General features: G+C 58.2%; 99 protein-coding genes, 3 rRNA genes and 1 pseudogene (2 of these 103 cut by a window edge). 56 read left to right on the top strand and 47 right to left on the bottom strand.

The genetic code is table 11. The annotated features are described in order from the left end of the window. Nucleotides 1-252, bottom strand: partial view of a methionine ABC transporter permease gene (locus GQ39_RS25495; protein ID WP_047535826.1) — the beginning only. It extends 423 nt beyond the left edge of the window; only the first 252 of its 675 coding nucleotides appear in the window; the start codon lies at nucleotides 250-252; the stop codon falls past the left edge of the window. Next, nucleotides 252-1,259, bottom strand: a complete 1,008-nt coding sequence (locus GQ39_RS25490) for a methionine ABC transporter ATP-binding protein (protein ID WP_047535823.1) — start codon at nucleotides 1,257-1,259, stop codon at nucleotides 252-254. Before GQ39_RS25490 ends, GQ39_RS25495 begins: the two co-directional genes overlap by 1 nt. Before the next feature lie 209 nt (nucleotides 1,260-1,468). Here GQ39_RS25490 and katE point away from each other — a divergent pair, with 209 nt between their 5' ends. Next, nucleotides 1,469-3,607 (top strand): catalase HPII, encoded by a 2,139-nt coding sequence (gene katE / locus GQ39_RS25485; RefSeq protein ID WP_047535820.1) that lies wholly within the window; start codon nucleotides 1,469-1,471, stop codon nucleotides 3,605-3,607. Nucleotides 3,608-3,712: 105 nt separating this feature from the next. On the opposite strand, the gene GQ39_RS25480 is transcribed toward katE, so the two are convergent. The 4 genes from GQ39_RS25480 to zur are packed head-to-tail and all read right to left on the bottom strand — an operon-like array spanning nucleotide 3,713 to nucleotide 6,515. Continuing rightward, on the bottom strand, nucleotides 3,713-4,429 hold the full coding sequence (locus GQ39_RS25480; RefSeq protein WP_047535818.1) for a PA5502 family lipoprotein: 717 nt from the start codon (nucleotides 4,427-4,429) through the stop codon (nucleotides 3,713-3,715). A 37-nt stretch (nucleotides 4,430-4,466) separates the two neighbouring features. Continuing rightward, on the bottom strand, nucleotides 4,467-5,255 hold the full coding sequence (gene znuB / locus GQ39_RS25475) for a zinc ABC transporter permease subunit ZnuB (protein WP_047535815.1): 789 nt from the start codon (nucleotides 5,253-5,255) through the stop codon (nucleotides 4,467-4,469). Continuing rightward, entirely contained in the window at nucleotides 5,248-6,033 is a 786-nt protein-coding gene (gene znuC, locus GQ39_RS25470; protein WP_047535813.1) for a zinc ABC transporter ATP-binding protein ZnuC, read from the bottom strand. The genes znuB and znuC overlap by 8 nt, the downstream gene beginning before the upstream one ends. Beyond that, complete coding sequence (gene zur / locus GQ39_RS25465) at nucleotides 6,033-6,515, bottom strand: zinc uptake transcriptional repressor Zur (RefSeq protein ID WP_047535811.1); 483 nt, start codon at nucleotides 6,513-6,515, stop codon at nucleotides 6,033-6,035. Before zur ends, znuC begins: the two co-directional genes overlap by 1 nt. A 66-nt stretch (nucleotides 6,516-6,581) precedes the next feature. Here zur and GQ39_RS25460 point away from each other — a divergent pair, with 66 nt between their 5' ends. Further along, the gene (locus GQ39_RS25460; protein WP_177329338.1) at nucleotides 6,582-7,502 is read left to right on the top strand and encodes a zinc ABC transporter substrate-binding protein; all 921 of its coding nucleotides are present in this window, start codon (nucleotides 6,582-6,584) and stop codon (nucleotides 7,500-7,502) included. Nucleotides 7,503-7,547: 45 nt separating this feature from the next. Here GQ39_RS25460 and GQ39_RS25455 read toward each other — a convergent pair whose 3' ends face one another. Both GQ39_RS25455 and GQ39_RS25450 read right to left on the bottom strand, forming a co-directional pair. Continuing rightward, the gene (locus tag GQ39_RS25455; protein WP_047535808.1) at nucleotides 7,548-8,498 is read right to left on the bottom strand and encodes a homoserine kinase; all 951 of its coding nucleotides are present in this window, start codon (nucleotides 8,496-8,498) and stop codon (nucleotides 7,548-7,550) included. Between the two features lie 57 nt (nucleotides 8,499-8,555). Then, nucleotides 8,556-8,846, bottom strand: a complete 291-nt coding sequence (locus GQ39_RS25450; RefSeq protein WP_047535807.1) for a DUF2782 domain-containing protein — start codon at nucleotides 8,844-8,846, stop codon at nucleotides 8,556-8,558. Between the two features lie 74 nt (nucleotides 8,847-8,920). Between GQ39_RS25450 and polA the strand changes: the two genes are divergently transcribed. Continuing rightward, nucleotides 8,921-11,725 carry a DNA polymerase I gene (polA, locus tag GQ39_RS25445; protein WP_047535806.1) on the top strand — a complete coding sequence of 935 codons (2,805 nt, stop codon included), beginning with the start codon at nucleotides 8,921-8,923 and terminating at the stop codon, nucleotides 11,723-11,725. Nucleotides 11,726-12,016: 291 nt separating this feature from the next. On the opposite strand, the gene yihA is transcribed toward polA, so the two are convergent. Further along, nucleotides 12,017-12,658 carry a ribosome biogenesis GTP-binding protein YihA/YsxC gene (gene yihA, locus GQ39_RS25440; protein WP_047535804.1) on the bottom strand — a complete coding sequence of 214 codons (642 nt, stop codon included), beginning with the start codon at nucleotides 12,656-12,658 and terminating at the stop codon, nucleotides 12,017-12,019. Nucleotides 12,659-12,849: 191 nt separating this feature from the next. Between yihA and GQ39_RS25435 the strand changes: the two genes are divergently transcribed. From GQ39_RS25435 to GQ39_RS25405, 7 genes are all read left to right on the top strand, one after another. After that, on the top strand, nucleotides 12,850-13,140 hold the full coding sequence (locus tag GQ39_RS25435) for a c-type cytochrome (RefSeq protein WP_047535803.1): 291 nt from the start codon (nucleotides 12,850-12,852) through the stop codon (nucleotides 13,138-13,140). Nucleotides 13,141-13,186: 46 nt separating this feature from the next. Continuing rightward, a complete protein-coding gene (locus GQ39_RS25430) occupies nucleotides 13,187-13,810 on the top strand; it encodes a c-type cytochrome (RefSeq protein WP_047535802.1) in 624 nt (207 codons plus the stop codon). Nucleotides 13,811-14,009: 199 nt separating this feature from the next. Continuing rightward, nucleotides 14,010-14,651, top strand: a complete 642-nt coding sequence (gene dsbA / locus GQ39_RS25425) for a thiol:disulfide interchange protein DsbA (RefSeq protein WP_047535801.1) — start codon at nucleotides 14,010-14,012, stop codon at nucleotides 14,649-14,651. A 14-nt stretch (nucleotides 14,652-14,665) separates the two neighbouring features. After that, complete coding sequence (locus GQ39_RS25420) at nucleotides 14,666-15,544, top strand: endonuclease/exonuclease/phosphatase family protein (protein ID WP_047535800.1); 879 nt, start codon at nucleotides 14,666-14,668, stop codon at nucleotides 15,542-15,544. After that, complete coding sequence (locus GQ39_RS25415) at nucleotides 15,541-17,601, top strand: diguanylate cyclase (RefSeq protein ID WP_047535797.1); 2,061 nt, start codon at nucleotides 15,541-15,543, stop codon at nucleotides 17,599-17,601. The genes GQ39_RS25420 and GQ39_RS25415 overlap by 4 nt, the downstream gene beginning before the upstream one ends. Before the next feature lie 103 nt (nucleotides 17,602-17,704). Next, the gene (locus GQ39_RS25410) at nucleotides 17,705-18,484 is read left to right on the top strand and encodes an N-acetylmuramoyl-L-alanine amidase (protein WP_047535794.1); all 780 of its coding nucleotides are present in this window, start codon (nucleotides 17,705-17,707) and stop codon (nucleotides 18,482-18,484) included. A gap of 76 nt (nucleotides 18,485-18,560) precedes the next feature. Next, on the top strand, nucleotides 18,561-20,174 hold the full coding sequence (locus GQ39_RS25405) for an EAL domain-containing protein (RefSeq protein WP_047535792.1): 1,614 nt from the start codon (nucleotides 18,561-18,563) through the stop codon (nucleotides 20,172-20,174). Between the two features lie 6 nt (nucleotides 20,175-20,180). On the opposite strand, the gene GQ39_RS25400 is transcribed toward GQ39_RS25405, so the two are convergent. Both GQ39_RS25400 and algB read right to left on the bottom strand, forming a co-directional pair. After that, nucleotides 20,181-21,971 (bottom strand): KinB sensor domain-containing domain, encoded by a 1,791-nt coding sequence (locus GQ39_RS25400; RefSeq protein WP_047535790.1) that lies wholly within the window; start codon nucleotides 21,969-21,971, stop codon nucleotides 20,181-20,183. Between the two features lie 7 nt (nucleotides 21,972-21,978). Beyond that, nucleotides 21,979-23,325: a sigma-54-dependent response regulator transcription factor AlgB gene (gene algB, locus GQ39_RS25395; protein ID WP_047535787.1), complete on the bottom strand. Its 1,347-nt coding sequence runs from the start codon at nucleotides 23,323-23,325 to the stop codon at nucleotides 21,979-21,981. 381 nt (nucleotides 23,326-23,706) lie between these two features. Here algB and GQ39_RS25390 point away from each other — a divergent pair, with 381 nt between their 5' ends. The 5 genes and pseudogenes from GQ39_RS25390 (at nucleotide 23,707) to GQ39_RS25375 (ending at nucleotide 27,881) form a co-directional block, all read left to right on the top strand. Continuing rightward, complete coding sequence (locus GQ39_RS25390; protein WP_047535784.1) at nucleotides 23,707-23,994, top strand: hypothetical protein; 288 nt, start codon at nucleotides 23,707-23,709, stop codon at nucleotides 23,992-23,994. Nucleotides 23,995-24,066: 72 nt separating this feature from the next. Next, nucleotides 24,067-24,231 (top strand): DUF1328 domain-containing protein, encoded by a 165-nt coding sequence (locus tag GQ39_RS31920; RefSeq protein ID WP_003170804.1) that lies wholly within the window; start codon nucleotides 24,067-24,069, stop codon nucleotides 24,229-24,231. A 2-nt stretch (nucleotides 24,232-24,233) separates the two neighbouring features. Then, nucleotides 24,234-24,326, top strand: a pseudogene (locus tag GQ39_RS33885) (inhibitor of vertebrate lysozyme family protein); the annotation flags it as partial. A 767-nt stretch (nucleotides 24,327-25,093) separates the two neighbouring features. Beyond that, the gene (gene gltP / locus GQ39_RS25380; RefSeq protein ID WP_047535749.1) at nucleotides 25,094-26,425 is read left to right on the top strand and encodes a glutamate/aspartate:proton symporter GltP; all 1,332 of its coding nucleotides are present in this window, start codon (nucleotides 25,094-25,096) and stop codon (nucleotides 26,423-26,425) included. Nucleotides 26,426-26,651: 226 nt separating this feature from the next. Next, nucleotides 26,652-27,881: a nucleoside recognition domain-containing protein gene (locus GQ39_RS25375; RefSeq protein WP_047535748.1), complete on the top strand. Its 1,230-nt coding sequence runs from the start codon at nucleotides 26,652-26,654 to the stop codon at nucleotides 27,879-27,881. A 127-nt stretch (nucleotides 27,882-28,008) separates the two neighbouring features. Here GQ39_RS25375 and GQ39_RS25370 read toward each other — a convergent pair whose 3' ends face one another. From GQ39_RS25370 to GQ39_RS25330, 9 genes are all read right to left on the bottom strand, one after another. Then, nucleotides 28,009-28,635: an ABC-type transport auxiliary lipoprotein family protein gene (locus tag GQ39_RS25370; RefSeq protein WP_047535747.1), complete on the bottom strand. Its 627-nt coding sequence runs from the start codon at nucleotides 28,633-28,635 to the stop codon at nucleotides 28,009-28,011. Continuing rightward, nucleotides 28,632-29,570 carry an MlaD family protein gene (locus GQ39_RS25365; protein WP_047535745.1) on the bottom strand — a complete coding sequence of 313 codons (939 nt, stop codon included), beginning with the start codon at nucleotides 29,568-29,570 and terminating at the stop codon, nucleotides 28,632-28,634. The genes GQ39_RS25370 and GQ39_RS25365 overlap by 4 nt, the downstream gene beginning before the upstream one ends. Before the next feature lies 1 nt (nucleotide 29,571). Then, nucleotides 29,572-30,375, bottom strand: coding sequence for an ABC transporter ATP-binding protein (locus GQ39_RS25360; RefSeq protein WP_047535743.1), 804 nt, complete (start codon nucleotides 30,373-30,375; stop codon nucleotides 29,572-29,574). Next, nucleotides 30,372-31,520 carry an ABC transporter permease gene (locus tag GQ39_RS25355; protein WP_047535742.1) on the bottom strand — a complete coding sequence of 383 codons (1,149 nt, stop codon included), beginning with the start codon at nucleotides 31,518-31,520 and terminating at the stop codon, nucleotides 30,372-30,374. The genes GQ39_RS25360 and GQ39_RS25355 overlap by 4 nt, the downstream gene beginning before the upstream one ends. A 54-nt stretch (nucleotides 31,521-31,574) precedes the next feature. Continuing rightward, nucleotides 31,575-32,603, bottom strand: coding sequence for a DUF5924 family protein (locus tag GQ39_RS25350; RefSeq protein WP_047535739.1), 1,029 nt, complete (start codon nucleotides 32,601-32,603; stop codon nucleotides 31,575-31,577). Between the two features lie 316 nt (nucleotides 32,604-32,919). Next, on the bottom strand, nucleotides 32,920-34,296 hold the full coding sequence (locus tag GQ39_RS25345; protein WP_047535736.1) for a M16 family metallopeptidase: 1,377 nt from the start codon (nucleotides 34,294-34,296) through the stop codon (nucleotides 32,920-32,922). A gap of 102 nt (nucleotides 34,297-34,398) precedes the next feature. Further along, nucleotides 34,399-36,057, bottom strand: a complete 1,659-nt coding sequence (locus tag GQ39_RS25340; protein WP_047535733.1) for a Na/Pi cotransporter family protein — start codon at nucleotides 36,055-36,057, stop codon at nucleotides 34,399-34,401. Nucleotides 36,058-36,346: 289 nt separating this feature from the next. After that, nucleotides 36,347-37,114 (bottom strand): TerC family protein, encoded by a 768-nt coding sequence (locus GQ39_RS25335; protein WP_047535732.1) that lies wholly within the window; start codon nucleotides 37,112-37,114, stop codon nucleotides 36,347-36,349. Nucleotides 37,115-37,199: 85 nt separating this feature from the next. Next, entirely contained in the window at nucleotides 37,200-38,507 is a 1,308-nt protein-coding gene (locus tag GQ39_RS25330) for a CitMHS family transporter (protein ID WP_047535731.1), read from the bottom strand. Between the two features lie 320 nt (nucleotides 38,508-38,827). Between GQ39_RS25330 and GQ39_RS25325 the strand changes: the two genes are divergently transcribed. Further along, on the top strand, nucleotides 38,828-39,229 hold the full coding sequence (locus GQ39_RS25325; RefSeq protein WP_047535730.1) for a GFA family protein: 402 nt from the start codon (nucleotides 38,828-38,830) through the stop codon (nucleotides 39,227-39,229). On the opposite strand, the gene GQ39_RS25320 is transcribed toward GQ39_RS25325, so the two are convergent. Next, entirely contained in the window at nucleotides 39,230-39,556 is a 327-nt protein-coding gene (locus GQ39_RS25320) for a DOPA 4,5-dioxygenase family protein (RefSeq protein WP_047535729.1), read from the bottom strand. It lies immediately after the preceding gene. Between the two features lie 84 nt (nucleotides 39,557-39,640). On the opposite strand from GQ39_RS25320, the gene GQ39_RS25315 reads away from it, so the two are divergent. Then, nucleotides 39,641-40,303, top strand: coding sequence for an NAD(P)-dependent oxidoreductase (locus GQ39_RS25315; protein WP_047535726.1), 663 nt, complete (start codon nucleotides 39,641-39,643; stop codon nucleotides 40,301-40,303). Here the strand turns inward: GQ39_RS25315 and GQ39_RS25310 are convergent. Further along, nucleotides 40,300-41,250, bottom strand: a complete 951-nt coding sequence (locus tag GQ39_RS25310) for a choline sulfate utilization transcriptional regulator (protein ID WP_047535723.1) — start codon at nucleotides 41,248-41,250, stop codon at nucleotides 40,300-40,302. The two genes, GQ39_RS25315 and GQ39_RS25310, sit on opposite strands and share 4 nt — an antisense overlap. A gap of 114 nt (nucleotides 41,251-41,364) precedes the next feature. Between GQ39_RS25310 and betC the strand changes: the two genes are divergently transcribed. From betC to GQ39_RS25295, 3 genes are all read left to right on the top strand, one after another. Beyond that, nucleotides 41,365-42,879, top strand: coding sequence for a choline-sulfatase (gene betC / locus GQ39_RS25305; RefSeq protein ID WP_047535720.1), 1,515 nt, complete (start codon nucleotides 41,365-41,367; stop codon nucleotides 42,877-42,879). A gap of 16 nt (nucleotides 42,880-42,895) precedes the next feature. Then, nucleotides 42,896-43,816, top strand: a complete 921-nt coding sequence (gene choX, locus GQ39_RS25300; RefSeq protein ID WP_047535718.1) for a choline ABC transporter substrate-binding protein — start codon at nucleotides 42,896-42,898, stop codon at nucleotides 43,814-43,816. Between the two features lie 107 nt (nucleotides 43,817-43,923). After that, the gene (locus GQ39_RS25295) at nucleotides 43,924-45,492 is read left to right on the top strand and encodes a SulP family inorganic anion transporter (protein WP_047535715.1); all 1,569 of its coding nucleotides are present in this window, start codon (nucleotides 43,924-43,926) and stop codon (nucleotides 45,490-45,492) included. 83 nt (nucleotides 45,493-45,575) lie between these two features. Here the strand turns inward: GQ39_RS25295 and aroE are convergent, their stop codons facing one another. Continuing rightward, nucleotides 45,576-46,397, bottom strand: coding sequence for a shikimate dehydrogenase (aroE, locus tag GQ39_RS25290; protein WP_047535714.1), 822 nt, complete (start codon nucleotides 46,395-46,397; stop codon nucleotides 45,576-45,578). Between the two features lie 13 nt (nucleotides 46,398-46,410). Beyond that, complete coding sequence (gene hemF / locus GQ39_RS25285; RefSeq protein ID WP_047535713.1) at nucleotides 46,411-47,325, bottom strand: oxygen-dependent coproporphyrinogen oxidase; 915 nt, start codon at nucleotides 47,323-47,325, stop codon at nucleotides 46,411-46,413. Nucleotides 47,326-47,490: 165 nt separating this feature from the next. Here hemF and GQ39_RS25280 point away from each other — a divergent pair, with 165 nt between their 5' ends. Continuing rightward, complete coding sequence (locus GQ39_RS25280; protein ID WP_047535711.1) at nucleotides 47,491-48,468, top strand: NADPH:quinone reductase; 978 nt, start codon at nucleotides 47,491-47,493, stop codon at nucleotides 48,466-48,468. A gap of 130 nt (nucleotides 48,469-48,598) precedes the next feature. On the opposite strand, the gene GQ39_RS25275 is transcribed toward GQ39_RS25280, so the two are convergent. The 3 genes from GQ39_RS25275 to GQ39_RS25265 form a co-directional block, all read right to left on the bottom strand. Beyond that, complete coding sequence (locus tag GQ39_RS25275) at nucleotides 48,599-49,156, bottom strand: L-threonylcarbamoyladenylate synthase (protein ID WP_047535709.1); 558 nt, start codon at nucleotides 49,154-49,156, stop codon at nucleotides 48,599-48,601. A 54-nt stretch (nucleotides 49,157-49,210) separates the two neighbouring features. Next, on the bottom strand, nucleotides 49,211-50,317 hold the full coding sequence (gene dprA / locus GQ39_RS25270) for a DNA-processing protein DprA (protein ID WP_047535707.1): 1,107 nt from the start codon (nucleotides 50,315-50,317) through the stop codon (nucleotides 49,211-49,213). Nucleotides 50,318-50,398: 81 nt separating this feature from the next. Continuing rightward, nucleotides 50,399-51,424 (bottom strand): LysM peptidoglycan-binding domain-containing protein, encoded by a 1,026-nt coding sequence (locus tag GQ39_RS25265; RefSeq protein WP_047535705.1) that lies wholly within the window; start codon nucleotides 51,422-51,424, stop codon nucleotides 50,399-50,401. Between the two features lie 171 nt (nucleotides 51,425-51,595). Between GQ39_RS25265 and def the strand changes: the two genes are divergently transcribed. The 5 genes from def (at nucleotide 51,596) to GQ39_RS25240 (ending at nucleotide 56,324) form a co-directional block, all read left to right on the top strand. Then, a complete protein-coding gene (gene def / locus GQ39_RS25260; RefSeq protein ID WP_034149418.1) occupies nucleotides 51,596-52,102 on the top strand; it encodes a peptide deformylase in 507 nt (168 codons plus the stop codon). Between the two features lie 70 nt (nucleotides 52,103-52,172). After that, a complete protein-coding gene (gene fmt, locus GQ39_RS25255; protein ID WP_047535702.1) occupies nucleotides 52,173-53,132 on the top strand; it encodes a methionyl-tRNA formyltransferase in 960 nt (319 codons plus the stop codon). After that, entirely contained in the window at nucleotides 53,129-54,439 is a 1,311-nt protein-coding gene (rsmB, locus tag GQ39_RS25250; protein ID WP_047535699.1) for a 16S rRNA (cytosine(967)-C(5))-methyltransferase RsmB, read from the top strand. Before fmt ends, rsmB begins: the two co-directional genes overlap by 4 nt. A 21-nt stretch (nucleotides 54,440-54,460) precedes the next feature. Then, complete coding sequence (trkA, locus tag GQ39_RS25245; protein ID WP_047535697.1) at nucleotides 54,461-55,834, top strand: Trk system potassium transporter TrkA; 1,374 nt, start codon at nucleotides 54,461-54,463, stop codon at nucleotides 55,832-55,834. Between the two features lie 172 nt (nucleotides 55,835-56,006). Beyond that, nucleotides 56,007-56,324, top strand: coding sequence for a tetratricopeptide repeat protein (locus GQ39_RS25240; RefSeq protein WP_161793959.1), 318 nt, complete (start codon nucleotides 56,007-56,009; stop codon nucleotides 56,322-56,324). Here the strand turns inward: GQ39_RS25240 and GQ39_RS25235 are convergent, their stop codons facing one another. The 3 genes from GQ39_RS25235 to tag all read right to left on the bottom strand — a co-directional run bounded on the left by GQ39_RS25235 (nucleotide 56,325) and on the right by tag (nucleotide 58,225). Continuing rightward, complete coding sequence (locus GQ39_RS25235; protein WP_047535691.1) at nucleotides 56,325-56,564, bottom strand: PilZ domain-containing protein; 240 nt, start codon at nucleotides 56,562-56,564, stop codon at nucleotides 56,325-56,327. It lies immediately after the preceding gene. A gap of 175 nt (nucleotides 56,565-56,739) precedes the next feature. Next, nucleotides 56,740-57,627 carry a lysophospholipid acyltransferase gene (locus tag GQ39_RS25230; RefSeq protein WP_047535688.1) on the bottom strand — a complete coding sequence of 296 codons (888 nt, stop codon included), beginning with the start codon at nucleotides 57,625-57,627 and terminating at the stop codon, nucleotides 56,740-56,742. 40 nt (nucleotides 57,628-57,667) lie between these two features. Then, entirely contained in the window at nucleotides 57,668-58,225 is a 558-nt protein-coding gene (gene tag, locus GQ39_RS25225) for a DNA-3-methyladenine glycosylase I (RefSeq protein WP_047535686.1), read from the bottom strand. A gap of 80 nt (nucleotides 58,226-58,305) precedes the next feature. On the opposite strand from tag, the gene glyQ reads away from it, so the two are divergent. The 4 genes from glyQ (at nucleotide 58,306) to GQ39_RS25205 (ending at nucleotide 62,727) form a co-directional block, all read left to right on the top strand. Continuing rightward, complete coding sequence (glyQ, locus tag GQ39_RS25220; protein ID WP_003213601.1) at nucleotides 58,306-59,259, top strand: glycine--tRNA ligase subunit alpha; 954 nt, start codon at nucleotides 58,306-58,308, stop codon at nucleotides 59,257-59,259. Further along, the gene (gene glyS, locus GQ39_RS25215) at nucleotides 59,256-61,310 is read left to right on the top strand and encodes a glycine--tRNA ligase subunit beta (RefSeq protein WP_047535683.1); all 2,055 of its coding nucleotides are present in this window, start codon (nucleotides 59,256-59,258) and stop codon (nucleotides 61,308-61,310) included. The genes glyQ and glyS overlap by 4 nt, the downstream gene beginning before the upstream one ends. Nucleotides 61,311-61,316: 6 nt before the next feature. After that, nucleotides 61,317-61,856: a D-glycero-beta-D-manno-heptose 1,7-bisphosphate 7-phosphatase gene (gmhB, locus tag GQ39_RS25210; protein ID WP_047535681.1), complete on the top strand. Its 540-nt coding sequence runs from the start codon at nucleotides 61,317-61,319 to the stop codon at nucleotides 61,854-61,856. Nucleotides 61,857-61,947: 91 nt separating this feature from the next. Then, the gene (locus GQ39_RS25205; RefSeq protein ID WP_047535679.1) at nucleotides 61,948-62,727 is read left to right on the top strand and encodes a lysophospholipid acyltransferase family protein; all 780 of its coding nucleotides are present in this window, start codon (nucleotides 61,948-61,950) and stop codon (nucleotides 62,725-62,727) included. Between the two features lie 191 nt (nucleotides 62,728-62,918). Here GQ39_RS25205 and GQ39_RS25200 read toward each other — a convergent pair whose 3' ends face one another. The 17 genes from GQ39_RS25200 to dnaA form a co-directional block, all read right to left on the bottom strand. Beyond that, the gene (locus tag GQ39_RS25200) at nucleotides 62,919-63,890 is read right to left on the bottom strand and encodes an oligopeptide/dipeptide ABC transporter ATP-binding protein (RefSeq protein ID WP_047535677.1); all 972 of its coding nucleotides are present in this window, start codon (nucleotides 63,888-63,890) and stop codon (nucleotides 62,919-62,921) included. Continuing rightward, entirely contained in the window at nucleotides 63,890-64,873 is a 984-nt protein-coding gene (locus tag GQ39_RS25195; RefSeq protein WP_047535672.1) for an ABC transporter ATP-binding protein, read from the bottom strand. The genes GQ39_RS25200 and GQ39_RS25195 overlap by 1 nt, the downstream gene beginning before the upstream one ends. A gap of 2 nt (nucleotides 64,874-64,875) precedes the next feature. After that, nucleotides 64,876-65,757, bottom strand: coding sequence for a D,D-dipeptide ABC transporter permease (gene ddpC / locus GQ39_RS25190; protein ID WP_047535662.1), 882 nt, complete (start codon nucleotides 65,755-65,757; stop codon nucleotides 64,876-64,878). A 1-nt stretch (nucleotide 65,758) separates the two neighbouring features. Beyond that, on the bottom strand, nucleotides 65,759-66,775 hold the full coding sequence (locus tag GQ39_RS25185) for an ABC transporter permease (protein ID WP_047535659.1): 1,017 nt from the start codon (nucleotides 66,773-66,775) through the stop codon (nucleotides 65,759-65,761). A 74-nt stretch (nucleotides 66,776-66,849) separates the two neighbouring features. Beyond that, complete coding sequence (locus tag GQ39_RS25180; RefSeq protein ID WP_047535655.1) at nucleotides 66,850-68,430, bottom strand: ABC transporter substrate-binding protein; 1,581 nt, start codon at nucleotides 68,428-68,430, stop codon at nucleotides 66,850-66,852. Nucleotides 68,431-68,583: 153 nt separating this feature from the next. Next, nucleotides 68,584-69,144 (bottom strand): D-alanyl-D-alanine dipeptidase, encoded by a 561-nt coding sequence (gene ddpX, locus GQ39_RS25175; protein WP_047535651.1) that lies wholly within the window; start codon nucleotides 69,142-69,144, stop codon nucleotides 68,584-68,586. A 29-nt stretch (nucleotides 69,145-69,173) separates the two neighbouring features. After that, nucleotides 69,174-70,034 (bottom strand): MurR/RpiR family transcriptional regulator, encoded by an 861-nt coding sequence (locus GQ39_RS25170; protein WP_047535648.1) that lies wholly within the window; start codon nucleotides 70,032-70,034, stop codon nucleotides 69,174-69,176. 407 nt (nucleotides 70,035-70,441) lie between these two features. Beyond that, nucleotides 70,442-70,557, bottom strand: a 5S ribosomal RNA gene (rrf, locus tag GQ39_RS25165). A gap of 155 nt (nucleotides 70,558-70,712) precedes the next feature. After that, a 23S ribosomal RNA gene (locus tag GQ39_RS25160) occupies nucleotides 70,713-73,604 on the bottom strand. A gap of 313 nt (nucleotides 73,605-73,917) precedes the next feature. Continuing rightward, a 16S ribosomal RNA gene (locus GQ39_RS25155) occupies nucleotides 73,918-75,454 on the bottom strand. The 16S, 23S and 5S rRNA genes sit together here, the layout of an rRNA operon. A gap of 885 nt (nucleotides 75,455-76,339) precedes the next feature. Further along, nucleotides 76,340-77,533 (bottom strand): hypothetical protein, encoded by a 1,194-nt coding sequence (locus tag GQ39_RS25150; protein WP_047535646.1) that lies wholly within the window; start codon nucleotides 77,531-77,533, stop codon nucleotides 76,340-76,342. 73 nt (nucleotides 77,534-77,606) lie between these two features. After that, complete coding sequence (locus GQ39_RS25145) at nucleotides 77,607-78,644, bottom strand: helix-turn-helix transcriptional regulator (RefSeq protein ID WP_047535644.1); 1,038 nt, start codon at nucleotides 78,642-78,644, stop codon at nucleotides 77,607-77,609. A 150-nt stretch (nucleotides 78,645-78,794) separates the two neighbouring features. After that, nucleotides 78,795-80,903, bottom strand: coding sequence for an AAA family ATPase (locus tag GQ39_RS25140; RefSeq protein ID WP_047535642.1), 2,109 nt, complete (start codon nucleotides 80,901-80,903; stop codon nucleotides 78,795-78,797). Nucleotides 80,904-81,336: 433 nt separating this feature from the next. Next, nucleotides 81,337-83,754, bottom strand: coding sequence for a DNA topoisomerase (ATP-hydrolyzing) subunit B (gene gyrB, locus GQ39_RS25135; RefSeq protein WP_047535639.1), 2,418 nt, complete (start codon nucleotides 83,752-83,754; stop codon nucleotides 81,337-81,339). A 5-nt stretch (nucleotides 83,755-83,759) separates the two neighbouring features. Next, entirely contained in the window at nucleotides 83,760-84,863 is a 1,104-nt protein-coding gene (recF, locus tag GQ39_RS25130) for a DNA replication/repair protein RecF (RefSeq protein WP_047535636.1), read from the bottom strand. Between the two features lie 20 nt (nucleotides 84,864-84,883). Beyond that, the gene (dnaN, locus tag GQ39_RS25125; protein WP_047535626.1) at nucleotides 84,884-85,987 is read right to left on the bottom strand and encodes a DNA polymerase III subunit beta; all 1,104 of its coding nucleotides are present in this window, start codon (nucleotides 85,985-85,987) and stop codon (nucleotides 84,884-84,886) included. 39 nt (nucleotides 85,988-86,026) lie between these two features. Further along, entirely contained in the window at nucleotides 86,027-87,544 is a 1,518-nt protein-coding gene (gene dnaA / locus GQ39_RS25120) for a chromosomal replication initiator protein DnaA (protein WP_047535625.1), read from the bottom strand. Between the two features lie 567 nt (nucleotides 87,545-88,111). On the opposite strand from dnaA, the gene rpmH reads away from it, so the two are divergent. The 26 genes from rpmH to GQ39_RS31880 all read left to right on the top strand — a co-directional run. Continuing rightward, nucleotides 88,112-88,246, top strand: coding sequence for a 50S ribosomal protein L34 (gene rpmH / locus GQ39_RS31900; protein ID WP_003213577.1), 135 nt, complete (start codon nucleotides 88,112-88,114; stop codon nucleotides 88,244-88,246). A gap of 16 nt (nucleotides 88,247-88,262) precedes the next feature. Continuing rightward, nucleotides 88,263-88,664 carry a ribonuclease P protein component gene (rnpA, locus tag GQ39_RS31895; RefSeq protein WP_027926203.1) on the top strand — a complete coding sequence of 134 codons (402 nt, stop codon included), beginning with the start codon at nucleotides 88,263-88,265 and terminating at the stop codon, nucleotides 88,662-88,664. Beyond that, entirely contained in the window at nucleotides 88,657-88,902 is a 246-nt protein-coding gene (gene yidD, locus GQ39_RS31890; protein ID WP_081997972.1) for a membrane protein insertion efficiency factor YidD, read from the top strand. The genes rnpA and yidD overlap by 8 nt, the downstream gene beginning before the upstream one ends. A 2-nt stretch (nucleotides 88,903-88,904) precedes the next feature. Beyond that, the gene (gene yidC, locus GQ39_RS25110) at nucleotides 88,905-90,584 is read left to right on the top strand and encodes a membrane protein insertase YidC (protein WP_047535624.1); all 1,680 of its coding nucleotides are present in this window, start codon (nucleotides 88,905-88,907) and stop codon (nucleotides 90,582-90,584) included. Nucleotides 90,585-90,663: 79 nt separating this feature from the next. Beyond that, a complete protein-coding gene (gene mnmE, locus GQ39_RS25105; RefSeq protein WP_047535623.1) occupies nucleotides 90,664-92,034 on the top strand; it encodes a tRNA uridine-5-carboxymethylaminomethyl(34) synthesis GTPase MnmE in 1,371 nt (456 codons plus the stop codon). Nucleotides 92,035-92,585: 551 nt separating this feature from the next. Beyond that, nucleotides 92,586-94,484, top strand: a complete 1,899-nt coding sequence (mnmG, locus tag GQ39_RS25100; RefSeq protein ID WP_047535620.1) for a tRNA uridine-5-carboxymethylaminomethyl(34) synthesis enzyme MnmG — start codon at nucleotides 92,586-92,588, stop codon at nucleotides 94,482-94,484. Next, nucleotides 94,481-95,125, top strand: coding sequence for a 16S rRNA (guanine(527)-N(7))-methyltransferase RsmG (gene rsmG / locus GQ39_RS25095; protein WP_047535618.1), 645 nt, complete (start codon nucleotides 94,481-94,483; stop codon nucleotides 95,123-95,125). Before mnmG ends, rsmG begins: the two co-directional genes overlap by 4 nt. Nucleotides 95,126-95,143: 18 nt before the next feature. After that, complete coding sequence (locus GQ39_RS25090) at nucleotides 95,144-95,941, top strand: ParA family protein (protein WP_047535615.1); 798 nt, start codon at nucleotides 95,144-95,146, stop codon at nucleotides 95,939-95,941. Nucleotides 95,942-95,950: 9 nt separating this feature from the next. After that, nucleotides 95,951-96,823: a ParB/RepB/Spo0J family partition protein gene (locus tag GQ39_RS25085; protein WP_047535612.1), complete on the top strand. Its 873-nt coding sequence runs from the start codon at nucleotides 95,951-95,953 to the stop codon at nucleotides 96,821-96,823. A 148-nt stretch (nucleotides 96,824-96,971) separates the two neighbouring features. Next, nucleotides 96,972-97,379: a F0F1 ATP synthase subunit I gene (locus GQ39_RS25080; RefSeq protein ID WP_047535609.1), complete on the top strand. Its 408-nt coding sequence runs from the start codon at nucleotides 96,972-96,974 to the stop codon at nucleotides 97,377-97,379. A gap of 16 nt (nucleotides 97,380-97,395) precedes the next feature. Then, complete coding sequence (gene atpB, locus GQ39_RS25075; protein WP_047535606.1) at nucleotides 97,396-98,265, top strand: F0F1 ATP synthase subunit A; 870 nt, start codon at nucleotides 97,396-97,398, stop codon at nucleotides 98,263-98,265. A gap of 133 nt (nucleotides 98,266-98,398) precedes the next feature. Next, complete coding sequence (atpE, locus tag GQ39_RS25070) at nucleotides 98,399-98,656, top strand: F0F1 ATP synthase subunit C (RefSeq protein WP_003097235.1); 258 nt, start codon at nucleotides 98,399-98,401, stop codon at nucleotides 98,654-98,656. A gap of 58 nt (nucleotides 98,657-98,714) precedes the next feature. After that, nucleotides 98,715-99,185 carry a F0F1 ATP synthase subunit B gene (locus GQ39_RS25065; protein WP_047535495.1) on the top strand — a complete coding sequence of 157 codons (471 nt, stop codon included), beginning with the start codon at nucleotides 98,715-98,717 and terminating at the stop codon, nucleotides 99,183-99,185. 12 nt (nucleotides 99,186-99,197) lie between these two features. Continuing rightward, on the top strand, nucleotides 99,198-99,734 hold the full coding sequence (locus GQ39_RS25060) for a F0F1 ATP synthase subunit delta (RefSeq protein ID WP_047535492.1): 537 nt from the start codon (nucleotides 99,198-99,200) through the stop codon (nucleotides 99,732-99,734). 21 nt (nucleotides 99,735-99,755) lie between these two features. Next, on the top strand, nucleotides 99,756-101,300 hold the full coding sequence (atpA, locus tag GQ39_RS25055) for a F0F1 ATP synthase subunit alpha (protein ID WP_047535490.1): 1,545 nt from the start codon (nucleotides 99,756-99,758) through the stop codon (nucleotides 101,298-101,300). A 50-nt stretch (nucleotides 101,301-101,350) separates the two neighbouring features. Further along, nucleotides 101,351-102,211, top strand: a complete 861-nt coding sequence (gene atpG, locus GQ39_RS25050; protein WP_047535487.1) for a F0F1 ATP synthase subunit gamma — start codon at nucleotides 101,351-101,353, stop codon at nucleotides 102,209-102,211. A gap of 27 nt (nucleotides 102,212-102,238) precedes the next feature. Next, nucleotides 102,239-103,615, top strand: a complete 1,377-nt coding sequence (gene atpD / locus GQ39_RS25045; RefSeq protein WP_047535485.1) for a F0F1 ATP synthase subunit beta — start codon at nucleotides 102,239-102,241, stop codon at nucleotides 103,613-103,615. A gap of 43 nt (nucleotides 103,616-103,658) precedes the next feature. Beyond that, the gene (locus GQ39_RS25040) at nucleotides 103,659-104,084 is read left to right on the top strand and encodes a F0F1 ATP synthase subunit epsilon (RefSeq protein WP_047535482.1); all 426 of its coding nucleotides are present in this window, start codon (nucleotides 103,659-103,661) and stop codon (nucleotides 104,082-104,084) included. Between the two features lie 114 nt (nucleotides 104,085-104,198). Beyond that, on the top strand, nucleotides 104,199-105,566 hold the full coding sequence (gene glmU, locus GQ39_RS25035; RefSeq protein WP_047535480.1) for a bifunctional UDP-N-acetylglucosamine diphosphorylase/glucosamine-1-phosphate N-acetyltransferase GlmU: 1,368 nt from the start codon (nucleotides 104,199-104,201) through the stop codon (nucleotides 105,564-105,566). A gap of 197 nt (nucleotides 105,567-105,763) precedes the next feature. Next, nucleotides 105,764-106,543 carry a DeoR/GlpR family DNA-binding transcription regulator gene (locus GQ39_RS25030; protein WP_177329368.1) on the top strand — a complete coding sequence of 260 codons (780 nt, stop codon included), beginning with the start codon at nucleotides 105,764-105,766 and terminating at the stop codon, nucleotides 106,541-106,543. A 1-nt stretch (nucleotide 106,544) separates the two neighbouring features. Then, nucleotides 106,545-108,377 carry a glutamine--fructose-6-phosphate transaminase (isomerizing) gene (gene glmS / locus GQ39_RS25025; RefSeq protein WP_047535475.1) on the top strand — a complete coding sequence of 611 codons (1,833 nt, stop codon included), beginning with the start codon at nucleotides 106,545-106,547 and terminating at the stop codon, nucleotides 108,375-108,377. Nucleotides 108,378-108,660: 283 nt separating this feature from the next. After that, nucleotides 108,661-109,518, top strand: a complete 858-nt coding sequence (locus GQ39_RS25020; protein ID WP_047535473.1) for a TnsA endonuclease N-terminal domain-containing protein — start codon at nucleotides 108,661-108,663, stop codon at nucleotides 109,516-109,518. Next, complete coding sequence (locus GQ39_RS25015) at nucleotides 109,515-111,680, top strand: Mu transposase C-terminal domain-containing protein (RefSeq protein WP_047535472.1); 2,166 nt, start codon at nucleotides 109,515-109,517, stop codon at nucleotides 111,678-111,680. The genes GQ39_RS25020 and GQ39_RS25015 overlap by 4 nt, the downstream gene beginning before the upstream one ends. Next, complete coding sequence (locus GQ39_RS25010) at nucleotides 111,680-113,149, top strand: ATP-binding protein (protein WP_047535471.1); 1,470 nt, start codon at nucleotides 111,680-111,682, stop codon at nucleotides 113,147-113,149. Before GQ39_RS25015 ends, GQ39_RS25010 begins: the two co-directional genes overlap by 1 nt. 15 nt (nucleotides 113,150-113,164) lie before the next feature. Next, entirely contained in the window at nucleotides 113,165-114,889 is a 1,725-nt protein-coding gene (locus GQ39_RS25005) for a TnsD family Tn7-like transposition protein (protein ID WP_047535469.1), read from the top strand. Nucleotides 114,890-115,162: 273 nt separating this feature from the next. After that, a protein-coding gene (locus GQ39_RS31880; protein ID WP_081997971.1) for a TniQ family protein crosses the window boundary here: on the top strand, nucleotides 115,163-115,343 show its 5' end (the start). The gene runs 1,490 nt beyond the window's last position; the window shows 181 of its 1,671 coding nt (coding positions 1-181); it begins with the start codon at nucleotides 115,163-115,165; the stop codon falls past the right edge of the window.

The raw sequence follows: 115,343 nt of genomic DNA, 5'->3' as shown, positions 1-115,343 counted from the left end.
CGGAATCATCACGATCAGCAAAATGATGAACGGCAGCGAGCGCAGGATGTTCACCACCAGCGACAACATCGCGTAAATGCCTTTGGCTTCCAGCAACTGACGCGGGCTGCAGAGGAACAACAACACACCCAGCGGCAGACCCAACAATACGGTGAACAACAGCGAACCACCGAGCATCAGCAAGGTGTCACCGGTGGCCAGCCAGATTTCGAACCAGTCGATATTGGCGAAGAAACTTGTCAGGGCTTCCATCAACGCAGCACCTCCATGTGGACGTCGGCGGCGCTGAAGCGGGCGAAGGCCGCCTCCATGTCACCACCGGTCACGGCCAGGGTCAGTTGCCCGTAGGGAATGTCTTTGATGCGATCGATACGACCGGCGAGGATGCTGTAGTCCACACCCGTTTCCCGCGCGACGGTACCCAGCAGCGGCGCGTAGGTCGCTTCACCCTGGAAGGTCAGACGCAGGATGCGCCCCGGTACGTGAGCGAAATCATCGCGCTGTTCGCTTTCGTCGATTTGCTCGTCTTCTTGCACGAAGCGCTTGGTGGTCGGGTGCTTCGGATGCAGGAACACCTCGGCCACCGAGCCTTGCTCGACGATCACGCCAGCGTCCATCACCGCCACCTGGTCACAGACACGACGGATAACATCCATCTCATGGGTAATCAGCACAATGGTCAGCTTCAGCTCGCGATTGATTTCGGCCAGCAATTGCAGAACCGAGGCCGTGGTCTGTGGGTCCAGGGCACTGGTGGCTTCGTCGCACAGCAGGATTTTCGGCTTGGTCGCCAGGGCGCGGGCAATGCCGACACGCTGCTTTTGACCACCAGACAATTGCGCCGGGAACTTTTTGGCGTGGTCGGACAAACCGACCCGGGCCAGCAATTCGGCCACACGCCGATCGATGTCAGCACGCGACAGCTCACCGGCCAGAGTCAGTGGCAGCGCGACGTTGTCGGCAACGGTCTTGGACGCCAGCAAATTGAAATGCTGGAAGATCATCCCGACCTGTTGACGGAAACGGCGCAAACCGTTGGCGTCGAGCGCCGTGACTTCTTCGCCATCAACGATGATCTTGCCGCCACTGGAGCTTTCCAGGCGATTGATTAGGCGCAGCAGGGTACTTTTTCCCGCACCGGAGTGGCCGATCAGGCCAAAGACCTGACCGTTCTCAATCGTCAGACTGGTCGGGTGCAGGGCGGGAATTTCCTTACCGGCGACGCGGTAGGTTTTATGGACGTTTTGAAACTCGATCACGTAGCGAACCTTGTGGGGCGCGTTAGAAAAGGATCAGCGGTTAGCCGGGCGCGCATTTTAGCCTGTCCGTATAGAGGTTCTTAGCATTTATTTCGCATTCAACCAGCCATTTGGCAATAACGCGATCAAAGGTCAGATAAAGGGAACGGTCAAAAACGTCATCAGTCACTACTTAAGCCACTCGAAAATAGCCCGAGGAGTTATGCCTGATGAGTACCAAGAAGCCTGCCGCCCCCAAGAGCGCACTGGCCGGGACCGATACCCTGGACCGCAGCAACACCAACGCCAAACTCGATAGCCTGGAAAAATTCCGCTCCGACGCCACCGATCAGGCCTTGCGCACCAATCAGGGCGTGAAGGTGGCGGACAATCAAAACACCCTGAAGGCCGGGGCCCGCGGGCCTTCGCTGCTGGAAGACTTCATCATGCGTGAAAAAATCACGCACTTTGACCATGAACGCATTCCCGAGCGCATCGTTCACGCTCGAGGCACGGGTGCCCATGGCTTCTTTCAGTCCTACGAGAACCATAGCGTGCTGACCAAGGCGGGTTTCCTGCAGGACCCAAGCCAAAAAACGCCGGTATTCGTTCGTTTTTCCACCGTGCAAGGCCCTCGTGGATCGGGCGACACGGTCCGTGATGTACGAGGCTTCGCGGTGAAGTTTTTCACCGACGAAGGCAACTTCGATCTGGTGGGCAACAACATGCCGGTGTTTTTCATTCAGGACGCCATCAAGTTTCCTGACTTCGTGCATGCGGTGAAACCCGAACCCCACAATGAGATACCCACCGGCGGCTCGGCCCACGATACGTTCTGGGACTTTGTCTCGTTGCAGCCGGAATCGGCGCACATGGTGATCTGGGCCATGTCCGACCGGGCGATCCCGAAAAGCCTGCGCAGCATGCAGGGTTTCGGCGTTCACACTTTCCGCCTGATCAATGCCGAAGGAAAATCACGCTTCGTCAAATTCCACTGGCGCCCCACGGCCGGGACTTGTTCGCTGGTGTGGGATGAAGCGCAGAAACTGGCGGGCAAGGACACCGACTACCACCGTCGCGACCTCTGGGAATCCATCGAGATGGGGGACTACCCGGAATGGGAACTCGGCGTACAGGTCATCGAGGAAGAAAACGAACATGCCTTCGATTTCGACATTCTCGACCCCACCAAGCTGATTCCGGAAGAGCTGGTCCCCATCACACCGCTGGGCAAAATGGTGCTCAATCGCAACCCCGATAACTTCTTTGCCGAAACCGAGCAGGTCGCTTTCTGTCCGGGCCACATTGTGCCGGGAATCGATTTCTCCAACGATCCGCTGCTGCAAGGCCGGCTGTTTTCCTACACCGATACGCAGATCAGCCGACTCGGCGGACCGAACTTTCACGAGATTCCCATCAACCGTCCGGTCACGCCGTTCCACAACGGCCAGCGGGATGCGTTGCACCGCACCACGATTGATAAGGGCCGCGCGTCCTACGAACCAAACTCAATCGACGGCGGCTGGCCGAAAGAAACACCACCCGCCGCGCAGGACGGTGGTTTCGAGACGTATCCTGAACGCATCGATGCCAACAAGATTCGTCAGCGCAGCGAGTCGTTCAGCGACCACTTCTCCCAGGCTCGGCTGTTTTTCCACAGCATGAGCAAGCATGAGCAGGAGCACATCATCTCGGCGTACAGCTTCGAGCTGGGCAAGGTTGAACGGGAGTTCATCCGCGCACGGCAAGTGAACGAGATCCTCGCCAACATCGACCTGGAACTGGCCAAGCGCGTGGCGCAGAACCTGGGCTTGCCGGCACCGAAGGCCGGAACGGTCGATGTGCCGAAGATTTCTCTGGAGCGTTCGCCTGCCCTGAGCCAGGCCAATCTGCTACCGGGCAATATCAAGACGCGAAAAGTCGCCATCCTTGCAGCCAACGGTGTCGATGGCGCGGCCATTGATGCCATGAAGAAAGCGCTGGAAGCGGAAGGTGCGCACGCCAAACTGCTTGGCCCGACTTCCGCCCCCGTGACGACCGCCGATGGCAAGGCATTGCCAGTGGATGCATCCATGGAAGGTTTGCCTTCAGTGGCGTTCGACGCGGTGTTCGTGCCGGGTGGAGCCCCATCGATCAAAGCCTTGAGCGCGGACGGCGTGGCCCTGCATTACCTGCTCGAAGCCTACAAACACTTGAAAGCGATCGCGCTGCATGGCGAAGCAAAACAATTGCTGGATGTGTTGAAGCTGGAGACCGACGCGGGGTTGATCGTTGGCGCGGATGCGAAGCTGATCAAACCGTTTTTTGCGGCCATCGGGCAGCATCGGGTTTGGGACAGGGAGCCGAAGGCCAAGGCTGTTCCGGCCTGATAATTTATAGCGATTGAAAGGCCGTCATCGCGAGCAAGCTCGCTCCTATAGTTGATTTGCAGTGAATACAAATCGAACGTGGGAGCGAGCTTGCTCGCGATGCTTTTAAGGTTTGCGAGGACTGAGCACCATCTGCGCCGGAACGCTGCGCAGGATCTGCCGCTCCAGCTTCAGATCGAACTCCGGATCGAGTTTCTTCACCCGCTTGCTCAGCAAATTCGCCAACCAGGGATAATCATCAGTACGCGGAGCCTGAATGCTCACATCACACTGAAAATTCACCACATCGGCGGCGATAGCGTCCAGTTGTCGACGCAATTTGCCCATATCGTTGATATTCAGCGCAACCGTGGTGCTTTCAGCCGTGGGGTCGATGACCTTGGCTTTTGGCTGGGCTTCGGCTGCCTGCAGAGCAGCTTCGGCCTTTTCCAGTTCAGCCTTGCGCGCCTGGGCGATGGCGCCATTGACCCCACCAGCCAGCGCCGGCGCCTTGGGCATGAGCGCACGGGCACGACTCAGGGCGGTGGCTGCGGCGTTTACATCACCTTTTTGCAACACGATCTGACTGCGCATCAAATAGGCTTCAGCCAGTTGACGCTGGTATTGCTCAAGGGATTGATCGTTGGGCGATTCGGCCTGCAACGCAGCCAGTTGATCTTCCGCCGTGGCCAGTTCGCTGCTGGCCAGACTTTGCTCAAGCTGTGCAATGGCGGCGGCCCGCGCATCGGGGGCTTCGGTGGCCGCCGGTGGCGTGCTTTGGCAAGCGCCCAGTAGCACGGAAAATGCGACAAGGAGCAGATAACGGGAGGCGAACGACTTCATTCCTGCGACTCTCTATTTGCGCAAAAAACGAGCAAGTCTACACCCCTCGACGGGGCAGAACAAAACTCAGCAGAAACAGCGCAGCGGCTGTCACCACAATTGACGGGCCGGCCGGGGTGTCCTTGAACCAGGACAACGCCAATCCGCCACACACGGCGAGTATGCCCAGCAGGCTCGCACCCAGTGCCATCTGTTCCGGTGAGCGGGCGTGACGCTGTGCCGCAGCCGCCGGGATGATCAGCAACGAAGTGATCAACAACACACCGACAATTTTCATCGCCACGGCAATCACCACGGCGATCAACAGCATCAGCGCCATGCGTAATCCGGCTACGGGCAAGCCCTCGACCCTGGCCAGCTCCTCATGCACGGTGATGGCCAACAACGGCCGCCACAAGGCTACCAGCAGCGCCAGAACGGCCGCGCTACCACCCAGGATCCAGGCCAGATCGGTCGGGCTGATCGCCAGCAGGTCGCCGAACAAATACGCCATCAGATCGATCCGCACTTCGTGCATGAAGCTTAGTACCACCAGGCCCAGAGAGAGCGTGCTGGGTGCGAGAATTCCCAAAAGCGTGTCAGACGCCAGCGGCTGACGCTGTTGCAAAGTCACCAGCAACACCGCCAACAGCAAGCAGCCCACGGTCACCGCAACGGTCGGACTGACATCCAGCAAAAACCCCAACGCCACGCCCAGCAGGGCCGCGTGGGACAAGGTGTCGCCAAAATAAGCCATGCGCCGCCAGACAACGAAGGAACCCAGAGGCCCCGCGACTACCGCCAGGGCCAGACCTGCAAGCAGGGCGTAGAGCAGAAAATCAGCCATGCTTGCAGCTATCTCCATGGACATGGGTATGGCCCGATCCGGGCGCCTTGACCACCGAGCCATGCAGATCGTGGGCGTGGTCGTGATGGTGGTGATAAATCGCCAGGCTTTGTGCGTTTTTTCCGAACAGCTCGACGAAGGCCGGATCGCCGCTGACCTGCTCAGGGTGACCGGAACAGCAAACGTGGCGATTGAGGCAAACCACCTGGTCAGTGGTGCTCATCACCAGATGCAAGTCGTGCGACACCATCAATACTCCGCAACCGTGACGGTCACGCAGACGGGTAATCAGGCCATAGAGTTCGGCCTGACCGGCCACATCGACACCTTGCACCGGTTCGTCGAGCACCAGCAGTTCCGGCTCGCGCAACAAGGCCCGGGCCAGCAAGACACGCTGCATTTCACCGCCGGAAACACTTTGCACCGGGCTGTCGATCACCTGCTCGGCACCGACTTCCTTGAGGGCCGCCAGGGCCATCGCGCGGTCCACGCCCGGCACCAGACGCAAGAAGCGCAGAACCGAGAGCGGCAGTGTCGGATCGACGTGAAGTTTTTGCGGCATGTAACCGATGCGCAGTTTCGGCTTGCGCCAGACGCTGCCACTGTCCGGCTTCAACAGACCGAGCACGGCGCGCACCAACGTCGTCTTGCCGGCGCCATTGGGGCCGATCAAGGTGACGATCTGGCCCGGCTCGACGCTCAGCTCGATGTTATCCAGCACACTTTGCCCGGCAAACGTGACGGCAACCTGCTCGAGGCGGATCAGCGCGTTGCTCATCACGCCCCCTGACAACCAGAGCAAAGACCGATCACTTCGACGGTCTGGCCTTCAACGACAAACCCGACATCCTGGGCGCTGGCGATGATCGCATCGCTGATGGACTTCTGTTCGAGCTCGATCGCCGCGTGACAGTCGCGGCAAATCAGGAACTGGCCCTGATGCGCGTGCTCCGGGTGATTGCAGCCGATGAAGGCGTTGAGCGAGGAGATCCGGTGAACCAGGCCGTTCTCCAATAGAAAATCCAGCGCCCGGTACACGGTCGGTGGCGCGGCGCGGCGGCCGTCCTGCTCACTCAGCACCGCGAGAATGTCGTACGCGCCCAGCGGCTTGTGGCTTTGCCACACCAGTTCCAGCACCCGCCGGCGCAAGGCGGTCAAGCGCAGGCCCTGACGAGCGCATAGCGCATCGGCCTCGGACAAAGCGCTGTGAACGCAATGAGAGTGGTCGTGGGGACGGCTGGCAATCGGTGTTTTAGGCATGAGCGGCGACGCGTATGGTGAGAGACGTTATTATGTTACCCGTTCTCGCCTCTTCGAGTGGTCATCGTGTCCCGACTTTTTTCTGTTTTTGTCGCATTTATCGCCAGTTTTCTGCTGATCGGTTCGGCCCACGCCGAAGTCAAAGTCCTCACCAGCATCAAGCCGCTGCAATTGATTGCCACTGCGGTGCAGGACGGCGTGGCGATTCCGGAAGTACTGCTGCCGCCAGGAGCCTCACCGCATAACTATGCCTTGCGCCCTTCCGACGTACGAAAAGTGCAATCGGTGGATCTGCTGTACTGGATCGGCCCGGACATGGAAGGTTTCCTGCCACGCGTGCTGAACGGTCGTACGCTGCCGAGCGTCGCCGTTCAGGATCTGCCGGGCATGAAGCTGCGCCGTTTCGCCGAAGATAGCCACTCGCATGCCGAAGATGCCGACGAGCATGATCACGATCACCGACCCGGCAGCCTGGACGCACATTTGTGGCTATCGCCGATCAACGCCCGTGTCATCGCGGCGAAAATGGCGGCTGACCTCAGTGCCGCCGATCCCGCCAACGCTGCGCGCTATCAAAGCAATCTCAAGGCGTTCGATGAACGTCTCGATGCGCTGGATCTGCGCCTGAAGAAACGTCTGGCCGGCATTGAAGGCAAACCTTACTTCGTGTTCCACGAAGCCTTCGATTACTTCGAGGACGCTTATGGGCTCAAGCACACCGGAGTTTTCAGTGTTGCAGCCGAAGTGCAGCCCGGCGCCCAGCATGTCGCGGCGATGCGCGCGCGGCTGCAGGAAGTGGGCAAGACCTGTGTGTTCAGCGAACCGCCGCTGCGTCCGCGCCTGGCGGAAACCCTGGTGGCCGGGCTGCCGGTGAAACTGGCGGAACTGGATGCGCTGGGCGGATACACGCCCGCGACTGCCCAGGGGTATGAGCAGGTAATGGAAAAATTGGGCAATGACCTGGCAGGCTGCCTGGAGTCGCTATAAGTGACGCGAAACCAGTGGTGAGGGGGCTTACCCCCTCACTACCCATCAAAGAGCGAAAGGCAGCGGCGTACTGACCTTCTGGCGCTGCGCCAACCGCAACTGAAACTCCATCGGATCATGAATCAACACGTCCTGCCCGGCGAACGACTCCGCCGCGATCAGGCGTGACAGCCAGAAGCGCACGCAAGCCACCCGCAGCATGGTCGGCCATAGCTCGGCTTCGGCAGCAGTGAATGGCCGCAGGGCCGCATAAGCCCCCAACAAAGCCCGGGCGCGTGGCCCATCGATCAACCCCTCTTCGTCCGAACACCAGTCATTCAAGGCAATCGCCACGTCGTAGAGCATCGGCCCCGAACAGGCGTTGTAGAAGTCGATCAATCCGGTCAGGTGCGTACCTTCGAACATCGCGTTATCGCGGAACAGATCGGCGTGGATGTTGGCTCGCGGCAGCGCCAGAATTTTCTCTTTTTGCCGGGTGATTTCTTCCAGTGCCCGTTGCAGCAGGTCTTTCTGCTCGGCATTCAGGTGCGACAGGAACTGCGTACCCTCTTCCAGCATCCAGTCGAGGCCGCGATCAGTTTTGCGCTTGATCATGTTGGCTTGGGTCGCCAAGTGCAGGTGACCGAGCAGCTCGCCGACTTGCGCGCAATGTTGCGCATTGGCTTCCTTGATGTGCTTGCCGGCCAGGCGCGGTTGCAACAGCGCTGGCTTGCCGGCCAGTTCGCGCAGGGCAACACCGTCGGTGGTGCGCAAGGCGTAAGGCACCGGCAAATCGGCTTCGTGCAGCACGTCGAGCAGCTCGATGAAGAACGGCATCTCCTGGACCGGGCCACGCTCGACCAGGGTCAGGACGAATTCGCCCTGCTCCAGGCTGATAAAGAAATTGGTGTTTTCGCTACCGGCGGCAATCCCCTGGAAATCAAGCAGGCGGCCGAGGCCATAAGGGGCGAGAAAAGCTTCCAGCTCGGGCCGAGCCAGGGGAGTGAACACAGACATGTTTAAACTGCCAGTACGGGCGCCGCCAGTGGGCCAGCGCCAATTGAAATTAAGAAACTATTTCCACTCAAAGATCTTCCACGCCGGAATCAGCATATCCGGCTGATCCGAGCGGATGTAGTTTGCATCGGTGCCATCGGCACGCACAAGAAAGTACGGCTTACCCAACTTCGGCGTGACCTTGATGGCATACAAGAAACCATTCTGCCGATATTCCTGAATGGTTTTATCGCCTTCCGTGCGAATGGTTACTTCCGGATCTGCGGAAGGCGCATTGTCCGCCGCCATGGCGGCTAATGGAGCGATCGCAAACAAGCCAGCCAGCAACAGGCGATTGAGTGTGCACATGATAACCTTGTCCCTTTGTCGTCAACGGTCCCGCTATTCTAGCGCCGGACCCGCCGAAAAGGTTGATCCTGCTCATGAGCCAAGCTCCCCTCGTCCTGGTGGACGGTTCTTCTTACCTGTACCGCGCCTTTCACGCGCTGCCGCCACTGACCACGTCCAAAGGCCTGCCGACCGGTGCGGTCAAGGGCGTACTGAACATGCTCAAGAGCCTGCGCAAGCAATACCCGGACAGTCCGTTCGCCGTGGTGTTCGATGCCAAGGGCGGGACATTTCGCGATGACCTGTACGCCGAATACAAGGCCAACCGTCCGAGCATGCCCGACGACATGCGTGTGCAGATCGAGCCGCTGCACCAGAGCGTGATCGCTCTGGGCTTCCCGCTCCTGTGCGTTGATGGCGTCGAAGCCGATGACGTGATTGGCACGCTGGCCCGCAGCAGCGCAGCCGCCAACCGTCCGGTGATCATCTCCACCGGCGACAAGGACATGGCGCAACTGGTCGACGGCCACATTACCTTGGTCAACACCATGACCGGTAGCAGCATGGACGTGGAGGGCGTGAAGGAGAAATTCGGCGTCGCTCCCGAGCAGATCATCGATTATCTGGCGCTCATGGGCGATTCTTCCGACAACATTCCGGGAGTTCCGGGCATCGGTCCGAAGACCGCTTCCGGCCTGCTGGTCGGGGTCAATGGCGGGTTGACCGAGCTCTACGCGCAGCTCGATATCGTACCGACCCTGCCGATCCGGGGCGCCAAGACCCTGCCGGCCAAGCTCGAAGAGCACAAGGAAATGGCGTTCCTGTCCTATCAACTGGCGACCATCAAGGTCGACGTGCCGCTGGATATCGGCCTCGACGACCTGCAAATGGGTGCCGAAGATCCGGAAAAACTTTACGAGCTCTACAGCCTGCTGGAGTTCAAGAGCTGGTTGAACGATCTGCAACGCGACGCCAAGCGTATCGAACTGAGCGCTGCCGCCGAGCCAGAGCCGCTCGCCGATCTGTTCAGCGCCGCCAACGCCGAAGCGCCAGCGGTCACCTCCGAAACCCGGTACGAAACCGTTCTTGATCAAGCACGGTTCGACGTGTGGCTAGAGAAACTGCACAACGCCAAACTGTTCGCCTTCGACACCGAAACCACCGGCGTCGATGCGCAACAGGCGCAACTGGTGGGCCTGTCGTTCGCCGTGCAGGCCAACGAAGCGGCCTACATCCCACTGACCCACTCCTACATCGGCGTGCCCGAGCAACTGGACCGCGACACAGTCCTGCGCGCCCTCAAGCCGATTCTGGAAGACCCGAACAAACTCAAGGTCGGCCAACACGCCAAGTTCGACATGAATATCCTGGCCAACTGCGCCATCGGTGGCGATCAGGCCAACGGCATCACCGTTCGCGGCGTCGCCTTCGACACCATGCTTGAGTCCTACGTGCTCAACTCCACGGCGACCCGCCATGACATGGACAGCCTGGCGCTGAAGTACCTGGATCACACCACCGTGAGTTTCCAGGACATCGCCGGTAAAGGTGCCAAGCAGCTGACGTTCGACCAGATTGCCCTCGAGCAGGCCGGGCCTTACGCTGCCGAGGACGCCGACATCACTTTGCGCCTGCACCAGGCGCTGTTCGAGAAACTCACCGCTATCCCGAGCCTGGCCAGCGTGCTGACCGACATCGAAATCCCGTTGGTGCCGGTGCTGGCGCGCATCGAACGCCAAGGGGCTTTTGTCGATGCCGCCCTGCTGGGCGTGCAAAGCATCGAACTGGGCGACAAGATGGTAGCGCTGGAGCGCGAAGCCTTTGAGATCGCCGGCGAAGAGTTCAACCTCGGTTCGCCCAAGCAGCTGGGGACCATCCTCTACGAGAAGCTCGGTCTGCCGGTGCTGAAGAAGACCGCCAAGGGCCAGCCATCCACCGCCGAGGAAGTACTGGCCAAACTGGCCGAGGACGACTATCGCCTGCCGAAAGTGCTGATGGAATACCGTTCCATGAGCAAGCTGAAAAGCACCTATACCGATCGCCTACCGGAGCAAATCAACCCGCGTACCGGGCGCATCCATACGTCTTACCATCAGGCGGTGGCGTCCACTGGACGCCTGTCCTCCAGCGATCCGAACCTGCAGAACATTCCGGTGCGCACCGCTGAGGGGCGTCGCATCCGCCAGGCTTTCGTGGCCCCGGCCGGTTACAAGTTGCTGGCGGCGGACTACTCGCAGATCGAGTTGCGGATCATGGCTCACCTGTCCCGCGATGAAGGCTTGATGAACGCCTTCCGTCACAATCTGGACGTGCACACCGCGACCGCCGCCGAAGTGTTCAAGGTCGAACTGGCCGACGTCACTTCCGACCAGCGCCGCAGCGCCAAGGCGATCAACTTCGGCCTGATCTACGGCATGGGCGCGCAAAAGCTCGGCAAGGACATTGGCGTGGACACCAAGACCGCCAAGGCCTACATCGATACTTACTTCGCCCGTTACCCCGGCGTTCGCCAATACATGGACCGCACCCGCGCCCAGGCGGCGGATCAAGGGTATGTGGAGACGTTCTTCGGGCGGCGGCTATACCTGCCAGAGATCAACTCCAACAAGCCGCAGGAACGCGCCGCCGCTGAACGCACAGCGATCAACGCACCGATGCAAGGCACGGCAGCGGACATCATCAAGAAAGCCATGGTCGCGGTGGATAACTGGCTGGCCACATCCGGCCTCGATGCCAAAGTCATCCTGCAAGTGCACGATGAACTGGTGCTTGAGGTGCGTGAAGACCTGGTCGAACAGGTCAGCGAGGAAATTCGCCTGCACATGAGTGGCGCGGCGAAGCTGGACGTTCCATTGCTGGTGGAAGTGGGCGTGGGCAACAACTGGGATGAGGCTCACTGAGCCTTCTGACGAGACACTGCTCTCCTGCTGCGGCGAAGTGCCGCAGCAGAGCACGCGAAGGGTGATTATTCCGGAAGGCACTTAGGGTTATTCCAAAGGCATTCGAAAAAAATCTGAACTAATCGGCCAAAACACCACTCAGAGTTACTGAATGGCTGGTGAAGCCCTTCGATGCTCCTATGTTGTGTTAAGTGTTGGCAGATATCTGGACCCCGCCCTAGCGGTCTAGAACTTGAACCCCGGACCTTCCCCCTCCCCATAGAAGTCCGGGGTTTTTTTTGCCTGCAGCTTTTACTCGGCCGCTTCGGCGCCCTTGTCCGCCAGCTCCATCCAGTCCGCCAGTACAGTGTAGGCGTCTTCCAGGCCCATGCGTTTTGGCGCCGAAAAAAGCTGAATGGTCACGGCATCGCCCCAACCCTTGCGGATCTCCGACTGCACTTTGAGTAGCGTGTTCTTGGCGGCACCGTAAGTGAGCTTGTCCGCTTTGGTCAGCAGGATATGCATGGGCATGCCGCTGGCGACGGCCCAATCGAGCATCAGCAGGTCGAAGTCGGTCATTGGATGACGGATATCCATCATCAGAATCAGCCCCTTCAGGCTTTCGCGGCTGCCCAGATACGCTTCCAGGTGACGCTGCCAGTGCTGCTTGAGCGGAATGGGTACTTTTGCGTATCCGTAGCCTGGCAGGTCGACCAGACGGCGTTCATCGTCTAGCTTGAAGAAGTTCAACAACTGTGTGCGACCCGGCGTTTTCGAGGTTCGCGCCAGGCTCGCGTGAGTCAGGGTGTTAAGCGCACTGGACTTGCCGGCGTTGGAACGACCGGCGAAGGCCACTTCAAAGCCTTCGTCATCCGGACATTGGTCGACTTTGGCGGCGCTGAGCATGAAGGTGGACTGTTGGCACAGACCGAGGATGGGGTTCTTGAGTTGCATGGGATTTCCGATGTGGGCGGCGCCTGGAATGGGCGCGGCAAGCGGTGTCGCTTCCGTTTCACTGACGCCAGTATATAATGCCGCAGATTTTGTGTGCGCTTTGTCCCAGCGTAGGATGAAGTTCATGAGAGCGATAGACCTTGATTGCGCATTAGAACGCAACACGCTCTCAACCCTGAAAAGGTCGTTTTATGACGAAATGGCTGCTAGTTGCCGGTGTCTTGATGCCGCTTTACAGCGCTCAGGCTACACAGGATCCGGAAGCTGTGTACAACCGTGTTTGTGGTGCCTGTCATTCCGGCCAACTACCCATGGCGCCCCGCAAGGGCGATCAGGCAGCTTGGACGCCGAGGTTGGCGAAAGGTATGGAGACGCTGGTGCAACACGTGACCCAGGGTTTCAAGGCGATGCCGCCGCGTGGTTTGTGCATGGACTGCAGTGCCGAGGATTACCAGGCCATCATCCATTGGATGAGCGAGTGATCCCGGTCCATAACTCTTTAACCCTTAGCCGTAGTTGGATTAGCTGATGAACAAATTGATCGTGAGTCTGCTGTTGACCGTGGGGATCTCCGGCATTGCCCATGCTGCAGGTGAGCCAGTAAAACCTGGTGACGCCACTGCAGGCCAGGCAAAAGCCGCCGTATGTGGTGCCTGTCATGGCCCGGATGGCAACAGCATGGCGCCTAACTTTCCGAAGCTGGCCGGCCAGGGCGAACGCTACCTGACCAAGCAACTGCACGACATCAAGTCGGGCAAGCGCACGGTTCTGGAAATGACGGGCCTGCTGACCAACCTGAGCGATCAGGACCTGGCCGATATCGCTGCCTATTTCTCCAGCCAGAAAGGCAGTGTCGGTGCCGCCGATGAGAAACTTGTGGCTCGCGGTCAGGATTTGTTCCGTGGCGGCAAAGTGGATCAGGGCATGCCCGCGTGCACCGGGTGCCACTCGCCTAATGGCGCGGGTAACGCGGCAGCCGGCTTCCCGCACCTGGGCGGTCAGCATGCTCAATACGTGACCAAGCAACTGACTGACTTCCGTGAAGGTAACCGTACGAACGACGGCGACACCATGGTCATGCGCAGTATTGCCGCGAAGCTCAGCAACAAAGACATCGAAGCGGTGTCCAGCTACATTCAGGGCCTGCACTAAGACCGGCGAATCGGGCGTTGCGCAGGGCGTCTATCGCCTGCCACGTTAACGCTCGATTAATCCGTCGCAGCAAGTATAAAAAGGGTGGCTTTGGCCGCCCTTTTTTGTGGCCGCTGCCGTTACACTACAGAACTCAAGCCCGCCAGAACCTGTCTGAAAACAGGTCGCGCGTGGCGATAAATTTGTCCAGGAGTAAAGCATGCGTAATCTGATCATCAGCGCCGCACTCGTCGCTGCCAGCCTGTTCGGCATGACTGCCCAGGCCGCCGAAGCCCCCGTTACCCCTTATGTCGAACTGACTAATCCGGTTCCGGTTGCCGTGCCTGGCAAGATCGAAGTGGTGGAGCTGTTCTGGTACGGCTGCCCGCATTGCTACGCCTTCGAGCCAGTGATCAATCCGTGGGTCGAAAAACTGCCGTCCGACGTGAATTTCGTACGTATCCCGGCCATGTTCGGTGGCCCATGGGACGCCCACGGCCAAATGTTCCTGACCCTTGAAGCCATGGGCGTCGAGCACAAGGTGCACGCTGCGGTGTTCAATGCCATCCAGAAAGAACACAAAAAGCTGACCGACAAGAATGACATGGCGGACTTCCTGGCCACCCAGGGCGTAGACAAGGACAAGTTCCTGGCCACCTTCGACTCCTTCGCCATCAAGGGCAAGATCGTCCAGGCCCGCGAACTGGCCAAGAAATATGAAATCACCGGCGTGCCAACCCTGATCGTCAACGGCAAGTATCGCTTTGACGTGGGTTCTGCCGGTGGTGCCGAACAGGCTCTGCAACTGGCCGACAAACTGGTCGACAAAGAGCGAGCCGCCAATAAGGCTGCTGCCAACTAAGCGCGGTACTGAGCATGCGCCGCTGGGGAACCGAACGCGTCGTTGGCCTGCATGATCCGCAGGTCAACGAACACCATCTGGAGTCTACGGGCTTGCCGGCGGACAGCCGTCTTCGCTTGCTCAGCTTCAACATTCAGGTCGGCATCAGCACCGAGCGCTATCGGCACTACCTGACCCGAGGCTGGCAACATCTGTTGCCGCACCCCGGGCGTGCCGACAATCTGCAGAAAATCGGCAATCTGCTCGGCGACTTCGACCTGGTCGCCTTGCAGGAAGCCGATGGCGGCAGCCTGCGTTCAGGCTACATCAATCAAGTCGAACACTTGGCCCACCTCGGTGCCTTCCCCTACTGGTATCAACAACTCAATCGAAATCTCGGGCGTCTCGCTCAGCACAGCAACGGCGTGCTGAGCCGCCTGCGTCCGTGGGCGATTGAAGATCATCCGCTGCCGGGGCCGAAAGGCCGCGGGGCGATTCTGGTGCGCTTCGGCGAGGGCCCGGAGGCCTTGGTGGTGGTCATGATGCACCTGGCACTGGGCGCCCGCGCCCGCAGCCTGCAACTGGCCTATATCCGTGATCTGATTGGCGATTACAAGCACCAGGTACTGATGGGCGACATGAACACCCATGCCAGCGACTTGCTGCAAAACTCGCCATTGCGTGATCTCGGCCTGCTGGCCCCGCAACTGGAAGCGACCTTCCCCAGCTGGCGTCCGCAGCGCTGTCTGGACCATATTCTGTTGAGCCCGACCCTGACCCTTGAAAAGGTCGAAGTGCTGGCCCAGCCCATTTCCGATCACCTGCCGGTCGCGGTAGAGATTCGTCTGCCGGGTTCGCTCACGGCCGATGCATTGCCCGCGTTGAGTCCTGCCCCTCGCGGATCCCTTGAATGAGCGACGAAACACAGCGCTGGAAAGAGAAATACCTCAAAAGCATCGAACAACAGGAAAAGCTCGAACGTCGCTGGGACGCACGCCTCGACTTGCTGCGCCGCGGCCTGGTACGCAGCACCCTGGCGGCGGAAGGCACCGACCGCGCCGTCGACCAGTGCATGAAGGAAATGCGCGAAGTGGTGCGCTCCGACGACATGGACGCCGGCCTGGCCGCTCTGCTCCCGCGCCTGGAAAAAGCCGTGCTCGACTCCGAGCAGCGCCGGGAGACACGTGTCAACCAGACCAGCGCCGCACTGACCGCCCTGGTCACTCAACTGCAAAAATTGCCGCTGCCCAGAGAAGTCCGGCGACCACTGAAGAATTTCGCCAAACAACTGGACAGTCGGGTCAGCCAGGCCCGCGAGATCCCTTTGCTCCTGAGTGAGCTCAGCGGTCTGCAAGGCAAGGCCCTGAGTCAGCTGGATAGCTCGACAGAACCCGATCGACCGGGGCTGTTGCAGCGGCTGTTCGGTCACCGCGAAACCGAGGAAGCGGCCGTCGCCTTGGAACAGGCCCCCATCGCGCCGTCCGCCGAAGCCGTTTCCGCACCGGCTGCCGCGGCCCCCTCAGTACCTGTGGATCTCGCACCTGCCCTCGACGAACCGCCGAAGGCGCTTCCGGTTTCTCCCGAAGCGGTTTCCACCCCACCGGCCATCGAAACTTCATCGCAAACGACAGAATCGTCAGCCGTACTCGCAGTAGTTCCGCCAGCCCCGGAACCTCGACAAAAGCCCGACTCGCCCATCGAGATAACGGCCCCACCTGCTTCAGAGGCACCCAGGGAAGCGGAATCCTTCTCCGTCGTGCCAGTGGCGCAGACTGAGCCGGGGACTAACCCTGACGAACTGACCCCGGTGGTGTTTCTCGACACCCTGCCACTCCCGACGCCCATGGCCCAGGCACTGGCGGCCATCGATCCGGAGCAATCCGAGGACGACGTACTCTATGCCCTGCCGGACTCGCCCGAGCCGTCGTACAGCTCGGTCGCCAAACACATCGAAGACACCTTGTTGGGCCTGCTCGACGACCTGACGCTACCTGAACGTCACCGCCCGCAAGCCGAGTCGATGCGTGACCGCCTGAAAAATGGTTTGAACTGGTACGAATTGCTACCGATCCTCGACGATCTCGCCACCTTGATGCTGGCGATCTCCGACAGCGGTCAGCACGAATTCGAGACTTACCTGCAACGACTCAATGAACGACTCGAATCGTTCCAGAGCAATCTGCAGGCTGCCAGCGACGGTCATGCCGACAGCCGGTCTGCCGCGCAAGCCATGGACACGCAGATCCGCGAACAAGTCGACGGCTTGCAGAACAGCATGCATGAAGCGGCAGACCTGGATGACCTCAAGCAAGTACTGGAGAACCAGCTCGAAGGTCTGCTGGGCACCATGGACCAGCACCGCAAGCAACGCGACGAGCGTGAGCAGGAGGTGGCGGGCCGCCTGAAAAGCCTGGCCGAACGGGTGGCCCTCATGGAGCAGGAGGCCCTGGGCTTTCGCGAACACCTCGAAGAGCAACGCCAGAAAGCCTTGATCGACCCGCTGACCGGCCTGCCCAACCGCGCCGCCTGGAGCGAACGCCTGGACCACGAAATCAGCGAGTGGCAGCAACACGGCAACACGCTGATGCTGGCGATGCTCGACCTCGATCACTTCAAGCGCATTAACGATAACTACGGTCACCTGGCGGGCGACAAAGTGCTGAAACTCATCGCCAGCGTGCTGCGCAAACGCCTGCGTGGCACGGATTTCATTGCACGCTTCGGCGGCGAAGAGTTTGTCCTGTTGATGCCCTCCACCGTGCCGGCGGCCGGCATGAAGCTGCTGGAATACCTGCGCGCATCCATTGAAGCCTGCCCTTTCCACTTCAAGGGTGAGCGGGTGACGATCACTATTTCCATGGGCCTGACGGCGTTCAAGCCTGGGGAACATAGCGACCTGGTGCTTAAGAGAGCCGATCAGGCGCTATACCGGGCAAAAAATGCAGGACGAAACCGGGTGGAACTGGGCTGACGGGCAATTGTTCCATTTTGTTTAAAACTGCGCGATTGGCGTCCGCACGCAAGGCAGTACGTTACACTGTTGCATTACTGTCTTGCGTTTATTGCCCTCGACCATGAAATATTTCGCTCTTATCGTGTCGCTGATTCTGCTGGCCGGCTGCGCCAGCGGCCCCCGCTTCGACACCAGCCACCCCTCCGCCAACCACGACAGCCGCATTCAGTTCGTGGTGCTGCATTACACCAATGCATCCCAGGAGCGCTCTCTGCAACTGCTCACCCACGGTGAAGTCAGTAGCCACTACCTGATTGGCGACGACAAGAACGCGACCATTTTCAAACTGATGGACGAAAACCAGCGAGCCTGGCACGCCGGGGACAGCCAATGGCAAGGACGGACCTGGCTCAACTCCAGTTCCATCGGCATCGAAATCGTCAATCCGGGGTTCAAGGACACGCCGACCGGACGTCTCTGGTATCCCTACAGCGAAGCCCAGGTCCAGTCGCTGATCGTCCTGCTCAAGGACATCAGCAAGCGCCACGCCATCAGCCCTCGCAGCATCATCGGCCACAGCGACATCGCACCGCTGCGCAAACTCGATCCCGGGCCGCTGTTTCCCTGGAAACGCCTGGCGAGCGAAGGCATCGGCATTTGGCCGAACGAGCAAGCCGTCGCGAGGCAACAAGCGATATTCGAGGCACAGTTGCCGAGCATCACTTGGTTTCAGACACAGCTGGCCCGCGTCGGTTACGACACGCCGCAAACCGGCGAACTGGACGTGGCAACCCGCCATGTGCTCACCGCCTTTCAAATGCACTTCCGGCCGTCACGCTACGACGGAACCCCGGACGCGCAAACGGCAGCCCTCCTTCAGGTGCTTAATCAGACGAAATAATGACGCCCGCCCGGCGGTCAACGCACTTTCTCAATCAGCAGCTATAACTCATTGGTAATCCGTCGGATATTCCAAAATGACTGCTGCTCGAGACATGCTCCGTAGCTGGTTCTATCGCCCCTGGTTCTTGGCGATGCTCGCTGCTGTCTTAAGTGCTTCACTGCTGTTGGCCGGCAGCTACTTCGTGGCCATCCAGCAGGTCGAACAAAACGAAAGTCAGGAAATGAATGCCCAAAGCGAACGTTTCCTCGCCCGCCTGGAGCAACTTTTCGGGCAATTGCGCGAAAGCCTCGATGACCTGGAAGCGCAGCCATTGCGAACCTGCAATGACGAGATGATCGCGACCCTGCAGCAAGTCAGCTTCAATTACCGCTTTGTGTATGAAGCCGCCTATATGGACGCGGAGCGGATCTGCTCGAACCGCCCCCGCCAGGAAGGTTTGTCGCTGACCCGGCCACCGGACATCAAGGGGCCCACCTACAGTTACTGGCTGAACACCACCACTGAACCCGATGAAAACCGTGCGGCGCTGATGCTCGGCCGTGGCAATTTTCGTGTGGCCACGTCTCGCGGCCACTTGACCGACATGGTCGACCTGTCACCGGGCAGCAGTTTGTTGGTGGTTCTCGATCATGGCACCAGGGCGATTCCGGTGTTGGGTGACTCACAGGTCTGGTCGCTGACCGAACCTTGGCCACTCAATAGCCGCGACGCACTGCAAGTCACGCAGTATCGTTTGATTTACCGCATGCCCACCGCCAACCCGGAATTCCAACTGGTGCTGATCAGCCCCCGCACGAGCACCCATATACCGCCGATGTGGTGGTGGTTGTTACCGGTCAGTCTGGTGCTGGCTGCCTTTGTCGGCTTCCTGGTGTTCCTGCTGGTACGCCAGCGACAGTCGCTGGATGCGGAACTGACGGGGGCCATTCGCCGCGGCGAGCTGCAAGTGTTGTATCAGCCGATTTTCGATCTCGACAGTCGCAACTGCGTCGGGGCCGAGGCCTTGCTGCGTTGGCGCAGGCCGGACGGCAGCCTGACCAGTCCCGACCTGTTCATCCCCATGGCCGAGAATACCGGCCAGATCCGGCAGATGACCGACTTCGTCCTGCAACGCCTGCTTGAGCAGCTCGGGCAAGTGCTGCGGGCCAATCCGCAGCTCTACATCTCGGTCAACCTGGCGGCGTGTGATGTCATGATCCCGCGCATCGGCCAGGTAATGGCACGCCTGCTCACCTTGCATCGGGTCGCGGCCAAGCAAATTGCCTTCGAAGTCACAGAACGCGGACTGATCGATGTCGAGGTGGCGCGGGAAAACCTGCAAGCCTTGCGGGACGTCGGGCATCAGGTGTTGATCGATGACTTCGGCACCGGCTATTGCAGCCTTGCCTACCTGCAAACCCTGCCCGTGGATTGCCTGAAAATCGACAAGGCCTTTATTGATGCACTGGGTCATGACGCGGCGAGCAGCGGCGTGGCCCCGCACATCATCCACATGGCTCAGTCACTGCACTTGAAGGTCATCGCCGAGGGCATCGAGCATGAATCCCAGGCCGCGTTGTTGAGCAGTGAAGGCGTGAAGTTCGGCCAGGGCTGGTTGTTCGCCCATGCGCTGAGTGCAGTACAACTCATCGAACTGATTACTCGGGGTCGCCGGGTGAACAAGCGACGCCTGGATGACGAGGCCTGAAAGCCGCTACACCGCCAGCGCCATATAGAACTGAGTGCCCTGCCCCGGCCGCGAATAAACCCCCATCCGCCCACCATGCAGCTGCACGATTTCCTTGCACAACGCCAGGCCGAGCCCCGCTCCGCCTTTTTTGCGACCCACCTGCACAAAGGGCTCGAAAATACGCCCTTGCTGCCCGTAGGCGATGCCTTCTCCATTATCTTCGACACTGATAATGACCCGCTCGCCGTGGCGCCGGGCCTGCAAACGGATGAGCCCACCACGGGCGGTGTGGCGAAGCGCATTGTCGATCAGGTTATCGAGCACACGGTCCAGTTGCGGCTGGTCGGCCTGCAAGTGCGGCAATGGCCCCTGCATTTCCACCAACAACTCAATGCCCTTCTGCTCGGCGCCCTCGGCAAATCGTAACTGCGCTTGCTCCAACAGATCCTCGATGGAACAGGGCGCGAGCGTCAGTTTCTGCAGGCCATTCTGGTAACGGGAAAAATTCAGCAGGTCGTTGATCAACTGCATCAAGCGCTGCATCTCTTCGTTCACCGTGTCCAGCAGATCGGCCTCACGGGATTCCGGGGGGAAATGCGTGCGCTCGCGGAACAGGCCGAACGCCATGTGCATGCCGGTGACCGGGGTGCGCAACTCATGGGAAGCGCGCAACACGAACTCGCTGCGTACCCGCTCGAAAGCGCGCTGCTCGGTGACGTCATGCAACACCATCACCGCGCCGAGAATATGGCCCTGGGTATGGCTGACCGGCGTCAGGCTATAGGTCAGCAGGCGCGACTCTCCATCGACCTCGACACTCAAGTCCTCCGGCGCCCGCTCCAGCGTTCCGCCACGCAGCACCAGTTGCAGCTGCTCATCGAGCTCGGGACGCTCCAGGGCGGTGCCCAGCCCTTGGCCGAGGCGATCGGTGTCCCAACCCAGCTGACGTTGCGCTACCGGGTTGAGGTGCTCCAGGCGCCCTTGACGATCTATCATCAGCAAGCCGTCATCGATGCTGTCGAGCACGGCTTGCAACCGCTGCTGGCCCGCCAGCAACTCATCGACGTTCGTGGCCTGATGTTCACGCAGCGCCTCGGCCATGATCCCGAAACGCTTGGTCAACTGGTTCAACTCCACCGCCGAGGAAATCGGCAGCGTGACGTCGAATTTGCCTTGGCCAATATTGTCCGCCGCCTGCGCCAAAGCTTCGATGGGCTCCCCGAAACGCCGGGCGATGGCATGAGCGGTCACGAAACCAATGATCAGCACCGCGAGACCGACCAACCCCAGAAGCCCGGCGATCAGCAGCGCTCGCTCACGGGACGAACGCTCCGTCGCGCTGATGTTATCCAGCGCCTGCTTGTGCTCATTGAGCAAACCCGTTCGCAGCGCATTGAATTTTTCAGTGAGCGCCTGGTTGCCACTTAGCACATGCGTCGGTTCATCGGCCGCTTCATACGCCTGGATGAAGCTCAAGTAGTCAGCCTTGGCTTTTCTGAAGCCGTTCTCATTGCCTTCGACCGACGGCTCTTTGGCAATGCCTTGATCCAAAAGCTCGAGGTAATGCTGCTTGGAAGCCTCAAAGGCTGCGGCGTCATGGTTTTCACTGAGCATGATGATCAGTTGATCGCCCAGGGTCTGGCGCAATTTGAGGCCCAGGTCCAGCGTGCTGAAGTTGTTGCGCACCAGGGCTTCCTGGCTCCCGGCCATTTGCATCACGCTGACCAGCCCGAGCAGCAGCCCGAGCAGCGCTACGGTGATGAGCGCGGAAATACTCAGGAACAGCCGGGTCCGCAACTTCATCGCCAGTTTCATCGGCGGCTCACAAGTTGTACTGCTTGCGTTTGCGGTACAGGGTCGAAGCGTCGATACCCAAAGTCTTCGCCGCTTGATCCAGCGTGCCGGCAGTGGCCAGGACGGCTCCGATGTGGGCCTTTTCCAATTCATCCAGGCTCAACGCCGCGCCGATGCGTGGCGCATTATTGACTGGCGTGTCGGCCATCCCCAGGTGAACGATCTCGACCAGCTCCTGCGGGCAGATAATGCTCGCTCGCTCCACCACGTTTCGCAGTTCGCGAATGTTCCCCGGCCAGCGATAGCTCAACAGCGCTTCACGCGCCTCATCGCTGAAGCCCCGGGCCGGACGCGCGTACTCCTTGACGAACCGCGCCAGGAACCGGTCGGCCAGGGTCAAAATGTCTTCTCTGCGTTCGCGCAGCGGTGGCAAGTGCAAGGTGATGACGTTCAGACGATAGAGCAGGTCTTCCCGGAAACGGCCATCGCGGACCATGTCTTCGAGGTTCTGGTTGGTGGCCGCGAGAATGCGTACATCGGCGCGGCGGGTGACCGGATCGCCGACACGCTCGTATTCCTTGTCCTGGATGAATCTCAGCAACTTGGGTTGCAAAATCAGGGGAAAATCGCCGATCTCATCAAGAAACAGCGTGCCGCCGTCTGCCTGATTGACACGCCCCAAGGTGCTTTCGCTGGCCCCGGTGAACGCGCCACGGCTGTGACCGAACAGCTCGCTTTCCATGAGTTCGGCGGTCAGCGACGGACAATTGATGGTGATGCAGGATTTTTTCGCCCGCTTGCTCCAGCCGTGAATCGCCTGGGACAGTTCGCCTTTACCGGTGCCGGATTCGCCGAGAATCAAAATATTGGCATCGGTCACCGCCACCTGGCGGGCGGTTTCGAGCACCACCTTCATCGCCGGACTGTGGGAATCCAGGCCGTCCTTGGGCTTGCGCACTTCGCCTTCCAGGGCTTCCAGACGCGCCGACAATTGCCGGACTTCCAACTGTTTGGCAGTTGCCAGGCGCAATTGATCGGGACTGCAGGGTTTGACCAGATAATCGGCAGCACCGGCCTGAATAGCATCCACGGCAGTGTCCACGGCCGAGTGCGCGGTGACGATCACCACGCGCATCCAGGGCGCCTGAATCCGCATCTGCGCCAGCACATCCAGACCGTTGTCTTCTCCCAGACGCAAATCAAGGAAGCACAGGTCGAAGACCTGACGTTGCAACAACGCGTCGGCCTGCGCAGCACTGTTGGCGGTCGCCACGCTATAGCCCTCGTCTTCCAGGCAATAGCGAAAGGTACGCAGGATGGCAGACTCATCATCCACCAGAAGAATACGACCTTGGTGCTCAGTGGCGGATTCCATTTTCCTACGCTCCTTAACGAATGATCTTGGTTAGTCCCGGAAAAATCGGGCAAGTTGCATGGTTTATTCTGATGCATTCCTTCCATGGCAGGTTAGCTCTCTCCTGACACGATGCCTTGTGTCCATTTCTGACACCTGCGCCCTACGCTCAATTCAAAAATTATGCGACCTCGGTCAAATCGATCGTGCATTACGCACGACGGCGCAAAGGGCCATCGTGCAGGATGCGTCCGCAGTCCTTTGCGCAAATTACCTAATAGATTGATTTATAACGATTTTCCCATATAAAAAAGCTGGCATGCAGGCTGCAACAACCTGAGTAATGCAGGGCAACAACAAACGCCCTCAACGAAATGACCCCAGCGTGGGAGGAGCCTCAGGATGAATTGCCAACGTGCCGCCCAATTGCGTTTCTCGCCACTGCATCTGCAGCAAGGTCTGTTCGCCGTGCTCGCGCTGCTGATCACGTTGATCGCAGGCCAACAGTTCCTGCGCTGGGAGCAGAACCAACAGCAGGAAGCGTCGCGCGTTTCCTTTCAACATCCGACACAGACTCACTTCAGCGCCGCCAGCAGCGGCATGAGCGACAACACTTCCATACGAATGATGGATGTCGATCAGGCTCGGCCAGACGATGAGATGCCTCGTCAGGAGCGCTGGGTGTTCTAGGTTCACACCTTTGGCGCGATCGCCGCGCCGTAACGAGCAACACCTCTAAATAGAAGCGTAAGGAGAATCACCATGTTGAGCTGGGCAATCACATTCTTGATCATTGCCATTGTCGCTGCCGTACTGGGCTTCGGTGGTATCGCGGGCACCGCCACGGGTATCGCCAAGATTCTCTTTGTCGTGTTCCTGGTGATGTTCATTGCTTCCTTCTTCTTTGGCCGTCGCGGTCGAGGCTAAGCATGAACGTTGGGTTAAAGACACTGGCAGCCGCCCTGCTACTGGGCGGCTGCGCCATCGCCATGGCTGCCAATGGCGGGCAGACGCGGGTCAACGGGCAATGGAATGCCAACTGAAAAAATCGCGTTGGTATTGAGGCATCGATACCGAATTTGAAACATGAAAGGGGCTAAATGCCTCTTCCACTGCGCCCACCTGAGGAAGGTCGGCGCATGACCAAGGGGTCGGGACGTTCTGCCTGTTTCAGGGGCGGAGTGACCTACGGGCACATGGAGTGCCTGCGCAAGGGCCGGGTCAGGTAAAAGCTGCGACGCAAGTTCGCCGGTCAAGCATGGCTCGACGGACTTGCGGAGAGCTTGCACGCTCACAACGTCGAGCCAGAGCGACGCAATTGTTTAGCCCCCTCCCGCGGAAAATCCCCCTCTCATCCCCTCAAGTACCTTTCCCGGTTGCTCGCGACTGACCGTATATCGAGAAAAATGGCCATTATTCGGCTGTCAGTTTTCCCTGAACCTCGTGGGATTTTCCCGAAATTTATCGTCTATTCTATTGTTCAATAAATAATCAATCTGCGCTGTGATGGCCGGTTCACGGCACTTATGCCTGCCGAAATGTCACATTCGAACCGATTGGGACGCGGGTTTCAGTTAAAAAACCTCATGCCGATTCGGCATAGGGTAGGCGTTTACGGCATTAGACGTCGCTTCCTTGCATCGGAATAGTTGCGCCTTTTTTCGCCTGCCAGAGAGCCATTAACAAGCGCTCCGGGGCTCCTTATACGGGGGCGGATGCACAGACTTTTTCGCCACAAGCGACCCGGTCCATGCATTCGCTCGAGTCAAACTGAAGTAAGGGTAAAGATATGAAGAAGGCAAAGCTTAGCCTCGCCTGGCAGATCCTCATCGGTCTGGTATTGGGGATAGCAATCGGTGCACTGCTCAACCATTTCAGTGCCGAGAAAGCCTGGTGGGTCAGCAACGTCCTGCAACCGGCAGGCGATATCTTTATCCGTCTGATCAAGATGATTGTGATCCCGATCGTGATCTCCTCGTTGATCGTCGGCATCGCAGGCGTCGGCGACGCGAAGAAACTCGGGCGCATCGGCCTGAAGACCATCATCTACTTCGAAATCGTCACCACCATCGCCATTGTGGTCGGCCTGCTGTTGGCCAACCTGTTCCATCCGGGCTCGGGCATCGACATGAGCACCCTGGGTACCGTGGACATCTCCAAGTACCAGGCGACCGCGGCCGAGGTTCAGCATGAACACGCGTTCATCGAAACCATCCTCAACCTGATCCCGTCGAACATCTTCGCGGCCATGGCCCGCGGCGAAATGCTGCCGATCATCTTCTTCTCCGTGCTGTTCGGTCTTGGTCTGTCGAGCCTGCAACCGGACCTGCGCGAACCGCTGGTGAAGATGTTCCAGGGCGTATCGGAAAGCATGTTCAAGGTCACTCACATGATCATGAACTACGCCCCGATCGGCGTTTTCGCACTGATCGCGGTGACCGTGGCCAACTTCGGTTTCGCCTCGCTGCTGCCACTGGCCAAGCTGGTGATCCTGGTTTACGTCGCCATCGCCTTCTTCGCCTTCGTGGTGCTGGGCCTGATCGCTCGCCTGTTCGGCTTCTCCGTGATCAAGCTGATGCGCATCTTCAAGGACGAACTGGTACTGGCCTACTCCACCGCCTCCTCCGAAACCGTGCTGCCACGCGTCATCGAGAAGATGGAAGCCTACGGCGCACCGAAGGCCATTTGCAGCTTCGTGGTGCCAACCGGTTACTCCTTCAACCTTGACGGTTCGACCCTGTACCAGAGCATCGCGGCTATCTTCATTGCCCAGCTGTACGGCATCGACCTGTCGATCAGTCAGCAACTGCTGCTGGTCCTGACCCTGATGGTGACCTCCAAAGGCATCGCCGGTGTACCGGGTGTGTCCTTCGTGGTGCTGCTGGCTACCCTGGGCAGTGTGGGTATTCCACTGGAAGGCCTGGCGTTCATCGCCGGTGTCGACCGCGTCATGGACATGGCCCGTACTGCCCTGAACGTGATCGGCAACGCCCTGGCCGTGCTGGTCATCTCTCGCTGGGAAGGCATGTACGACGACGCCAAGGGCCAGCGCTACTGGAATTCCCTGCCGCACTGGCGCAGCAAAGAAAAGCTGCCGGCTGGCGAGATTTCCCGTCACTAACGCAGGCCCCCTGTAAGAGCAGTCGGTCGACACTCGATTGCTCGCGATGGCAACAGGAGCACCGCGCTCATCCAGAATGCCCGCGTCATCGTTGTCGTTCATCGCGAGCAGGCTCGTTCCTACAGGGGTCCGCGCATGCCGTATTAAACAAACCCCGGAGAATTCCGGGGTTTGTCGTTTCTGGCCACCCCGCTATCATTCGCGCATCTTTTGGGGGATTTAACTGATGCTAAACGGCCTTTGGCTTGGCTTCTTCATCGTGGCAGCCGTGTCGGCGCTGGCGCAGTGGTTGATCGGCGGTAACGCCGGGATTTTCGCGGCGATGGTAGAAAGCATATTCGCCATGGCCAAGTTATCGGTCGAAGTCATGGTCTTGCTGTTCGGCACGCTGACCCTCTGGCTGGGCTTTCTGCGAATCGCCGAAAAAGCCGGGATCGTCGAATGGCTGGCCAGGGCCCTTGGCCCGCTGTTTCTGCGCTTGATGCCGGAAGTCCCGCCCGGCCACCCCGCCATCGGCCTTATCACCCTCAACTTCGCCGCCAACGGCCTGGGCCTGGACAATGCCGCCACCCCAATCGGCCTCAAGGCCATGAAAGCCCTGCAAGAGCTCAACCCCAGCGCAACGGTCGCCAGTAATGCGCAGATCCTGTTCCTGGTGCTCAACGCCTCTTCCCTGACCCTGCTGCCGGTGACGATCTTCATGTACCGCGCCCAGCAAGGCGCGCCCGACCCGACGCTGGTGTTCCTGCCGATTCTGTTGGCCACCAGTTGCTCGACCATCGTCGGCTTTCTGTCCGTGGCGTTCATGCAACGCCTGCGTATCTGGGACCCGGTGGTGCTGGCCTATCTGATCCCCGGCGCCCTCGCCCTCGGTGGCTTCATGGCGCTGCTGGCGACGCTATCGGCCACTGCATTGGCCGGTCTGTCGTCGATCCTCGGCAACCTGACGCTGTTCGGGCTGATCATGGTGTTTCTGGTGATTGGCGCACTGCGCAAAGTGAAGGTTTACGAGGCATTCGTCGAAGGCGCGAAAGAAGGCTTCGACGTGGCGAAAAACCTGCTGCCGTATCTGGTGGCGATGCTGTGTGCCGTCGGAGTTTTGCGCGCATCCGGAGCCCTGGATTTCGGTCTCGACGGAATTCGTCATCTGGTGCAATGGGCGGGCTTCGACACCCGTTTTGTCGATGCGCTGCCGACCGCGATGGTCAAGCCGTTCTCTGGCAGCGCCGCCCGGGCGATGCTGATCGAAACCATGAAGACCTCCGGCGTGGACAGCTTCCCGGCGCTGGTCGCGGCGACGGTTCAGGGCAGTACTGAAACGACGTTCTACGTGCTGGCGGTGTACTTCGGCTCGGTCGGCATCCAGCGCGCGCGGCATGCGGTGGGGTGTGCATTGCTGGCGGAACTGGCGGGGGTGCTGGGCGCCATCGGGGTTTGCTACTGGTTCTTCGGGTAACGGAGCCCCCCGTAGGAGCGAGCCTGCTCGCGATCAACCCGAGAGCACCGAGGGGTGTCTGCTGCCCAGCGTCATCGTTCACGATCATCGCGAGCAGGCTCGCTCCTACAAAGGGTCTGTGTAGACTTCAAAGTCGCGCTGGCGGCGCGAGTTTCTGCCCTTGCTCAACCGCCCAACCTACCACTTGCGCCGTCAGTTGATCGGTCGCCTGACCGAACCCGGTCACTACCGCCGGTACCTTCACATCGCTCAGCGGCTGGCGCACTTCAAAGCGTTTACTGGCGAGGATTCGCTGGTCGGCGCCACGCACCAGCAAGGCATCGAGGCGCACCACCACGCTGGCGCTGGTGCCCTGATACTCGGTCTGAAATGCCTGCAGACTGCCGCCCAGCTCCAGGTCTGCCTGGAAATTGCTGTCGTCGGTGCTCAGCAGCGTCACGCGGCCATCACGCTGAAACCCGTCGAGCAGACGATTACGCAACAGCACCGGCGCCGGATCGCTCCAGCGCGAAGCCTTGTAGCTGATGATCACATTGCCCTGGGGGATCACCGCAATGTTCGGGCTGTTCAACGCTTCGCTGGCCTGGGGTTTGTTCAGGCGCAACGACCAGCGCTGCGGCGCCCCATGACTGCTGGTGGCTGCGCTTTGGGCGGACGGCAATCGATAGACATCGAACGGTTCGGACTTGGGCAGGATCGAGCACGAACTGATCAGCGTGAAGCTGGCGAGGAGGGCAAGACGGGTCAGCTTCATGGGGTAAATTCCTTGTTCTTGTCACTGCCCAGCAGGTAGCCGCTGGGGTTGGCCTCCAGACGCTGGGAGATGGCGCGCAGCGAGCTCAGGGTTTCACGCAACTCCCGTACCGCCGGGGCCAGGCCATTGAGGCCCTGCATGCCGCTATTGAGCGAGTCCTGATTGGTGGCCAGCAGTTTGTTGATGGTCGCGCTGCTCTGTTCCAGCGACTTCATCGCCTGCTCGGCGCTGCCGAACATCTGCTTGCCCTGATCATTGAGCAAGCCATTGGCGTTGCGCATCAGCGCCGACGTCTGCTCCATCATGGTGCTGGCTTGCTTGCCGACCGATGCCAGTTGCTTGATCGCCTGACCCAGGTCGCCGCGCTGATCGGCAATGGTGCCGGTGGTTTGTTCCAGATGCTCCAGGGTCTTGCTGATGCGCTCGATGTTTTCTTCGGAAAACATCTGATTGGCGTTGTGCATCAGCGTGTTCACCCCGGACATCAGGTCATTGCTGTCGTTCAGCAAACGGGCGATGGGCGAGGGCGCTGCGATGATGGTCGGCAATTTGCCGTCCTTGCCCCTTAACGCCGGGCTTTGCGGCGTGCCGCCACTGAGCTGGATGATCGACGTCCCGGTAACACCGGTCAGCGCCAGTTTGGCCTGGGTATCTTCCTTGATCGGGGTGTCGCCACCCAGGCGAATCCGCGCCAGCACCCGGCGCGGGTCTTTCGGGTCCAGTCGCAGCGACACCACGTCGCCGACCTTGATCCCGCTGTACTGCACGGAACTGCCCTTGGATAGGCCGCTGACCGCCTCGTTGAACACCACTTCGTAATCCTTGAACTCGGTGTCGACGCTGGACTTGGCCAGCCACAGGCCGAAGAGCAGGGCGCCCGTCACCACAATCACGGTGAACAGGCCGATCAATACATGATGGGCTCGGGTTTCCATGTCAGACCTCGTTGAACTGTTTAGCGGCACTCAACGCCGCGCGGCCGCGAGGGCCATGGAAGTATTCGTGAATCCACGCGTCGTCGGTTTCCGAAACCTTGTCGATGGCGTCCGCCACCAGCACCTTCTTCTGCGCCAGCACCGCGACCCGGTCAGTGATGGTGTAGAGCGTGTCGAGGTCGTGAGTCACCAGGAACACGCTCAGGCCCAAGGCATCGCGCAGGGTCAGGATCAGTTGATCGAAGGCTGCGGCGCCAATCGGATCGAGGCCGGCGGTAGGCTCGTCGAGAAACAGGATGTCCGGGTCCAGCGCCAAGGCCCGCGCCAGCGCCGCACGCTTGATCATGCCGCCGGACAGGGAGGCGGGGTATTTGTCCGCCGCCGACAGCGGCAACCCGGCCAACGCCAGTTTCACCGCCGCCAGGTGCTCGGCATCATTGCGGCTCAGGCCGGCGTGTTCGATCAGGGGCAGGGCGACGTTCTCGGTCACCGTCAGCGAAGAGAACAACGCGCCTTTCTGGAACAGCACGCCGAAACGCCGTTCGATCATCGAGCGCTCGTGCTCGGGCAGGGTCGGCAGGTTCTTGCCAAAGACCTTCACGATGCCTTCGCTGGGCTGGCGCAAACCGACAATGCTGCGCAACAGCACCGACTTGCCGCTGCCGGAGCCGCCGACGACGGCAAGGATTTCGCCCTTGTACAAATCCAGATCGAGGTTCTCGTGCACGCTCTGACTGCCGAAGCGATTGCACAGCCCACGGACTTCGATCACCGCCTCGGCAGGCGCTCGGGGTAAACGGCTCACCAGCTCATCTCCATGAAAAACAGCGCAGCCACGGCGTCGAGCACGATCACCACGAAGATCGATTGCACCACGCTCGATGTGGTGTGCGCGCCGACAGACTCGGCGCTGCCGCTGACCTTGAAGCCTTCCAGGCAACCAATGGCGGCGATCAGGAACGCAAAGATCGGCGCTTTGACGATCCCCACCAAAAAGTGCTGAACACCGATGTCCGATTGCAAAAGCGATAAAAACATCGCCGGCGAAATATCCAGCGTCACCGCGCAGACCACACCACCGCCGACAATCCCCGACAGCATCGCCAGAAAGGTCAGCATCGGCAGCGAGACCAGCAGCGCCAGGACCCTCGGCACCACCAGCAACTCCATGGGATCGAGGCCCAGCGTGCGAATCGCGTCGATTTCTTCGTTAGCCTTCATCGAGCCGATCTGCGCGGTGAACGCACTGGCGGTGCGCCCGGCCATCAGAATCGCGGTGAGCAACACAGCGAACTCGCGCAGAAAAGAAAACGCCACCAGGTCCACGGTGAACACCGTGGCGCCGAATTTGGCCAGCACCGTCGCCCCGAGAAACGCCACCACGGCGCCTACCAGAAACGTCAGCAGGGCCACGATGGGCGCCGCGTCGAGGCCGGTCTGCTCGATGTGCGCCACCATCGGCGTGATGCGCCAGCGCTTGGGGCGAAACAGGTTACGGGCGATGGTTTCCAGAATCAGGCCGACGAAGCCGAGCAACTGCAGGGTGTCTTGCCAGACCGCATCCACCGCACGGCCGATGCGAGCCAGGAGTTGAACGCCGACGCTGACTTCCGGTTCCTTGATCGGCACACAGAAATCCGTCAGCGAGCGGTAGACCGTCTGCAACAACGCGCGGTCGGCAGAAGAAATGGTGCAATCGGGGTGTTCGGCTGAGCGGCCCAGGCGCTCGGAGCCCAACAGTTCAACCAACAGCGAGGCACCTGCCGTATCGAGGGCACCGAGGCCGTTGAGGTCGATGCGGGTGCTGTCGTCGTATCGACCTTCGAGCTTTTCGCTCAGCAATTTGAGGTCGGCGTAATGGGCGAGCGTCCAGTCCCCTGTGACCCGTATCTGGGGCGGGGTGCGCGAGGTATCCAGTTGGGCATTGCCCGCCGCAGTGTTGCTGGTCATAAGCTCCGTGCTTTTTCGGCTGTTACGCTGACCTACGTAATAGCACGAACCGCATTACTTTTCTTTGATCGCTGTGCTGTCGGTGACCTTGAAGCGCAGCACGCCGATCAATTGGCCGTCCTCGGTCAACACCCGAACCTGCCAGTTGCCTGCGGGGTTGCCGGGGAAGTTCTGCTTGTGGGTCCAGGCGCGGTAGCCTTCCTTGCGACCGCCATGAATATCCAGAGGGATGCGGTCGACTTCTTTACCGTTGAACTGCCAGACGTGATAAATGCGCTCGTCCAGGCCACGGGGGGCGTTGATCGCGGTGTAGGCGTACAGACCGCCGCCTCGAATCTGCTCGGCGCTGACCTCTTCAAGGCTGTCACCGGGGGTGCGGTCCTGCAATTGCATGCTGATGGCCACGTCGGTCATCCACAGGGTCGCTGGCGGCACCCACGATCGCAGCACCCAGCCAACGCCGCCGATCCCCACGGTAATGCTCAGAATCGCCAAGGCGTTGCGCAGGGTTCGAATCGGGAAAATCGAAGCGAGGCTCGGGAACGACAGTACGACGGCGGTGCCCAGCGCCAGTTTGAAACTCTGGGACGTGGTCAGGTGCAAGATCACGGGGAGGGCGGTGAGCAGGGTGGCGAACAGCGTCAGGGTATGCAGCGCCAGGAACGCCCATCGCCGTGGCGCCAGCCATTTGTAGTAAAGCGGATCGGTGATGGAAATCAGCGCCGCGATCGCCAGCAACCCGGTGAACAATAATTGGCCGCTGTTCCAGGTGGTGGTGATGAAAAAGAACGGCAGGACGAAAAACAGGCTTTCCTGGTGGATCATCTGCGTCGCATAACGCAGCAGGGGCTGGGGAATTTCCCGCTTGAAGACCTTGGTGAACAGTTTGGTCAGGCTGTTTTCCAGCATCAGCCAGACCCAGCTCACCAGCATGATGGTGGTGATCCAGCTCGCCAGACCTTGCTGACGGTCCACCAGGATGAAGCTGCAGACCCCGGAGATAAAACCACCGAGCGCAATGACCCCGGGGTAGCGCTTCATCAGTTCGAGGATGCGCTGGATAAAAAGGGTCAGGGTCGGCATTCGGCGGTTCACAGTAGTCGTAGGAAAAATCCCTGACAGGTTACCGCCGGCAGGGCAGTGTGGCGAGAGGCCACTGACTTCTGAGGCGCTGGCTGCCAAAGGCCCCGCGTTTACCCAGACGACACCCGTTATCGTTAACGACCTTCGCCGGCAGGCCAGCTCCTACAGGAAGCGGGATGTACACAAAATGGGCAGTCGACACCGATCACTGTAGGAGCTGGCCTGCCAGCGATGGATTCAACGGCCCCGCGTTTACCCAGACAACACCCGTTATCGTTAACGAGCTTCGCTGGCAAGCCAGCTCCTACGGGGTCGGTTAATGTCTGCGATGGATGCGCCAGGCCAATAGCCCGAGTATCAGCAGGCCCAACACCCCACCGATCGCCCACAGCACCTGGTCATAACTCATCAACGGCTTCTCGATCCGCAGATAGCCGGGTTGCATGAGCAACTCGCGCATGGCCTTGTTGGCTTCCTCCAGCGTTACGCCTTGCAGCTCCCGGGCCGGGTCGACGAAACGTCCGTCCTCATAGTCCCCAAGGGCGCCCCAATAGTAATCGGCCAACGCGCTGTTGCCTTGCACGGCCCAGGCCTGGCGGGCGATGGCAGCCTGTTTGAGGCGGTTGAAGGTCTCGGGATTGAGACCGTCCTTGAGCAACCCGGCTTTCAATTGATCCAGAACCTGTTGCGCCTCGGCCACATCGTCACGCTCCAGATCGGCGTTGAGGCTCATGAAGCCCACGCCACCGAATACCTCGCGCTCGGCCCAGGGGCCATAGGACAAGCCATGCTCCAGACGTAACTGACGATAGAGCGCCCAGTCCAGATAGTCCTTGAGCAGGTCGAAGGTGACATCGTGCTCATCTTCCTGAACCGGCTCCGGTACCAACCAGTGCAGTTTGGCGCCGCCGCCGACAAAGCCCTGGGTCAGGTCGCGCTCATGGGCGGCGCTGGCCTGGATCTGTGGCAGAGGCGGGTGGTCGGTGGGATTGATCGCCTCGAGAGCGCCGTACGTGCGCTCCAGATAGGCCGGCAGTAATCGGTCGAGGTCGCCGACGACGATCAGCGTCATGTTGTTCGGCGCGTACCAGTCCTTGCGCACCTTCTCCAGTTGTTCATGGGTCAGGTAGTCAACTTCTGCCCGCTCCTGGCATTTGAGGCCCAGCTCCACCGCCAGTTGGTTGCTGGCGGTGTGGCCCAGGTCCTGGCGATCCAGCCAGCGCTGCAGGTGAGAGTAATGGCCACCGTCTTCGCGCTCGACCACCTGCTTGGCGGCGTTGATGGCGTTGTCGTCGAAACGGGTCTGGGTCAGCAGCGCCAGCAGCAGGTCGAGTACCTGGCGCTGGTTTTTCGCCGGGGCCTCGATCACAAACGTGGTGTCGGCATTGCTGGTGTAGGCGTTCCATTCACCACCCAACGCCTGCATGCGCTCTTCGAGGCCACCTTCACCGCTGGCGTCGATGCCGCTGAACAACAAGTGTTCAAGCAGGTGTGGCAGCTCCTTATCGGCGCAGCTGAAGTCATCCAGGCCGACGCCCACCACCAGCCGAATCGCCACATGACCACGTTCCATGCCGGGTTTGAGCAGCAATTGCAGACCGTTACGCAGGGAATAACCCTCGACCTGGAAGCGATCCAGGGCAAACGAAGGGAGTGAGCCAAGCAACAGACAGGCGAACAACAGACAACGCATAACAAGCTTCCCGGCAACCCATCGGAGATCCGTTTCGTCCTTGCCCGCGAAGACGGCCTTGGAACTGAATCAATGCTACTGACTGACCACACTGCCAGACGTTCAAGGCGAATGTGTAATGTCGGTCAAATCGTCGACAGCCAGCGCACCGGTTTCGGACGTTTCCAACACCACATAGGCACTGCTGCAGAACAGTGAGTTCAGACGCTTCATATCGGCGATCAGCTCCAGGTGCAGCGAACTGGTCTCGATACTCTGCACAATCTTACGTTGCAAACGGCTGACATGCGCATGGGCCATGCGGCGTTCCTGAGCGCGAAAGCGACGTTTCTCGCGTAATAACTGACGGGCACTTTCTTTGTCGGCGCTGAGGAACACCGACAATCCCAGGCGCAAGTTGGAGATCAACTGGCTGTGCAACCCTGCCAACTCTTCCACGCCCACTTCGGAAAACGACCGACGCTGGGACGTTTTCTGCTGTTGCACCTTGCGCAGCATGCGTTCGATCAAGTCGCTGGCGAGCTTGAGGTTGATCGCCAGCTCGATAATTTCCGCCCAGCGTCGACTGTCCTGATCGCTGAGGTCTTCCCGGGGCATTTGCGCCAGATACAGTTTGATCGCGCTGTAGAGCGCCTCGACGTCATCGGTCAGACGCCGCATTTCCTGGGTCACGGCCGTTTGCTTGCCGTTCAGCACATCAAGCATGGCTTCCAGCATGTTGTCGATCAGATCCCCCATGCGCAGGGTTTCCCGGGCGGCGTTGGCCAGCGCCAGGCTTGGCGTGACCAACGCCGTCGGATCAAGGTGCCGGGGCTTGGCCATGCCATTGGGTTGCGGGCGCTCCGGCAGTACCCACGCACAGAACCTGGCCATCGGCCCGACACTGGGCAGCAGGATCAGGCAACGCGCCGTGTTGTAGAGCAAGTGGAAACCAATGACCATTTCCTGCGGGCTGAAGTCCAGGCTATCGATCCAGTGCACCAGCGGGTCGAGCACAGGAATGATCAGCAACAGGCCGATCAACTTGTACAACAGGCTGCCCAGCGCCACCTGGCGGCCGGCGGCGTTCTGCATGCTGGTGCTGAGGAACGCGAGAACGCCGCTGCCAATGTTGGCGCCGATCACCAGGCCGATGGCCACCGGCAGGCTGATCACGCTGGCGCCGGCCAGGGTTGCGGTCAACAGGACCGCCGCCAGGCTCGAGTAGGAAATCATCGCGAACAGCGCGCCGACCAGGGCATCGAGCAGGATATCGCCGGTCAGCGAGGCGAAGATCACCTTCACCCCTTGGGCGTGGGTGATGGGTGCGGCGGCCTCGACGATCAATTGCAGCGCCAGAATGATCAAACCCAGGCCAATGGCCACACGGCCCATCTGTCCCAACCGGGTCTGTTTGCGCGACAGGAAAAAAATCACCCCGAGAAAGATCAGCAGCGGCGACAGCCATGACAGATCAAAGGTCAGCACCCGCGCCATCAGCGCCGTACCGACATCGGCGCCCAGCATGGTCGCCAGCGCCGGGGTCAGCGCCATCAGGCCCTGACCGACAAACGAGGTCACGAGCATGGCGGTGGCGTTGCTGCTCTGGACCATGGCCGTCACCACGATCCCCGCGATGAACGCCAGCCCGCGCCTGGACATGTTCTGGCCAATCACGTGGCGCAGGTTGGAACCGTAAACCCGCAGGATGCCGGTTCGGACGATGTGCGTGCCCCAGATCAACAGGGCCACGGCAGATAATAAATTGAGCAGGGTGAGCATACAGGCCCCCTGTGGTGGTAGCGCCCCAAAGGAGCAAGTTGACGGTGCCGCGCGACGTTCTACGTTCTGTACTTAAGCTGTAGTTGGCTAACGGTCTGGGCGCCAGCATCGCATAGCTAAAGACGCGATTGAAACAAAACTGTCATGAAACCCTGGCCTTCCAGCCACCCAAAACAACTGTGGGAGCGTAACCTGCTCGCGATGGGGCCCTCACATTCAACATTGATGTTGACGGATGGACCGCTATCTCGAGCAAGCTCGCTCCCACAGGGTGTTGCGTATTACCGGGTTACTGGCCCGGAATGTCCTTGCGTAGTTTCACCGGGTCTGGCTGCTTTTTCTTTTTCGCAATCGCGGTGCGCATCTTGATGTTGATCGCTTCCACCGCCAGCGAGAACGCCATGGCGAAGTAGACGTAGCCTTTTGGCACGTGCACGTCGAAGGATTCGGCAATCAGTACGGTACCGACGATCAACAGGAACGACAGCGCCAGCATCTTCAGCGACGGGTGCTTGTCGATGAATTCGCTGATGGTGCCGGAAGCCCACATCATCACCAATACGGCCACGATGATGGCCGCGACCATGACCGGTACGTGGGAGACCATGCCGACCGCAGTGATCACCGAGTCCAGGGAGAACACGATGTCGATGATCGCGATCTGGATGATGGTGTAGAAGAAGTTGCCTCCCGCGCCACTCGGCTCGTCGTTGGTTTCGTCCTCACCTTCCAGCGCGTGGTACATCTCCTGCGAGCTTTTCCACAACAGGAACAGGCCACCGAAGAACAGGATCAGGTCTCGCCCGGAAATACCCTGGCCGAACACGACGAACAGGTCGGCGGTGAGGCGCATGACCCAGGTGATCGACAGCAACAATAGAATCCGCGTGACCATGGCCAGCGCCAGCCCGAAAATCCGGGTGCGCTGTTGCATGTGCTTGGGCATGCGGCTGACCAGGATCGAAATCATGATGATGTTATCGATACCGAGGACGATTTCCAGGGCGGTCAGGGTAAAGAAGGCAACCCAGATTTCAGGGTTGGTCAGCCATTCCATGTGTATTCCTTTGAGCGAGTGTTAAACCACGAAGGGTCCGGGCTTCAAACCACAAAGCCTGGACCCGAGGTGGTGAGTCTTGGGCTTATAGAGTGCTGAACAGCGGGAAAATCCCCATCAGCAACGCGGCAACCAGTATGCACATACACACCAGCACTGCCCACTTCAGGGTGAAACGCTGGTGGTCACCGAAATCGATACCGGCCAGGGCCACCAACAGGTAAGTCGATGGTACCAGCGGGCTCAGCAAGTGGACGGGCTGACCGACGATCGAGGCACGCGCCATTTCCACCGCGGTTATACCGTAGTGGCTGGCGGCTTCGGCAAGTACCGGTAACACGCCGTAATAAAATGCATCGTTCGACATGAAGAACGTGAACGGCATGCTCACCAGCGCCGTGATCACGGCCAGGTAAGGGCCGAGGAAATCAGGGATCACTGCCAGCAGGCTTTTCGACATGGCATCGACCATACCGGTGCCCGACAGGATGCCGGTGAAAATGCCGGCGGCGAAGATCAACCCGACCACCGCCAGCACGCTGCCGGCATGGGCCGCGACACGATCTTTCTGCTGTTGCAGGCACGGATAGTTGACGATCATCGCGATACTGAATGCCACCATGAACAGCACAGGCAGCGGCAACAGACCGGCGATCAGGGTGCACATCAACGCCAGGGTCAGGGCGCCGTTGAACCAGATCAGCTTCGGCCGACGGGCATCCGGAAACTGCGAAACACTGATTTCACTGTGGTCGATTTCATCGCCAACCAGGTGCAGCTCACCCAGACGCGCCCGTTCACGCTTGCCGTAGAAGTAGGCAATGACCAGGATCGCGAGCACACCGGCAGCCATCGCCGGAATCATCGGCACGAAGATCGCCGACGGGTCCACATGCAACGCACTGGCCGCTCGGGCCGTCGGGCCACCCCACGGGGTCATGTTCATCACGCCACCGGCGAGGATGATCAGTCCGGCCATGATCCGCGGGCTCATGCCGATGCGGCTGTAGAGCGGCAGCATGGCGGCCACGCAGATCATATAAGTGGTCGCGCCGTCACCATCGAGGGAGACGACGAGCGCCAGTACGGCGGTGCCGACCGAAACTTTCAACGGGTCGCCCTTGACCAGCTTGAGGATCTTGCGCACGGCCGGGTCGAACAGACCCGAGTCGATCATCAGGGCGAAGTACAGAATGGCGAACATCAGCATCACGCCGGTCGGCGCCAGCTTGGTAATGCCTTCGAGCATCATCGGGCCGATCTTCGGGGCAAAACCACCGAACAGGGCGAAGACGATCGGGATGATGATCAGGGCGATCAGCGCGGACAGGCGCTTGGTCATGATCAGGAACATGAACGTGATGACCATGGCGAAGCCAAGGAAAGTCAGCATGGGAGTACTCCAGGCGTAGCGCGGCTAGGGAAAGGGCGGATCGGGCGGGATCAGCGCAAAACGGCAAGCACGAGGCGTACGGGCGGAGTTATAGCGAAGCGGCGGGTAGCAGAGGGCATCAGGATCACCATTGTTGTTGTTAAATGGGCCAGGCGAGCAATCGAACGCTCGTGTTGGCCAACCGGTCTGTGCCGGCAGTGGGGGCGATCCTAATCGGGGAAGCTTTCAGCCAGCTTTCGCCGATGAAAGCATTGACCGGATGTATAACCGGTCGTCGGACAGGTTTTGAGCCCATCGATTCGGGCCCGGGAGAAAACGAGATGAATGCGCTTCACACCGGCGGTTGCCACTGCGGACAACTGCGCTATCAATTCAGCGGGCCATTGCACGATATCGCCCACTGCCATTGCTCGATTTGCCGTCGGGTCAGCGGCGGTACCGTGACGACCTGGATCACCGTGCCGGCGTCCGCCTTTCAATGGGTGGCCGGAACACCGACGCGCTACGACTCATCGGCAACCTGTGCACGATATTTCTGCGGTCACTGTGGCGCGCAACTGGCGCTGGTGACCCACCTGAGCCCTGCGAGCATCGACGTGACCATCGCCACCCTCGACCATCCCGAACAGGCGCCGGCCGAACGCCATATCTGGACCGACAACCGCTTGCCCTGGCTGCACCTGGATGAGCATTTGCCGGGCGAGCCCGAAGAAAGCATCTGATCAAAAAATAGACAGGTCCAGTGGGCGAATCGCGCCCATCCAGATGGCGTGCTCGCTGTGATCCAGCAGATCGTCGCCGGTGTCCCGGTGCAGGAACACCACAAGCCCCTTGCGATTGAGCGCCAGCCACGGCAACACATCGCCGATGAGCTCAGGTTCGAAGGCCAACTGGCAACTCCAGTCCGGATGCGGGCCGACCAAGCGCTCGTGGACGCGGCCCATCTTCAGCGGAAACAGCTGTGCTGCCTGCTCACATAACGCCCGGGCCTGATCGATGGTGCTGGCATCGAAGTAAACATGGGCGTGATAGCCCTTGATCCGTTGCATGTGAATCCCTCCAAAACCCGGTCGAACCCTCACCGTTTCCCACAGGTCACACGCCATATACGCAGGAAATATCGGAGCCTGGCCATGAAAAATGCTGAAACACCGGTGGTGAAAGTGGTGCTATATGGTGCCATGAGTAGCTTCGGCAGCGCGCTGATGGCTGAAATGTTGCGTCGCCAACATGAAGTGATCGCCATTCTCGATGACCTGACGGCCCTCGCGCCACGTCCGGGCTTGCGCACCAAGACGGGCGATCTGTTTGAGGCCGAGCGAGTCAAGCAAAGCGTGGCGGGCAGCTCGGCTGTCGTCTGTTTACTGGACGCACCGGGATTACCCTTCAACAGCGAACATGTGGAAAAGACCTTCGTGCCAGGCCCGGTCGAGCAGGTGCTGGCGGTCGATGCGTTGATCGATGGCATGCAGGCGGCGGGCGTTGCACGGTTGTTTCTGGTGGGGGACTTCGCGGTGCTGGACGATCCCGAGATTGACGACGTCCTGCAACGCCATGCAGCCGAAGAAATACGTGAAGCGCTACAAAGCAGTGCCTTGCAGTGGACGCTGGTGAACGCCCCGCGCGGCGTCTCCGGGCTGACCCTCGAACATTTCAGTCAGGTCAGCAGCAGCCTCGAGCCGGGCCTGGCAGAGCCATTGAATCGTCTGAGCCGGACTGCCGTGGGGATCGCCGACGAATTGCATTTAAACCTGCACATCGGCGAGCACGTCAACTTCATCGCGACTGAACCCTAAACCGCAATCGAGGGCAGGGCCAGACCATTGAGCGATTGCGCACTGCGGGCCTGCTCGGCCATCAACCAGTCGACAAACTGTTGAATCAGCGCCCCGCGCCGCTTGCGTTGCGGCAGGACCACGTAATAGCCCAGCCTGGATATCACCGTCTCGGCGATGGGGCGACACAACAGGCCCTGCGCCAACAAGTTATCCACAAGGTGGCGCCAGCCAATGGCCACGCCCTGACCGCCAATGGCGGCCTGTATCAGCAGGGTGTAGTTGTCGAAGCGCAACTGGCCCGGCGCCGGGGGAGAGGTAATGCCCAACTCGCGAAACACGCCGCTCCAGTCAAACCAGTTGCTGCTGTTTTCACCACGAAGGTGCAGCAACGGAAATTCCAGCAGCGACTGGGCAGGCAAGGGCAGGGATCGCTCACTCAACAACTGCGGGCTGCACACCGGGAACACTTCTTCACTGAACAGCCAATGGCTTTCGCCCTGTTTGAAGCGGCCATCACCGAACAGCACCGCCACGTCGATATCGGTACGTAGCATGTTATGGCTGCGTTCACTGGTCACCAGGCTGACATCCACTTGCGGGTGGGCCGCGTGAAAGCGGTGCAGGCGCGGCATCAGCCAATAGGCCGCGAATGCGAAATCGGTGGCGACTTGCAGCACCTCATGCTGTTGTTGTGCGCTGATAGCACTTAATCCGGCATCGATTTGCTGCAAACCGAGCTGAACTTGCTCGAAAAGAACGGTCCCGGCCTCGGTCAGTTCGATACCGCGATAGATGCGGTCGAACAGACGGGTCGCCAGTTGCTCTTCCAACCGCTTGATCTGCTGGCTGATGGCCGGTTGCGTGGTGCCGAGTTCAACGGCCGCGGCGGTGAAACTGCGTTGGCGGGCCGCGGACTCGAACGCGCGAAGCAAATCCAGGGACAGGTCACCCAAGGCGTCATACATAAGCTGCGCTTATCCTAGTCATTGCCGTGCATGGGCTTTACCGCAATGTGCATGGGTTACATGCTCGATCGCAGCACTCTCGCATAAACATCCACTATGGAATGCCGCGATCACATGAAGCGCAAGAACATTCTTTTCATCATGGCCGATCAGATGGCCGCGCCAATGTTGCCGTTCTACGGTCCTTCACCGATCAAACTGCCTAATCTAAGCCGCCTTGCCGCCCAAGGCGTGGTATTCGACGCCGCTTACTGCAACAGCCCTCTGTGCGCGCCATCGCGCTTTACCCTGGTTAGCGGCCAGTTGCCGAGCAAAATCGGCGCCTACGACAACGCGGCGGATTTCCCGGCCGACGTACCGACCTATGCCCACTACCTGCGTCGCCTCGGCTACCGCACCGCGCTATCGGGCAAGATGCATTTCTGCGGCCCGGACCAATTGCACGGCTATGAAGAACGTCTGACCAGCGATATCTATCCGGCCGACTACGGCTGGGCGGTGAACTGGGATGAGCCAGACGTGCGCCCGTCCTGGTATCACAACATGTCTTCGGTGCTTCAAGCCGGACCCTGCGTACGCACCAATCAACTCGATTTCGACGAAGAAGTGGTGTTCAAGGCCCAGCAGTATCTGTTCGATCACATCCGCGAAGACGGCGACCAGCCCTTTTGCCTGACCGTTTCGATGACTCACCCCCATGATCCGTACACCATTCCAAAAGCCTTTTGGGATCTGTACGACGACGCCGATATCCCCTTGCCTGTGACGCCGGATCAACACGAGCTCGACCCGCATTCGCAACGTTTGCTCAAGGTCTACGACCTGTGGGACAAGCCGCTGCCTGTGGATAAGATCCGTGACGCCCGCCGCGCCTATTTCGGTGCGTGCAGCTATATAGACAGTAACGTCGGCAAACTCCTGCAAACTCTCGAAGATACCGGGCTTATCGATGACACCATCATCGTGTTCTCCGGCGACCACGGTGACATGCTCGGCGAGCGGGGCCTCTGGTACAAAATGCACTGGTTTGAAATGGCGGCTCGCGTGCCCCTGTTGATAAGTGCCCCAGGGCAATTCGGCGCCGGTCGGGTCAGCGCCTCGGTGTCCACTGCCGACCTGCTGCCAACCTTCGTCGAGCTGGCGGGCGGTTCGCTGGAACCGGGTTTGCCGCTGGATGGCCGCTCACTGGTTCCGCACCTGCAAGGGCAGGGCGGCCACGACGAAGTGTTCGGCGAATACATGGCCGAAGGCACCATCAGCCCGTTGATGATGATTCGCCGCGGCGCCTACAAATTCATCTACAGCGAAGACGACCCTTGCCTGCTCTTCGATGTGCACAATGACCCGCACGAATTGGAAGAACTCAGCCAGTCGCCGCAACATCGCCAGCTGTTCGACGATTTTCTCGCCGAAGCGCGGACCCGCTGGGACATTCCCGCGATCCACCAACAGGTGCTCGCGAGCCAGCGCCGCCGGCGTTTCGTCGCCGATGCGCTGACCATCGGCAAGCTGAAGAGCTGGGATCACCAGCCGCTGGTGGACGCCAGTCAGCAGTACATGCGCAACCACATCGACCTCGATGATCTGGAGCGTAAAGCACGTTATCCACAACCCTGCCAAAACCAATAATGTTAAGGGGAAGTCCATGCAAAGGTTATCCACAGTACTGACGGTCGGGCTCCTGGCGCTGGGCAGCGCTTCGGCATTTGCCGACCAGAGCTGCGAGACGGTGAAAATGGCCGATCCTGGCTGGAGCGACATCGCCGCGACTAACGCCATCACCGGGTTTCTGCTGGACGGCATGGGCTACAAGGCCAAGGTCGACACGCTCGCGGTGCCGATCACCTATGGTGGGCTCAAGGATGGCCAGGTCGATGTGTTTCTGGGTAACTGGATGCCAGCGCAGCAGGGCTTCTACGACAAATTCGTCGCCACCGGCGATGTCACGCAACTGGCGAAGAACCTCGACGGCACCGAATTCACCCTCGCCGTCCCGGATTACGTGTGGGATGCGGGTGTGCATAACTTTGCCGACCTGAACAAGTTCGCCGACAAGTTCGACAAGAAGATCTACGGCATCGGCTCCGGCGCGCCAGCGAACGCCTCATTGCAGGAAATCATCAAGAAGAACGACTTCGACATGGGTCAGTGGAAACTGGTCGAATCCAGCGAACAGGCCATGCTCGCCGAAGTGTCTCGCGCCGTGAAAAAACAGAAGTTCGTGACCTTCCTCGGCTGGACCCCGCACCCCATGAACGTGCAGTTGAAAATGCATTACCTCAAGGGTGGCGAGCAATACTTTGGCGACACGGGCAGCGTCCACACCCTGACCCGAAAAGGTTATGCACAGGCCTGCCCGAACGTTGGCAAGCTGCTGACCAACCTGAGTTTCACCCAGGAGATGGAAAACAGCATCATGGCCGAGGTGGTAAACAAGAAAGTCAGCAACGCCGACGCGGCCAAGGCGTGGATCAAGGCCAACCCGGCGGTGCTGGACAAGTGGCTTGATGGCGTGAAGACCGTGGACGGCAAGGATGCATTACCGGCGGTGAAAGCCAAGCTCTGACAATGACCTGTGGCGAGGGCGCTTGCTCCTTCGCCACAGAAATATCCCTTGCCACACATTCACTGTCGCCCTGCTACCCTTGCGAAAACTCCCGACCGAGAGGCTCCATGGCCCTTCCCAGCCGCCACTCACTCTTTCCGTTCCTCACCTGGTTACCCCGGCAAACCCGCGCCAGCATTGGTCGTGATCTGGTTGTCGGTCTCAGTGGCGCGATTCTCGCGTTGCCACAATCCATTGCCTACGCGCTGATTGCCGGCCTGCCACCGGAATACGGTCTGTACGCGGCGATCATCCCGGTGCTGATTGCCTGTCTGTGGGGTTCGTCGTGGCATTTGATCTGCGGTCCTACGGCGGCCATCTCCATTGTCCTGTACGCCAGCGTCAGTCCTCTGGCCGTTCCCGCGACGCAGGACTACGTCACCTTGATCTTGCTGCTGACGTTCCTCGCCGGGATCTTCCAATGGCTGCTGGGTTTGTTGCGGTTCGGCGCATTGGTGAATTTCGTCTCTCACTCGGTGGTGCTGGGCTTCACGCTGGGTGCGGCCGTGGTGATTGCCATCGGCCAACTGCCCAACCTTCTGGGGCTGGACTTGCCGAGCCAGGCCACGGCACTGGACAGCTTCATCAATTTATTCAGGCATCTCGACAAGGTGGACAAACCGTCGCTCGTGCTGGGCCTGGCCACCGTCGTGGTCGGCGCGATCCTCAAACTGTTGCTACCGCGCTGGCCGACCCTGTTGATCACCCTGATGCTGGGTGCGCTGCTGGTTTGGCTCTGGCCCGCGATGTTCGGTCATGTGCAACGGGTCAGCGCCTTCACCGGAAAGTTACCGCCGTTCAGCCCGTTGCCGCTGGACCTCGACCTGATCTTGCGTCTGCTGCCCAGTGCCGTGGCCGTGGGCATGCTCGGGTTGGTGACCAGCCTGTCGATCGCTCGCTCGCTGTCCGCCCGTTCACAGCAGTTGCTTGATGCCAATCAGGAGGTTCGCGCCCAAGGTCTATCCAACATCGTCGGTGCGTTCTTTTCCGGATCGCTGTCAGCCGGTTCCTTTACCCGCTCTGGGCTGAGCTACGAGGCCGGCGCTTGTTCGCCGTTGGCGGGCGTTTTTTCGGCGTTGTGGGTGGCGCTGTTCGCGATCTTCGGCGCCAGCCTGATCGCGCACATCCCGATCCCGGCCATGGCTGGCAGCATTCTGTTGATCGCCTGGGGCTTGATCGACCATCGCGGCATTCGCGCCTTGCTGCGGGTCAGCCGTGCCGAGTTCGTGGTGATGGCGCTGACCTGCGTCGCGACCTTGCTCCTGGAATTGCAGACGGCGATCTATGCCGGGGTGCTGGCGTCGTTGTTCTTCTACCTCAAGCGCACCTCACAGCCACGGGTTCAACATATACGCGAGGGTGATGAGGACATTCTGCGGGTCGGCGGCTCGATCTTCTTCGGCGCCAGCCATTACTTGCAGGTGCGTTTGCAACGGATGCACGGCGCACGGGTGGTGATCGAGGCGCAGCAGATCAACTTCATCGACTATTCGGGCGTGGAAATGCTGCATCAGGAAGCGCGGCGACTGCTGCGCCAGAATCGCAGCCTGACCCTGCGCCAGGCGCGGCCGCAGGTGGTGGAAGAACTGAGGAAGTTGGAAGGGGCAGAGAAATGTCCGATCCGGTTTGAGGACTGAAACACCATGGTTGTGACAACCGCATAGCCTGTGGCGAGGGAGCTTGCTCCCGCTCGGGTGCGAAGCGCCCTCGCCACAAAGGCCTAGAGGGCCAGCTGCCGACGCAGCTCGGCCAGCACCGGCGCCGTATCCGGGCGCACGCCGCGCCACAGGAAAAAAGCCTCCGCCGCTTGTTCGGCGAGCATGCCCAAGCCATCCATCGCCACCGCTGCACCGTGTTCGCTGGCCCAGCGGCAGAAGGAGGTCGGTTCCTTGCCGTACATCATGTCGTAGCACACCGTTTTGCCCGGCTCGATCAGGCTGCTGGCAATCGGCGGGACTTCGCCCGAAAGGCTGGCGGACGTCGCGTTGATGATCAGGTCCACCGATTCCTGCAACCAGTCAAAACCGCTGGCCGATACCGGGCCCAGGTCGCAGAACAGCTCCGCCAGCAACTCCGCCTTGTCCACTGTGCGGTTGGCGATGATCACCGACGCCGGTTGTTCTGCCAGCAAGGGTTCCAGTGCACCGCGCACCGCGCCGCCAGCACCGAGCAGCAGGATGCGCTTGTCCTTGAGGCTGAACCCGGCGTTGACCGTCAGGTCGCGCACGAGGCCGGCACCGTCGGTGTTATCGCCCAGCAGAGTGCCATCGGCCAGTTTGCTCAGGGTATTCACCGCCCCGGCCCGTCGTGCCCGCGCCGTCAGGCTGTCGGCCAAAAGGTAGGCTTCTTCCTTGAACGGCACTGTGACATTGGCCCCACGACCCTCGAGGAAAAACGCCCGGGCACAGCCGGAAAAATCGTCGAGCGGCGCCAGCGAGGCGCTGTAGTCGAGTTTCTGCCCAGTCTGCTCGGCAAACAGGCGATGGATCAGCGGCGACTTGCTGTGACCAATCGGGTTGCCGAATACGACGTAACGGTCCATCAGGATTCCTCGTTCAGGCCTTGGCCAACCAATCGCGGTCTTGCAGGAAGTATTCAGTCAGGCGCGCTTCTTCGCTGCCCGGTTCGGCTTTCCAGTCATAACCCCAGCGCACTTGCGGCGGCAGGGACATGAGGATCGACTCGGTACGCCCGCCCGATTGCAGGCCGAACAAGGTGCCACGGTCGTAAACCAGGTTGAACTCGACGTAACGCCCGCGGCGGAACTCCTGGAACTCTCGCTGTTTGGCGGTGAACGCATCGTTCTTGCGCCGTTGCACGATCGGCAGATAAGCCTCGATATAGGCGTCGCCGATGGCGCGCATGAAGGCGAAACTGGTGTCGAAGTCCCACTCGTTCAGGTCGTCGAAAAACAGGCCGCCGATGCCCCGTGGCTCGTGGCGATGCTTGATATGGAAGTAGCTGTCGCACCAGGCCTTGTAGCGCGAATAGACCTCCGGACCGAACGGCGCGCAGGCTTGCTCGGCGATGCGGTGCCAGTGCACGCAGTCTTCTTCATTGCCGTAGTAAGGGGTCAGGTCGAAGCCGCCGCCGAACCACCAGACCGGCTCTTCGCCTTCTTTTTCGGCGATGAAAAACCGCACGTTGGCGTGGGAGGTCGGTACGTGCGGGTTGTGCGGGTGGATCACCAGGGACACGCCCAGGGCTTCGAACCCGCGCCCGGCCAGTTCTGGCCGATGGGCACTGGCGGACGGGGGCAGGCCGCTGCCGAAAACGTGGGAAAAATTGACGCCGCCCTTTTCGATGACTGCGCCGTTTTCGATCACCCGCGTACGTCCGCCTCCACCGGCAGGCCGGTTCCAGGCGTCTTCGACGAAGCGCGTGCCACCGTCTTCGGCTTCCAGGGCAGCGCAAATGCGGTCTTGCAGGTCGAGCAGGTAGGCTTTTACGGCCTCGGTGCGGGTAGTCATGGCATCACCTTGGATCGGGCAAAGCTACGCGGTGCTCCATTGGAGCTCAGCCGGCGCAAATGGGCGCGTAGCATACCACCGCCGATGCGCTCGTCGCAGTTGACGAAGATCAAGCTTAGGAGTCCGATAGGACGCTTTGGTAGAAACGATCTCAGGAGAGTGCAGATGGCAAAGCGTATTCAGTTCCGTGCCCACGGTGGCCCCGAAGTGCTCGAGTATGTGGATTACCAACCCGCCGAGCCCGGCCCGCAACAGGTCCGCGTGAGCAACAAGGCCATCGGCCTGAACTTCATCGATACCTATTACCGCAGCGGCCTCTATTCGCCGCCGTCCCTGCCATCGGGCGTGGGCTCCGAAGGGGCGGGCGTGGTCGAGGCGGTCGGCAGCGAAGTGACCCGGTTCAAGGTGGGTGATCGCGTGGCCTATGGCAGCGGGCCGTTGGGCGCCTACAGTGACGTGCATGTATTGCCCGAAGCCAACCTGGTGCATCTGCCGGACGCCATCAGCTTCGAACAAGCTGCCGGGGTCATGCTCAAAGGCCTGACCGTGCAATACCTGTTGCGCCAGACCTATGAACTCAAGGGCGGCGAAACCATCCTGTTCCACGCCGCGGCCGGTGGCGTGGGCTCCCTGGCGTGCCAATGGGCCAAAGCATTGGGCGTGAAGTTGATCGGCACCGTGAGTTCAGCGCAGAAAGCCGCACTGGCCAAGGCCAATGGCGCCTGGGCGACCATCGACTACAGCCATGAAAACGTCGCACAGCGCGTACTGGAATTGACTGACGGCAAAAAGGTCTCGGTGGTGTACGACGGCGTCGGCAAGGACACCTGGCTGACTTCGCTCGACAGCGTGGCGCCCCGGGGTCTGGTGGTGAGTTTCGGCAATGCGTCCGGTGCGGTGGACGGGGTGAACCTGGGGATTCTGGCGGCGAAGGGTTCGCTGTACGTGACCCGCCCGACACTGGCGACCTACGCCAACAACGCCGAGAACCTGCAGCGAATGGCCGACGAACTGTTCGAGATGATCATCAGCGGCAAGCTGACGGTCGATATCAGCCAGCGTTATCCACTGGCTGAAGCGGCGAAGGCACAGACCGAGTTGTCGGCGCGACGCACGACCGGGTCGGTTGTTCTGTTGCCTTAAGATTTTCAGCGACTGGCAGGGCCTCATCGCTGGCAAGCCAGCTCCCACAGGTATCGGTGGTGAATACAAATACTGTGAACACCCGAAATCACTGTGGGAGCTGGTTTGCCAGCGAACGATGACGCGAACGTCAACCCGCGCGCATGACCTGGCCGGTCGCCAGATCGCGAATCACACTCGGATTCTTGCGCCCGCCGAGGTTCCCGCCCAACACCAGATCAAGCTGTCCACGGAAATACTGCTCTACGCGAATCCGCGTGCGCGCCGCCGGCCGGCCCTGAGGGTTGGCGGACGTCGATACCAGCGGCCCGACCAGTGAGCACAAGTCCCGCACCAGCGGGTGATCGCTGACCCGCAGGGCCACGGTTTCATGCACCCCGGTAATCCACTGCGGCAACATGTTCTGATGCGGCACCAGCCAGGTGTTCGGCCCCGGCCAGGTGCTGGCCATGCGATCCATCCACAGCTCAGGGAAGTCTTCGAAGAGGAAGTCGAACTGACGGATGTTGTCGGCGACCAGAATCAGGCCCTTATCCACAGACCGGCCCTTGAGCAGCAACAGCCGCTCCACGGCCTCTTCGTCCCACGGGTCACAACCCAGACCCCAGACTGCTTCGGTTGGGTAGGCAATCACCGCCCCGGCGCGAATTGCTTGCGCGGCTTGTTGCACACGCCAACTGTTGACCATGAAAAACACTCCAGAATAAGGCTCTGCGCAGTTTACCGATCTTGTTTATAAAACCTAGCTCACTCGTGCAAACCAGCGGCCGTTTTCGCAAACCGCACGCCCTTCCATCTCCAGTTCCGTCAACGCCCCCAGCACTTTGGGCAAAGCCCAGCCGCTGGCATCGGCCAGTGCCTCACTGGAGAGCGGCGCGGCGTGAAGCAGGGTCAGCAACGGGTGAGGCGCAGCCGTCGCAGACACTTCTGTGGAAAACGGCAGCTGCTGCCAGCCGCGCAGAGCTTCGAGGATGTGCTCGACGGTTTCCACCAGCACGGCACCGTCGCGGATCAGTTGATGGCAACCGCGGGCGCCGGGGTGATGGATCGACCCGGGAATCGCATACACCTCACGCCCCTGTTCCGCCGCGAGCCTCGCGGTAATCAACGAACCGCTGGCCACACTGGCCTCCACCACCAGCACGCCGAGGGACAAACCGCTGATGATCCGGTTGCGTCGCGGGAAGTTGCTGGCGCTCGGACCGGCATCCAGCGGGAACTCCGAAAGCACGGCGCTTCCGGTGGCAATCATCGCGTCGGCCAGTCGTCGATTGCGCTGTGGATAAAACTTTTCAAGACCCGTGCCAAGCACGCCGACCGTTTGCCCGCCAATGTCCAACGCCGCCTGATGAGCGGCCGCGTCAATGCCCAGGGCCAGACCGCTGGTAATGACAACTCCGGCGCCGGCCAGGCTGCGGGAAAACGCAGCAGCAGTATCCATGCCCGGTCGTGACGCACGACGACTGCCGACCATCGCCAACTGCGGCTTTTCCAGAATGCCGGGGTCGCCGGCGACGAATAACAGCGGCGGCGCGTCGCTGATCTGCGCCAGCAGTGAAGGGTAGTCAGGCTGGTCCCACATCAGTAAATGCTGGCCCGGACGCTCTAGCCAGGCCAAAGCATGACTGGCGCCATCGCGAATTTCAGCGCATCGCCGGGCCTCGGAACAGGCCAGCGGCAAACCCAGCGCACGCCAGGCACTGGCGGGTGCGCTGATGGCTTTGGACGCCGAACCGAACGCCTCCAGCAGTTTCTTGAAACGCGCCGGCCCCAGTTCAGGTAGACGGTGCAGACGTAAACGAGCTTCCAGTTCCGCAGGGGAAACCGGTGCAGTGGCAAGCATCGACATGGATCATCCTTGATCGTTATGAGCACCCGTACAAACGGGAATAAGCTGTGGATAACTCTGTTGGTAACTTGTGAAGCACGCTTACGGATTTCGTACCTTGTCCATCACCGCCAGCGAGCGCGATGCGTTGAGTACCAGCCCGTAGCTCAGCTTGTCGTAGGTGCGGAAAACCATCAGCAGTCCGGCGCGCTCATCGGGAATTTTCAGCGGCTGGCCGGTGATCCGGTCGCGCACGGTTTCGCCGGTCTTCATCACCTCCAGGACATTGCCTTCTGCCAAACCGTCGCGTTGGCCCTTGTTCAGGGTGACCACGTCGAGCGCGCCCACCTGGGTGACGCCGCGCGGGACATCGATGATCAAACCGTTGATTTCGTTTTTCGGGGCACTGGGCATGAAGGTCGTGTTGATCGAGCGTTCTTCACCGCTGAACAAACGGTCGCCGAGGCGCACCTCCTGAGTCGTGCGTTGCAGCGCCAGCGTGGCGACGTCGCCTTCGGTGGCGAGGACTTCTCCGCTGCCGATGTCATCCGCGTTGATCCCCAGAAACGCCTGGGTCTGTGGATCGGTGTAGGTCTTGCCCTGACGGAAGATGCCGTAGACCGGCTGTGCCGGGTCGAATTGGCCGCGAGCGAAGATGCGATCACCAACGCCGCTGAGCACCCGTTCGGCGTCCCCGGCCACGATGTAGGGCGCCTTGTCGAAATCCTCGACCTTGTCGACGATGCGGTTGCTCAGCAGAAAGCTTTTGATCGACCTCAGAGGAATGCTCGGAATGGCTTCCGCCACCGGGCTGCTGCGCACCCGTGGCGAGAGCTTGAGGGTGCCTCGGGACGCACCGCGATCGAGGGTCAACCGTGGCTGGCCATTGACGTAGACGAGCGACAGCGAGTCGCCGGGATAAATGAGATCGGGGTTTTCGATCCGCGGATTGGCCTGCCAGAGCTCGGGCCACTGCCACGGCTCACGGAGGAATTTTGCCGAGATGTCCCAGAGTGTGTCCCCTGCGACCACTGTGTATTGCTGTGGAAAACCTTCCCTGAGTTGCACTTGCCCATGTGCCCAGCCTGCCGAGGCCAGAAGGAGCAAGGCGAGTAGTGATTTCCTCATGCGGTGAATCCCTTTATTATGTGCGTTCGCGTGAAACGCCAGAGCCGTCAGTGGCTCGCTCCCGGCTTGCTTATGAATAGAAGGGAGCTACGTTTTACATAGATAGCCTGCATCTTCGGACTCGCCAGGCCATCGATCCGACCTTACTTCACACGTGCAGTCATCAAGCTTATGGCCATTTTAAACATCCTCGAATTCCCTGATCCGCGCCTGCGCACTATCGCCAAACCAGTGGCCGTAGTGGACGACGAAGTGCGTCAGTTGGTCGATGACATGTTTGAAACAATGTATGAAGCACCGGGCATCGGCCTCGCCGCGACCCAGGTCAACGTGCACAAACGTATCGTCGTGATGGACCTCTCCGAAGACCGCACCGAACCGCGTGTGTTCATCAACCCTGAGCTCGAGCCCCTGACCGACGACATGGGTCAGTATCAGGAAGGCTGCCTGTCGGTGCCGGGTTTCTACGAAAACGTCGATCGCCCACAACGGGTCAAGGTCAAGGCTTTGGACCGCGACGGTCAACCTTACGAACTGATCGCCGAAGATCTGCTCGCGGTGTGCATCCAGCACGAATGCGACCACCTGAACGGCAAATTGTTCGTCGATTACCTGTCGACGCTCAAACGCGACCGGATCAAGAAGAAGCTGGAAAAGCTCCATCGCCAGAACGCTTGATGCCCTCCTTCAAAGGCTTGCTGCGGCAAGCCTTTTTCTTTTCAAGATGCTTTGCAATAGAGAGCCCTTCATGACTGAGCCACTGCGCATCGTCTTTGCCGGCACCCCGGAATTCGCCGCTGAACACCTCAAGGCCCTGTTGAACAGCCCTTATGAGATCGTTGCGGTCTACACCCAGCCGGATCGCCCGGCAGGCCGTGGCCAGAAGCTGATGCCGAGCCCGGTCAAGCAGCTTGCTCTGGAACACAACCTCCCGGTGCTGCAACCGCCAACACTGCGCAACGAAGACGCCCAGGCTGAACTGGCCGCACTGAAACCGGACTTGATGGTGGTGGTCGCCTACGGCCTGATCCTGCCGCAAGTGGTGCTGGATATTCCGCGCCTGGGCTGCATCAATAGCCATGCCTCGCTGCTGCCGCGCTGGCGCGGTGCGGCGCCGATCCAGCGCGCCGTGCAAGCGGGCGACGCCGAGAGCGGCGTGACCGTGATGCGCATGGAAGCGGGACTCGACACCGGGCCGATGCTGCTCAAGGTCATCACGCCGATCTGCGCCGAAGACACCGGCGGCAGCCTGCATGATCGCCTGGCCGAAATGGGCCCGCCTGCGGTGATTCAAGCCATTGCCGGCCTCGCTGCCGGCACGCTGGTAGGCGAAGTGCAGGACGACAGCCTGGCTACCTACGCGCACAAGCTGAACAAGGACGAAGCCCGCATCGACTGGACCCGCCCGGCGATTGAGCTGGAACGCCTGGTCCGTGCTTTCAACCCATGGCCGATCACCCACAGCACGTTGAACGGCGAAGCGCTGAAAGTGTTGGCCGCGAGCCTCACGCAAGGAAAGGGCACACCGGGTGAAATCCTCGGCGCCAGCAAGGACGGGCTCATCGTCGCCTGCGGTGAGCAGGCGCTGTGCCTGACCCGCCTGCAATTGCCCGGCGGCAAAGCGCTGAACTTCAGCGACTTGTTCAACAGCCGTCGTGAGAAATTCGCGGTGGGCACCGTCCTCGGTCAAACGGCGGACGCTCAATGAACCCGCGTCTGGCCGCCGCCAAGGCACTGGCTGCTGTTCTCAGCGGAAAAGCCTCTCTCAACAGTTCGCTGCCTACGCAAATGGACAAGGTCGAAGATCGCGATCGCAGTTTCACCCAGGACCTGGCGTTCGGCACCGCACGCTGGCAGCCGCGATTGTCGGCGCTGGCGGCCAAACTGCTGCAGAAGCCTTTCAAGGCAGCGGACGCCGATGTTGAAGCCTTGTTGCTGGTCGGCCTCTACCAGTTGCTCTACACCCGCGTGCCGGCCCACGCCGCCATCGGTGAAACCGTCGGTTGCGCTGACAAACTGAAAAAACCTTGGGCCAAAGCCTTGCTCAACGCCGTGCTGCGCCGCGCCCAACGGGAGAGCGAAACGCTGCTGGCGGAGCTGGAACACGACCCGGTAGTGCGTACCGCCCATCCGCGCTGGCTGCAAAAATCCCTGAAAGCGTTCTGGCCGCAACAATGGGAAGCCATTTGCGCGGCGAACAATGCTCACCCGCCGATGATCCTGCGCGTCAATCGACGCCATCACACCCGCGACGCCTACCTCGACTTGCTGAGCGAGGCCGGCATCGCCGCCCGTGCATGCGTTTACAGCCGCGATGGCATCATCCTCGACGCCGCCACCGACGTGCGCAGCCTGCCCGGGTTCGCCGAAGGCTGGATCAGCGTGCAGGATGAAGCGGCGCAACTGGCCGCCGATCTGCTTGACCTGGCGCCCGGCCAACGGGTGCTGGACGCCTGCTGTGCACCGGGGGGCAAAACCTGCCACATCCTCGAGGCCGAGCCGGCATTGGCGGGCGTGGTGGCCGTGGATCTGGAAGCCAAACGCCTGGTACGCGTGCGTGAAAACCTCGAACGCCTGGGCCTGAGCGCCGAGCTGATCGCCGCCGACGGTCGCGACACCGCCACCTGGTGGGATGGCAAGCCGTTCCAGCGCATCCTGCTGGACGCGCCGTGCTCGGCCACCGGCGTGATTCGCCGTCACCCGGACATCAAGCTCACCCGCCAGCCCGATGACATCGCCGCACTGGCGCTGCTGCAAGGCGAGCTACTGGATGCCCTGTGGAAAACCCTGGAGGTCGGCGGCATTTTGCTCTACGCCACCTGCTCCACGCTGCCGACCGAGAACACCGAAGTCATCGAAGCGTTCCTTGCCCGCACGCCGGGCGCCCGAGAACTGGACCTCGCGACGGCGGCCGGCATCAAGCAACCCCATGGTCGCCAATTGCTCGCACAAGAAGGCGGCCACGATGGCTTCTATTACGCCAAGCTGATCAAGATCGCCGCCGCGCGCGGTTAACGGATTCAATGGAGTGACTGGATGAAAATCATCATCCTCGGTGCAGGGCAGGTCGGCGGTTCGCTGGCGGAGCATTTGGCCAGCGAGGCCAACGACATCACGGTGGTCGACACCGACAGCGAGCGCCTGCGCGATCTCGGCGACCGCCTGGACATCCGCACGGTCCAGGGTCGCGGCTCACTGCCGACGGTACTGCGCCAGGCTGGAGCGGACGACGCCGACATGCTGGTGGCCGTGACCAACAGTGACGAGACCAACATGGTCGCCTGCCAGGTGGCCCACACCCTGTTCCACACCCCCACCAAAATCGCCCGCGTGCGCGAAGCGGCGTACCTCACGCGCTCTGAACTGTTCGATAACGAAGCGATTCCGGTGGACGTGTTGATCAGCCCGGAACAAGTGGTCACCAACTACATCAAACGCCTGATCCAGCATCCGGGTGCGTTGCAGGTGATCGACTTCGCCGAGGGCAAGGCGCAACTGGTCGCGGTACGGGCCTATTACGGCGGACCGCTGGTGGGTCAGCAATTGCGGCAGTTGCGCGAGCACATGCCGAATGTCGAAACCCGCGTGGCGGCCATTTTCCGTCGCGATCGCCCGATCCTGCCCCAGGGCGATACGGTGATCGAAGCGGACGACGAAGTGTTTTTCATCGCCGCCAAAGCGAACATTCGCGCGGTGATGAGCGAAATGCGCCGTCTCGACGAGACCTACAAACGCATCGTCATCGCCGGCGGCGGGCAGATCGGCGAGCGCCTGGCCGAGGCCATCGAGAGCCGTTACCAGGTGAAAATCATTGAAATGAACCCGGCACGCTGCCGCCATCTCTCGGACACCCTCGACAGCACCGTCGTGCTGCAGGGCAGTGCCTCCGACCGCGACTTGTTGATAGAAGAAAACATCGCCGATGCGGACATCTTCCTGGCCCTGACCAATGACGACGAAGCCAACATCATGTCGTCGCTGCTGGCCAAACGCCTGGGCGCGAAGAAGGTGATGACCATCATCAATAACCCGGCCTACGTCGACCTGATTCAGGGCGGCGACATCGACATCGCCATCAGTCCGCAACTGGCGACCATCGGCACCTTGCTGGCCCACGTGCGCCGTGGCGACATCGTCAGCGTGCACTCACTGCGCCGGGGCGCGGCGGAAGCCATCGAGGCCATTGCCCACGGTGATGCGAAATCGAGCAAGGTCATCGGAAAAGCCATCGAGAACATCGGCCTGCCGCCGGGCACGACCATCGGCGCGATCATCCGCGACGAAGAAGTGATCATTGCCCACGACGACACGGTGATCGAAACTGGCGACCACGTGATTCTGTTCCTTGTGGATAAAAAGCATATTCGGGATGTGGAGAAACTGTTCCATGTGGGACTCAGTTTCTTCTGATCGGCATTCTGCAGTGGCCTGACTGGCCTCTTCGCGGGCAAGCCCGCTCCCACAGGAATCCAGGCGTACACAACCTATGTGTTCGCCGCAAAACACTGTGGGAGCGGGCTTGCCCGCGAATGCGATCCACAGAACACATAGATATCCCTGAATAATCTCAACAAGGAATTCACTGATGATCGAATCCCTGGAAAAAATGCTCGCCAAGGGTGTGGATAACTCATTGCTGCGGTTCGGCCTGGGCAAGGGCTACCTGGATCTGGGGGAGAACGCCAAGGCTGTGGAGCATTTCCAGCGTTGCGTCGAGATTGATCCGAAGTATTCGGCCGCGTGGAAGCTATTGGGCAAGGCCCATCAGGCCCTGGAGAACTATCCCGCCGCAAGACAGGCCTGGGAGCAAGGCCTGGAGGCGGCCAAAGCCCATGGCGACAAACAGGCCGAGAAAGAAATGACGGTATTCCTGAAAAAGCTCGATCGGCAGGCGCACTGATCAGAGATAACGCAAATCAATGCCTTCGGCATCCACTTGCACCACTTCCATGCGCACACGCGGCGCGCCGGCGGGCAAGCCCTGCACCTGTCCGTAAACCACCGCGCCCCTGGGTAGAGCCGACAAGGCCGGATGTTTGACGTAGACACCCGTGGCCGACAGATTGCGCGTCTGGCCCAGGCATTCGCCGAAGCTGTCATGACTGATCTTGATGCGAAATGATTTGCGTTGTTCGGACATCTACTGCGCCCTTATGAACGTATTGTGGATAACTTGTAGGAGCGAGCCTGCTCCGGGCGGCGCTCCGACGATGGTCGTGAACGATGACGCGGGAAGTCTGATTCCCCGTGGTGCCCTCAGGTCCATCGCGAGCGGGCTCGCTCCTACAAGTTATCCACAGACTGTGCCAATTGTTTCAATACCAGCGCTCTTCGCCGGGCGGACGCTTCTTGAAGCGCTTCATGCTCCACATGTACTGGCTTGGATACGCCCGCACATAACGCTCGACCACCTTGCTCATGGCGGCACAGGATTCCTCGGTGTCAGTGCTGTACATGGCCTCTGGCGCGGCTTCGAGGATCACTTTATAGCCTGAACCGTCTGGCAGGCGCAGGGCGTGCAGAAAGACGCCGACCGCTTTGCCGCCCGCGAGCATGTTCGGTACGAATTTGCTGGTCAGTGCCTGGGTGGCGAAGAACGGCACGAAGATCCCGGCGGACTCGGCCGGTTCCGGGTCGGCGGGAATGCCCACTGCACCACCTTTGCGCACTTCCTTGATGACGCTGAGGATGCCTTCCTTGGTGGAAGCGGCCACTTTGTTGCCCAGTTGTACCCGCTGCTTGCGCAATAATTCATCCACCGCCTTCAATTTGGGCGGACGGTAGAAAATGATCGGTTTGCACTGGCTGCAATAGAAGTGGTTGAGCACTTCCCAGTTGCCCAGGTGGCTGGTGATGCCGACCACGCCCTTGCCGGAGGCGAGTGCATCCTTCAGAACGTCGAGCCCCTCGACTTCACGCACCAGGTCGATGGAACGCTGGGCCGGCCAGATCCAGGCGCAAGCGCTTTCGGTCAGTGACTTGCCGATGTCTTTCAGACTCTGGCCGACCAGACGCTCACGTTCGGCGGGGTCCATCTCCGGAAAGCATTTGGACAGGTTGATCCGCACCACGTCGCGGGAACGGTTAGGGGTTTTCCACATCACCCAGCCAATCGCCGAGCCGACAGCCTGCACCGCCCGCCACGGGAGCAGGGCAAACAGCCGCAGAGCGCCTACCAGCAAGGCGCCTTTAAACTTATCCACAGGTCACTCCTGATCTTGTGCTGTGCGCGAGGCGGCTATTCTAACCGCCGTTCGCCAACTGCGCGTAGCGGTCGCAATCGCGGGTGTGGTCCATGACCATGCCCGAAGCCTGCATCAGGGCGTAGCAAATGGTTGGGCCGACGAAGGTGAAGCCGGCCTTTTTCAGGCCTTTGCTCATCGCCACCGCCTCGGGCGTGATGGCCGGGACTTCGGTGCGATCCTTGAAATGATTGATCTTTGCAACGCCGCCGACAAACGACCAGAGAAACTCGACAGGGTCTTCCAGCGCCAGCCAGGCCTGGGCATTGCGCCGGGCCGCGTTGAGTTTGAGACGATTGCGGATGATGCCCGGATCGAGCATCAAATCATCGATTTCGGCGTCGCTCATCTGCGCCACGCGCTGCACGTCAAAGCCGTACATCACCCGGCGATAGTGCTCGCGTTTGCGCAAAACGGTGATCCAGGAAAGCCCGGCCTGGAACCCTTCGAGCAAAAGCAACTCGAACAATCCCTGCGCATCGCGTAGCGGCGTGCCCCACTCCTGATCGTGATAAGCCATGTACAGCGGATCTTCGGAACACCAAAAGCAGCGTGGCATAAGGCTCCAGGGGGCGTGCGCAGCAATGAATCGGGTATACTCCCGCTCTTTAAATCGCAGCCCAAGAAACAGGTGAATTCGTGAGCCAGCCTACGCCAGCCGTGCGTACCTTCCAAGACTTGATCCTCGCCCTCCAGCAATACTGGGCCGAGCAAGGTTGTGTGGTACTTCAGCCCTACGATATGGAAGTAGGCGCCGGCACTTTCCACACTGCAACATTTCTGCGCGCCATTGGCCCGGAAACCTGGAACGCCGCCTATGTGCAGCCAAGCCGTCGCCCGACTGACGGTCGCTATGGCGAAAACCCGAACCGTCTGCAGCACTACTACCAGTTCCAGGTGGTCCTGAAGCCGAACCCGGACAATTTCCAGGAGCTGTACCTGGGCTCCCTCAAGCACGTGGGCCTGGACCCATTGGTGCACGACATCCGCTTCGTTGAAGACAACTGGGAATCGCCGACCCTCGGTGCCTGGGGTCTGGGCTGGGAAGTCTGGCTCAACGGCATGGAAGTGACGCAGTTCACTTACTTCCAGCAGGCGGGCGGCATCGAGTGCTACCCGGTGACGGGCGAGATCACTTACGGCCTCGAACGTCTGGCCATGTACCTGCAAGGCGTGGACTCGGTCTACGACCTGGTCTGGGCTGACGGTCCGTTTGGCAAAGTGACCTACGGCGACGTGTTCCACCAGAACGAAGTGGAGCAGTCGACCTACAACTTCGAACACGCCAACGTCGAGAAGCTGTTCGAACTGTTCGATTTCTATGAAAGCGAGGCCAAGCGCCTGATCGAACTCGACCAGCCGCTGCCGTTGCCAAGCTACGAAATGGTGTTGAAGGCGTCCCATACCTTCAACCTGCTGGATGCGCGCCGGGCAATCTCGGTGACCGCGCGTCAGCAATACATTCTGCGTGTGCGCACCCTGGCGCGTTCCGTTGCGCAAGCCTACCTGCTGGCTCGCGCCAAGCTGGGCTTCCCGATGGCAACCCCGGACCTGCGTGATGAAGTACTGGCCAAGCTGGAGGCTGCACAATGAGTGCTCTGGATTTTCTGGTTGAATTGGGCACTGAAGAACTGCCACCCAAAGCCCTGAACACCCTGGCCGAAGCGTTTCTGGCCGGCATCGACAAGGGCCTGCAAGCGTCCGGCCTGAATTACGAGACCAAAACCGTTTATGCCGCGCCACGTCGCCTGGCCGTGCTGATCACCTCGCTGGCCACTCAGCAGCCTGATCGCAGCATCAACCTCGATGGCCCGCCACGCCAGGCCGCGTTCGATGCCGAGGGCAATCCGACCCAAGCGGCACTGGGCTTTGCCAAGAAGTGCGGCGTCGATCTGAGCGAAATCGATCAGAGTGGCCCGAAACTGCGCTACAGCCAAAACATCGCCGGCAAGCCGACCGCGAGCCTGCTGCCGACCATCGTTGAAGATTCGCTGAACGACCTGCCGATTCCCAAGCGCATGCGCTGGGGGGCTCGCAAGGAAGAATTCGTTCGCCCGACCCAATGGCTGGTCATGCTGCTCGGTGACCAGGTCATCGACTGCACCATCCTCGCCCAGAAGGCCGGCCGCGATTCCCGTGGTCACCGCTTCCACCATCCGGAAAGCGTGCGCATCGGTTCGCCGTCCAGCTACCTGGCTGACCTGCGTGCCGCTTATGTATTGGCTGACGCCAACGAGCGTCGCGACATCATCAGCAAGCGCACCGAAGAGCTGGCCACCCGTCAGGAAGGCACGGCGATCGTGCCGCCGGACCTGCTCGACGAAGTGACCGCGCTGGTTGAATGGCCGGTGCCGCTGGTGTGCTCGTTCGAAGAGCGTTTCCTCGACGTACCGCAAGAAGCCCTGATCACCACCATGCAGGACAACCAGAAGTATTTCTGCCTGCTGGATGCCGACGGCAAGTTGCTGCCACGTTTCATCACCGTGGCCAACATCGAGAGCAAAGACCCGCAGCAGATCATCGCCGGTAACGAGAAAGTGGTTCGTCCACGCCTGACCGACGCCGAGTTCTTCTTCAAGCAAGACAAGAAGCAGAAACTCGAAGACTTCAACCTGCGCCTGCAAAACGTGGTGTTCCAGGAAAAACTCGGCAGCGTCTATGACAAGGCCGAACGCGTTTCCAAACTGGCCGCGTTCATCGCTCAGCGCATCGGCGGCAACGCCGCGTGGGCGACTCGCGCCGGCCTGCTGTCCAAGTGCGACCTGGCGACCGAAATGGTCGGCGAGTTCCCGGAGATGCAAGGTGTCGCCGGCTACTATTACGCCCTCAACGATGGCGAGCCACAAGACGTTGCACTGGCACTGAACGAGCAATACATGCCGCGCGGTGCCGGCGCCGAGCTGCCGACCACCCTGACCGGTGCGGCCGTGGCCATCGCTGACAAGCTGGATACCCTGGTCGGTATTTTCGGCATCGGCATGCTGCCTACCGGCAGCAAAGATCCGTACGCCTTGCGCCGTGCCGCATTGGGCGTATTGCGCATCCTGATCGACAAGAAACTCGACCTCGACCTGAACGACGCCGTAGCCTTCGCCGTGAATGCCTTCGGTGCCAAGGTCAAGGCTGCCGGCCTGAACGACGCGGTGCTGGAGTTCATCTTCGACCGTCTGCGTGCCCGTTACGAGGACGAAGGCGTCGACGTCGCGACCTACCTGTCGGTGCGTGCCCTGAAGCCGGGTTCGGCCCTGGACTTCGACCAGCGCGTACAAGCGGTAGAGGCCTTCCGCAAGTTGCCGGAAGCCGCTGCCCTCGCTGCCGTGAACAAACGCGTTTCGAATCTGCTGAGCAAGGTGGAAGGCTCCGTGCCAACCGTCGTGGAAGCCAAGTACTTCGACAATGCCAACGAGTTCTCCCTGTACTCGGCGATCCAGCAGGCAGACCAGGCGGTTCAGCCTATGGCCGCAGCGCGTCAGTACAGCGAATCGCTGGCACGCCTGGCCGCCTTGCGCGAGCCGGTGGATGCGTTCTTCGAAGCCGTGATGGTCAACGCGGAGGACGCGAAAGTTCGCGCCAACCGTTATGCGTTGCTGGCACGTCTGCGTGGCCTGTTCCTCGGCGTCGCCGATATTTCGTTGCTGGGGTAAGACTGTTTGAAACTGCTGATACTCGATCGGGACGGGGTGATCAACTACGACTCCGACGCTTACATCAAGTCAGTGGAGGAGTGGATACCGCTCCCCGGGTCGATCGAAGCCATCGCGCAGTTGAGCAAGGCCGGCTGGACGGTAGCGGTTGCTACCAACCAGTCCGGCATCGCTCGCGGCTATTACGACATCGCCACCCTGGACGCCATGCACGAGCGCTTGCGCTCGCTGGTGGCAGAGCAGGGCGGTGAAGTCGGCCTCATCGTCTACTGCCCGCACGGGCCGGACGATGGCTGTGATTGCCGCAAGCCAAAACCCGGGATGTTGAAAAACATCGCCGCACATTACAACGTATCGCTGACTAATCTATGGTTCGTCGGCGATAGTCTCGGTGACCTGGAAGCTGCCAAAGCCGTCGATTCTCAGCCAGTTTTGGTAAAGACCGGAAAAGGCGTGAAGACTTTGGGCAAGACCCTTCCGGTAGGCACATTGATTTTTGACGATCTGGCGGCAATAGCCGCAGAACTTATCCACACATGCCCTTGAGTAAGTGTGCGCTTCGATTGGTCCTGACCAAGGATGAAAGGGAAGTGCGCTTTATATAGGACGGGCAGTTCCCGCAACGGTAAACGTCACCATGTCGATATTGCAGGCCATCAGAACCTTCCTCTTTTACCTGCTGCTGGGCACCAGTTCGTTGCTGTGGTGCAGCCTGAGCTTTTTTGTCGCGCCGTTTTTGCCATTCAAGGCGCGTTATCGCTTCATCAACGTTTACTGGTGCCGCTGCGCCTTGTGGCTGAGCAAGGTGTTCCTGGGTATCCGTTACGAAGTGAAAGGCGCCGAGAACGTGCCCGACCAGCCCTGCGTGATTCAATCGAACCATCAGAGCACCTGGGAAACATTCTTTCTCTCGGCCTACTTCGAGCCGTTGAGCCAGGTGCTCAAGCGCTCGTTGCTGTATGTCCCTTTTTTCGGCTGGGCCATGGCCATGTTGCGACCGATTGCAATCGACCGTGACAACCCGAAAGCCGCACTCAAGCAAGTCGCAAAGAGGGGCGATGAGTTGCTCAAGGATGGCGTATGGGTGCTGATCTTTCCTGAAGGAACACGGGTCCCTTACGGCACCATCGGGAAGTTCTCTCGCGGCGGCACCGCACTGGCGGTCAATGCCGCACTTCCGGTGCTGCCCATTGCCCACAACGCCGGCAAGTTCTGGCCAAAAACCGGCTGGGCGAAGAAGCAAGGTGTCATTACCGTGATCATCGGCAAGCCGATGCATGCCGAGGGTAGCGGGCCGCGCGCCATTGCCGAGCTTAACGATCGGGTTCAGGCCTGGAACGAGCAGATGCAACGGGAAATGGGATCACTTCCACCCGCCCCACAAGCCCCGGTGGCCAGCGATCAAGTGGCTGTCTGAGTTCTGTGGATAACCTGTGTGCCGTTTTGCTGATACAGGCCGCATTTTTCTGTTAAGACTATGATTTAACTATATATTTCTTAACTTCATAAAATTCTGAAAAATGTGCATAGGTTTTTCAGAAGGTCAAAAAACCGGCTAATAAAGCCGGTTTTTTTATGCGCCACAACAGGCTGTCCGCCGACAGGGAATCAGCCTTGTAAATGACACCGCGCCCGCTGCCGCTCGTCTCCCTGCAGGACCTGGGGTTTGTCACAGCCAACGGTGCACAGGCTGCACCGTTCTCGAAAGAAGCAGCCAGTCGGCAAATGACGGTTACCCGGCAATTCGGTAGGCGCCGCCACCTGCTCTTCATGCAGCGCAACGCCCAGTCGTGGAACTGCTTCGAGTAACAGGCGGGTATAGGGATGGCGTGGCTGATCGAGCACCTGGGCAGCCTGGCCCAGCTCGACGATTTGCCCCAAATACATCACTGCAACCCGGTCTGCCATATGACGCACGACGGACACGTTATGGGAAATCAGGATGTAGGTCAGGTTGCGAGCGCGTTGCAGCTCTGCGAGCAGGTTGAGGATCTGCGCCTGAACCGAGATATCCAGCGCCGATGTGGGTTCGTCGAGGACGATAATATCCGGGTCGGAGGACAGGGCCCGGGCAATGGCAATCCGCTGACGCTGGCCGCCGGAGAACTGGTGGGGGAAGCGGTCCAGGTATTCCGGGCGGATACCGACCTGGGACGCGACCTTGGCTGCCACCTCACGCATCCGTGCCCGATCGCCATGACCCCGGGCGTACAGTGGCTCGGTGATGATCCGCCAGATCGGCAGACGCGGGTCGAGCGAAGACTGGGGGTCCTGGAACACAATCTGCACGTTGTTGCGGCCTTCGCTGCCGGTGCGACTGGCCCAGTTCAAATCGCCGCTGCTGGGCGCAATCAAGCCCATCAACAACTGCGCCAATGTGCTTTTTCCACAGCCTGACTCACCCACGATCCCCAGGGTTTCGCCCGCTCGTACCTGAAGATCAATGCCATTGAGGGCGTGAGCAAAGCCTCGCGGCCGACCCAGCCAGTCGTTACTGACGGGGAAACGCACACGAACATCGTTGAGTTGAAGAATCGGGGGAGCCATGTCGATAGCCCTATGAAGGACAGCATTGTTCATCACGAAAGCTCCTTGACGGGCAACCAGCAAGCGCTTTTACGTTGGTCGTTGATGGCATTGAGGGTAGGACGTTTGGCACAGACCGGCATGGCGTAAGAGCACCGCTCCTGAAACGTGCAGCCCTCGGGTAAAGAGGCGAGGTTGGGGACTTGCCCGGGAATGGTCAGCAACGGCTGGCCCGGCTCCACCATTTCCGGAAGGCCGCTGAGCAGCCCACGGGTATAAGGGTGTTGCGGATTGTTCATCACGTCGACGGTGCGGCCTTCTTCGACCACAGCGCCGGTGTACATGACATACACCCGGTCACAGAACTGCGACACCAATGCCATGTCATGGGTGATGAGCAAAATGGCAGTCCCCCGTTGCCTGGCCTTTTCTCGCAGCAGCAACAGCACCTGGCGTTGCACCGTGACGTCGAGCGCGGTGGTCGGCTCGTCGGCGATCAAGAGTTGCGGTTCACAGGAGAACGCCAGCGCAATCATCACCCGTTGACGCATGCCCCCGGACAGTTCGAACGGGTAGCTCTCCAATACGTGCTCGGGGCTGGCGATGTGCATGTCGCGCAACAGGGCAATCGCCTTGAGCCGCGCCTGGGCCGCACTGATTTTCTGGTGATGGATGATCACATCGAGCATTTGTCGACCGATGCGCCGGGTCGGGTTCAGGGCGGTCATCGGCTCCTGGAAAATCATCGCCGCATCGCGTCCGCGAATCTGCAGCAGTTCCTTTTCAGGCGTTGTGAGCATGTCGCGGCCGAGCATGCTGAGGCTGCCTGCGGTAATGCGATAGCTGCGCTCGGGCAGCAGACGCATGCTGAGCATGGCCGTGACCGACTTGCCCGACCCGGACTCGCCCACCACGCCGACGATTTCGCCGGGATTGACGTGCAACGTCACGCCGTTCAAGGCTTTCACATTGTTTTTGTAAGCCGGGAATTCCAGGCTCAGATTGTCGATGGCCAGCACTGGGCTCGAAGTCTGCATTGTCATTTCCCCTGTTGCCGTGGGTCGAGCAGGTCGCGTACACCATCGCCCAGCAGGTTGAAACCGGTGGCGGTGATCAGAATCGCCATGCCTGGAAAGGTCGAATACCACCAGTTATCGAGGATGTAATTGCGCCCGGTGGCGACCATTGCGCCCCACTCGGCGGTTGGCTGTTGCGCGCCCAGGCCGATGAATCCAAGGGCCGAGGCCATGAGGATGGCGCTACCGATATCCAGGCTCAGTTGCACCAGCAAGGGCGGCATTGCGTTTCGCGCCACGTGCCAGTGCACCACGTGCCAGCGTCCGGCCCCGAACGTATGGGCGGCCTTGACGTACCCCATCTGTCGAATACTCAAGGCCTGGCCACGGGCCAGTCGTACGTAGGATGGGATTCGCACCAGGGTAATGGCCAGCATGGCGTTGAACAGACTCGCGCCCAATGCGGCCGCCAATGCCATGATCAGCACCAGTGACGGGACCGAAAGCATGATGTCCATCAGGCGCATGATGAAGGCGTCGAAACGCCCACCGATCACCCCCGAAAAGCACCCTAGCAGCCCGCCGATGAAACAGGAGGCGAAAGCCACGAACAGGCCGACGCCCACCGACTGCTGGCTGCCGAACAGCACCCGGCTGAACAGGTCGCGACCCACTTCATCAGTGCCAAACCAATGGTCGGCGGATGGCGGCGCCAGGCGTTCGCCGAGGTTCAGTGCATTCGGGTCGTGGCTGGCGAGCCAGGGCGCGAAGATCATGCACAGCAGTACGATAGAAGTGATCAACAGGCCCGCCATGGTCAGCGGGCTCCGGCGGATCTGGTAAGCCAGGTAGGCGAGTTTTTCAGCCCTGCGCGGGCCACGTGCCGCCGTCAGAGTCACAGACATTTCAATTCACCTCGCCGATGCGTGGGTCGATCACGCGATACAAAAGGTCGATAGCCATGTTCAACAGGACATAGATGAACGAAACCAGAATCGCAAAGCCCATCACCGCCGGGAAATCCAGCGACTGGATCGACTTGACCACATAGGCCCCCATGCCGGGCCAGGCAAATACGGTTTCGGTCAGTACCGCGCCGTACAACAAATCACCCAGGGTCAACCCAAGGACGGTCACCGAAGGGATGAGGGCGTTGGGCAGGGCGTGACGCAGGATCACTGTCCACCGGGACAGGCCATAGGCGCGCGCGGTGCGGATGTAGTCCTCGCCCAATTGATCCAGCATGGCCGAGCGGATCTGCCGGGCGACTACCCCCAGGGTCACGAAGCCCAGCGTTGCGGCTGGAAGAATCAGGTGTTCGGCTGCATCGAGAAACAGTCGGACATCCCCCGCCAGCAGCGAGTCGATCAGGTAAAAACCCGTGATCGTCGGTGGCGGCGAGAGCCCTTCAGATAGCCGGCCGCCACCGGGCAGCCAGCCCAGATGGCCGTAGAACAACACGATTGCACCCAGGCCGAGCCAGAAGGCCGGGGTGGAAATACCGGTGACCGCCAGGGTCCGGGCGATCTGATCGATCAGCCGGTTGTGGTAAACCGCTGACAACACGCCCAGCGGCACACCGACCAGAATCGCTAACGTCAGTGCGACCAGCGCCAGTTCCAGTGTGGCCGGGAAGAACGCTTGCAAGTCTTCCAGGACGGGACGGTTGGTGCGTATCGAGGTTCCCAGGTCCCCGTGCAACAGATCCATCAGGTAGCGACCGTATTGTTGATACAGCGGCAGATCCAATCCCAGTTGATGACGGATGCCGGCCACGAGAGCGTCGCTGGCGCGGTCGCCGGCGATCAATCGGGCAGGGTCGCCCGGGATCAAGTGGGAAATTGAAAAGGTAATCAGCGAAACACCGAACACGACCAACATCAAGCCGAGCAGGCGCTTGCGCAACAATGTCAGGAAGGCCATCTGGCACCTCAGTTACACGAGCGACGAAATCAGAAGCCGCGCCAGCCGCCGGGGGCTGGCGCGAAGGAGCATGTTTACTTGCTCATGCTTCCCAGGTTGAACACCTGTTCGAGCATGGGGTTGAACACGTAGCCCTTGACCGAATCACGCATCGGCAGGGAGTAGCTCTTCTGATAGAGGTAGGCATAGACGCTGTCGTCGAGCACCTTTTTCTGCGCAGTCTGGTAAAGCTCGACGCGTTTGGCGGTGTCGCTGACAGCGGCCGCTTCGCGAATCAGCTTGTCGACTTCCGGGTTGCTATAGAACGAGCGGTTGCCTTGCAGGCCCTGCATCTTGGAGTCGAACCAGAAGTTCATGAACATGTACGGGTCAGCGAAGTCCGGGCTCCAGGTCCCCACCGCGATGTCGTAGTCGGCCTGGCCAACGCGTTCACGCAGGGTGGCGTTGGCGGTTTTCTCCAGTTTGAGGTTGATGCCCAGGGGGGCCAGGGCCGCCTGCAAGGTCAGGCCGATCGGTTCCCAGTTGGCGTCCTTGTCCGAGTACATGTAGTTCAGGTTGGTGATCTTCTGGGGGGCCTTGGCCAGGCTGTTCTTCGCGGCGGCCAGGTCCTGCTTCATCACTGGCAGCGAACTGTCGTAGCCCCACATGCCATCCGGTATCGGCCCGTTCAGCAGCTTGGCCTTGTCCTTGAGAATGCCCTTGACGATGCCGTTGTAGTCCACCGCTTCGGTGATCGCGCGACGGGCGTTGACGTCCGTCAGAGGCCCCTTCTTGTTGTTCAGGTACAGGTAAGTGACGCGCAACGAAGGAAAATCTTTGACCACTACGCCGGGCTTGCCGCCCAGTGCGCCCAATTGGTCTTCGGGCATGTCTTCGATGATATCCAGGTCCCCGCGCTCCAGTTGCAGCCGACGCACGGAGGGCTCCGCAATCGTCTTGAGGATCACGGTCTTGAACGCAGGCTTGGGACCGGCGAAGTAGGGGTTCGGCTCCATCGTGACGGACTGGCCCTTTTGCCAACTGGTCAGGCGGAAAGGACCGGAGCCTGCGGTGTGACTGGACAGCCAGGCATTGGTTTCGGCGCCCTTGTTGGCCACCAGCGGGTTAACGATCGAGGCGCCGTTGTGGGCCAGGACGAACAGGAAAGGGGCGAACGGCGTTTTCAGCGTAAAGCGGATAGTCTGCGGGTCGATCACCGCCACCACCATGTCCTCCGGGAATGCACCGGACGGCCCTTGCTTGAGGGTCATCAGGCGATCGAAGGAAAACTTCACGGCAGCGGCATCCACTGCGGTGCCGTCATCGAACTTGTTGCCGGGCTTGATCTTGAACTCCCAGACCAGGTTATCCGGCGACACGGTCCAGCTTTCCGCCAGATCCCCTGTCACTTCGGTGCTGCTCTTGTCACCGTCGGTTTTGTAGCTCACCAGACGCTGATAGGACGGGTAGGTGATGGTCCAGTCGTTGTTATCGAAGGTTACCGCCGGGTCGAGCGTTTGTGGGTCGGCGGGCTTGCCGATGACCAGAGTGTCCTGAGCCGTCGCTGCCGAAGCGGCTTGCCAGGCGCCCAGGCTCATCGCGCTGCACAGTAGACCAAGCAGCAGCTTGCTGGTGCGTGGAGAGGTTTTTCGGGTCACGGTGTTCATTGGGGTCATGCCGGTTTCCTTAATCATTCGATGTATGGAAGTACGTCAGGTTTTTTATAAAAGCTATAACCGGGCAGTTGCAGGTGAAGCAGGTAACGCTTGTTGTTATCGCGTTGCGTTGGCTGCGAAACTCTGTGGTTTCGTTATCGGTTTGTTGCGGTTTTAGTTGTTCGAGAACGTGGTCTGGTTGTCTTCCAGCAAGGGGTAATCATCGGCATCCGGAAGTTCGTAATGCCACCACTCAGTGGGAATTGCGCAGAACCCGGACGCGAGCATGATTCCCAGCAACAGCAGACGATTGCGTTGCACGTGAACGGGAAGGTCCGGGTAGAACTGATGGGACTTCTCTTCCATGGTGTCGAAGGCGCTGCCCATATCCAGCGGCTGTCCATCGCTTCCCACCAGGGTCAAATCCACAGCAACGCCACGGCTATGGTGGGAGCCCAAATGGGGATCGCGCACGTAGTTACCGTCAGGCAATGCCTCCCACAATAGAAACTGGGCGAAAGGTGGACGGTAGGCGTCATAAATCCGCAGTGTGTAACCGGCCAGCCGCGCCAGTTCACTGGCCTTGCCCAGGCAGTCGGCCGCTTGGCGATGCAGCAGGCAACGGGCACTCGGGTAAATCACCTTTCCAGCCAGATTGTCGGCACTGGCGTAGATCAGATCGATTTGCACCTGATATCGCTCGGCATCAATCTCTACAAGGGGGCTGTTGTTCACGCAAAAACTCCAGTTGGGATTGGATGGATCTAGCCTTCGAACTGGCCGAAAGCTTTTTGCAATTGTCGGTTTTTGCTCAGGCGTTCATCGAGGCGGTCGCCGAACTTTTCCGCTACGGCCGATACCATCAGGTTCAACAGGCAGGCCAGCGGGGCAGGGGAGTCCCAGAACTGCCCGACATCGGTTTTGAGTTGCAGCAGATCCAGCGGGTAGTCACGTGCCCACGGGCATTGCAGATCGGTGATCAGGGCCAAGGGCAGGTTGTTATCGATGGCGGCGTCGCAGAAGGTCCGGGTCACACTGGAATAGGCCCGGAAATCCGAAATGATTGCGTAGGGGTTGGCAAAGCCGGAATTCAGGGTTTCGGCGTAGATGCCGGACAAGCCGTCGACGTAATAAACCTTGGGCCGGATGTATTCGAGGTGGCTATGAAACGCGGTGAGAATCCCGCGGGTCGACTGGATGCCGAGAATGAATACCGCATCGGCTTCGTAGATGCGCTGCACGATTTCAGCGAAGGCACCGCTGCGCGCCAGGCCATAAACGTGCCGGATGGCCTCGATCTCGCGACTCATGGAACGGTCGAGTGCGTCTTCTCGAGTGCTTTCGGTGCGAAAGGCGCCGATCCGGTCGGTGATCAACCACGACGCCGGCGCTTCGCCGCGCAGACTCTGTTTGACCTCATCGATGTTCTGATAACCCAGCGAACGGAAAAAACGCCCCACGGAAATGCCAGTGGTGGAAGCCTGCTGCGCGATGCTGTCGGCCGACTCGAACGGTAGCTGATCCGGGTTTCCCAACAGGTAACTGGCAATGCGTTTGCCAGTCGGGGTCAGGTTCGAGAACTCTTGCTCGAGCAACTGAAGGAAGCTGTTCTTTTCTGTAGACATGTCAGCGCACCGATCGAGGGATTGTTATTGCGGTGTCATTATCGTTAAACATGTTATATGTATAACATCTATCATCAAGACAACACCACGTTTTTTTCAGGCGCGTTACGCCGAATCCCGAATCCCGGAAAAGTCCGAAAAAAAACCAGCGCAATGCGCTGGTTTTTTTGTTTGGAAAACGCTCGGGAGGGGAGAGCGCAGCGAGTGTTCGGCGACACTCGCTGCAGGGACAAAATCAGTTCCAGAACGGACGCTATTCCCAACCTAAAGAAAAACCCATGATCGCAGGCGTCATGCAGGCCTTGGCACCGAACAAATCATTTCATCCGTACCAATCTCAGGATGCTTTTTCGAGGACAAAAACAAAACCCCTACCTGCATGCGCAGATAGGGGTTTTGGAATTTAATCTTGACGATGACCTACTCTCACATGGGGAAACCCCACACTACCATCGGCGATGCATCGTTTCACTGCTGAGTTCGGGATGGGATCAGGTGGTTCCAATGCTCTATGGTCGTCAAGAAATTCGGGTACCGAACCGTCTTTCGACGCTTCAGCAAATTGGGTATGCGATAGTTTGTGCGGCTTTTGTGAATGGTTGCGAACTTTCGGTTCATTGCGTCTTCACACACCGCAATCTGGTGCCTTTTCAGGTCAGCAAATTGCTTGGGTGTTATATGGTCAAGCCTCACGGGCAATTAGTATTGGTTAGCTCAACGCCTCACAGCGCTTACACACCCAACCTATCAACGTCGTAGTCTTCGACGGCCCTTCAGGGGACTCAAGGTCCCAGTGAGATCTCATCTTGAGGCTAGTTTCCCGCTTAGATGCTTTCAGCGGTTATCTATTCCGAACATAGCTACCCGGCAATGCCACTGGCGTGACAACCGGAACACCAGAGGTTCGTCCACTCCGGTCCTCTCGTACTAGGAGCAGCCCCTCTCAAATCTCAAACGTCCACGGCAGATAGGGACCGAACTGTCTCACGACGTTCTAAACCCAGCTCGCGTACCACTTTAAATGGCGAACAGCCATACCCTTGGGACCGGCTTCAGCCCCAGGATGTGATGAGCCGACATCGAGGTGCCAAACACCGCCGTCGATATGAACTCTTGGGCGGTATCAGCCTGTTATCCCCGGAGTACCTTTTATCCGTTGAGCGATGGCCCTTCCATACAGAACCACCGGATCACTAAGACCTACTTTCGTACCTGCTCGACGTGTCTGTCTCGCAGTCAAGCGCGCTTTTGCCTTTATACTCTACGACCGATTTCCGACCGGTCTGAGCGCACCTTCGTACTCCTCCGTTACTCTTTAGGAGGAGACCGCCCCAGTCAAACTACCCACCATACACTGTCCTCGATCCGGATAACGGACCTGAGTTAGAACCTCAAAGTTGCCAGGGTGGTATTTCAAGGATGGCTCCACGCGAACTGGCGTCCACGCTTCAAAGCCTCCCACCTATCCTACACAAGCAAATTCAAAGTCCAGTGCAAAGCTATAGTAAAGGTTCACGGGGTCTTTCCGTCTAGCCGCGGATACACTGCATCTTCACAGCGATTTCAATTTCACTGAGTCTCGGGTGGAGACAGCGCCGCCATCGTTACGCCATTCGTGCAGGTCGGAACTTACCCGACAAGGAATTTCGCTACCTTAGGACCGTTATAGTTACGGCCGCCGTTTACCGGGGCTTCGATCAAGAGCTTCGCGTTAGCTAACCCCATCAATTAACCTTCCGGCACCGGGCAGGCGTCACACCCTATACGTCCACTTTCGTGTTTGCAGAGTGCTGTGTTTTTAATAAACAGTCGCAGCGGCCTGGTATCTTCGACCGGCGTGGGCTTACGTAGCAAGTACTTCACCCTCACCGGCGCACCTTCTCCCGAAGTTACGGTGCCATTTTGCCTAGTTCCTTCACCCGAGTTCTCTCAAGCGCCTTGGTATTCTCTACCCAACCACCTGTGTCGGTTTGGGGTACGGTTCCTGGTTACCTGAAGCTTAGAAGCTTTTCTTGGAAGCATGGCATCAACCACTTCGTGTTCTAAAAGAACACTCGTCATCAGCTCTCGGCCTTAGAATCCCGGATTTACCTAAGATTCCAGCCTACCACCTTAAACTTGGACAACCAACGCCAAGCTGGCCTAGCCTTCTCCGTCCCTCCATCGCAATAACCAGAAGTACAGGAATATTAACCTGTTTTCCATCGACTACGCTTTTCAGCCTCGCCTTAGGGACCGACTAACCCTGCGTCGATTAACGTTGCGCAGGAAACCTTGGTCTTTCGGCGTGGGTGTTTTTCACACCCATTGTCGTTACTCATGTCAGCATTCGCACTTCTGATACCTCCAGCAAGCTTCTCAACTCACCTTCACAGGCTTACAGAACGCTCCTCTACCGCATCACCTAAGTGATACCCGTAGCTTCGGTGTATGGTTTGAGCCCCGTTACATCTTCCGCGCAGGCCGACTCGACTAGTGAGCTATTACGCTTTCTTTAAAGGGTGGCTGCTTCTAAGCCAACCTCCTAGCTGTCTAAGCCTTCCCACATCGTTTCCCACTTAACCATAACTTTGGGACCTTAGCTGACGGTCTGGGTTGTTTCCCTTTTCACGACGGACGTTAGCACCCGCCGTGTGTCTCCCATGCTCGGCACTTGTAGGTATTCGGAGTTTGCATCGGTTTGGTAAGTCGGGATGACCCCCTAGCCGAAACAGTGCTCTACCCCCTACAGTGATACATGAGGCGCTACCTAAATAGCTTTCGAGGAGAACCAGCTATCTCCGAGCTTGATTAGCCTTTCACTCCGATCCACAGGTCATCCGCTAACTTTTCAACGGTAGTCGGTTCGGTCCTCCAGTCAGTGTTACCTAACCTTCAACCTGCCCATGGATAGATCGCCCGGTTTCGGGTCTATTCCCAGCGACTAGACGCCCTATTAAGACTCGCTTTCGCTACGCCTCCCCTATTCGGTTAAGCTCGCCACTGAAAATAAGTCGCTGACCCATTATACAAAAGGTACGCAGTCACAGAACAAAGTCTGCTCCCACTGCTTGTACGCATACGGTTTCAGGATCTATTTCACTCCCCTCTCCGGGGTTCTTTTCGCCTTTCCCTCACGGTACTAGTTCACTATCGGTCAGTCAGTAGTATTTAGCCTTGGAGGATGGTCCCCCCATATTCAGACAAAGTTTCTCGTGCTCCGTCCTACTCGATTTCATGACTAAGAGATTTTCGCGTACAGGGCTATCACCCACTATGGCCGCACTTTCCAGAGCGTTCCGCTAATCTCAAAGCCACTTAAGGGCTAGTCCCCGTTCGCTCGCCACTACTAAGGGAATCTCGGTTGATTTCTTTTCCTCAGGGTACTTAGATGTTTCAGTTCCCCTGGTTCGCCTCTTAAGCCTATGTATTCAGCTTAAGATAACCATCTTATGATGGCTGGGTTCCCCCATTCAGACATCTCCGGATCAAAGTCTGTTTGCCGACTCCCCGAAGCTTTTCGCAGGCTACCACGTCTTTCATCGCCTCTGACTGCCAAGGCATCCACCGTATGCGCTTCTTCACTTGACCATATAACCCCAAGCAATCTGGTTATACTGTGAAGACGACATTCGCCGAAAATTCGCGCTGCTCAATAAAGAGCAACTCACAAATTTTACCTTAGCCTGATCCGTTACCAGTGAAAGTAACGTTCAGTCTATCTTTCTATCACATACCCAAATTTTTAAAGAACGATCTAATCAAAGACTAGAAATCAATATTCACACTGGAATATTCATTTCTAAACTCTAACGAAGCAGACCACCTTAAAAGCTGGCCTCTCGTCTTCTTCAATGAATCAAGCAATTCGTGTGGGAACTTATGGAGCAGCTGAGTCGTCGATTAAGGAGGTGATCCAGCCGCAGGTTCCCCTACGGCTACCTTGTTACGACTTCACCCCAGTCATGAATCACACCGTGGTAACCGTCCTCCCGAAGGTTAGACTAGCTACTTCTGGTGCAACCCACTCCCATGGTGTGACGGGCGGTGTGTACAAGGCCCGGGAACGTATTCACCGCGACATTCTGATTCGCGATTACTAGCGATTCCGACTTCACGCAGTCGAGTTGCAGACTGCGATCCGGACTACGATCGGTTTTGTGGGATTAGCTCCACCTCGCGGCTTGGCAACCCTCTGTACCGACCATTGTAGCACGTGTGTAGCCCAGGCCGTAAGGGCCATGATGACTTGACGTCATCCCCACCTTCCTCCGGTTTGTCACCGGCAGTCTCCTTAGAGTGCCCACCATTACGTGCTGGTAACTAAGGACAAGGGTTGCGCTCGTTACGGGACTTAACCCAACATCTCACGACACGAGCTGACGACAGCCATGCAGCACCTGTCTCAATGTTCCCGAAGGCACCAATCCATCTCTGGAAAGTTCATTGGATGTCAAGGCCTGGTAAGGTTCTTCGCGTTGCTTCGAATTAAACCACATGCTCCACCGCTTGTGCGGGCCCCCGTCAATTCATTTGAGTTTTAACCTTGCGGCCGTACTCCCCAGGCGGTCAACTTAATGCGTTAGCTGCGCCACTAAGAGCTCAAGGCTCCCAACGGCTAGTTGACATCGTTTACGGCGTGGACTACCAGGGTATCTAATCCTGTTTGCTCCCCACGCTTTCGCACCTCAGTGTCAGTATCAGTCCAGGTGGTCGCCTTCGCCACTGGTGTTCCTTCCTATATCTACGCATTTCACCGCTACACAGGAAATTCCACCACCCTCTACCATACTCTAGCTTGTCAGTTTTGAATGCAGTTCCCAGGTTGAGCCCGGGGCTTTCACATCCAACTTAACAAACCACCTACGCGCGCTTTACGCCCAGTAATTCCGATTAACGCTTGCACCCTCTGTATTACCGCGGCTGCTGGCACAGAGTTAGCCGGTGCTTATTCTGTCGGTAACGTCAAAATTGCAGAGTATTAATCTACAACCCTTCCTCCCAACTTAAAGTGCTTTACAATCCGAAGACCTTCTTCACACACGCGGCATGGCTGGATCAGGCTTTCGCCCATTGTCCAATATTCCCCACTGCTGCCTCCCGTAGGAGTCTGGACCGTGTCTCAGTTCCAGTGTGACTGATCATCCTCTCAGACCAGTTACGGATCGTCGCCTTGGTGAGCCATTACCTCACCAACTAGCTAATCCGACCTAGGCTCATCTGATAGCGCAAGGCCCGAAGGTCCCCTGCTTTCTCCCGTAGGACGTATGCGGTATTAGCGTCCCTTTCGAGACGTTGTCCCCCACTACCAGGCAGATTCCTAGGCATTACTCACCCGTCCGCCGCTGAATCAGGGAGCAAGCTCCCTTCATCCGCTCGACTTGCATGTGTTAGGCCTGCCGCCAGCGTTCAATCTGAGCCATGATCAAACTCTTCAGTTCAAACATCTTTGGGTTTTGAGAAAACCCTAAACTTGGCTCAGCAATCGTTGGTTACATCTTTGATTTCTCGCGGAGTAACTTGTGATGCTGATAATCTGTTGACTAGCAGTCTGACTCCACAAGCACCCACACGAATTGCTTGATTCAGTTGTTAAAGAGCGGTTGGTTAAGATCTTTCGCCTCAACCGAGGCGCGCATTTGACAGCGACCCCTCAGACAACACCCTTAAAAGCCACTGATTTTATTAATAAAATCAATTACTTAAGCTTCAAGCAACTTCAGGTTGCTCGTTAGCGGGAGGCAAATAGTACAGTATTAAAATATGCTGTCAACCCCCCCAATCTATAATTCGTCCAGCGAGCTGGCCGTGCACACTGGCAGCAGATGTGGACTGACGGATTTGGCGAATACCCGATGGCCGTGGTGGTCGCCGACGATGCTGAGGCGATGTTGTGCAGGCCGGTTTCGTCTTACTGCATTTCACCCGTATGGGCTCTTGGTGATTTCGAATGGAACAAATTGAAAACGCAGTCGCGGGGACCCGCAACATGATGCGCTCTGCCAGCGGCTCATAACGCAAAACCTCCCAGCGCTGGCATAGCATTTCGCTGTGCGTTCGCGAAACGTCGGCCAAGTACTTGGCCGAGGACTGACCATAGACCAGTGTGATGTGCATTTGCGCCAGTTGCGATGTCAGGTTGCGGCGCTCGCTCTACTGTTCGAGCACGAAACCTGTGGTGTGCGCTGAAAGGTTGTTCAAGCACACCCACTGATCACCACTGTGTTGGCGCGCAGATTAGCGTGAGGCGTCTTAATACAGCTCTTCGCAACACATCAGAGATACTCATAAACTCAGCGCGCTAATCTGCTTTCAAAGCGAGCTCCTCACGATGTCAAAAAATCCTCAGGGAAAGCCTCGCGTATTCCCATCCACAGGCCCAACCAGCTGGTTTCGACGGAGTCACTCTTAGACTTCGCCCGGCGTCGGGTCAGAATTTTCAACTCACTTATTTCGTGCTGTTGAGCTTTCAGGGGTGAGACTTTCAACCACACAGGTTTCGAGTCACCCCAAGGGGTTTTCCACACATGCGGGGTTTCCAACTTGGCGGCCCGTACTGACACATGGGCAGGTGCGGAGTCTCGCCGAAGCACTAACCATGCCTGTAATGCCTTTCGACACTCCGCTTCAAGAGTCTTGTAGTTGTCGACTGTGAACTCAATGGCATGGTCATCCGCATCGCTTAAGCGAACACGAAACCGTCTCGGTTTTTTTTCGGCCAATCTGAGCTCGCCAGTTTTGTCGGCAGCTTGCGAAATAGGTGGTTGATATTGCACTGCCCAGAGCAAACGCTCGCTACGGAGACGCAGCCGGTGGATATAGAGATAGCGGCCCAGAGTGATTGCTTGGTTACGAACCCTCCCTAGGTCACGCTGCTCGCTCTCGACCGATGCTTGGCTTTCCCGCAGCATGTCGCCCTGGATGGATAGATCTGGCGTTATGATGCCTGCTCTCTTGGCATCCGCCAGCAGTTGCAGTGCCCAAGCCGTATTGATCTGACCGACAAGCCCCACATGCAGTGGGAGCGCACGCGTCACGGCATGGTTTTCATGGCCTTCACAGGCCGAATAGGTGAAACAACCCGCTGCAGACAACCCTTTGACCAGCAGAGCAATATGCGTGTCCAGCACGGCGACAGAGATCTTCTGACCATGCGCACGGCGTTTGAAATTGCTTGGTCGAGCGTCGATCAAATTACCACCGGACTCCCGTTGCACATGCCATGAGCCAAACAGCTTAGCGACTTGCCAAGGCGCCAGGCACTGATCAACTGCTTCCAGGCGCAATGGCAGGCTGGTGGACGGCGTGTTTTTTAGGCCACCCAGATCGAGTTGCGCGAGCATTTCCCGAAGAAACTCACTGTCCGCCTGATCATGACCGACTTGTTGACGGCGACGACTACCGTCATGGTCATCGCGTAAAAAAGCATTATCCGTCAAGTAGATATCTTGACCGATGGTTTCTATTAGAAACCCTCGATCTAATAGTGCAGACGAGAGGAGGGTGGAGAGATCACTCATTGAAAGCTCCAGAAAAGCCTTATGCTGCAGTAGAGGGCATGGTCGTGAAGAACGAGCTATTCGTAGCTGTAGGCTAAGTACAGGCCTCTTGGCCCACCTCGTGACAACCCTCGTACTGAGCCGCCGCTTGTTTGAGTTTTGTGGCGATCTGCTCACGCAGATATAGCGGTGCTTCAACTATCAGAGCGTCGCCTTGGGAGAGAATCCACCACTGCAATTGCCACGTATCACTGATGGTTGCCCGCAGACGGTAACCCTCCGTGAGTTTTTCCAGGGTCATATCGGATGACAGAGGTGTCTCCCGAAGCAGGCGCACTAGGCTGTCACTGAGCCGGGCCTGCAGGCTGATTTTGGCAGTACTGCCAAACTGAAGAGCATTACTGGCCAGGTATTCCTGCAAATCGAAGCCATCCAGGCCCTGAGCGGGACTCGGCAGAGTTTCGGCCTGACGAAAACGATGGATAGCGTACTGGCGGACATCGGCATAGGGTGGCGCGGTACCAATCAGATAAGTGATGGGCCCCCGCTGCACCAAGGCGAGAGGATTGAGAACCATCTCCCGTTCTTTATCATTGTGGGCCGAGTAATAGCGGCATTGCAGTTGTTTTTCCTGCAGCAAAGCAGCCTGCAAGGTTTCCAGGATGTTGTCTGGCGTATTCGGTGGCAGAAGGCTCATATCGGGGCTGACACTCGCAACTTTGCCTAGCCAGCGTACTGTCTGGTTGTCCTCCGCCAGGCTTTCCAGTTTTTTCCTGGCGAACCGGAATCGCGGTTCCAATGCCCTCAACATGCTACCTGGCAAGAGCGGTCGGATCGCATCTTCGACCAAGACGAGACTCAGGGCCTCGCCCATGCTTATGCCTGGCAAGCTCACACTGGCCCCCTCAGCCCAGTACCATCCATAAGGGGTGCCTTTATCGTTACACTGCAGCGGGAATAGTCTGGATAGCGCGACCAGGTCACGCTCGATGGTGCGCTTACTGATTTGGTATCCAGCCTCCTGCATTCCATCAAGCAATTCCGTCGTGGTAAGCCCTGGGCTACGAGAAGGGATTTTCTGCAGTAAATCCCATTGCCGGGTTGTGGCGTCGTGTACTGATGAAGATGGCAAGACTGGCTCCCTGTCAGTTGTAGTGAGGCAAGCATGATGATCCTCACCAATATATGTGGCAATTGGACATTATGGCGGCCTGGTGATGCGGACATCTGCTCGCTCTACCATTCAACCTTTTCCCAGTGGCAGGAGACCGGGTAGAAACAGCTAATTCACGAAACCGATAGGGCGCTGCACGGGCATCTTGAGGCGGCTTTCCGCAAGCAGGGCTTGAGCAACCTCTTCTGCGCTGGCAAATGGCTTGAAGCGCGCGCGCCGAGCAATCACGGCGAAATCACCTGGAGTCAAATTAGCCTCCCTCGAGAGCCGCAAACCGCTGGCTTTGGCAGGATCCTTGAGTTTTAGGGTTTGTAGATGTGCATTGAACAGCGTCTGGATCTGAAGGGGTTTCAGAAAGCCAAAATGAATCTTTAAATCGAATCGGCGCAACGAGGCTTCGTCGAGGTCGCACATCAGATTGGTCGAGGCGATGAACAGCCCTCGATAGCTCTCCATCTGCGTGAGCATTTCATTGACGGCCGTGACTTCCCAGCTCTGTGTGGCTTTTTTTCGATCCTGTAGGAAGCTGTCGACTTCGTCGAGCAGCAATACCGCTTGTTCCTCACTGGCCTTCTCAAAGGCCCTGGCCAGGTTCTGCTCTGTCGTGCCCACATAAGGTGAAACAAGATCGGACACGCGCTTCACCATCAGCGGTTTCTCCAGCTCTTGGGCAATCCAGTGGCCAAAGGCCGTCTTGCCTGTCCCTGGAGGGCCATAGAAGCAAAGGCGCGCCACCGGGTGCTTGCGTAGGCCGTCAATCAATCCGTCGACGGGAAAATCCGCATTGATCAGACTCGGGGAGTAGTAGCTCGGCAGCTGCTGCACATGGTGACGGCCCAGTTGCTCGAAGCCCTGGGCTTTTAGCGTCGCATCAACCAGGCACTCGACCGTGGCATCCAGGCGCTTTCCCGCGCGTGGGTGCAGGCTACGTGCGATGCGAGCCGCCCGGGCGATTACGGCGGGGGTCATCTCCTCATGCTCCGCCAGTTTATCCACCAGTACCTCGCTCAGACGGTCGCCCCCGCACTCTCGGACAATCTGTTCCCGTTGACTCTTGGGTGGGTTTGGCAGTTCGATCACCACGTCAAAGCGGCGGATATAGGCGTTGTCCAAGCACTCAATGTCGTTGCTCAGCCAGAAGCAGGGCAGGCTGTTCTCTTCCAGCATGCGATTAATCCAGCCTTTCTGGGTTTTGCTCTTGCCAGAAAAAGGCAATGGCGAGGTGCCAAAGATGTCCTCAATTTCATCTAGCAGTAATAGGGTCTTCTGCGACTGCAATGCACTCATTGCCGAACGCAGGGCGCACAGACGCTGATGGGCGCTGACTGGGTCGCCGTCGCTGTCGGTACAGGCGATCTCATAGAGCGAAGCCCCTAGCAGGCGGGCAAGCAGGCGACTCAGTTGGGTCTTGCCGGTGCCGGGCGGACCGTACAACAGAATGTTCACGCCACGGCGGCCTTCGGCTAAGGCTTTTTTCAGGTAGGTGGTGGCAATTTCAAGGGAGCGTCCCAGATGCTGGTAGTCCTTCTCGCTCAAATGGCCGAGCGGGCTGAGACGGAAGGCGTACTTGAACAGTTCAATGGGTTGCCCATGGCCGAAGCGCAACTGCTGGAGAAAGTCAGAGCTTTCAATCACCAAGCGGCTGCTCAGGGTGCTCACGGTGCAAGATCGCGCATTGACCTCAATCAGTCCGGCACGAGCTAACCGCCCCTCATTGGCCAGGTAGGGAAGAAGATCCTCTTGAGGGATGTCGATAAGTGTGGACAGTACCCTCATTGTTCGGTTGAAACCGAGCGCGCCGAGTTGGTCTGAGGCATCGTTGAGGCAGGGATCGGTATGCAGCAGTACGCAGAAAGCCAGAATGCGCTGCTCGACGGCATCCAACCCGATCAACTGGCCGAGCGCCTGTACATTCGCCTGCAGCCTGTCCGGGTAACCTACTATGGGGAACGCCAGGTCGAAGGCCAGGCGCTCGCGCTTGAGTCGGCGCAAGGCCAGCGCCGGGCTGAAATCGTCTGCATCGACCAACTCTTGCAGGCCAAGCTCTGCAGCGATTTCATCGTCGTTGAAATGATGTCGCTGAATGAAGTTTCGGTGTCCGCCGAGATCGAGCATCAGCATGAACACCCATTTCAGTGACAGCGCACACGTATCGGAGGAGTGTGGCCCTGATGCGCGGAGGGTGGTAGAACTGGCCGAACGACGACGTATGGACATGAGGCATTTCCTGTACCGAATGTAGCGTCATTCTGGCGCAGGAGCGCGTCATCTTATGTCGCAACCATATGGAAGCAGCCTCTAATCCCGTCTAGCGATAGCTGGAGATCAGGTCGCTTCGTTGCATAGGTAGGTGTAGATCAGCGCCTCGAAGTAGACGCCTTTCTCGCGCTCAGCAACGGATGCAGAGCGGTAGGTGTTGAGCAGGGCTGCAAGGGCGGACAAAGAATTCCATTTGAATAATGGTAGGCGCACCACGAGCGCCAAATCGCAGCAGTTTACCAACTCAAATAGAGGAGGGTAGCCAAAAGAAAACCCCGATAGACCAGCAGGTCTATCGGGGTTTTCTGTTCTAACTTGACGTCAGGGACTTTGGCCAAGTCGCTTAACGTCGACCGAAGCAGCAATTAACTTTGACCACCTACAATCTGGATCAGAAGTCCAGGTTGGAAACCGCCAAGGCGTTGCTTTCGATGAAGTCACGGCGAGGTTCGACCGCATCACCCATCAGAGTGTTGAAGATCTGATCTGCACCAATGGCGTCTTCGATGGTGACTTTGAGCATACGGCGCGAACTTGGGTCCATAGTGGTTTCCCACAGCTGATCCGGGTTCATCTCGCCCAACCCTTTGTATCGCTGGATGGTGTGGCGCTTGGTACTTTCAGCCATCAGCCACTCAAGGGCTTCCTTGAACTCGGTGACCTGCTTCTTGCGCTCACCACGCTGGATGTACGCGCCATCGTCCAGCAAGGTGCTCAGTTGGGCGCCCAGGGAAACGACGGTTTTGTAGTCATTGCTGCCGAAGAAGTCGCGGTTGAAGGTGACGTAGTTCGACAGGCCGTGGGAGATCAACTCGACCTCTGGCAGCCAGACGTTACGCTCACGGTCTTCACGCAGGCTGGCCTTGTAGACCAGGCCGGACTTCTCGACGGTGCGCAAACGCACCTCGTACTGAGCCAGCCAATCCTGCATCGCTGCGTGATCGGAGAGCTGCTCCAGGCTGACGGCCGGCAGGTAGATGAAGTGCTCGGTCAGTTCCTGTGGGTACAGGCGCGAAAGACGCTTGAGGGTCTTCATCACCAGGCGGAAGTCATTCACCAGACGCTCGAGGGCTTCGCCGGAGATACCCGGTGCTTCCTCGTTCAAGTGCAGGCTCGCATCCTCCAGGGCCGACTGCGTCATGTACTCTTCCATGGCGTCGTCGTCTTTGATGTATTGCTCTTGCTTGCCTTTCTTGACCTTGTACAACGGCGGCTGAGCGATGTAGATGTAGCCACGCTCAATCAGCTCCGGCAACTGACGGAAGAAGAAGGTCAGCAGCAAGGTACGGATGTGCGAACCGTCGACGTCAGCATCGGTCATGATGATGATGTTGTGATAGCGCAGCTTTTCGATGTTGTACTCGTCGCGACCGATGCCGCAACCCAGCGCAGTGATCAAGGTGCCCACTTCCTGGGAAGAGATCATCTTGTCGAAACGCGCCTTCTCGACGTTCAGGATCTTGCCCTTGAGGGGCAGAATGGCCTGTGTCTTGCGGTTACGACCCTGCTTGGCGGAGCCGCCAGCAGAGTCACCTTCCACGAGGTACAGTTCAGACAGGGCAGGGTCTTTTTCCTGGCAGTCAGCCAGTTTGCCCGGCAGGCCGGCGATATCCAGCGCGCCTTTACGACGGGTCATCTCACGAGCCTTGCGCGCCGCTTCACGGGCACGGGCGGCGTCGATCATCTTGCCGACCACGAGCTTGGCTTCGTTCGGGTTTTCCAGCAGGAAGTCGGAGAAGTACTTGCCCATTTCCTGTTCGACCGCGGTCTTCACTTCGGAAGACACCAGCTTGTCTTTGGTCTGGGAGCTGAACTTCGGATCCGGCACCTTCACCGAAATGATCGCGGTCAGGCCTTCACGGGCATCGTCGCCAGTGGTGGCAACTTTATGCTTCTTCGCGAGGCCTTCGGCTTCAATGTAGGTGTTCAGGTTACGCGTCAGAGCGGAACGGAAACCCACCAGGTGAGTACCGCCATCGCGCTGTGGAATGTTGTTGGTGAAGCACAACAGGTTCTCGTTGAAGCTGTCGTTCCACTGCAGGGCGATTTCCACGCCGATGCCGTCTTCACGCTGGATGTTGAAGTGGAACACCTGGTTGACCGGAGTCTTGTTGGTGTTCAGGTATTCAACGAACGCACGCAGACCGCCTTCGTACTTGAACAGCTCTTCCTTGCCGCTACGCTCGTCCTTGAGGACGATGCCAACACCAGAGTTGAGGAAGGACAGTTCACGAATCCGCTTGGCCAGGATGTCCCAGCTGAAGTGGATGTTCTTGAAGGTTTCGCTGGAAGCCTTGAAGTGGATCTGAGTACCGGTGCTTTCACTGTCACCGACAATCTTCATCGGTTCTTGCGGAACACCATGAACGTAAGTCTGTTCCCAGATCTTGCCGCTGCGGCGTACGGTCAGGACCAGCTGTTCGGACAATGCGTTCACAACCGACACACCCACACCGTGCAGACCGCCGGATACCTTGTAGGAGTTGTCGTCGAACTTACCGCCGGCGTGCAGTACGGTCATGATGACCTCGGCTGCCGAAACGCCTTCTTCTTTGTGCACGTCTACCGGGATGCCACGGCCGTTGTCGCGAACGGTGATGGATTCATCCGGGTGGATGATGATGCTGATGTCGTCGCAGTGGCCGGCCAGCGCTTCGTCGATCGAGTTATCGACCACCTCGAACACCATGTGGTGCAGACCACTGCCATCGTCGGTGTCACCAATGTACATACCGGGACGTTTGCGTACGGCATCCAGGCCTTTCAGCACTTTAATGCTCGTTGAGTCGTACGTATTTTCTTCGCTCAATGCCTTCACTCCCGATGGTCGTGGGTCTGGGTGATACGGCCCTGTTCCACGTGGAACAGAGCGACTGGCGTTTCCGTCTGCCAGCCTTCCCTCAATAATTCGTGATCTACACAGGTGATAAACACCTGGCAGCGTAAGTCTTCCAGCAAGCGGCAAAGCGCGCGGCGGTGCTGCTCGTCCAGCTCGGACGGCAAGTCATCCACCAGATAAATACACTGACCGCGACGGGCCTGGCTGACCAGGTGCCCCTGGGCAATCCGCAATGCACAGACCACCAACTTCTGCTGGCCGCGGGACAATATATCCGCGGCATTATGAGCGCCCAATCTGAGGCGCAAATCAGCGCGTTGTGGTCCGGCCTGGGTATGCCCTATTTGCTGATCCCGCTGAAGGGATCCGGCGAGCACAGCGCTCAACTCACGGTCCTTGTCCCAACCCCGGTAATAGCTGAGCGTTAAGCCCTCGAGCTCAACCAGTTCGCTCAAGGTCTGTTCAAAGACTGGTTTCAAGGCTTTGATGTAAGCGCGGCGGTATTCATCAATTTCAGCGCTGGCCTGGCACAGCTCCCTGTCCCAAACCGCTTGCGAAACGGCGTCAAGTGTACCATGCCGCAGCCAAGAGTTTCTCTGGCGCAGGGCCTTCTGCAAGCGCTGCCAGGTGGACATGAAACGGGGTTCCACGTGGAACACGCCCCAGTCGAGAAACTGTCGACGAATCTTCGGCGCGCCTTCCAGCAAGCGGAAACTGTCGGGGTTGATCAATTGCAATGGCAGGATTTCCGCGAGCTGAGCTGCGCTACGAGCGTTCTGCCCATCGATGCGGATCTGAAACTCCCCTTGGCGGTCGCGCGAAATGCCCAACGCACTATGCCCACCCTCGGCCAGCTCGACCTGCCCGAACACTGTGCACGCCAATTGCTCATACTGAATGACCGGTAAGAGGCGGGTGCTGCGAAACGAACGGGCAAGCCCCAGCAGGTGTATGGCTTCCAGAACACTGGTTTTGCCGCTGCCGTTGGCGCCGTAAAGAATATTGATTCGGGGGGAGGGGGAGAAGGTCACCGGGTGCAGATTGCGCACCGCGGTGACCGAGACGCGACTTAAGGACATCTAGCTTCTGCTGAGCATGATTACAGACGCATCGGCATGACAACGTAGGCCGAATCGTCGTTGTCGGACTCTTGCACCAGCGCACTGCTGTTGGAGTCGGACAGGATCAGACGAACCTGCTCGGTAGTCATTACGCCCAGCACATCGAGCAAGTAGCTGACGTTAAAGCCGATCTCGAGGGAGCCACCGTTATATTCAACGCCGACTTCTTCTTCCGCCTCTTCCTGTTCCGGGTTGTTAGCTTGGATCTTCAACTGACCATTCGCCAGTTGCAGGCGGATACCGCGGTACTTCTCGTTGGACAGAATCGCGGTGCGGCTGAACGCTTCGCGGAGCGCCTGGCGGTCACCGAGTACCAGCTTGTCGCCGCCTTTGGGTAGAACGCGTTCGTAATCCGGGAATTTACCGTCGACCAGTTTCGAGGTGAAGGTGAACTCGCCGGTGGTGGCGCGAATGTGGTGCTGACCCAGGACAATGCTGACGATGCCGTCCGGTTCGGTCAGCAGTCGGGCCAGTTCAAGGATACCTTTGCGCGGCACGATGACCTGATGGCGATCCGGCTGACCGATGTCGGCCTGCATCGAGCACATGGCCAGACGGTGCCCGTCGGTGGCGACAGCGCGAATGACACCGGCAGAGACTTCCAGCAGCATACCGTTGAGATAGTAACGCACGTCCTGCTGGGCCATGGCGAAACTGGTGCGCTCGATGAGGCGGCGCAGTTTGCTTTGCTCCAGGCTGCAGGTCAGCGAACCCGGACCTTCTTCGACCGTCGGGAAATCGTTGGCCGGCAGGGTCGACAGGGTGAAGCGGCTACGACCGGCCTTTACCACCAGCTTCTGCTCGTCGAGCTTGATGTCGATCAGCGCGTCGTTCGGCAGGCTTTTGCAGATATCCATCAGTTTGCGCGCAGGCACGGTGATGGAACCTGGTTCGGCAGGCTCTTCGAGTTGAACACGACCGACCAGCTCGACTTCCAGGTCGGTACCGGTCAGCGACAGTTGCTGGCCTTCGACAACCAGCAGCACGTTGGAGAGCACCGGCAAGGTCTGGCGGCGCTCGACGACGCCTGCGACCAGTTGCAGGGGTTTCAACAGGGCTTCGCGTTGAATGGTGAAATGCATGGTCTAGTCCCTTGCCTTAATAAGCTGCGCTGGTGTTCATCAAGTGGTCAGTGTACGCAGCAGGTTCTTGTAGTCCTCGCGGATGTCCGCGTCGGATTCCTTAAGTTCGTTGATCTTGCGGCAGGCGTGCAAAACCGTCGTGTGATCGCGACCGCCAAACACATCGCCAATTTCCGGCAAGCTGTGGTTGGTCAGTTCCTTGGACAACGCCATGGCGACCTGGCGTGGACGGGCGACCGAACGCGAACGGCGTTTGGACAGCAAGTCGGAGATCTTGATCTTGTAGTACTCGGCGACCGTGCGCTGAATGTTATCCACAGAGACCAGTTTATCTTGCAGCGCCAACAAGTCCTTGAGGGATTCGCGTATCAACTCGATGGTGATGTCGCGGCCCATGAAGTGAGAGTGGGCAATCACGCGTTTGAGTGCGCCTTCCAGTTCCCGAACGTTGGAGCGAATGCGCTGGGCAATGAAGAACGCCGCATCGTGGGGCAGTTCGACTTTGGCCTGGTCGGCCTTCTTCATCAGGATCGCCACACGGGTTTCCAGCTCCGGCGGCTCGACGGCTACCGTCAGGCCCCAGCCGAAGCGGGATTTGAGGCGCTCTTCAAGGCCTTCAATTTCTTTAGGGTAGCGGTCACTGGTGAGAATGACCTGCTGACCACCTTCAAGCAGAGCGTTGAAGGTGTGGAAAAACTCTTCCTGGGAACGTTCCTTGCGGGCGAAGAACTGAATGTCGTCGATCAGCAATGCATCCACCGACCGGTAGAAGCGCTTGAACTCGTTGATCGCGTTCAGTTGCAGGGCCTTGACCATGTCAGCCACGAAGCGCTCGGAATGCAGGTACACAACCTTGGCGTTCGGGTTCTTCTTTAATAGATGGTTACCCACAGCGTGCATCAAGTGGGTTTTACCCAAACCGACACCGCCATAAAGGAAGAGCGGGTTGTAACCATGCTTGGGGTTGTCCGCCACTTGCCAGGCCGCGGCCCGGGCCAGTTGGTTGGACTTGCCCTCAACGAAGTTTTCGAAGGTGAAGGTACGGTTCAGGTAGCTGGTGTGCTTGAGCGCGCCTTCGACCTGCACGGTGCGTTGTTCGGAACGAACCGGTGCCTGCTGGGAGCTGGCGCCCGCCATCGGATCGAAGCTGTCGCGCGAAGGCTCTTCTTCAGTAACTTCGGCGACTTTTTGCGTCGCACGCTTGGTCGGTGCCAACGCCGGCGGTGGAGTGCTGACCGGTGCAGCCGCAGCCTGAGCCTGGGATGCTGCAGCCGCCAGCGGAGCATTCGGCGCGGCACGCGGTGCCGAGCTGCGTTTGCTGCCTATTAATAAGGAAAGCGCTGGCGCCATGCCATTGCCATGCTCGTCCAGCAACTCCAGGACGCGGCCCAGGTATTTTTCGTTGACCCAGTCCAGCACAAAACGATTGGGCGCATAGACACGCAACTCGTCGCCTTCGGCTTCGACCTGTAGTGGACGGATCCAAGTGTTGAATTGTTGGGCAGGCAGCTCATCGCGCAATAGCTCCACGCACTGCTGCCAAAGTTCCACTGACACGGATATCCCCTAAGTTGAAAGCCGGTGAGGCAAAAACAAGCGGCCATTGTAGCGACCAGACGCTGACTTATCCACATGAAGCTTGATCACCGGCCAAGAAGAATCAACGCTTTATACGCAAAAAAGACGACCAATGGTCTGTGCATAAGGTCTGTGGATAACCGGGTCTGAGCTCATTGCACAACTGGGGGGGAAACTCGGTGGATAACCTGCCTGTGGATAAGACGCCCTTTCGCACACAGGTTATCCGACAGTGCAGCACAGGCTGAACACGGTTTTCCACTGTAGTTGTCATTCTCTGTACATCAGGTGTTAAAAGGGCTGAAGCCAGTTATCCACAGATGACCGTGGCCCTAGCTTTTATAAGCTTTACAGAAAAGCTTTAAATACTTTCCTTCTTTAATTTTATGTTTGGCTAAGGGCGGTTGCACCGCAAAACGTCCAGAGATCTATTTATAAGGAAACGTTGGTTGGAAATTGACCTAGAGGCTTGCTTTCTCTAGAATCCCCGGTCTCTTAAAACGGGGGCCATTCCGGCCCGTTGTGGACGAACCAGGTAACACGACAATGAAACGTACTTTCCAACCAAGCACTATCAAACGCGCTCGTACCCACGGTTTCCGTGCTCGCATGGCTACCAAGAACGGTCGTGCCGTCCTGTCGCGTCGTCGCGCCAAAGGTCGTGCGCGTCTGGCCGTTTGATAATCCGGCACTGGAGGTGAGTCAGGACTTCAGTCGGGAAAAGCGTCTGCTTACTCCCCGGCATTTCAAGGCAGTCTTTGACTCCCCTACCGGCAAGGTTCCGGGGAAAAATCTCCTGCTCCTTGCGCGCAACAACGATCTTGATCACCCCCGTCTCGGGCTGGTTATCGGGAAAAAGAGCGTAAAGCTCTCCGTCGAGCGCAATCGCCTCAAACGTCTGATGCGCGAATCGTTTCGCCTGCACCAGGATTCACTGGTCGGTTGGGACATTGTTATCGTCGCGCGCAAAGGTTTGGGTGACGTAGAAAACCCCGAATTGATTCAGCATTTCGGAAAGCTCTGGAAACGACTGGCACGCAGCACGCCGGTACCAGCAGTCAAAACCGAAACTGTAGGGGTAGACAGTCCAGATGCGTAAACTGGCACTCGTTCCGATCCAGTTTTATCGCTATGCCATTAGTCCCCTGATGGCCAATCACTGTCGTTTCTACCCCAGTTGTTCCTGCTACGCGTTAGAAGCCATTGAAAATCATGGCCTTCTGCGCGGTGGCTGGCTGACCTTTCGTCGTTTAGGTCGCTGTCATCCGTGGACTCCCGGTGGTTATGACCCGGTTCCACCTATCCCTACCTCCCGTTCTTCTTCGATGGCCGAGTAATCATGGATATCAAACGCACGATCCTGATCGTCGCCCTGGCAATCGTGTCCTACGTTATGGTTCTTAAATGGAACCAGGACTATGGCCAGGCTGCCCTGCCGACTCAGAATGTTGCTTCCAGTACTTCCGCACCGGGCCTCCCGGATACGGCAACTGGCAATAAAGCGTCCGTCAGTGACGACATTCCGCACGCCGCAAACGATACCAGCGCACCTGCCGAAACTCCGGTAGCGGCGAGCACCGACCTCATCCAGATCAAAACGGATGTGCTCGATCTGGCCATCGATCCACAAGGTGGTGATGTCGCCCAACTGAAATTGCCGCTGTATCCACGTCGCCAGGACCATCCGGAAATTCCATTCCAGCTGTTCGATAACGGCAACGAGCGGACTTATCTGGCTCAGAGTGGCTTGATCGGCAGCAACGGCCCGGACGCAAGTCCTGCCGGTCGTCCGGTTTACTCCTCGGAGAAGAAGATCTATCAACTGGCTGACGGTCAGGACCAATTGGTCGTGGACCTGAAGTTCAGCAAGGATGGCGTCAACTACATCAAGCGTTTCACTCTGAAACGCGGCCTGTATGACGTAACCGTTTCCTACCTGATCGACAACGAGAGCTCTCAGCCTTGGTCCGGTGCAATGTTCGCGCAACTGAAGCGTGATGCCAGCTCAGATCCGTCGTCCAGCACCGCCACCGGCACTGCGACTTACCTGGGCGCCGCCCTGTGGACAAGTTCCGAGCCGTACAAGAAAGTGTCCATGAAGGACATGGACAAAGGGCAACTCAAAGAAAACGTGACCGGCGGTTGGGTAGCCTGGCTGCAACACTACTTTGTGACTGCCTGGATTCCGGCCAAGGGCGAAAACAACGTCGTCCAGACCCGTAAAGACAGCAAAGGCAACTACATCATTGGTTTCACCGGTCCGTCCTTGACCGTTGCGCCAGGTGCCAAGGCTGAAACCAGCGCTGTTCTGTACGCCGGTCCGAAAAGCCAGGCTGTGCTGAAACAGTTGTCCCCAGGTCTGGAACTGACCGTTGACTACGGCATCCTGTGGTTCATCGCTCAACCGATCTTCTGGCTGCTGCAACATATCCACGCCATTGTGGGTAACTGGGGCTGGTCGATCATCTTCCTGACCATGCTGATCAAAGGGATTTTCTTCCCGTTGTCGGCCGCCAGCTACAAATCCATGGCTCGTATGCGTGCAGTGGCTCCGAAACTGGCCGCGCTGAAGGAACAACATGGCGACGACCGGCAGAAAATGTCGCAAGCCATGATGGAGCTGTACAAAAAAGAGAAGATCAATCCGCTGGGTGGTTGCTTGCCAATCCTCGTGCAGATGCCGGTTTTCCTTTCCCTGTACTGGGTTCTGCTGGAAAGCGTTGAAATGCGCCAAGCGCCGTTCATGCTGTGGATTACTGACCTGTCGATCAAGGACCCGTTCTTCATTCTGCCGATCATCATGGGTGCAACCATGTTCATCCAGCAGCAGTTGAACCCGACTCCTCCGGATCCGATGCAGGCCAAAGTGATGAAGCTGATGCCAATCATCTTCACCTTCTTCTTCCTGTGGTTCCCGGCTGGTCTGGTGCTGTACTGGGTAGTGAACAACTGCCTGTCCATCGCCCAACAGTGGTACATCACTCGTAAGATCGAAGCAGCTACCAAAGCGGCTGCCTGACTTACACTGTGGATAACCACTCAAGACGCCCCCTAGTGGGGCGTTTTGCTATCTGTCACTTTTGTCTGGATACCGGTTTATGAGCGCTCCTCGTGAAACCATCGCCGCCGTCGCCACCGCCCAAGGTCGCGGAGGCGTTGGCATCGTCCGCATTTCCGGGCCGTTGGCCGACGCTGCGGCCAAGGCCTTCAGTGGTCGTGAGCTCAAGCCAAGATTTGCTCATTACGGGCCGTTCCTCGGCGCCAATGACGAGGTGCTGGATCAAGGCATCGCGCTGTATTTCCCGGGACCCAACTCGTTCACTGGCGAAGATGTCCTGGAACTGCAGGGACATGGCGGCCCTATTGTTCTGGATATGCTGCTCAAGCGCTGCCTGGAGATGGGCTGTCGCCTCGCGCGGCCGGGTGAATTCAGTGAGCGCGCTTTCCTGAACGACAAACTCGACCTGGCCCAGGCCGAAGCCATTGCTGACTTGATCGAAGCCAGTTCGGCTCAGGCGGCGCGAAATGCTCTGCGTTCCCTGCAGGGTGCGTTTTCGGCACGTGTACATCACCTCACCGAACAACTGATCGGCTTGCGGATTTATGTCGAAGCCGCGATCGACTTCCCGGAAGAGGAAATCGACTTTCTAGCCGATGGCCACGTGCTAAGCATGCTCGACAAAGTTCGTGACGAGTTATCCACCGTGATGCGCGAAGCCGGGCAGGGCGCATTGTTGCGTGACGGCATGACGGTCGTGATTGCCGGTCGACCGAATGCCGGTAAATCCAGCCTGCTCAATGCCCTGGCTGGTCGTGAAGCGGCAATCGTCACCGAGATTGCCGGCACTACTCGTGACGTCCTGCGCGAACATATCCACATCGATGGCATGCCCCTGCATGTAGTCGACACCGCGGGACTGCGTGACACCGACGATCATGTGGAAAAGATTGGGGTAGAGCGGGCATTGAAAGCCATTGGCGAGGCTGATCGCGTGCTTCTGGTCGTCGATGCAACGGCCCCGGAGGCTATTGATCCCTTTGCATTGTGGCCGGAATTCCTCGAGACCCGCCCCGATCCGGCCAAGGTCACGCTGATCCGCAACAAGGCTGATCTCACGGGTGAAGCGATCGCCCTGGATATCAGTGACGATGGCCATGTCACCATCAGTTTGAGCGCCAAGTCCGCCGGCGCAGGACTGGAGCTGCTGCGTGATCACCTCAAAGCCTGCATGGGTTACGAACAGACTTCGGAAAGCAGCTTCAGCGCACGCCGGCGACATCTCGAGGCATTGCGACATGCCAGTGCTTCCCTCGAGCACGGTCGCGCTCAACTGACATTGGCGGGCGCTGGGGAATTGCTCGCCGAAGATTTGCGCCTGGCTCAGCAATTTTTGGGCGAAATCACTGGCGCCTTCAGCTCCGATGACTTGTTAGGCCGGATCTTCTCCAGCTTCTGCATCGGCAAATAGCCACCTCGTTGTCCACAGACAGGCCATTCGTGCCTGTCTGTTCTCTCCCTTTTTCACACCAGCCTGCTATGCCGAGCGGAATTCTTTCTGCTCAGGCGGATTTTCTGCGCCCTGGATTCCTTCAATCCGCAGTTTTCTGTGGATTAAGCCCTGTGAATAACCACCGCTAAGGGCAGTTGATAACAGGGCCTCAAAACTGAAGATAACCGCCCCTGTGGATAACCACCACTTTAATCCACAGGCTTACACCGGTTATCCAAGGGCCTCCTTGGCACATGACCACAGGGTTTTGAATCTCTGTACACATTGGAAATAAAGGCCTGTATCAATCTATCCACAGAAAGGTCGGTCAGTAGAAATAAACATAAAAACAAAGATTTAATAAATTTCTCTCTTTTTAATTTCTATAACTCCGACTTCTCCACAGCTGGTTAAATTTTGTGCAAAGGGTTCTTTAGGAAGGGCGAAGTCCCTATACTTGTCGACCAGGTCCGAAAACCTGAGCTCAAACTATTCCTGAATTACCTACTTAAGCAGGCACGAGGTGCGTGGTGGATTTCCCTTCCCGTTTTGAAGTGATCGTCATCGGCGGCGGTCATGCCGGTACCGAGGCAGCACTGGCCTCAGCACGTATGGGGGTCAAAACCCTGTTGCTGACGCATAACGTGGAAACCCTCGGTGCCATGAGTTGCAACCCGGCCATTGGCGGGATTGGCAAAAGCCATCTGGTCAAGGAAATCGACGCCCTCGGCGGCGCGATGGCCATGGCTACCGATAAAGGCGGCATCCAGTTTCGCGTGTTGAACAGCCGCAAAGGCCCGGCGGTGCGTGCAACCCGCGCTCAGGCGGATCGGGTTCTGTACAAGGCGGCAGTGCGCGAAATCCTGGAAAACCAGCCGAACCTGTGGATATTTCAACAGGCTGCGGACGATCTGATCGTCGAGCAGGAGCAAGTGCGCGGTGTTGTCACGCAAATGGGTCTGCGTTTCCTCGCCGATTCCGTGGTGTTGACCACCGGTACCTTCCTCGGTGGACTTATCCACATCGGTTTGCAAAATTTTTCCGGCGGTCGAGCCGGTGATCCGCCGTCGATCGCCCTGGCTCAACGCCTGCGTGAGTTGCCGCTGCGTGTCGGTCGCCTGAAAACCGGAACGCCGCCGCGTATCGACGCCAGGTCTGTGGATTTCTCGGTGATGACCGAGCAGGCCGGCGATACGCCGATTCCAGTGATGTCGTTCATGGGCTCCAAAGAGCAGCACCCACAACAGGTCAGCTGCTGGATTACCCACACCAACGCGCGCACCCACGAAATCATCGCTGCGAACCTCGACCGTTCGCCGATGTATTCCGCTGCGGGTGAAATCGAAGGCATCGGCCCGCGTTACTGCCCGTCGATCGAAGACAAGATCCATCGTTTTGCCGACAAGCAAAGCCATCAGGTCTTCATCGAACCAGAAGGCTTGACCACCAACGAGCTGTACCCGAACGGGATATCCACAAGCTTGCCGTTCGACGTGCAGTTGCAGATCGTGCAATCGATTCGTGGCATGGAAAACGCGCATATCGTGCGTCCGGGCTACGCCATCGAGTACGACTACTTCGATCCTCGGGACCTGAAATACAGCCTGGAAACCAAGGTGATCGGCGGTCTGTTCTTTGCTGGACAGATCAATGGCACCACCGGTTACGAAGAGGCCGGCGCCCAGGGTTTGCTGGCCGGTACCAACGCAGCACTGCGTGCGCAGGGCAAAGATGCCTGGTGCCCGCGTCGCGATGAGGCCTACATTGGCGTTTTGGTCGACGACCTGATTACCCTCGGTACTCAAGAACCGTATCGGATGTTCACTTCTCGTGCCGAATACCGTCTGATCCTGCGCGAAGACAACGCTGACCTGCGCTTGACCGAAAAAGGTCGCGAACTGGGTCTCGTGGATGACGCGCGCTGGGCAGCATTCTGCAAAAAACGTGAAAGCATCGAGCTGGAAGAGCAGCGTTTGAAAAGTACCTGGGTGCGCCCGGGCACCGAGCAAGGTGATGCGATTGCGGAAAAATTCGGCACTCCGCTGACCCACGAATACAACTTGCTGAACCTCTTGAGCCGTCCGGAAATCGACTACGCTGGTCTGATCGCCGTGACCGGTGGGGGTGCAGAAGATCCACAGGTCGCCGAACAGGTCGAAATCAAGACCAAGTACGCCGGTTACATTGATCGCCAACAGGATGAAATCGCTCGTCTGCGGGCCAGTGAAGACACCAAATTGCCTGTGGATATCGATTACACGAACATTTCCGGTCTCTCCAAAGAGATCCAGAGCAAGCTCGGCGCGACCCGCCCTGAAACCTTGGGTCAGGCCTCGCGTATTCCGGGCGTCACGCCGGCAGCCATTTCGCTGTTGATGATTCATTTGAAAAAACGCGGCGCGGGCCGTCAGTTGGAGCAAAGCGCTTGAGTTCGTTGGTCACCTCGCAACATGCAGAAGAGTTATCCACAGGTGCTCGCCAGCTCGGTGTCGCTCTGACTGAAACCCAGCACGCGCAGCTGCTGGGATATCTGGCCCTGTTGATCAAATGGAACAAGGCTTACAACCTGACCGCCGTGCGCGATCCGGACGAAATGGTGTCCCGGCACTTGCTCGATAGTCTGAGCGTGATGTCGTTCATCGAAAACGGTCGCTGGCTCGACGTGGGCAGTGGCGGCGGTATGCCGGGCATTCCATTGGCGATCCTGTTTCCAGAGTCCCAAGTGACCTGCCTGGACAGCAATGGCAAGAAAACCCGCTTCCTGACCCAGGTCAAACTCGAGCTCAAACTGGATAACCTGCAAGTTATCCACAGTCGAGTCGAAGCCCTCCAGCCTGCACAGCCATTCAACGGGATCATTTCCCGGGCGTTCAGCAGCATGGAGAACTTCACAAACTGGACTCGCCACCTCGGCGACACCGAAACACGTTGGCTGGCAATGAAGGGCGTTCATCCCGCCGATGAGCTGGTAGCATTGCCGGCAGACTTCCACCTCGATAGCGAACACGCCCTGGCCGTACCCGGTTGCCAAGGCCAACGCCATCTGCTGATACTGCGCCGCACGGCATGATTGGGAACACAAGCAAGAATGGCTAAGGTATTCGCGATAGCGAACCAAAAGGGTGGTGTGGGCAAGACCACCACCTGCATCAACCTCGCAGCATCCCTGGTCGCGACCAAGCGCCGGGTATTGCTGATCGATCTCGATCCACAGGGCAACGCCACCATGGGAAGCGGTGTGGATAAACACGGTCTGGAAAACTCGGTCTACGACCTGTTGATCGGTGAATGCGACCTGGCCCAGGCCATGCATTTCTCCGAACACGGTGGTTACCAGTTGTTGCCGGCCAACCGCGACCTTACCGCCGCCGAAGTGGTTCTGCTGGAAATGCAGATGAAGGAAAGCCGCCTGCGCAGTGCGTTGGCGCCGATCCGCGAAAACTACGATTACATCTTGATCGACTGCCCGCCGTCGCTGTCGATGCTGACGCTGAACGCACTTGTCGCGGCCGATGGGGTCATTATCCCCATGCAGTGCGAGTACTTCGCGCTGGAAGGGTTGAGCGACCTTGTGGATAACATCAAGCGTATCGCCGAGTTGCTGAACCCCGATCTCAAGGTCGAAGGACTGCTGCGCACGATGTACGACCCGCGCCTGAGCCTGATGAACGATGTATCGGCGCAGCTCAAGGAACACTTCGGTGATCAGCTTTACGAGACCGTCATTCCACGCAATATCCGTCTGGCCGAAGCCCCAAGCTACGGCATGCCGGCGCTGGCGTATGACAAATCATCGCGTGGCGCCGTTGCCTACCTGGCTCTGGCGGGCGAAATGGTTCGTCGTCAACGCAAAAACTCACGCATCGCCGCTGCCCAGCCAACTTAAGGAATCCCCATGGCCGTCAAGAAACGAGGTCTCGGACGTGGACTGGATGCACTGCTGAGTGGTCCGACTGTCAGCGCGCTGGAAGAACAAGCGATACAAGCCGATCAACGCGAGCTGCAACATCTGCCGCTGGATCTGCTCCAGCGTGGCAAATATCAGCCTCGCCGCGACATGGATGCACAGGCGCTCGAAGAGCTGGCGCAGTCGATCAAGGCCCAGGGCGTCATGCAACCGATCGTGGTGCGCCCGATCGGGGGGGGGCGCTTCGAAATCATCGCCGGTGAACGCCGTTGGCGCGCCAGCCAGCAGGCCGGTCAGGAAACGATCCCGGCAATGGTCCGCGATGTACCGGACGAAACCGCGATCGCCATTGCGCTGATCGAGAACATCCAGCGCGAAGACCTCAATCCGATCGAGGAAGCGGTAGCCCTGCAGCGTTTGCAGCAGGAATTCCAGCTGACCCAGCAACAAGTGGCCGAAGCTGTGGGCAAGTCCCGAGTGACGGTGGCCAATTTGTTGCGCCTGATTTCTTTGCCGGAAGTCATCAAGACGATGTTGTCTCACGGTGATCTGGAAATGGGTCATGCACGCGCTTTGCTCGGTTTGCCGGACAATCAACAGGTTGAAGGGGCGCGACATGTTGTCGCACGCGGGCTGACAGTGCGCCAAACTGAGGCACTGGTTCGCCAGTGGTTGAGTGGTAAACCGGAGCCTGTTGAACCGGTAAAACCGGACCCGGATATCGCTCGTCTGGAGCAGCGTCTGGCCGAGCGCCTAGGCTCTGCGGTGCAGATTCGCCACGGTAAGAAGGGGAAAGGGCAGTTGGTAATTGGCTACAACTCCCTGGATGAGCTACAAGGTGTACTCGCTCATATTCGCTGAAACATTTCCTCATGTAGCGCGCAGTCGGAAATCACTACCTGATAGTTGAATAGGTGCTGAACCGCCCCTATACTCTGCGCGCATTTTGTCGGCACAAATTATGCCAAGTTGTTGCATTTCGGCAGCCGACCATTGGAGAGCAATAGTGATGGAAACCCGCACGCCAAACCGCTTGCCGTTCCATCGTTTGGCAGTTTTTCCGGTGTTAATGGCTCAATTTGTCATTTTGCTCATTGCTGCTTTGGCGCTCTGGCAATGGTATGGAGTCGTTGCCGGGTACTCGGGACTTTGCGGAGGCCTGATAGCCTTGCTGCCCAATGTTTATTTCGCTCACAGGGCATTTCGGTTTTCCGGCGCCCGAGCAGCTCAAGCCATCGTCCGGTCTTTTTATGCCGGCGAGGCGGGCAAACTGATTTTGACGGCAGTGCTCTTTGCATTGACGTTTGCAGGTGTGAAGCCATTGGCGCCGCTAGCTGTATTCGGCGTCTTCGTGTTGACCCAACTGGTCAGCTGGTTCGCGCCCCTGCTGATGAGAACAAGACTTTCGAGACCTTAGGGCGTTTGAGGCAACCATGGCAGAAACAACCGCTTCGGGCTATATCCAGCACCACTTGCAGAACCTGACTTTCGGTCAGCACCCTACCGGCGGCTGGGGCTTTGCCCACACCGCAGCAGAAGCCAAGGAAATGGGCTTCTGGGCTTTCCACGTCGATACTCTCGGCTGGTCGGTCGCACTGGGTCTGATTTTCGTTCTTCTTTTCCGCATGGCGGCCAAGAAGGCGACTTCCGGTCAGCCAGGGGCTTTGCAAAACTTCGTTGAAGTATTGGTCGAATTCGTCGATGGCAGCGTGAAAGACAGCTTCCATGGCCGTAGCCCGGTGATTGCGCCGCTGGCACTGACCATCTTCGTCTGGGTGTTTCTGATGAACGCCGTCGACCTGGTACCGGTCGACTGGATTCCTCAGTTGGCCATCCTGATCACCGGCGATCACCACATCCCGTTCCGCGCCGTGTCGACCACCGACCCGAACGCAACTCTGGGTATGGCGTTCTCGGTTTTCGCACTGATCATTTTCTATAGCATCAAGGTCAAGGGCCTCGGCGGCTTCATCGGCGAGCTGACCCTGCACCCGTTCGGCAGCAAGAACATCTTCGTTCAGGCCCTGCTGATCCCGGTGAACTTCCTGCTGGAGTTCGTGACCCTGATCGCAAAACCGATCTCCCTGGCTCTGCGTCTGTTCGGCAACATGTACGCCGGCGAGCTGGTGTTCATTCTGATCGCCGTGATGTTCGGCAGCGGTCTGCTCTGGCTCAGTGGCCTGGGCGTAGTTCTGCAGTGGGCGTGGGCTGTGTTCCACATTCTGATCATCACCCTGCAGGCGTTCATCTTCATGATGCTGACCATCGTTTACCTGTCGATGGCGCACGAAGAAAACCATTAAGACGAGTCTCGACTAGTCTGATGTCCCTCCCGGTCAAACGGGAGGGTGCTCCTCACGGGGCATCTGAAACGATTTGTTTTACCGCTTTAATCTAAAAAACCTAAACCATACGACGTAAAAGTCGGGAGGAAAGATGGAAACTGTAGTTGGTCTAACCGCTATCGCTGTTGCACTGTTGATCGGCCTGGGCGCACTGGGTACCGCAATTGGTTTCGGCCTGCTGGGCGGCAAGTTCCTGGAAGGCGCAGCGCGTCAGCCAGAAATGGTTCCAATGCTGCAAGTTAAAATGTTCATCGTTGCCGGTCTGCTCGACGCCGTAACCATGATCGGTGTTGGTATCGCTCTGTTCTTCACCTTTGCGAACCCGTTCGTTGGTCAGATCGCTGGCTAATTACTCGGATCTTCCGAGTAATTTGGTGTGATGGACAACGTAACTGCGAGGTGTTGGCGTGAACATTAATGCGACCCTGATTGGCCAGTCCGTTGCGTTCCTGATTTTTGTACTGTTCTGCATGAAGTTCGTATGGCCTCCGGTCATCACGGCACTGCACGAACGTCAAAAGAAGATCGCGGATGGACTGGACGCTGCCAGCCGAGCAGCTCGCGACCTGGAGTTGGCCCAAGAGAAAGCGGGTCAACAACTGCGCGAAGCGAAAGCTCAGGCAGCTGAAATCATCGAGCAAGCCAAGAAGCGCGGTACTCAGATCGTCGACGAAGCCCGTGAACAGGCTCGCGTCGAAGCTGACCGTGTGAAGGCTCAGGCTCAGGCCGAGATCGAACAGGAACTGAATAGCGTCAAAGACGCGCTGCGCGCCCAAGTGGGTAGCCTGGCCGTTGGCGGTGCCGCGAAGATCCTGGGTGCCACAATCGATCAAAACGCGCACGCAGAGCTGGTTAACCAACTGGCTGCTGAAATCTAAGCGAGGGCGATCATGGCAGAACTGACCACGTTGGCCCGACCTTACGCTAAGGCGGCCTTCGAGCACGCTCAGGCCCACCAGCAACTGGCCAATTGGTCAGCCATGCTCGGCCTGGCAGCAGCGGTGTCGCAAAACGACACCATGCAGCGCGTGCTCAAGGCCCCGCGACTGACGAGCGCAGAAAAGGCCGCCACGTTCATTGACGTGTGCGGCGACAAGTTCGATGCCAAGGCACAGAATTTCATCCACGTCGTTGCCGAAAACGACCGTCTCCTGCTACTGCCGGAGATCGCCAACCTGTTCGACCTGTACAAGGCCGAGCAGGAAAAATCGGTAGACGTAGAAGTGACCAGTGCTTTTGCATTGAACCAAGAACAGCAAGACAAACTCGCCAAGGTTCTCAGTGCACGACTCAACCGGGAAGTGCGCCTGCAAGTCGAGGAAGATTCATCCCTTATTGGGGGTGTTGTCATCCGCGCCGGCGACCTGGTTATCGATGGCTCGATTCGCGGCAAAATCGCGAAACTAGCCGAAGCATTGAAATCTTGAGTTTGAAGGGGCAGCAGAGCAATGCAGCAACTCAATCCTTCCGAAATAAGTGAAATTATCAAGGGCCGCATCGACAAGCTCGATGTGACCTCCCAAGCCCGTAACGAAGGCACTGTCGTCAGCGTATCTGACGGTATCGTGCGGATTCACGGTCTGGCCGACGTCATGTACGGCGAGATGATCGAGTTTCCGGGCGGCGTCTTCGGTATGGCACTCAACCTGGAGCAGGACTCCGTAGGTGCCGTTGTATTGGGCGCATACCAGTCTCTGGCTGAAGGCATGAGCGCCAAGTGCACTGGCCGCATCCTGGAAGTTCCGGTTGGTAAGGAACTGCTGGGTCGCGTTGTCGACGCACTGGGTAACCCAGTTGACGGCAAAGGTCCGCTGAACAACACCGAGACCGATGCGGTCGAGAAAGTTGCTCCAGGCGTGATCTGGCGTAAGTCGGTAGACCAGCCTGTACAGACTGGCTACAAGGCTGTCGATGCCATGATCCCGGTCGGCCGTGGCCAGCGTGAGCTGATCATCGGTGACCGTCAGATCGGTAAAACCGCTCTGGCGATCGACGCGATCATCAACCAGAAAGACAGCGGCATTTTCTGCGTCTACGTAGCGATCGGTCAGAAACAATCGACCATCGCCAACGTGGTTCGCAAGCTGGAAGAAAACGGTGCACTGGCTAACACCATCATCGTTGCTGCCAGTGCTTCCGAATCGGCTGCACTGCAGTTCCTGGCACCGTACTCCGGTTGCACCATGGGCGAATACTTCCGCGACCGCGGTGAAGACGCGCTGATCGTTTATGACGATCTGTCCAAGCAAGCAGTGGCTTACCGCCAGATTTCCCTGCTGCTGCGCCGTCCACCAGGCCGTGAAGCTTACCCAGGCGACGTGTTCTATCTCCACTCCCGTCTGCTGGAGCGCGCATCCCGCGTTTCGGAAGAGTACGTAGAGAAGTTCACCAACGGCGCAGTGACCGGCAAAACCGGTTCCCTGACCGCACTGCCGATCATCGAAACCCAGGCTGGCGACGTTTCCGCGTTCGTTCCGACCAACGTGATTTCCATCACCGACGGTCAGATCTTCCTGGAATCGGCCATGTTCAACTCCGGGATCCGTCCTGCAGTGAACGCCGGTGTTTCGGTATCCCGTGTGGGTGGTGCCGCTCAGACCAAGATCATCAAGAAGCTGTCCGGTGGTATCCGTACCGCTCTGGCTCAGTACCGTGAACTGGCGGCATTCGCCCAGTTCGCTTCTGACCTGGACGAAGCGACCCGTAAGCAACTTGAGCATGGTCAGCGCGTTACCGAGCTGATGAAGCAGAAGCAATACGCGCCAATGTCGATCGCCGACATGTCGCTGTCGCTGTATGCCGCTGAGCGTGGGTTCCTGACTGACGTCGAAATCGCCAAGATTGGCAGCTTTGAACAAGCGCTGATTGCTTACTTCAACCGCGATCACGCCGACTTGATGGCGAAGATCAACGTGAAGGGTGACTTCAATGACGAAATCGATGGCGGCCTGAAAGCCGGTATCGAGAAGTTCAAGGCCACCCAAACCTGGTAAGCCGCAGCGGGAGCCGCAAGGCTCCCGCTTGCTAACCTGATAGGTGTTACATGGCAGGCGCAAAAGAGATTCGCAGTAAGATTGCGAGCATCAAAAGCACGCAAAAGATTACCAGCGCCATGGAAAAAGTGGCGGTCAGCAAAATGCGCAAGGCACAAATGCGCATGGCTGCTAGCCGTCCTTATGCGGAGCGCATCCGCCAGGTTATTGGTCATCTGGCCAACGCTAACCCGGAATATCGCCACCCGTTCATGATCGACCGTGAAGTTAAGCGCGTCGGTTATGTCGTAGTGAGCAGTGACCGTGGTCTGTGTGGTGGCTTGAACACCAACCTGTTCAAGGCTTTGGTCAAGGACATGGCGGTAAACCGCGAAAACGGCGTCGAGATCGATCTGTGTGTAGTTGGTAGCAAGGGTGCGGCTTTCTTCCGTAACTTCGGCGGTAACGTCGTTGCAGCTATCAGCCACCTGGGTGAAGAGCCGTCGATCAATGATCTGATCGGCAGCGTCAAGGTGATGCTGGATGCCTACCTGGACGGCCGTATTGACCGCCTGTCCGTGGTATCCAACAAGTTCATCAACACCATGACACAACAGCCTACCGTGGAGCAGTTGGTTCCGCTGGTGGCAACCCCGGATCAAGAACTCAAGCATCACTGGGACTATCTCTACGAACCGGATGCCAAGGAGCTGCTCGACGGCTTGATGGTCCGTTACGTGGAGTCGCAGGTCTACCAGGCGGTGGTCGAGAACAACGCGGCTGAACAAGCTGCGCGGATGATCGCGATGAAGAACGCTACCGACAACGCCGGTGATTTGATCAGCGATTTGCAGCTGGTCTACAACAAGGCGCGTCAGGCTGCGATCACCCAAGAGATCTCGGAAATCGTCGGCGGCGCTGCCGCGGTTTAACGGTTCAAATATTCAGAGGATCCAGCTATGAGTAGCGGACGTATCGTTCAAATCATCGGCGCCGTTATCGACGTGGAATTTCCACGCGACAGCGTACCGAGCATCTACGACGCCTTGAAAGTTCAAGGCGCCGAAACCACTCTGGAAGTTCAGCAACAGCTGGGCGACGGCGTGGTTCGTACCATTGCGATGGGCTCCACCGAAGGCTTGAAGCGCGGTCTGGACGTCAACAACACTGGCGCAGCCATCTCCGTACCGGTCGGTAAAGCGACCCTGGGCCGGATCATGGACGTACTGGGCAACCCGATTGACGAAGCTGGTCCGATCGGCGAAGAAGAGCGCTGGGGTATCCACCGCGCCGCTCCTACCTTCGCAGAACAAGCCGGTGGCAACGAGCTGCTGGAAACCGGCATCAAGGTTATCGACCTGGTTTGCCCGTTTGCCAAGGGCGGTAAAGTTGGTCTGTTCGGTGGTGCCGGTGTAGGCAAAACCGTAAACATGATGGAACTGATCCGTAACATCGCCATCGAGCACAGCGGTTATTCCGTGTTCGCCGGTGTGGGTGAGCGTACTCGTGAGGGTAACGACTTCTACCACGAGATGAAGGACTCCAACGTTCTGGACAAAGTGGCACTGGTTTACGGTCAAATGAACGAGCCGCCGGGAAACCGTCTGCGCGTAGCACTGACCGGCCTGACCATGGCCGAGAAGTTCCGTGACGAAGGTAACGACGTTCTGCTGTTCGTCGACAACATCTATCGTTACACCCTGGCCGGTACTGAAGTATCCGCACTGCTGGGCCGTATGCCTTCCGCAGTAGGTTACCAGCCGACCCTGGCTGAAGAGATGGGCGTGCTGCAAGAGCGCATCACTTCGACCAAGCAAGGTTCGATTACTTCGATCCAGGCCGTATACGTACCAGCGGACGACTTGACTGACCCGTCGCCAGCGACCACCTTCGCCCACTTGGACGCCACCGTCGTTCTGTCCCGTGACATCGCTTCCCTGGGTATCTACCCAGCGGTAGACCCACTGGACTCGACTTCGCGTCAGCTGGATCCGAACGTGATCGGCAACGAACACTACGATACCGCTCGCGGTGTTCAGTACGTGCTGCAGCGCTACAAAGAACTGAAGGACATCATTGCGATCCTGGGTATGGACGAGCTGTCGGAAGCCGACAAGCAGTTGGTAAACCGTGCTCGTAAGATCCAGCGTTTCTTGTCGCAGCCGTTCTTCGTGGCTGAAGTCTTCACCGGTGCTTCGGGTAAATACGTTTCCCTGAAAGACACCATTGCTGGCTTCAAAGGCATCCTCAACGGTGACTACGACCACCTGCCAGAACAAGCGTTCTACATGGTTGGCGGCATCGAAGAAGCGATCGAGAAAGCCAAGAAACTGTAATCCCAGCGCCCGGCAACGGGCGCTAATTTAGGTTGAGGCAATCATGGCTATGACAGTCCATTGCGATATCGTCAGCGCGGAAGGGGAAATCTTTTCCGGCCTGGTCGAGATGGTGATTGCGCACGGTGCACTGGGTGATCTTGGTATCGCTCTGGGTCACGCGCCGCTGATCACTAATCTGAAGCCAGGTCCGATCCGCTTGGTCAAGCAGAACGGGGAAGAGGAGGTGTATTACATCTCCGGTGGCTTCCTCGAGGTTCAGCCGAACATGGTCAAGGTTCTTGCCGACACCGTGCAACGTGCTGCCGACCTGGACGAAGCCTCCGCTCAGGAAGCCGTAAAGGCTGCCGAGAAGGCCTTGCATGAGCGGGGCGCGGAATTCGATTACGGTTCTGCTGCCGCACGTCTGGCCGAGGCTGCAGCTCAGCTGCGCACCGTCCAGCAGATCCGCAAGAAGTTCGGCCACTAAGGCCTCGCTTGTTGTGTGATTGATCAAAAAGGGTAGCCTCGGCTACCCTTTTTTCTTTTCTGATGTTCACCATTATGGTCGCAGCCGCTGACCACCCAGGATTGGTAGCCAGTCATGTCTCTTGAAATCGTTATTCTCGCCGCCGGTCAAGGCACGCGTATGCGCTCGGCGTTGCCCAAAGTTCTGCACCCGATCGCCGGCAATTCGATGCTCGGCCATGTTATCCACAGCGCCCGGCAACTTGATCCACAACGCATTCACGTGGTGATTGGCCATGGAGCCGACGCGGTGCGTGAGCGTCTGGCTGCGGATGACCTGAATTTCGTTCTTCAGGACAAACAACTCGGCACAGGCCATGCGGTGGCCCAAGCGGTCCCTTTCATCAAATCCGACACCGTGCTGATTCTTTACGGTGATGTGCCACTGATTGAAGTGGAAACCCTGCAACGACTGCTCCAGAAGGTTGGGCCGCAGCAGCTGGGCCTGCTCACCGTGAACCTGGACGATCCGACCGGTTATGGTCGCATCGTGCGTGATGCGGCGGGCAACGTTACCGCTATCGTTGAGCAGAAGGACGCCACTGAAGCCCAGCGCGCAATCACTGAAGGCAATACGGGCATTCTGGCCCTTCCCTTCGAAAGCTTGGGTGGCTGGATGAGCCGACTGTCCAACAACAATGCCCAAGGCGAGTATTACCTCACGGACGTCATCGCCATGGCGGTGAGCGACGGATTGGTGGTGGCGACCGAGCAACCTCAGGATGCTATGGAAGTGCAGGGCGCGAATGACCGCAAACAGCTGGCTGAACTTGAGCGTCATTATCAGCTGCGTGCCGGTCGTCGTTTGATGGCCCAGGGTGTGACGCTGCGAGACCCTGCTCGTTTCGACGTCCGAGGTGAAGTCAGCGTCGGCCGTGACGTGTTGATCGATATCAACGTGATTCTCGAAGGCAAGGTCGTCATCGAAGACGACGTGGTGATTGGTCCTAACTGCGTGATCAAGGACAGCACCTTGCGCAAAGGCGTGGTGATCAAGGCCAACAGCCATATCGAAGGCGCGATTCTGGGTGAAGGCAGCGATGCAGGTCCATTCGCACGTTTGCGCCCAGGTACGGTGCTGGAAGCTCGGGCGCATGTGGGTAACTTTGTTGAACTGAAAAACGCCCACTTGGGCGAAGGCGCCAAGGCCGGACACCTGGCCTATCTGGGGGATGCCGAGGTCGGTGCGCGTACCAATATCGGCGCCGGCACCATCACCTGCAATTACGATGGCGCCAACAAATGGAAAACCGTGTTGGGCGAAGATGTGTTCATCGGTTCCAACAATTCGCTGGTCGCGCCTGTGGATATCTCTTCCGGTGCAACCACGGCGGCCGGTTCGACCATTACGCAGAATGTGGATAACGCGCAGTTGGCCGTGGGCCGTGCGCGCCAGAAGAATATCGATGGCTGGAAGCGGCCCGAGAAACTCAAGAAGAGCTAAGTTATCCACAGATCGCTGAAATCCAAGGATCGCAGCCTGCTTCAGCGCCTACAGGGCAATATAAATATTCTGTAGACGTTGAAGCAGACTGCGATCCTTTGTGTTTTATCCACAGATAAATTTTCTTTGCACAGCTTGACGAAGTTTCGCCGATAGGTTTTGATTGGTTACGTTATCTTTCGAAACGAAACTTACTGATTATGTCGAAGCGCAATACACCCCAGCGTCGCCACAACATCCTTGCCTTGCTCAATGAGCAAGGCGAAGTCAGTGTGGATGAGTTGGCCAAGCGCTTCGAAACCTCCGAAGTTACGATTCGCAAGGATCTGGCAGCCCTTGAAAGCAATGGTCTGCTGCTTCGCCGTTATGGTGGTGCGATCACCATGCCCCAGGAGCTGGTGGCCGATATCGGTCAGCCGGTCTCCAAATACAAACAGGCCATTGCCCGTGCTGCGGCGACACGAATCCGCGAACATGCGCGGATCATCATCGACAGCGGCAGTACTACCGCTGCGATGATCCCGGAACTCGGTCAACAACCGGGCCTGGTGGTGATGACCAACTCACTGCATGTGGCCAATGCCTTGAGCGAACTCGAGCATGAGCCGGTGCTGTTGATGACCGGCGGGACCTGGGATCCGCATTCCGAGTCCTTTCAGGGTCAGGTTGCCGAGCAGGTATTACGCTCTTACGACTTCGATCAGCTGTTCATTGGAGCTGATGGCATCGATCTGATCCGCGGTACAACCACCTTTAATGAATTACTTGGGCTCAGCCGGGTCATGGCTGAAGTCGCCCGAGAAGTGGTTGTCATGGTGGAAGCCGACAAAATCGGTCGCAGAATTCCCAATCTGGAACTGCCCTGGAGCAGTATTCATACCCTTATTACCGATGATCGCCTGCCGCTTGAGGCACGGGATCAGATTCAGGCGCGCGGCATCACGTTGATATGCGCCGCTATCAGTCAGGAGAAATAGCATGTGTGGAATTGTCGGCGCAGTCGCAGAACGTAATATCACCGCCATCCTGGTCGAAGGCCTGAAGCGTCTGGAATACCGTGGGTACGACAGTGCCGGCGTGGCGGTCTACACCAACGACGCGAAACTCGAACGCCTGCGTCGTCCGGGTAAAGTCAGCGAGTTGGAACTGGCGTTGGCAGAAGCACCATTGATGGGGCGCCTGGGTATTGCCCATACCCGTTGGGCGACACACGGTGCGCCGTGCGAGCGCAACGCGCATCCGCATTTTTCCGGTGACCTGGCGGTGGTGCACAACGGCATCATCGAAAACCACGAAGCCCTGCGTGAACAACTCAAATCCCTGGGTTACGTGTTCACGTCGGACACCGATACCGAGGTGATCGCGCACCTGCTGGACCACAAACTCAAGGACCTGAACGACCTGACCGTCGCGCTCCAGGCAACGGTCAAAGAGCTGCACGGTGCCTACGGCCTGGCAGTGATCAGCGCTCGCCAGCCAGATCGTTTGGTCGCTGCCCGTAGCGGTAGCCCGCTGGTGATCGGCCTGGGTCTGGGTGAAAACTTCCTGGCGTCCGATCAATTGGCACTGCGCCAGGTCACTGATCGCTTCATGTACCTGGAAGAAGGCGACATCGCCGAAATTCGTCGCGACAGCGTGCAGATCTGGGACGTTGACGGCAAGGTGGTCGAGCGCGAAACCGTGCAGTACCGTGATGGCGCAGAAGCGGCCGATAAAGGTGAGTTCCGCCATTTCATGCTCAAGGAAATCCACGAGCAACCGTCCGTTGTACAGCGCACCCTGGAGGGGCGTTTGAGTCAGTCTCAAGTCCTGGTGCAGGCATTCGGTCCACAAGCGGCCGAGTTGTTCGCCAAAGTTCGCAACGTACAGATTGTCGCTTGTGGCACCAGTTATCACGCTGGCATGGTCGCTCGTTACTGGCTCGAAGAGCTGGCCGGTATTCCGTGCCAGGTCGAAGTGGCCAGTGAGTTCCGCTACCGCAAAGTAGTGGTGCAGCCGGACACGCTATTCGTGACCATCTCCCAATCCGGCGAAACCGCCGACACCCTGGCCGCGCTGCGCAACGCCAAGGAGTTGGGGTTCCTCGCCAGCCTGGCAATTTGCAACGTCGGCATCAGCTCGCTAGTACGTGAATCCGATCTGACCTTGCTGACACAGGCCGGTCGCGAAATCGGCGTGGCCTCGACCAAAGCCTTCACCACACAATTGGTCGGTTTGTTGTTGCTGACTCTTTCTCTGGGGCAGGTTCGCGGCACGCTGGCCAAAGGCGTTGAAGCAACGCTGGTCGAAGAGTTGCGTCGCTTGCCAACCCGTCTCGGTGAAGCGCTGGCCATGGACAGCACCGTGGAGAAAATCGCTGAGTTGTTCGCCGAGAAAAATCACACCCTGTTTCTCGGGCGTGGTGCGCAATTCCCGGTAGCGATGGAAGGGGCGCTCAAGCTCAAGGAGATTTCCTACATTCACGCCGAAGCCTACCCGGCTGGCGAGTTGAAGCATGGTCCGTTGGCGCTTGTGGATAACGACATGCCAGTCGTGACCGTGGCACCGAATAACGAGCTGCTGGAAAAGCTGAAGTCCAACCTTCAGGAAGTCCGCGCCCGTGGTGGCGAGCTAATCGTCTTCGCGGATGAAAAGGCAGGCATGACCAACGGTGAAGGAACGCACGTCGTACAGATGCCACACATCCACGACATCCTGTCGCCGATCCTCTACACCATTCCGCTGCAGCTGCTGTCGTACTATGTGGCCGTGCTGAAAGGCACCGACGTTGACCAGCCACGCAACCTGGCGAAGTCGGTGACTGTGGAATAAGTTATCCACAACGGATCGAGTCCTTTGGCTTCTAACAATAAAGATTGACACAAAACAATAAAGGTTGACACGACACAACATAGATTGACACAAAGCCTAAACCCCCGTATTTACGGGGGTTTCCATTTTTGGGCTAAGCCATCGGTCTAGATTCTTCGCTTCGTTTCGCTCCGGGAGTAGGCTAAAAAAGCGCTATGCCATCGGCAAATGGTGAACGATTTTTTCCTATAACTATTTTTTCAGGGCGAGGAAGAGGCGGTCCCGGCGGACGAAGGAGGTAGCATTGCGCGGTCGTAGGTTTTCGTCAGAGTTAGACATTCAGCGGCACATTACGAATGGATTCGGTAGCGGAGCTGGTGCCAGTTATCTGCCGTGGCTGCGCGTTCAAGATGTGCCTTCGAGAGGACGCTCCCACAAGATCCAAGGTGTGAAGATCGATCGCCTCCATCACCTCTTTTCTGACCTAGAACGCGCCTATTTTTTGGTATGTGAATTTTCGGAAGATGTTGTGGATATACGCGAGCAGTATCCATTGTTGCCGCGTGAAAGTGCTCAAGCAATCGCTAGCTCTATCGGAGTGAGATACCCCAGGTATCCGAAGACAGTACTTCCTTACGTTATGACCACGGATTTTGTATTAACAATCAAAAAGTCCGATGGAAGCTTTAAATCCGTAGCCCGCACAATCAAATACCGCAGCGACCTCGAAGGCAAACAAGCCAGGAGAACGCTGGAAAAACTTGAGGTCGAAAAGCGTTTCTGGACTGGTCAACACGTTGATTGGGCCATTGTCACTGAAGAAATGTTTAGTCCCGACTTGATCAAGAATTTAGGCTTGCTAAGGAAATTCGCTCAGCTGCCGCGCGCCTTGGCAGAGCCCTCATTACATTCAGATTTTCTGGAGCATTTAGCTAGCTGCCGTCCGTACCCATGGAGTACTGCTGAAAGTCTGCGAAAGATTTCCGCACGTTTATTTATTTCCTATCAAGATTCTCGGGCTTTATATCATCACCTGATATGGGCCAAGTCGATCAAGGTAGATTTGGTTGATACTCCCATTCAAATGACTGCACCACTACCAACCTTTGAAATCATCGAAAACCCCGTAAAAATTTCACTGGCGGCGGAGGGTTTATCATGAAAGTCCAAGTCAATGATTATTTCGAACCGGTCACTGAGTTTTCGGTCGTGCCGGGCATCGTTAGGGTCTTGTATCTCAATGAGCGATACGATGCGGTGGTTTTGATTCAATTAACGGACCCGCCCCGCCAACCGATTGGTTTGGGCTTGGAAGAGCTTCGCGGCTCCGTCATAGCAGGCGATACGAAACCAGCCAAGATTGTTACACCTGAGTTTCTCTTAGTACTAGAGGATGACCTGGATGAGAAAAAGAAGCGGGAAAGGGATGAAAAGTGGAACATCATCGCGCCCCTGATCGACTCAGATTACCCAGGTCAGATATTTGCTCCCGGTGAGATGGGGCGAATGGTGGGTGCTAGAGCTGTTGAGCTTGGCATGCAGCGCAAGAGTATCTATCGACTTCTGTACCGTTACTGGATCAATGGCCAGGTTCGAAATGCGTTCTTGAAAAACTACGCGGGCGTCGGAGTTCCTGTGCGCAAGTATGATCCTGCAAAACCTCCGGGCAGGAAACCACGATACCAAGGCATTGCTGTTTCGCCGACCAAGCTAATTGATGCCGTGGATAAGCGCTGTATCCGTGTCGGTTACTCGTTATTCGTGGGAGATAAGACTTCTACGATAACCAGCGCCTATGTCGAGATGCTCAGGAGGTTCTACACAGCGAAAGACCTGTCGAAAAATCCAGAATCGGGTGGTCGCCTCCTACCCGATTCGGAAATTCCTTCCTTCAGGCAGTTTGATTATTGGGGAAAGCAATATTTCGACGAAGTTGAAACTGAACGCGGTCGTAAGGGAATGCGAAAGTGGCTAAAAGATTGCCGCCCCCTTTCTGGAACCGTGCGTGACTGGCTTCGCGGTCCCTGCCATCAGTTTGAGATCGATGCCACCATTGCTGACATTTATCTCGTGAACGGCTACTCCAGACGGATGCTCATTGGACGGCCGGTGGTGTACGTCGTCATCGATAGCTTTTCCGGCATGATCGTCGGTCTCTACATCGGGTTGGAGGGGCCGAGCTGGAACGGAGCCAGGCAAGCGCTGTTCAACGCTTTCACTTCGAAGGTTCAGTTCTGCGCTACCAACGGGGTCACAATCGATCCCGAGGAATGGGCCTGTCATCACCTCCCACATCACATCTACGCCGATCGAGGCGAGATGTTGGGGAAAGCAGCTGAAGGTCTTGCCACTGGACTGAAAATCGAGCTGGGAATCGCTCCGCCTTACCGGCCGGACTGGAAGTCGATGGTGGAGAGCCGGTTCGGTATCCTGAACGATCTGACGGGCATCAGGTGGCTTCCAGGTGGCGTAGCGGCCAGGGAGAAGGAGCGTGGCGAGCGAGATTACCGACTCGACGCGACGCTGAGCATGAAAGAGTTCACTAAGATCATCATCCAGTGCGTCCTTCACTATAACCGCTTCAACCGGCAGCCCGACAGGCTCACTCAAGAGATGATGAGCGACGGTGTCGATCCGACGCCGGTAGGTATTTGGACTTGGGCGATGGAAAATGGCCACGTCGAACCAAATAATCATCCCGACGAACTGGTCTATCTCCATTTGCTTCCGCGCGAGCAAGCAACGGTGCAAAAGGGTGGTGTGTTATTCCGAGGGATGCACTATGTCTGTGATGCAGCGATCGAGAACAACTGGTTTGCGAAAGCCCGTAGCCGTGGGGTTTGGTCTATAGAGTGTTGGTATGACCCAAATTCCTCAGCACATATTTGGATCCGGGGAGACAACAAACAGTTCATCCGTTGCGATTTGCGTAAGTCTGACAGCAAGTATGCTGATTATCGATCCGATGAAATTTTCGACCTGCTCGAAGCTTACCGCCAGGCTCCACCAGCTCATAAACGCGCTGAGTTGGAGAGTCGGATTTCGCTTCTAGAGGAGGTTAATCAAATCGTCAGTGGTGCGATGGCTGAGCGAAAGGAAGAGCCTGCCCCTGCGACCAAGGCCGAGATGATTGGGAATATTCGTGAGAACCGCGCTGTTGAACGCCTCAAGGAACGGGAGACCGCCCATGTGCCAGAGGGTGTGAGGATTGACCCACCTACGCAGAAGGCAGAGACCGCCCCAGAGCGCTCCGAGAACTTTGCCGGCCCTCGCAGCGCTCAGGTCATCGATATGCTCAAACGACTCCGCCCAGGACAAAACTAATGAAAGGCGCCCAAGTTTTCGCAAGCTACACCAAGCAGGCGATCGTGGATTACGCGGGCAATCCGCTCATCGAAGCGCTGCCACCTATCTTCTCAGAAGAGGTAGCAGTCCAACTGATTTCGAATTTTCCCCGTCCTGTTGATTCAGAGGAGCTCACCCTTGACCGTTCGACTCGGATCCATTGTATCGACCGGTTGAGGACGGTGGTTCAGCCTCTGATGGTCCACATGGATCTGGAGTCCGTATTTTCCTTGCTGATCCGACGAGGGTACGTCGGACGTAACCCGACTTCTCCAGACACTGTCAGACATCTACACTCGCTTTCGGGTGCACAGCGCTACCACGATGGATTCAAGTCCACTGCCGAAACGTTCAGTCTGGTTGGCCTTAGTGGCATTGGGAAGTCCACCGCCCTCGAAGCCATTTTGAGTCTCTACCCTCAAACGATCCGACATGAGCGTTATGAAGGAAAGCAGTTCGTTCATACCCAGATCACCTGGCTCAAGCTTGACTGCCCCCGAGATGGGTCGCTGGCAGGCTTCTGTCAGCAATTCTTCTATGCGGTTGGGCGAGCGTTGGGTGATGAGGATTACTACAAGCGGTATCGGGCTCGGAACATCAATGACTCGTTGCAACAAATGGAGCAGGTTGCGAGTACATTTTTCATCGGAGCTCTGCTGATCGACGAACTTCAGAACCTGCACCTGGCGAAAACTGGGGGCAAGGACAACATGCTGAATTTCTTCCTCCATCTTGTGAACAACATCGGCATTCCCGTGGTGTTTATCGGGACAAATTCCATGATCAGCCTATTTTCGGACGTCATGCGTAACGCACGACGTTGCTGCGGCGTCGGGGTTCTAGAATTTAAACGCTTTGAGAAGGACGATGACGAATGGCGAATGCTCGTTGAAAACCTCTGGAGCTATCAGTGGTACCAGCAGCCGGTCGAACTGACCGAAGAGGTGTTTGATGCGCTGTATGAGCATACACAAGGCGTCACCGACTTTTTGGTGAAGCTTTTGGTGCTCAGTCAGAGGTATGCGATCCAGAGTGGTTCGGAATGCGTTACCGCCGAGACAATCGCGTTGGTGAGCAACACCAAGATGCAGATATTGAAGCCAGCTTTGTCCGCCCTGCGAAGCCGAGATCCTAAACGGATGCGGCAGTTCGACGATTTGCTTCCGATTGAAGACCAACTAAGCGACATGATGGCGTTCGATGGTTTGGCTCGGCCGGAGCGACTGGCATTGCTGCGCAGTGTCATCAGTCGCAGCGACAATAGTGCCCCAAAGCCGAATGCGGCGCCCGTTAACGCAGTCAAATCGCAGCCGCCTGCGGCGGTGGCGGTTGAGACGTCAGAGGCACAGGCGTTAAGTGAAAGTGAAAACTCCATTGAGGCGTTAAAGAGCGCCGGTTGGATAAACAGCGATCTGTTTGAGTTCTCTCCGTTGTATCGGAAGGGGTGAATAAAAGGTGACGAAATGGGGCTCAAATTCCATTTCTTTCCGGCCGTATTCCCCGATGAGACGCTTCACAGCGTCCTTTCAAGATACGCCCGCCTCTGTGGCCTACGTAGCTGCGGAGCAGTTTTCGATGGAGCGCAGTCCGCAAACTTCTTCTCGCAGAACGTGGCTTTTCCATGTCGACTAGCTGAGCTTGCCGAGGCGCTGCCGAGTGGCACGGGTCTATCGTTAGCGGAAGTGATAAAGCGCCATACGCTGCTGCCCTACTACGAGCCTTTTTTGACCCAGCAACAGGTGGACGACGCCAATACCTTGATGGCGGGAAACGGCGAGGGGTTGATGCTAAGGTTGGGGTTGATTGCGAGTCGACTCGAGTTCGCTTCGAGAGTGCGATTTTGCTTCGACTGTATCGACCAGGACATGGCCTGTGTGGGAGTTGCGTACTGGCACCGTGTGCATCAGCTTCCAGGCGTTTTGATCTGTCCCCACCATGGAACCCTGCTGAGGTTCCTTGATTACCGCTGGTTGAGCCGAAATTCTCGACGGATGCACTTACCGGATGAGGAAGACGTTCAGTCCCACTCCATTTCGTTGAACATTCCTCAAGATCTACAACAAGCACTGCACGAAATAGCGCAGCGTTCACTGTGGGTGCTTGAGACTGATGTTCCTCCACTATGTCCACATGCTATTCGTTCAGTGCTTTTGGATAGTGCTATCGCCCTGGAGCTGGCTTCCTGCTCTGGTCGGCTGCATTTAGGCAGATTGGCGCGGCACATGTCTGCGTTCTTTAAGGCTTTCCCCTCCTCAGGGGAGTACTCGATATTGAGCAAATCGTCTGCGGATATACCGGCGGCCTGGGTTATGAAGCTTTTGCGTAAGCCGAGGTCCACACATCATCCGCTGAAATTCATCCTGCTGGCCTGCGCGCTGAAGGTCGACATGGAAACGTTCCTGCGGCAGAACGGGCCTATTACCGAGTCGCTTAACCGAACAGCCAATACCGAGACTCCTAGTCGACGCGCTGGCAACGAACCTCAACCTCATCGCTCACGCACCAATGAGTATATGAGTGAGGCATCTGAAGCGATCTGGATGCGGGCACTCTCAGGGGCTGATGCGAAGACCATAGCGTCAGAAACGGGGAACTCGGTTACGTGCGTTTACCGAACGATACGCGCGATTCCGGATGGACCAGGCCGATGGAAAGAGGCGAGGCTTTCAAAACAGCTGGGTGATAGGAGGAATCGATTTGGGGGTGATTACAGGGCTCGCCTAGCTCATGAGTGTCGAGATTATGTGTGGCTTCATCGAAATGATCGGGAATGGCTGTCCCAGCTTACACAAGAGCCAGGTAAAGCCCATCGACCGTGTGGTCAGCAGATCGAAAGATTCAAAGATCTCGACCTTAAACTCGCCAACGAAGTTGTTCACTGCGCTGAAAGGTTACGAACGCTCCCAGGTAAACCTGTCCTTATCTCAAGGACAAAAATAGGCAGAGAGCTTCATGTGTTATCTAGGTTTGAAAAGCAGCTCAATAAACTGCCGTACTGTGCAGCTGCCCTGGCAGCCGAATGCGAAACCCTGGATGCATTCCATAGGAGGCGTTTGAGCTGGGCCGAGCGTAAGCTAAAACTGGACGGCAAACCAATTACTCAATCATCGATATATCGAACAGCGTGTATCAGAAAACCGCGCACAGGAGGACGGCATTCTGATTCTCGTATGGATATTGCTCTGTAACGCCGTCGCCAGAAGCCCCGTCAATGAGCAACGCGTAGATTCGCTGTGTGAGTTTTTGGCGAAGCAATACACGGAGGGTATTTATATGTGTTCGGTATTATATTGTGACACCGAATAAAAACGGCTGATTTTTTAAAGTAGTGGTTGGTGGCTGTTCGCTACTGTGTTGCGTTCATAAAAATCCTTGCCTGGGTACAGGGTGATATGTGATAAAAGTACTTCCTTCACAGGATTCGCGTCCTACCAGAACCCACGCTAGAAAGTCGGCTACTCATGTCCAGTATTCTTTTTTTCCCAATATCGATGCCAGACGAGACACTATTATCTCGTATTACGAGGTACCATTTTTTGTCCGGAAACAAAACCGAGGCAGAAACGTTTCGTGATCTTTTTGGCGTTGCCCCATTTCAACTTTCGATTATACCAAAGCAATTAGGGAGCCTTGCGTCTCGAT

Origin of the sequence: Pseudomonas sp. 11/12A, assembly GCF_000800055.1 — a bacterium.
GTDB lineage: Bacteria > Pseudomonadota > Gammaproteobacteria > Pseudomonadales > Pseudomonadaceae > Aquipseudomonas > Aquipseudomonas mohnii.
This window is presented reverse-complemented; position numbering and strand designations above follow the sequence as displayed.

Bases quoted from the DNA above. Each gene is read 5' to 3' on its own strand.
- katE (WP_047535820.1), top strand. From the start codon at position 1,469: ATGAGTACCAAGAAGCCTGCCGCCCCCAAGAGCGCACTGGCCGGGACC.
- GQ39_RS25480 (WP_047535818.1), bottom strand. From the start codon at position 4,429: ATGAAGTCGTTCGCCTCCCGTTATCTGCTCCTTGTCGCATTTTCCGTG.
- znuB (WP_047535815.1), bottom strand. From the start codon at position 5,255: ATGGCTGATTTTCTGCTCTACGCCCTGCTTGCAGGTCTGGCCCTGGCG.
- znuC (WP_047535813.1), bottom strand. From the start codon at position 6,033: ATGAGCAACGCGCTGATCCGCCTCGAGCAGGTTGCCGTCACGTTTGCC.
- zur (WP_047535811.1), bottom strand. From the start codon at position 6,515: ATGCCTAAAACACCGATTGCCAGCCGTCCCCACGACCACTCTCATTGC.
- GQ39_RS25455 (WP_047535808.1), bottom strand. From the start codon at position 8,498: ATGTCTGTGTTCACTCCCCTGGCTCGGCCCGAGCTGGAAGCTTTTCTC.
- GQ39_RS25450 (WP_047535807.1), bottom strand. From the start codon at position 8,846: ATGTGCACACTCAATCGCCTGTTGCTGGCTGGCTTGTTTGCGATCGCT.
- polA (WP_047535806.1), top strand. From the start codon at position 8,921: ATGAGCCAAGCTCCCCTCGTCCTGGTGGACGGTTCTTCTTACCTGTAC.
- yihA (WP_047535804.1), bottom strand. From the start codon at position 12,658: ATGCAACTCAAGAACCCCATCCTCGGTCTGTGCCAACAGTCCACCTTC.
- GQ39_RS25435 (WP_047535803.1), top strand. From the start codon at position 12,850: ATGACGAAATGGCTGCTAGTTGCCGGTGTCTTGATGCCGCTTTACAGC.
- GQ39_RS25430 (WP_047535802.1), top strand. From the start codon at position 13,187: ATGAACAAATTGATCGTGAGTCTGCTGTTGACCGTGGGGATCTCCGGC.
- dsbA (WP_047535801.1), top strand. From the start codon at position 14,010: ATGCGTAATCTGATCATCAGCGCCGCACTCGTCGCTGCCAGCCTGTTC.
- GQ39_RS25420 (WP_047535800.1), top strand. From the start codon at position 14,666: ATGCGCCGCTGGGGAACCGAACGCGTCGTTGGCCTGCATGATCCGCAG.
- GQ39_RS25415 (WP_047535797.1), top strand. From the start codon at position 15,541: ATGAGCGACGAAACACAGCGCTGGAAAGAGAAATACCTCAAAAGCATC.
- GQ39_RS25410 (WP_047535794.1), top strand. From the start codon at position 17,705: ATGAAATATTTCGCTCTTATCGTGTCGCTGATTCTGCTGGCCGGCTGC.
- GQ39_RS25405 (WP_047535792.1), top strand. From the start codon at position 18,561: ATGACTGCTGCTCGAGACATGCTCCGTAGCTGGTTCTATCGCCCCTGG.
- GQ39_RS25400 (WP_047535790.1), bottom strand. From the start codon at position 21,971: ATGAAACTGGCGATGAAGTTGCGGACCCGGCTGTTCCTGAGTATTTCC.
- algB (WP_047535787.1), bottom strand. From the start codon at position 23,325: ATGGAATCCGCCACTGAGCACCAAGGTCGTATTCTTCTGGTGGATGAT.
- GQ39_RS25390 (WP_047535784.1), top strand. From the start codon at position 23,707: ATGAATTGCCAACGTGCCGCCCAATTGCGTTTCTCGCCACTGCATCTG.
- GQ39_RS31920 (WP_003170804.1), top strand. From the start codon at position 24,067: ATGTTGAGCTGGGCAATCACATTCTTGATCATTGCCATTGTCGCTGCC.
- gltP (WP_047535749.1), top strand. From the start codon at position 25,094: ATGAAGAAGGCAAAGCTTAGCCTCGCCTGGCAGATCCTCATCGGTCTG.
- GQ39_RS25375 (WP_047535748.1), top strand. From the start codon at position 26,652: ATGCTAAACGGCCTTTGGCTTGGCTTCTTCATCGTGGCAGCCGTGTCG.
- GQ39_RS25370 (WP_047535747.1), bottom strand. From the start codon at position 28,635: ATGAAGCTGACCCGTCTTGCCCTCCTCGCCAGCTTCACGCTGATCAGT.
- GQ39_RS25365 (WP_047535745.1), bottom strand. From the start codon at position 29,570: ATGGAAACCCGAGCCCATCATGTATTGATCGGCCTGTTCACCGTGATT.
- GQ39_RS25355 (WP_047535742.1), bottom strand. From the start codon at position 31,520: ATGACCAGCAACACTGCGGCGGGCAATGCCCAACTGGATACCTCGCGC.
- GQ39_RS25350 (WP_047535739.1), bottom strand. From the start codon at position 32,603: ATGCCGACCCTGACCCTTTTTATCCAGCGCATCCTCGAACTGATGAAG.
- GQ39_RS25345 (WP_047535736.1), bottom strand. From the start codon at position 34,296: ATGCGTTGTCTGTTGTTCGCCTGTCTGTTGCTTGGCTCACTCCCTTCG.
- GQ39_RS25340 (WP_047535733.1), bottom strand. From the start codon at position 36,057: ATGCTCACCCTGCTCAATTTATTATCTGCCGTGGCCCTGTTGATCTGG.
- GQ39_RS25335 (WP_047535732.1), bottom strand. From the start codon at position 37,114: ATGGAATGGCTGACCAACCCTGAAATCTGGGTTGCCTTCTTTACCCTG.
- GQ39_RS25330 (WP_047535731.1), bottom strand. From the start codon at position 38,507: ATGCTGACTTTCCTTGGCTTCGCCATGGTCATCACGTTCATGTTCCTG.
- GQ39_RS25325 (WP_047535730.1), top strand. From the start codon at position 38,828: ATGAATGCGCTTCACACCGGCGGTTGCCACTGCGGACAACTGCGCTAT.
- GQ39_RS25320 (WP_047535729.1), bottom strand. From the start codon at position 39,556: ATGCAACGGATCAAGGGCTATCACGCCCATGTTTACTTCGATGCCAGC.
- GQ39_RS25315 (WP_047535726.1), top strand. From the start codon at position 39,641: ATGAAAAATGCTGAAACACCGGTGGTGAAAGTGGTGCTATATGGTGCC.
- GQ39_RS25310 (WP_047535723.1), bottom strand. From the start codon at position 41,250: ATGTATGACGCCTTGGGTGACCTGTCCCTGGATTTGCTTCGCGCGTTC.
- betC (WP_047535720.1), top strand. From the start codon at position 41,365: ATGAAGCGCAAGAACATTCTTTTCATCATGGCCGATCAGATGGCCGCG.
- choX (WP_047535718.1), top strand. From the start codon at position 42,896: ATGCAAAGGTTATCCACAGTACTGACGGTCGGGCTCCTGGCGCTGGGC.
- GQ39_RS25295 (WP_047535715.1), top strand. From the start codon at position 43,924: ATGGCCCTTCCCAGCCGCCACTCACTCTTTCCGTTCCTCACCTGGTTA.
- aroE (WP_047535714.1), bottom strand. From the start codon at position 46,397: ATGGACCGTTACGTCGTATTCGGCAACCCGATTGGTCACAGCAAGTCG.
- hemF (WP_047535713.1), bottom strand. From the start codon at position 47,325: ATGACTACCCGCACCGAGGCCGTAAAAGCCTACCTGCTCGACCTGCAA.
- GQ39_RS25280 (WP_047535711.1), top strand. From the start codon at position 47,491: ATGGCAAAGCGTATTCAGTTCCGTGCCCACGGTGGCCCCGAAGTGCTC.
- GQ39_RS25275 (WP_047535709.1), bottom strand. From the start codon at position 49,156: ATGGTCAACAGTTGGCGTGTGCAACAAGCCGCGCAAGCAATTCGCGCC.
- dprA (WP_047535707.1), bottom strand. From the start codon at position 50,317: ATGTCGATGCTTGCCACTGCACCGGTTTCCCCTGCGGAACTGGAAGCT.
- GQ39_RS25265 (WP_047535705.1), bottom strand. From the start codon at position 51,424: ATGAGGAAATCACTACTCGCCTTGCTCCTTCTGGCCTCGGCAGGCTGG.
- def (WP_034149418.1), top strand. From the start codon at position 51,596: ATGGCCATTTTAAACATCCTCGAATTCCCTGATCCGCGCCTGCGCACT.
- fmt (WP_047535702.1), top strand. From the start codon at position 52,173: ATGACTGAGCCACTGCGCATCGTCTTTGCCGGCACCCCGGAATTCGCC.
- rsmB (WP_047535699.1), top strand. From the start codon at position 53,129: ATGAACCCGCGTCTGGCCGCCGCCAAGGCACTGGCTGCTGTTCTCAGC.
- trkA (WP_047535697.1), top strand. From the start codon at position 54,461: ATGAAAATCATCATCCTCGGTGCAGGGCAGGTCGGCGGTTCGCTGGCG.
- GQ39_RS25235 (WP_047535691.1), bottom strand. From the start codon at position 56,564: ATGTCCGAACAACGCAAATCATTTCGCATCAAGATCAGTCATGACAGC.
- tag (WP_047535686.1), bottom strand. From the start codon at position 58,225: ATGCCACGCTGCTTTTGGTGTTCCGAAGATCCGCTGTACATGGCTTAT.
- glyS (WP_047535683.1), top strand. From the start codon at position 59,256: ATGAGTGCTCTGGATTTTCTGGTTGAATTGGGCACTGAAGAACTGCCA.
- GQ39_RS25205 (WP_047535679.1), top strand. From the start codon at position 61,948: ATGTCGATATTGCAGGCCATCAGAACCTTCCTCTTTTACCTGCTGCTG.
- GQ39_RS25200 (WP_047535677.1), bottom strand. From the start codon at position 63,890: ATGAACAATGCTGTCCTTCATAGGGCTATCGACATGGCTCCCCCGATT.
- GQ39_RS25195 (WP_047535672.1), bottom strand. From the start codon at position 64,873: ATGCAGACTTCGAGCCCAGTGCTGGCCATCGACAATCTGAGCCTGGAA.
- ddpC (WP_047535662.1), bottom strand. From the start codon at position 65,757: ATGTCTGTGACTCTGACGGCGGCACGTGGCCCGCGCAGGGCTGAAAAA.
- GQ39_RS25185 (WP_047535659.1), bottom strand. From the start codon at position 66,775: ATGGCCTTCCTGACATTGTTGCGCAAGCGCCTGCTCGGCTTGATGTTG.
- GQ39_RS25180 (WP_047535655.1), bottom strand. From the start codon at position 68,430: ATGACCCCAATGAACACCGTGACCCGAAAAACCTCTCCACGCACCAGC.
- GQ39_RS25170 (WP_047535648.1), bottom strand. From the start codon at position 70,034: ATGTCTACAGAAAAGAACAGCTTCCTTCAGTTGCTCGAGCAAGAGTTC.
- GQ39_RS25150 (WP_047535646.1), bottom strand. From the start codon at position 77,533: ATGAGTGATCTCTCCACCCTCCTCTCGTCTGCACTATTAGATCGAGGG.
- GQ39_RS25140 (WP_047535642.1), bottom strand. From the start codon at position 80,903: ATGTCCATACGTCGTCGTTCGGCCAGTTCTACCACCCTCCGCGCATCA.
- recF (WP_047535636.1), bottom strand. From the start codon at position 84,863: ATGTCCTTAAGTCGCGTCTCGGTCACCGCGGTGCGCAATCTGCACCCG.
- dnaN (WP_047535626.1), bottom strand. From the start codon at position 85,987: ATGCATTTCACCATTCAACGCGAAGCCCTGTTGAAACCCCTGCAACTG.
- rpmH (WP_003213577.1), top strand. From the start codon at position 88,112: ATGAAACGTACTTTCCAACCAAGCACTATCAAACGCGCTCGTACCCAC.
- yidD (WP_081997972.1), top strand. From the start codon at position 88,657: ATGCGTAAACTGGCACTCGTTCCGATCCAGTTTTATCGCTATGCCATT.
- yidC (WP_047535624.1), top strand. From the start codon at position 88,905: ATGGATATCAAACGCACGATCCTGATCGTCGCCCTGGCAATCGTGTCC.
- mnmE (WP_047535623.1), top strand. From the start codon at position 90,664: ATGAGCGCTCCTCGTGAAACCATCGCCGCCGTCGCCACCGCCCAAGGT.
- GQ39_RS25090 (WP_047535615.1), top strand. From the start codon at position 95,144: ATGGCTAAGGTATTCGCGATAGCGAACCAAAAGGGTGGTGTGGGCAAG.
- GQ39_RS25085 (WP_047535612.1), top strand. From the start codon at position 95,951: ATGGCCGTCAAGAAACGAGGTCTCGGACGTGGACTGGATGCACTGCTG.
- GQ39_RS25080 (WP_047535609.1), top strand. From the start codon at position 96,972: ATGGAAACCCGCACGCCAAACCGCTTGCCGTTCCATCGTTTGGCAGTT.
- atpB (WP_047535606.1), top strand. From the start codon at position 97,396: ATGGCAGAAACAACCGCTTCGGGCTATATCCAGCACCACTTGCAGAAC.
- atpE (WP_003097235.1), top strand. From the start codon at position 98,399: ATGGAAACTGTAGTTGGTCTAACCGCTATCGCTGTTGCACTGTTGATC.
- GQ39_RS25060 (WP_047535492.1), top strand. From the start codon at position 99,198: ATGGCAGAACTGACCACGTTGGCCCGACCTTACGCTAAGGCGGCCTTC.
- atpA (WP_047535490.1), top strand. From the start codon at position 99,756: ATGCAGCAACTCAATCCTTCCGAAATAAGTGAAATTATCAAGGGCCGC.
- atpG (WP_047535487.1), top strand. From the start codon at position 101,351: ATGGCAGGCGCAAAAGAGATTCGCAGTAAGATTGCGAGCATCAAAAGC.
- atpD (WP_047535485.1), top strand. From the start codon at position 102,239: ATGAGTAGCGGACGTATCGTTCAAATCATCGGCGCCGTTATCGACGTG.
- GQ39_RS25040 (WP_047535482.1), top strand. From the start codon at position 103,659: ATGGCTATGACAGTCCATTGCGATATCGTCAGCGCGGAAGGGGAAATC.
- glmU (WP_047535480.1), top strand. From the start codon at position 104,199: ATGTCTCTTGAAATCGTTATTCTCGCCGCCGGTCAAGGCACGCGTATG.
- glmS (WP_047535475.1), top strand. From the start codon at position 106,545: ATGTGTGGAATTGTCGGCGCAGTCGCAGAACGTAATATCACCGCCATC.
- GQ39_RS25015 (WP_047535472.1), top strand. From the start codon at position 109,515: ATGAAAGTCCAAGTCAATGATTATTTCGAACCGGTCACTGAGTTTTCG.
- GQ39_RS25010 (WP_047535471.1), top strand. From the start codon at position 111,680: ATGAAAGGCGCCCAAGTTTTCGCAAGCTACACCAAGCAGGCGATCGTG.
- GQ39_RS25005 (WP_047535469.1), top strand. From the start codon at position 113,165: ATGGGGCTCAAATTCCATTTCTTTCCGGCCGTATTCCCCGATGAGACG.